The organism is Limosilactobacillus avium, assembly GCF_947381485.1.
GTDB classification, from domain to species: domain Bacteria; phylum Bacillota; class Bacilli; order Lactobacillales; family Lactobacillaceae; genus Limosilactobacillus; species Limosilactobacillus avium.
On the sequence record NZ_CANCWN010000002.1, the window covers coordinates 1 to 115,343 of the forward strand.

Consider the following 115,343-nt stretch of genomic DNA (forward strand, 5'->3'; position numbering starts at 1 on the left):
TTACTTTTGTTTGTGGTTATTCAAAAGTCTATCACAAATGACTTTTTTATTTTTCTAACTTAATTTTACAAACCGCGAGTAATAAAAAGTGATGGTGGTGTCCATCTGTTGAGCACCACCATCACCTTTTGGATTGGTTGATATTAGGTGAATTAAATTGGTTAAAAGCTAGTTGTTATCTTCAACCCCAGTGCCTTCGTAGCAGCGTTCAAGGAGTTCTTTGAGCTGGCTAACGAGTGGCTCAACAGGGTTAGTAGTTGTACATTGGTCTTCGTATGCGAGGACAGCAAGCTGGTCAACGACCTTGTCGAATTCCTCCCGGGTTACCCCGTTGGCCTTCAGACTCAGGGTAACGCCACATTCATGGGCAACGTCAATGTACTTTTGGGCGTATGCATCTGCCAATTCTTCATCATTCTTGCCTTGGAGGCCGATGAAGCGGGCAATATCAGCGTAGTCCTTCGTTGCGTGGTACGTTTCGTAGTGTGGCCAAAGAGCTAGTTTCTGTGGCCGTTGGGCGTTGAAACGAATAACCTGTGGCATTGCGATGGCAATCAAGAGACCGTGGGGAAGACCAAAGGCACCACCCATCTTGTGGGCCAGGGAGTGCGTAATCCCCAGGAAGGCTTGACCAAACGCCATTCCGGCCATCGTGGAGAAGTCGTGCATCTTCCGCCGGGCTAACTTATCACCCTTAACGGACTTCGGCAGGTATTCCATTGCCCCCTTAATGGTTTGCAGTGACCAACCACGCGTGTAGTCGGTTGCCATTACGGAAACGTAGGATTCAGTGGCGTGGCAGAGAACATCCAGACCGGTGTAGGCGGTTGTCTTAGCCGGAACAGTTTCCACAAATTGGGAGTCAACAATGGCGATGTTCGGTGTTAATGCGTAGTCCGCCAGTGGGTACTTGACGTGGGTCTTGGAGTCAGTGATGACCGCAAATGGGGTAACTTCGGAACCCGTTCCGGAAGTAGTTGGGATCCCAATCAGTTGGGACTTTTCAGGCTTCTTGATTTGGTAAGCCCGCTTCCGGATATCGAGGTACTTCTGCATTACACCGTACCAGGAAGTCTCGGGGTGTTCATAGAACATCCACATTGCCTTGGCAGCGTCCATCGGTGACCCCCCACCGAGAGCGATAATGGTGTCCGGCTTGAAGTCGTTCATCATTGCGACCCCTTTTTCAACCGTGTTAGTTGATGGGTCTTCTTCAACGTCATCGAAGACCAAGAATGGGGTTTCGTTTTGCCGCAACCGGAGTTGGTCAATGACCCGTTGAACATAGCCCCGCTTGCTCATTCCAGGACCGGTAACGATAAAGGCCCGGTTAATGTTTGGAATGTCGCGCAACTCTTTTAGCGAATTCCGCTGAAAGTAGACTTTTGGGGGGATCTTGACCCACTGACGGTTTTCACGCCGCTTGGCGATTACCTTGATGTTTAAGAGGTCCCAGTCGGTAACGTTGTGGGAAACAGAGTTACCACCGTAAGAACCAGTCCCCAAGGTCAGTGATGGGGTCATGTTGTTGTAGATGTTCCCAATTCCACCAATTCCGGATGGGGAGTTAACGATGATCCGGGAGGCCCGCATTTCGAGCCCATACTTGGTTGCCAGGTCATCATCCAGGGTGTGGATGGCGGCGGTGTGACCTTCACCACCGTAGTGAAGAAGTTGCCGGCAGATATCAAAGGCGTTTTCACGGGAGCTTGCCCGGTACATGGTCAGAACAGGGGACAGCTTTTCGGCGGACAGTGGGTAGTCGTCACCAACACCATCAATTTCGGCAATTAAGACCTTGGTGTTGTCAGGGACGTTTTTCAGGCCACACATGTCAGCAATGGCGTTGGCCGAGCGTCCGGCAATTGGCCCCCGGACTTGGTGACGCTCGGGATCGATAAAGCCATCAGAGAAGGTTTGCATTTCGTCTGGCTTAACGAAGTAGCAGTTCCACTTCTTGAATTCTTCCTTAACCTGGTCGTAGATTTCGTCGTCAACAACAACCGAGTTTTCTGATGCACAGATCATCCCGTTATCGAAGGTCTTGGACAGGACAATGTCGTAAACGGACCGTTCGATGTTAGCTGACTTTTCAATGTAAGCCGGGCCGTTACCAGGACCCACCCCTAATGCCGGGTTACCGGAACTGTAGGCAGCCTTGACTAGGCCGGGACCACCAGTAGCCAGGATGGTGGCAATATTAGGATTTTGCAGCAGGGCGTTGGTATTTTCCCGACTGCACCGTGGAATCCATTGAATCATGTCCTTTGGGGCACCAGCCTTTTCAGCGGCCGCCTGAAGAATCTTCGCGGTCTTTACAGATGATTGAAAGGCCTGCGGGTGGAACGAGAAGATGATCGTGTTCCGGGTCTTTGCGGAGATAATGGACTTAAAAATCGTTGTGGAAGTGGGGTTGGTAACGGGAACCACTCCGGCAATAATTCCGAGGGGATCGGCAATGGTGATTGTTTGGTCCTCATCGTTGTCTTCGATAATACCAACGGTGTGGTCATGACGAATGTTGTTCCAAATGTATTCACTGGCGTAGATGTTCTTGATTGCCTTATCTTCGGCAACACCACGGCCAGTTTCGTTAGCAGCGTCTACGGCCAGGTCCATGTGGTGCTCTTCAGCGGCCAGGGCCATTGCCTGACAGATGTTGTCGACTTGTTCCTGGGTGTAGTTACGCAACTGCTCGAAAGCTGCTTGACTCTTACGAACCAAGCCACCGATCAGTTCTTCGGCAGCCTGTTGCTTGTCTTGTTCAGTCTCTTTTTGCTCAATTTGGTGTTTCTTGGAATTTGCCATAATCAAGTTTCTCCTTCATCACTTAATGTTTGTTACCTTTTGAATATGGTTAATAATACAGGATGTTCTTATTCCTTGCAAGAAGTTTGTGATAAGATTAACAATGGTTTAAAATGATGAATTCGCTTACAAATATGGTAAATTAAGCTTGGAATGACGGCAAAAAAGATTGGTATAAATTTTGCTATGCCGGCGATTTGAGCAACCGTTTGCACAAATGATAGTGATCACTAATTCACAACAGCTTAAAATAAAAAAGCAACCGGAAAATTCCAGTTGCTTTAGTAATGTTTATTCCCGTGCATTCTTATCCTTACCGGCGTTAGGATCCATGATGTGGTAGTCATCATCCTTCATCGCTTCAACCGCTCCTAGACGGTAACCGTTACCCACTTGACTGAAGAAGTCGTGGTTAGAGGTGGAAGTTGAAATCCCGTTCATGACGACGGGGTTAACGTCCGCAGCGGTGTCAGGGAAGAGTGGGTCTTGGCCGAGGTTCATCAGGGCCTTATTGGCGTTGTAACGGATAAATACGAGGACATCGTCGGTCCAGCCAATTTGGTCATAGAGTAGGTGGGTGTACTTCTCTTCGTTGTCGTAAAGGTCGTAGAGGAAGTTGTACATCCAGTCCTTCATATCATGCTGCTGCTTTTCGGTCCGGTCGCGGAGGCCAAGTTGGAACTTGTAACCAATGTAGGTTCCGTGGACGGATTCGTCCCGCAAGATAAGCTTAATGATTTCAGCAACGTTGTTTAGCTCGTTGTGGCCAAGGTAGTAAAGCGGGGTGTAGAAACCAGAATAGAAGAGGAAGGTTTCCAAAAAGACGTTGGCAACCTTTTTCTTCAACGGGTCCTCTTCGGGGTCCAGGTACATGTTGGCAATCTTGGTTGCCTTGTTTTGCAGGTACTCTTCCGAATCAGACCAGTCGAAGATTTCGTTGATTTCATCAGGAGTGTTCAAGGTTGAGAAGATGGTGGAGTAACTCTTGGCGTGGACGGATTCCATGAATTGAATGTTGTTCAGCACCGCCGTTTCGTGTGGGGTCCGGACATCATTCTTCAATGCGGTCAACCCCGCTTCGGATTGGACCGTATCAAGCAGGGTCAGTCCCCCAAAGACGTGACCAACAGTCCAGCGGTGGTCATCATCTAGTGCCCGCCAGTCATCCATATCATTGGAAACGGGGATCCGGGTATCAAGCCAGAACTGCTCCGTCAGCTTCTCCCAGGTTGCCTTGTCAATCATGTCGGAAACTTCATTCCAATTAATTGCCTTATATTTGTTTAGTGGTTTAAATTCTTCAAGTTTCATTTAACTAGCCGTTCTCCTTAATCAAGAATATTAATCGCCCTATAATTCGTGTAATAGCAATAAAATTGTAGCAGTCTCTTTACCGAAAATCAAATGACACAACTTTCACATTGGTTGGCACCAATTTCATCATTGTCATCTGTAAAGGTCCGGATGTAGTAAATTGACTTGATTCCGTGCTGGTATGCGTAGTGACGAAGAATATTCAGGTCACGGGTGGTCATCTTATTGGTCCGACCATTTTTCCATTCGTACAGGCCGTCCGGAATCGTCGACCGCATGAAGAGGGTCAGTGACATTGACTGGTCAACGTGTTGTTGGGCCGCAGCGTAGGTGTCAATCACCTTCCGCATGTCGATGTCGTAGGCCGACTGGTAGTACGGCATCGTATCATTGGACAGGTACGGTGCGGGGTAGTAGATCTTCCCAATCATCTTCTCCTGCCGTTCCTCGACTCGGTTAATGATTGGCGTCAGGCTGGCAGTTGAGTCGTTAATGTAGGAAGTCGACCCGTTTGGCGCAACGGCGAGCCGGTATTCGTTGTAAAGCCCGTCCTTCATAACGTCTTCCTTGAGCTTTTCCCAGTCCTTAACTCCCGGAATAAAGATTCCTTTGAAGAGCTCCTTAACAACGTCGGACTGGGGGCCCCAATCCTTTGAAGTATACTTGGCAAAGTACGAGCCATCCGCGTAAGTGCTCTTATCAAAGTTGTGGAAAGTTTCCTGTCGTTCGCGGGCAATCTCGTTGGAAGCAACGAGCGACCAGTAGTTCAGCAGCATGAAGTAGACCCCGGTAAACTCAATTGCCACCGGGCTCCCGTATTGAATATGGTGCTTGGCCAGGTAGCTGTGCAGACCCATGGCGCCCAGACCGACAGAATGGGCGAGGGCGTTCCCCCGTTTGATGCTTGGCACAACGTCGAGGTTTTCAACGTCACTGATGTGGGTCAACCCGCGCATCATTGCCCGGACGGACCGGCCAAAGTCGGGACTCTCCATCATGTTGGCAATGTTGGTGGAGCCAAGGTTACAACTGATATCGGTCCCCAGCGTTTCGTAGGATTGGTCATCAGCAACCTTGGAAGGAACCTGGACCTGGGCAATCTCTGAGCAGAGGTTGCTCATTACAATCTTACCGTCGATCGGGTTGTCCCGGTTTTCTGTATCGATGTTGATGATGTACGGGTACCCGGATTCCTGCTGGAGCTTACTGATTTCGTCTTCCAGGTCGCGGGCGTTGAGCTTCTTCTTGTGGATCTCATCATTTGCGACCATGTTGTCGTATTCCTTAGTAATGTCGACGTAGGAGAAGGGAACGCCGTAAATTCGTTCCACATCATATGGACTGAAGAGGTACATGTCTTCGTCCTTTTCAACCAGTTCATAGAACTTATCGGGAACGGTGACCCCCAGGGAAAGGGTCTTCAGCCGAATCTTTTCGTCGGCGTTTTCCTTCTTGGCACCGAGAAAGGCGATGATGTCGGGATGGAAGACGCTCAGGTAAACGACTCCGGCACCTTGCCGCTGGCCGAGCTGGTTAGAATATGAGAAACTATCTTCCAGGAGCTTCATTACCGGGACCACCCCGCTTGCCGCCCCCTTGATCTTCTTGATGGGGGCTCCCGCCTCACGGAGGTTGCTGAGGTTAATGCCGACCCCACCACCGATCTTAGAGAGCTGGAGGGCTGAATTGATGGTCCGGCCAATGGTGTTCATATCATCGGTACTTTGAATAGCAAAGCAGGAGACGAATTCTCCCCGGCGCTTGCGACCAACGTTTAAAAAGGTAGGGGTTGCCGGTTGGTAGCGCTGGTGGATGATTTCATCGGCGAGGTCCATGGCCAATTCTTCGTCCCCATCGGCGAGGTACAAGGCGTTCATGGCAACCCGGTCAATGTAGTTTTCCAGGTAGTATTCCTTGTCATTGGTCCGCATGGCGTATTGTGCATAGAATTTATAGGCCGCCATGAAGGAATGGAAGTGGAAGTCCTGGGCCTTCAGGTAGTCATACAGCTTTTCAATGAAGGAAAGGCTGTACTTATCCATGAAGCCCTCTTCGATGTAGTCGTTTTCTTCCAGCCATTCAAAGCGTTCCTTTAATGAAGAGAAATGCTTGGTGTTCGGATTGACATTGCTATTGATGAAGTCTTCTAGGGCCGCTTGATCCTTATCTAGTTGGATTTTCCCGTCGCGGGGGATGTTAACCTCATTATTGAGGTCGTAGTATTTAACTTTAGTGATGTCGATGTCAGATAAAGCCATGGTTAAAACTCACTTTCCTGTCTTTTTCAAAATTAAACCAGGCTAACAGTCGTGTGGCGAATGTAGACTGGTTAAAATAACGTCGTCGATTATGCTAACTGTTGAAGCCGGTCCGGCCGGAAACCAGAAAAGGCATTGCCGTTTGGTAGCTTTACGACTGGCGTTGCCATGAAGCCAGCGGCCTTTAACTGGTCGATGTATTCCGGCTGCTCATCAATGTTGTGCTCAACGAAGTTAATCTTGTGTTGCCGTAAGAACTTCTTGGTCATCTTGCATTGAATGCAGTTATTCTTTGAGAAAATTGTAATCATAATGGTGCCTCCCAGAGAATTATTTCGTAGTTGATGTTATTAAGTATAGCCAGAAAAAACGAAAAATCAATCTAAAAATACCATATATTGAGTCACTCTTGATAGTGAAACACAATATATGGTAATAATGGTGGGGAGCAAAGACCGTGAAACTTTTTTCCGGTTATCTAATCGCTAGATAAACTTTATCAAACTAGTTAACAATTATACACTGAATCAGAAGGATGGAGAAGATGGAAGAAGAAAAAACAAAAAAAGAATACATGCGAATGGCAATTGAAGAAGCGCACCAGGCGGCATTGCTAAATGAGGTGCCGATTGGGGCCGTCGTCGTTCATAACGGCAAAGTGATTGGCCGGGGGCATAACATGCGCGAACGGTTCCAAGATGTGACTTATCACGCGGAAATGCTGGCGATCAACGAGGCCTGCACTTTCCTCCACAGTTGGCGGCTTGAAGACTGTGACCTTTACGTCACCCTGGAGCCCTGCATTATGTGTAGCGGGGCCATCCTCAATGCCCGGATCAAAAACCTTTATTATGGTGCTAAGGACCCAAAGGCGGGGGCCGTGGATAGTCTTTACCACCTCCTTAACGATTCCCGCCTTAACCACCAGGTCAACGTTGAGAGTGGGCTCTTGGGAACGGAATGTGGGCAAATGCTCAGGGACTTTTTCCGGGCAATTCGTAAGCAACGCAAGGCGGCCCGCAAAAAACGTCGGGCAAAAGACTAGCAATTGTCGCTGATTTAGTGTAATATACTATATGCCGAAAGGCCTTAGAGCAAGGACGCGCTTACGAACCGTGTCAGGTCCGGAAGGAAGCAGCACTAAGTTTGTTGCATCTTGTGCTCTAAGTTTGAAAGATAATTAGCTGAAGCTGGAAAACTTTTCCAGCTTCTTTTTGTTCAGGGGTCGGTAACTAATGAATTTTAGGACGGCCCCTTTTTGATAGTCCAATATCGCAGAAAGCTAGTATAATATTAAAGTAACGTTTTAGACTTTGTACTATATAGAAAGGAAGCCCCGTGATGAGTTACCAAGCACTGTACCGGGTTTGGCGTCCACAGCGCTTTGATGAGTTGGTGGGTCAGCAAGTGGTCACGCAAACCCTTAAGAATGCCATTATCACCCACCAGATCAGTCATGCTTATCTGTTTGCCGGACCGCGGGGAACAGGGAAGACGTCTGCCGCCAAGATTTTTGCCAAAGCGGTTAACTGTCACCACCTAGAGGACGGTGAGCCTTGCAACAAGTGTGATATCTGTAAGGCAATCAGAAATGGCCAACTCAACGATGTGATTGAAATCGATGCGGCCTCCAATAACGGGGTCGAGGAGATCCGTGACATTCGTGATAAAGCCAAGTACGCTCCCACCCAGGCGGATTATAAGGTGTACATCATTGATGAAGTCCACATGCTGTCGACCGGGGCATTTAACGCCCTGCTTAAGACCCTGGAAGAGCCACCGGCAAACGTGATCTTTATCCTGGCAACGACGGAACCCCACAAGATTCCGTTAACCATCATCTCCCGGGTTCAGCGCTTTGATTTCCGGCGGATTTCTGCGCAGGACGCGTTTAACCGGATGAAGTATATCTTGGACCAAAAGCAGGTCGACTATGAGGAAAAGGCCTTGTGGGTGATTGCCAACGCTGCCGAAGGGGGGATGCGGGATGCGCTCAGTATCCTGGACCAGGTCCTTTCGTTCAGCGATAACCAGGTAAAACTCGACGACGCCTTAGTGGTCACCGGGAGTGTTACCAAACAGCTCTTGGAAAAGTACTTCTTTGAAGTCAGTGGGCACGAAAGCGCGGCTGCTTTAGATACGATGAAGGATATCCTCGGCCAGGGGAAGGACGGCCAACGTTTCATTGAGGACCTAATCTCCTTTATCCGGGACATCCTCCTCTACCAGGAATCACCCAAACTTATCATGGTTGAGAGTACCGGCCTGAAAGACGAGGACTTCCAGAAGATGAGTGCTGCCGCCTCCGCAACGACTCTCTACCAGATGATTGACGAGTTAAATGGCATCCAGGAGGAGATGCGCTTTACCACCCACCCGGATGTTTACCTGGAAGTCCTGACGGTTAAGCTCGCCCAGGTCAGTGTCCAGGGTGGTGCCCAACAGACTCCGCCAAGGCAAGCGACGAGCGGACCATCCACAGGCGACCAGGCTGATAAGCAAGCTGTTTCCCAGCTCCAAGACGAGGTTCGCCAGCTTCAGGCAACGGTTAAGAAACTACAGAGTGAGTTGAATACCAAGGGTTCGACCGTTACCAAAGCGGCCCCCCAGCAGCCGCGGGTTCAGCAGCATAATGTTGAGGTTAAGCTCAGCGCAATCAACCCCGTTTTGGGGAAGGCCACGCGCCGGGACCTGGTTGAAATTCAGGGCCTGTGGCAAGAACTACTGTCAAAGCTCAGCGTTCCCCAGCGGTCGCTTCTGCACGTTTCTAAGCCAGTGGCGGCAAGTAAGGACGGGGTCATCGTTGCCTTTGACTACGCCTTCCTTTTCCAACAGGCGATGGATGACGAGGCCCTGTTGACGAGCATGGAGCAAGGCCTCCAGGAGCTGACTGGCGAGGAACGCCGGGTAGTGTTTGTCCCTAAAGATAAGTGGCCAGCGATCCGGCGGGAATACATTAAGGAGCATGGCCTCGATAAGCGGGGGTCAGCACCGCGTCCGACGCCGGCCAAGCAAGATACTGCTCCTGCCACGGCCCCGGAGACGGCTCCGGCGGACCAGCCGGCACCAAGTGATGCTGGTTCAGCATCGGCGCCAGCAGACCCGGTAACGAAAGCCCAGCAGCTATTTGGTGAAGACATTGTTAAAGTAGAAGATAATTAATAGTAAAGGATGATGTAATTATGATGCGCGGAATGAACATGCAACAGATGATGAAGCAGGCTAAGGCTATGCAAAAGAAAATGATGGCGGAACACGAAGAACTGGCCAAGCAAGAATTTGTTGGCAAGGCCCCAGACGACATGGTGACAGCCACCTTCAATGGTGATAAGCAACTCCTCGACCTGAAGATCAACAAGGAAGCGGTTGACCCAGACGACATCGATATGTTGCAGGACCTGGTAGTTGCCGCCGTTAACGACGGGATGAAGAAGGTTGACGCTGCCACCCAACAAAAGCTGGGTAAGTACACACGTGGCATGGGGATGTAACTAGATGCAGTACCCAGAACCACTAGCAAAACTGATTGAAAGTTATACTAAGCTTCCTGGTATTGGGCAAAAGTCAGCTACCCGCCTGGCATTTTACACGCTGGGGATGGAAGAGGATGACGTCACCGACTTCGCCAAGTCCTTGTTGGCCGCCAAGCGTGACCTGCATAATTGCAGTATCTGTGGCAATATTACGGAAGACGATCCCTGCCCAATCTGCCGAGACAAGAGCCGTGACCGCACTAAGATCCTCGTTGTTGAGCAGTCACAGGACGTGATGGCGATGGAGCGGATGCATGAGTACCATGGATTGTACCATGTCTTGCACGGGGTCATTTCTCCGGTCGAGGGTACCGGGCCCGAGGATATTAACGTTGCGAGTCTGATCAAGCGCCTGCAAAAGAATGAAGAAGTTAAGGAAGTCATTATTGCTACCAACGCCTCCTCAGACGGCGAACTGACGGCCGGCTACTTGGCAAAGCTGATCAAGCCCGCTAAGATCAAGGTTACCCGTTTGGCCCACGGCTTGTCGGTCGGTGCGGATATTGACTATGCGGATGAAATGACCCTTTTCAAGGCAGTTCAAGGACGAACGGAGATGTGAGAGAGTGCTATTTGGTCGCCGAAAAGATCGGGTTGCCCAGTTGCGCAACCAGCGTTTACTAAACGCTATTTATGACACGAAGGCCAGCTGGGACCATGCTAAGGAAACTGAGCGGGCGGTCTATGAAGCCAACGTTAACAGCGAGCTTCGTGACCGCACCAAGATTCAGGAGCAGAAGTACTTATACCTTTATAAGATTGCCCGGAAGTATAAAGTCCATGGCCAACTTAACCATGGTGTCATTAGTCGTTAGGAACAGGTGAAAACAGAATGCAAGGAAAGTTCATATCTTTTGAAGGCCCAGATGGCGCAGGGAAAACGAGTGTCCTCCGCCAGATTCAAGCGGACCTGGAGGACCAGCTGGGAAAAGACCGGGTTGTATATACCCGGGAACCAGGTGGGGACCATATTTCTGAACAGATTCGCCAGCTCCTTTTTAATGCTGCTAATGGCGACATGGACGGGCGGACAGAGGCCCTCCTGTTCGCTGCTAGCCGGCGTCAGCACGTCATTTCGGAGATCCTGCCGGACTTAAATGCTGGTAAGGTGATCCTCTGTGACCGCTACGTTGATAGTTCAGTTGCTTACCAGGGAGCTGGCCGGCAGTTGGGTGAAAAGGAGATTTGGCAGTTAAACCAGTTTGCAATTGATGGGGTAATGCCGGAACTCACGGTTTACCTGGACATCGAATCGGAAATTGGCCTCCGCCGGATTGCAGAGCACCGGTCAGACCAGGTTAACCGCCTTGATAAGGAAAAACTGGCCTTTCACCAGGCGGTTCGCCAGGCCTACCTCCGCCTATACCACAATGACCCAGACCGCATTAAGCTGGTTGATGCCAGCCAACCGCTTGATAAGGTAATTACAGACGTGCGGCAGGTCATTCATACGCGTTATCCCGACCTATTTTAAGAAGATCTAAGGAGTGATTACTATGAAGATGATTATTGCCATTGTGCAATCCAAGGACAGCAATCGCTTACGAAAAGCATTTAACAAGGCCGAAATTCAGGTGACCCAGTTATCAACAACGGGGGGCTTCTTGCGTGAAGGAAACGCCACCTTCTTGATTGGGGTCAAGGATGAAAAGGTCCAACAAGTGCTTGACATCATTAAGAAAAATGCCGAGTCACGGGAACAATACGTCACTTCTCAGATGCACATTGACGTCGAGGGCGGTTCGGCCTTTCCTGTTAATGTCCGCATCGGTGGTGCCACCGTTTTCGTGATGCCGGTGGAACAGTTTCTCAAGTTTTAAGTAGGTGGTATTGGTGAACGCAGCGGAGGTAACCCGGGCAGAGCAACTTCAGCCCGTTTTGATTAGTCAGCTCAAACGGGTAATCAAAAATAAAGAATTGGCGCACGCCTACTTGTTAGTGGGGCCGAGTGGCTCCGGCAAGGAAACGGTGGCCCGTTGGCTGGCACTGCGGCTATTTTGCCTGCACCCGGTTGACGGGGAACCCGACGGCACCTGTCCGGAGTGCCAGCGCATTTTGAGTGAAAACCATCCCGACATTGTCCTTGCCCAGGCTGAGGGGCGGCAGATCAAGGTCGACACCATCCGGCGCCTGAAAAGTGAGTTTACCAAGAGCGCCATGGAGGGCAATAAGAAACTTTTCATTATTAAGGATGCCGAAAAAATGACCACGAGTGCGGCAAATAGCCTGTTGAAGTTCATCGAGGAGCCGGGTCCCGGAATCTACATCCTGATGTTGACGACCAACAAGAGTGCCATCCTGCCGACAATTCAGTCGCGGACCCAGGTGCTTGAAATGGCCCCCCTGAACCGGCAGGAGTTGCTCAGTGCCCTGCAAAAACAGGGGGTAACAGAGAAAAAGGCCCGGATTGCAATTGGCCTAACAGACTCGGTAACGACGGTGGTGGACTGGTGCAAGGATGGTTGGTTCGACCAGACCGTTGCCGGGATTCTCCAGTGGTACCACCAGGTTAGCCAGGGTAAGATGATGGCCTTTGTTGGCGTGCAGACGGACCTGGTCAAGCTAGGGGCCCACAATCGGGACCACCAGCTCGTCTTACTTGACCTGGCAGCCCTGATTTGGCGGGATACCCTCTTGGCAGCAAACGGAATTGAGGACCAGAACCGCTTTCACTTTGTTGAAGAATTGCCGGCGATTAAATCCGTGGGGCAGCACTGTTCGATGGCCGACCTGCTGGCGGTTAGCCAGTTAACCCTGGCCCCCCGCCACTACTTAGAGCAAAACATTAGCTTTCAAAATATTTTTGAAGAATTGACGATTCGCATTGTCCAGGCATTGACAGATTAATGGAGGCGCGATCATGAACGATGATCAGCAGCGAAACAGCATTTATGATAGTTTAGGGAAGCTCAGCAACCAGCTGGGTGAGATGACGAGCGAATTGGCGGACTTGAAAACGCAACTGAACAACGTCCTGGCCCAGAACGCGGAACTGACGATTGAAAACAACCACCTCCAGCAGGCAATCAAGAAGCTCCGTGACCAGCGGGGGGAACAGCAGTTATCGACGGGACGGCGGACGCTTAATGAGCTTTACCACCAGGGCTTTCACGTTTGCCGGAAGCACTTTGGTGAACGGCTTGCCCCGCACGAGAGCTGCATTTTCTGTGACGAGGCGATCTTCAGTGGAATCAATGACCAACAGAAGCAATAAGGGGTAAATGGATGCAACAAATTAGTAGTTTTCAAAATAGTGATACGGGGCGGCTTTACTTGGTACCAACACCGATTGGTAACCTCGATGATATGACCTTCCGGGCTGTTAAAACCCTGCGGGAAGTGGACCTGATTGCGGCTGAGGATACCCGTCACACCCAGCAGCTGCTTAACCACTTTGAAATCGATACAAAGGAAATCAGCTTTCACGAGCACAATACGGAGCAGCGGATCCCAGAACTGATTGATAAGCTCAAAAAAGGGGTAACCATCGCCCAGTGCAGTGATGCGGGGATGCCGTCCATTTCGGACCCGGGCAAGGAACTGGTTGCTGCCGCGGTCAAAGCGGGGATTCCGGTTGTCCCCCTCCCCGGTGCCAACGCCGGCCTGACCGCTTTGATTGCCTCGGGCCTGGTTCCGCAGCCCTTTTACTTCTACGGCTTTTTGCAACGGAAGCACCAGCAGCAGGTGACCGAGTTGCAGGCAATGGTCAACCGGCCGGAAACGTTGATTTTTTATGAGGCGCCCCACCGGCTGAAGAAGACCCTTGCAACCCTGGCGGAGGTGTTGGGGGCCGACCGCCAGGCAGTTCTCGCGCGTGAACTTACTAAGCGTTATGAGGAATTCAGTCGGGGGTCACTCGGGGAGTTGCAGGCCTACTTTACTGAGCACAGCCCGCGCGGCGAGTTCGTGGTTTTGGTTGCTGGAAACCCGCACCCTCAAGAGAATACCCAGCCGGCCGATGACGTATCCCCACTGGAGCAAGTTGACCAGGAAATCGTGAAGGGCCTGTCGACCAACGCGGCGATCAAGTTGGTCGCTAAACGCAACGGCCTTAACCGTCAGCAGCTTTACCGTCAGTACCACCATATAGGAGAATGATTGTGACAGAACTTCGACAAACCGCAAATTGCTATGATATGTTGCACCAACTTAAGTACTACGAATGCACTGACACTGGTCATCCCAGCCTCAGCATGCTGATGAGCATGCTGACGATGGTTTCGGATGCCCACTCCATCTTTATGGGCCTCGACCGCCAGAAGGTTGAACAGAGTGGGGGCGCCTGGGTGGTAATCTCGTATGAGGGCCACTTAAGTACTAAGCAGCCACGTTATGGTGACCAGGTGATCCTGGGGACCCGGGCAACGGCTAGTAACGCCTTCTTTGCCCTGCGTGAGTTTTGGATGGACGACCTGCACCACCATCACTACGCCCATATCAAGGCCCTTTTTGTGATGATGAACCTGCAAAAGCGGCGCTTGATGAAAATTCCGGATGAACTCCTGGCCCCGTTTGAATCACCAGTCCAAAAACGGCTGGATAAGCCCAAAAAGCCGGGCAAGCTTTCCGGGGATTTTACCAGCCAGCAGTACCGGGTGCGGTACTACGACATTGACGTTAACCACCACGTCAATAACGCCCGCTACTTTGACTGGCTGACGGACCCTCTGGGGGCGACGTTCTTGCGCCAGCACCAACCGGTTGCCTTTACTATTCAGTACCAGAATGAGGTCCAGGAAAACGCCACGGTGGAAAGTCGCTTGGCCCGCATCCAAGATGACGGCACCACGACATCCCGACATGAGATTTGGTCCGGTGGCGAGTGCTGCACCAGCGCTGAAATTACCTGGACACCCGTGAATAATGATTAGAGAAAAGACCTTCATGGTTTAGAGTGAACCACGAAGGTCTTTTTCTGTTTAAATTGCTAATAGACAGTCAACCGGTAATTAGTAGAATAAACAAACTTTGGCGAACGCAACTTATGGGCTATAATTAAATTAGCAAGAAGCGGAGGAGGGCTAAAGTGAAACAATCGTTAATTGCCGTGATTTATCTGGAGCCTGACCGGGTAAGTCTACGAATACTAGAGTTACCAAAGTTAAGAATAGTTAATAATGTCGAATCAGGTGAACTGGTAGTTGGGACCAGTCGGGTATCCAACTACGTCGAAAACATGACCGCCATCGTCAACAATATTGATGGCTTCAAGCAGCAGATCAAGGATTACCAAGTGAAGAAAGTTTCTTTCTATGGCGCCCTGGAAGACCTTGATAAGGTAACGGCCCGTTACGTTGCTGATCAGCTGGAGGTGCGGACCGGACTGAAGATCACCTGGTTGAACAATAACCAACTGATGGCCCAGTCGATGAGCTGTGTTGTTAACCACCTGTCTGAATTTAAGAACCTCAGTAAGCACTGCCTCTACCTGGTAAGTCTGGGTCTGGATTCGTTGAGTCTGGCCTTTTTCCACCACGGAAACTTTGAAACCCTGTGGGAACTAGACCTTGGTGGGGCTCAAATCAGTCGTCTGGTTGATCGTCTCCGGCAGACGACGACCAACCCCCAGGAAATCATTCAAGACTATATCAGCAGCAAGCTTGGCTACATTGCTCCCGAGCTGATTCAAAAGAAGAAAACAACCCTGTTGATTCAAAATGCCCCCGCCCTGAGTAAACGCTACGTTAGCCGGGGGAGCCACCTGGGAGAGGTTCCCTTGGACCTGTTTGATAAGCCTGATGAACCGGTTGATCTTTTGGCACCATCGAAGGGCCTTTGGAGTGGCCTGGCGGTAGAGAACTACCGGAAGAACCTGCTCGTGCCGAACTACATGGTAATTGCTCGGGCAGCGCAGTTGATTCACCCCCAGAAGGCGTACGTTACGAATATTTCGGTGATGGATGGCTTGACCAACGGGATTGCTGTCAATAACGACCAGTCCTGCCAGCAGGTTCAGACGATGATCCGGACGTCAGCCGATGATCTAGCGCAACGCTACGGGGTCGACACGGCGCACCAACACTTCGTGACCCACTTTGCTTTGCAGTTCTTCGACCAGCTGCGGCCGATTCACCGCTTGGGTAACCACGAGCGCCTCCTGCTGGAGATTGCTTGTAAGGTTGACGATATTGGGAACTTCATCAACCAGCGGAGTCACTACCGCCACTCGGCATATATTCTCCAGGCCAACCCGTGGATCGGTCTTTCTGACGAGGATAACCAGATCATTGCGGAGGTGGCCCGCTACCACAGTGCTGAGTCACCAACCATTTTCCAGCCCCACTACCGCCGGCTTGATGATGATATCCAGCTGACGGTAGCTAAGTTGGCCGCAATCTTACGGGTGGTGGATTCTTTAGACGACTCCCGCCAGCAGAAGATTACGAAGATCAACCTCAAGTTAACGGATGACGGCCGGCTAAAAATTAAGGCAACAGCTAACGATGACCTAGTTTTGGAGAAGTGGTCGTTTAGTACAAAGGCCAAGCTCTTTACTGATGTTTATGGAATTAAACCGGTACTGATTGAGAGGGGATAATGATGTACAAAGACTTTTATAAACCAGAAAACTATGTAAACCGTGAATTAAGTTGGATTGACTTCAATGGTCGGGTCCTGGGTGAAGCCACCGACATGAGTAACCCCCTATTGGAACGGGCTAATTTCTTGGGGATTACCCAGAGTAATGTTGACGAATTCTTCATGGTCCGGGTGGCCTCACTCCACAAGCTGGCCGCGGCTAACGTCACGACGACCGATGCGTCCGGCCTGACTCCCGAAGAGCAGTTGAATGCGGTCAATAAGAAGGAACACCGGATGGTGAAGGAACGTTACGAAATCTATAACCAGCAGGTGATTCCCCAGCTGGCTGAGCAGGATATTAATATTTTGCACATTAATGACCTCGATGAAAAGCAGTACGAATTCATCAAGCGTTACTTTAATGACGAACTGATGCCGGTCTTAACGCCGATGGCTGACGACAGTTCCCGGCCGTTCCCGTTCATCTCAAATAGTTCCTTGAACATTGCCATCAGCTTGCGGCGAGACCCCGCTAGCCAACAGCACCATGGTCACGAAACTCTAGAAGGGGACCAGGAAGTTGACCGGCCCCAGGCTGAGCCTCACGATGACCGGAAGGAAGCCGACATTAAGTTTGCGACGGTCCGGGTTCCCGAAATCTACAAGCGCTTAGTGCGTTTACCGGGTGAAAATAACTTTATCCTGATTGATGAACTAATCAAGGAGTTCTTAAAGCAGCTCTTCCCTGGTTACCAAATTCTGGCAACCGCGACCTACCGGGTCATGCGGGATATGGACCTTGATGTGGCGGAAGAAGATACCTCAGACCTGTTACGGGCGGTCAAGCACCAGCTGCGGGAAAGAGAGCACGGCCAGGTCATGCGGCTAGAAGTGGAACACGATATTGATTCCTGGCTGGAAGACCAGCTGATCGACAACCTCCACGTCAGTGAGCGGTCAATTTACCGGGTTAACGGTCCGGTTGACCTGACCTTCTTGAAGAAGCTGTCGGGGAGGGTCGACGGTCATGATGACCTCCGCTACAAGCCGTTCAAGTCTTATTTGAACCCGGCATTAGACATGGAACACAACATCTTCGCGGCCATTCGTAAGCGCGACTACCTTGTTCAACACCCGTACGATAACTTTGCGGCCGTGGTTAACTTTATCCACCAGGCAGCGGTTGACCCGTGCGTATTGGCGATTAAGATGACCCTTTACCGGGTTTCCGGAAACTCACCGATCATTAAGTACCTGGGGATGGCTGCCCAGCAGGGGAAGCAGGTCACGGTCCTGGTTGAAGTCAAGGCCCGGTTTGATGAACAGAATAACGTTCGCTGGGCGCAACGACTGGAACAAATGGGCTGCCACGTTATCTACGGCCTGGTTGGGCTCAAGACCCACTGTAAGGTGGCCCTGGTAATCCGGCGGGACGAAGACGGTCTCCGTCGTTACATGCACCTGGGTACCGGGAACTACAACGACGTCACGGCCCACTTTTACACCGACATGGGGATGTTCACTTGTGACCACGAGCTCGGCGTCGACATGACTAACCTCTTTAACATGTTGTCAGGTTTTGCCCGGCCACCGTACTTCTACCAGCTACGGGTTTCCCCAGACGGAATTCGGGAGTTCATTAATCAGAAAATTGACGAACAAATTGCCGTTGCTAAGTCTGGTAACCCAGCATTGATCCGGATGAAGATGAATTCCCTATCTGACAAGCAGATTATTGCCCACCTTTACGATGCCGCTGCCAATGGGGTCAAGATCCAGCTGATTGTCCGGGGGATCACCTGCCTACGCAACGACCTCCCCGAGCTGCACGGTAACATTGAGGTCCACTCAATCGTTGGTCGTTTCCTGGAGCACTCCCGGATTTACTACTTTGAGAGTAATGGTCACCAGGAGATCTACCTGGCAAGTGCGGACATGATGACGCGGAACCTTAACCGGCGTGTTGAAGAGCTCTTCCCGGTTCGCCAAGACGACACCAAGGCCCGGGCAATTCACATTTTCGACACAATGTGGAAGGATAACGTAAAGGCCCGGGTCCTTGTGGGCGATCACTACGAGCGGATTGACCGGGGAGAAGATGCCCCGTTCTCTTCCCAGGACTACTTCGTTAAGGAAGCGGTCAGCTTAAATAAGGAGGAAACCGACAAGGAGAAAGCCAAGCGGCACTTTCCGACCGTTTTTGAGACGCTTTCGAAGCATGTTCCATCACTGCATCTGAAAGGAAAGGGAGATGCCAATGGCAAAGAAGAATAACCTCGCCGTAATCGACTTGGGCTCTAACTCCGTCCGCTTGAAAATCAGCGAGCTAATGGAGGACGGGTCCGCAGTCACTAGGCAGTACCTCAAGCGCTATGTCCGCCTGTCATCACAGATGGGGCCGGAAAAGGTGTTAAAGCCTGAACCGGTAGAACGGACAATTGCCGCTCTAAAGGAGTTTCGGATTGTTTGTAATGACTATCCGAACGCGCGAATCGTTGCGGTGGCGACGGCGGCGGTCCGTCAGGCCAAGAACCAGCAGGAGTTCCTTGCCCGGGTCAAGAAGGAAACGGGCTTTAAGATCAAGGTTATCTCCGGGGCCCAGGAGGCCTACCTGGACTATGTGGGGGTCAGTAATACCCTCCCGCTTAAGCATAGCCTGATCATTGATACCGGGGGGGCCAGCATGGAGCTGGTCGCGGTCGACAACGGTGCTGCGGAAGAAACGGTCAGTATCCCGATGGGGTCGGTGATCCTATCCCAGCGCTACCACCTCGATGACCAGATTAACGCGGCCAACCTCTTTGATGCGATGGTCGAAGTTGACGAAGCTCTGTCACACCAGCGCTGGCTGAGTCGCTTCCGCCGGACGGAAATCGTGGCTCTTGGAGGGTCAAACCGGGCCCTGGCCAAGGTCTTTCGCTGGCGCAACGCGGTCGATGGTAAGCCAGCACCGGTCCATGGTTTAACGATGACTTCGCAGACGGCGTTTGGCATCATGCACGAACTACTGGAATATAACCGGGCGGAGCGGGCCCAAATTCGTGGCATCAACACGGAACGGGCGGACGTCATTATTGGGGGCCTCCTCCCGTTGCTGGCCTTGATGCGGCAGCTGGCTATTGATGAGGTCCAGTTTAGTAATAGTGGGCTTCGTGAGGGGCTGCTATTCAAGTACCGTGAGCACGAAATCAACTTTGATTAACAGCTTTACTTAATTTTTACTAAAATTTACTGATCTTTTTAGTAAGTCTGTGCTACAATCATAGTGAAGAAAATGTAAGCGCCATTATTTGCTGGCGGTTGTTGATACAAGGAGGAGACAACATGGCAATTTTAGTTGCTGGTGGAGCTGGATACATCGGTTCCCACATGGTTAAAAATTTAGTTGAACATGGTGAAGATGTTGTTGTAGCTGACAACCTCTCAACTGGTCACCGGAAGGCCATTAATCCGAAGGCCAAGTTCTACGAAGGGGACATCCGGGACCGGAAGTTCTTGGACAAGATCTTTGATAACGAAGACATCACCGCGGTTGTTCACTTTGCGGCCTTCTCAATTGTTCCTGAATCAATGAGCAAGCCACTGAAGTACTTCGACAACAATACTGGTGGTATGATCACCCTGCTGGAAGCAATGCACGACCACGGAATCAAGTACATTGTCTTCAGCTCAACTGCTGCAACCTATGGTGTGCCAGAACACATGCCAATCAAGGAAACCGACCCGCAAAAGCCAATCAACCCGTATGGTCTGAGCAAGCTGATGATGGAAAAGATGATGGCCTGGGCTGACAAGGCATACGGCATCAAGTTCGTTGCCCTGCGTTACTTCAACGTTGCCGGTGCAGCTCCGGATGGAACGATCGGTGAAGACCACGGTCCAGAAACCCACCTGGTACCAATCATCCTGCAAGTTGCTCAAGGAAAGCGGAAGGAATTGAGCATCTTTGGTGACGATTACAACACCCCTGATGGCACCAACGTTCGTGACTACGTTCATGTTATGGACCTGACTGATGCCCACATCCTGGCAATTAAGTACCTGGAAGCGGGGAACAAGAGCAACGCCTTTAACCTTGGTTCATCCACTGGCTTCTCCAACAAGCAAATGCTGGAAGCTGCTCGTGAGGTTACTGGTAAGCCAATTCCTGCCAAGATGGCCCCACGGCGTCCCGGCGACCCCGACTCACTGGTTGCTGCTAGTGACAAGGCGCGGGAAATCCTCGGCTGGAAGCCAAAGTACGATGATGTTCACGACATCATTGCCACCGCTTGGAAGTGGCACTCAACCCACCCAAAGGGCTATGATGACCGCGACTAGAAAAGTAAACAGATAAATAATCAAATTGCCGGTAAAGCGCAAATGTGCTTACCGGCAATTTTTGGCTTTCCAAGGCAAAAAGCAGGCGGTTGTGATAAGATTGGTAGTGATTGAAAGGATGATTGAAATGAAAGTACTAGCCATCGACACCTCAAACCATCCGATGAGTGTTGCCCTAGTCGAAGATGATCAATTATTGGCAACGACCACTTTGAACATGGTCCGTAACCACAGTATTTATTTGATGCCAACAATTGACCGCTTGTTCAAGCTCGTTAAGTGGGCACCAACGGACATTGACCGGGTCGTTGTTGCCCAGGGGCCCGGCTCCTACACTGGAATCCGGATCGCCGCAACCACGGCGAAGACCCTTGCGGACACAATTGACGTGGACTTAGTAGGGGTTTCCAGTCTGGCAGTAATTGCCCGCAACGTTTTGCCAACCAGTAAGCAGGTCATTGTACCATTCTTTGATGCCCGGCGGGGCAACGTCTTTGCTGGGGCCTACCAGTGGGAAGAAGGAAAGCTTACCAACCAGATTGAAGACCAGCACCTGGCAATGACGACCTTGCTGGACCAACTGGCAAAGATTGAGCGGCCAGTAATTCTGGTAGGGCACATGACCAAGCGGATTAGTGACCAGTTTGAGAAATTACCAGAAAACGTCACCCTTGCTCCCCGGCCATACGGAATCCCGTCGACATACCAGCTGGCGTTGGCTGGGGAGGGCCTGCCAACGGTTAAGGAAATCGACCCGTTCGTTCCCCACTACCTCCGGATAACTGAGGCGGAGGCCAACTGGCAGAAGCTACACCCGGGAGAAACAAGAAAGAATTATGTTCGAGAAGTTTAAAAGCTGGTATCACTGTAAGGTGAACGCCCGCCGGCAACCAATATTAAAGTTTGACCGGCAGGTCGTTATGATCAGGAAACACCAGTACGTGGTTCGCCAAGTCAACGACCGCGATATCAGCTCCCTAGTCCAGATTGAGGAGCAGATTTACGGGAAGGCCCCGTGGAGCTATGCCGCTTTTCAACTTGAAATTCAGCGCCCCCACGACCGCCTGTACCTGGCAGTGGTCAATGATGGGCAGATCATCGCTTTCATGGGGATGGCGGTTGATTGGTACCACCTGGACCTCCACATTACCAATATCGGGGTGACCCCGGGTTACCAGCAGCATGGTATCGGCACCTACTTGATGCGAACAGCGATTGCTTATGCCCGTTACCTGCAGCTCCGGTCGCTGAGTCTGGAGGTCCGGGTTCACAACCTGGTTGCCCGTAAGCTCTATGAACAGCTGGGCTTTCGCGAACACCGGATTAAGCACCGCTATTACGTTGATAACCATGAAGACGCGGTTGATATGCAAGCGGATTTATTGAGCAGAGGAGGAAAATAAATAGTATGGCAGAGCGGAATTTAATTCTCGCCTTTGAAACAAGTTGTGACGAAACGAGTGTTTCCGTGATTGAAAACGGGACAAAAATTTTAAGCAACATTGTCGCAACCCAAATTGATAGCCACCAGCGTTTCGGCGGGGTGGTGCCAGAGGTGGCCAGCCGGCACCATATTGAATGGATTACCCGGTGTATTGACCAGTCTTTGGCAGAAGCCGGGGTTAGTTACGAAGACCTCGATGCGGTTGCTGTTACCTATGGTCCCGGTTTGGTGGGCTCACTGCTGGTCGGTGTGACGGCAGCCAAGGTCGTGGCCTGGGCCCATCATTTACCGCTGGTTCCAGTTAACCACATGGCGGGACACCTTTATGCTGCCCGCTTTGTGGGTGAATTCAAATACCCCCAGATGGCCCTGCTGGTTTCTGGTGGGCACACGGAACTGGTCTACATGCCCCGGGAACACGAATACGAAATCATTGGTGAAACCCGTGATGATGCGGCCGGCGAAGCCTATGATAAGATTGGTCGGGTGCTAGGTGTCAACTACCCGGCTGGTAAGACCATCGACGAATGGGCCGGACAGGGACAGGATACTTTCCACTTTCCCCGGGCAATGGAAAAGGAAGCTAACTATGACTTTAGCTTCAGTGGGCTGAAGAGTGCCTTTATCAACACCGTCCACAATGCGGACCAGCGTGGTGAAAAGCTTGACAAGAACGACTTGGCGGCCAGCTTCCAACAGAGCGTGATTGATGTTCTGGCGGAAAAGACAATGCGGGCACTGGACCGTTACCCCGTTAAGCAGTTGATCTTGGCTGGTGGGGTGGCCGCTAATCACGGCCTGCGGACCCGCCTGGACCATGACATGAAGAAGTTCCACCCGGATGTTTCAATGCTCCAGGCACCACTAAAGCTGTGCGGTGATAACGCGGCAATGATTGGCGCCGCTGGTTATATCAACTACCTGCATGGCGACCGAGCCGGTTGGGACCTCAATGCGGTGCCGGGCCTGATGTTTGACCGGATGAAGTAAAATCAATTTGATAAAAAAGGAGTCTAAGCAAAGGCGCACGTGACGCTGCTTAGACTCCTTTTAATTTTGGTAGAACTCCATTATTCATCGTTTAGAGTTGATGGACGCCAAAATATTTATCCGTTAGCCTTATTAACCGCATCGATTACGGCGTAGCGAAAACCAGCCTTCTCAAGGGCCTCAACGCCCCGGATGGTGGTGCCGCCAGGGGAGGTTACTTGGTCACGTAGTAAGGCCGGCGCTTGCTTGCTATCGGCGGCGAGTTTTCCACTCCCCTTTACCATGCTGGCAACGAGCTGGTAAGCGGTTTGCCGACTCAGACCATACTTAACGGCTGCATCGCTCATTGCGTCCATGAAGACGTCGACAAAGGCCGGACCACAGCCACCAACCACCCCGACGATGTCCAACTGGTCTTCGGGAACAACGATTAGGTCACCAAGCTGGCCGAGTGCTTTTTGAATCCGTTTCTTAACGTCTGCAGAAAGGTCTTGACCGTAAGCCAAGCCAATTGCGCCGGCGTTAACGGCAACTGGGGTGTTTGGAATGATTGCTGCTAAGGACCGGTTGGGTAGGACCTTGGCTAGGTCGGCGAGTTTAACACCCGCCGCGGAAGAAATGACGATTGTCGTTGGCTTAAGGCCGGTCAATTCGGCAGCAACCTTGGTTGTGACCGGGGCCGGAGTGGTCAGAATAACAATGTCTGGCTGGGCAGCCACCAGCTGGTCATACTGGTTGAAGAGTTTGAAGCCCAGTTCCTTTGCCAGACTACTTACCCGGGGATTTTCCGGATTCATTGCAACAATGGTGTCCTGGTGTTGGTTGACCAGTCCACGGATGATTGCTGAGCCCATGTTACCAACACCAATAATAGCGATTTTCATTTCCCACGCCTCCTTGATTAGTTACTTCCTATTGTAACTTAAAATGGCGGGGACGGGAATCATTAGTAATTGGTTGACAATTGATTAGAAAATAATTAGAATGCACTTAATGATTACAGGAAGGAGCTAAGTGATAAAGGAGAAGCGGCGGGTAATTGACCGGCCGCTTTTCACACTGATAGCAATAAAATGAGGTGACAAAATGAAAGTCAAAGTTGCATTGGCCCAGTTTAATATTTCCTTTGCGGCACCCCAAAAGAACCGTGAACGGGTTGCGGAGTTAACCGCAGCCGCGGCAAAGGAAGCGGCGGACGTGGTGGTGTTCCCCGAAATGTGGAACACTGGTTACGCACTCGACCAACTGAATGAACTTGCTGACGACCAGGGCCAGGAAACTGAGCAATTATTCTATAAACTCGCCCGGCAATACCAGGTCGGGATTGTTGGTGGCTCCGTTGCGGTTAAGGAGGGTGACCACTTCTTCAACCGCACCCTGGTAGTCGACCCCGTTGGCCAGGTCGTGGGGCGCTATGACAAGGTCCACCTCTTCCGCCTAATGAATGAGCACAAGTACCTGACCGCTGGTGACCAGGAAAACTATTTCCGCTTGGCCGGGGTGCCCAGCGCCAGTTTTATTTGCTATGACCTTCGCTTTCCTGAATGGGTCCGGACAGTCGCGCGGCATGGTGCTGACATCTTGTATTTCCCTGCGGAATGGCCCGCCCAGCGAATTGAGCAGTGGAAAATAATGCTCCAGTCGCGGGCCGTTGAAAACCAGGCCTTCGTTGTGGCCGTTAACCGGGTCGGGGACGATCCCGACAACCACTTTAACGGTCACTCCCTGGTAATTGACCCCTTGGGAAAAATTATTGTCGATGCTGGTGAAAAAGATGGTTTGACCATGGCGGAAATTGACCTGGACCAGCTTCAGAAGGTGCGGGGACCGATTCCGGTCTTTGTTGACCGCCGCCCGGAGCTATACAAGTAGGAGGGATAACTTATGGAATTTGCACAATCACACCTGTTAGATACATTACCAAAACAGTTTTTCGCTAACCTGGTTGCCAAGGTCAATCAAAAAATTAGTGAGGGCGTTGACGTGATTAACCTGGGGCAGGGGAACCCGGATAAACCCACGCCTGATTACATCGTCAAGAGTACCCAAAAGTGGGTTGCCGATCCCAAGACCCATAAGTACTCACCATTCCAAGGCTTGCCGGCCTTTAAGAAAGCGGCTGCTGACTTTTATGCCGAAAAGTACGGCGCCCACTTTGATCCGGAAAGTGAGGTTGCCATCTTCGGGGGTTCAAAGATTGGTCTGGTAGAACTACCATGGGCACTGATGAATCCGGGGGACACTTACTTGTTGCCGGATCCTGGTTATCCGGATTACTTCTCCGGTGCAGCGCTGGGGGACGTGAAGTTTACTACCGTTCCCCTTTTGGAAGAAAACAACTACCTTCCTGACCTTAAAGCCATCCCAGAAGCGGTCGCTCGGAAGGCCAAGTTCTTCTACCTAAACTACCCAAACAATCCGACGGGGGCAGTCGCAACTCGTGAGTTTTACGAAGAGCTGATTGCCTGGGCCAAGAAGTACCATGTGGGTATCATCAGCGACTTTGCCTACGGGGCAATTGGCTTTGACGGCAAGGCGCCGCTCAGCTTCATGCAGGTGCCGGGGGCTAAGGACGTGGGGATTGAATTCTATACATTCTCAAAGACCTTTAACATGGCTGGCTGGCGGGTGGCCTTCGCGGTCGGCAATGCCGATATTATTGGGGCCCTCAACCTGATTCAGGACCACCTCTTCGTCAGCCTCTTCCCGGCCTTGCAGTACGCGGCTATTGATGCCTTAAAGGATCCGGCACGAGACGAAGCGGTTGCCCAGATTGTCCACCGTTATGAAGAGCGGCGGAACGCCTTCGTGAACGCGGCCAAGAAGATTGGCTGGCAGGCATTTGTGCCGCGGGGGACTTTCTACGCGTGGATGCCGGTTCCTAAGGGCTACACCAGTGAGCAATTCGCGGACCTCCTGCTGGAGAAGGCGGGAGTAGCCGTCGCTCCAGGAAATGGCTTTGGAAAGCACGGTGAGGGCTATGTCCGGATCGGTCTGCTGATGGCACCCGAACGGCTGGAAGAAGCGGTTGCCCGGATTGGTAAGTTGAATTTATTTTAAAAAAGGTAAATAGGAAGTGAAAAAGCAGTGGGCACACGTCGCTGCTTTTTCAGGATTGCTGTGTAATATTAAAAAGGGAACGCTAGCGCTCGAATTTTCCGAACAACACTAGAGTTCCCTTTTGTAATAGCCTTATTTATTTTGCTGATCAAACTCTTCCAGTTTCTCGGCGGCTTCCGTCCAGTCCAGTTCAACCTCGTCTGACTTTTCCTTCAGCTGGTCGAGCTGCTTCTGGAGGTCGGTAAGCTTTCCTATGTCGGTGGCAATTTCCGGTTGAGCCATCTTTTCCTCAATCGCCTGTTGCTGCTCTTCAAGCTGGCCCATCTGGTCCTCCAGACTATCAACGGCCCGTTGCAATTTCCGCCGGGCCCGCTGCTGTTCCTTGCTTTGCTTGTAGGATTGCTTACCCTTGGAGACATTGGCCTTCTTTTCGCTACCAGGAGTTGTCGTTGTTGGCGTCGGCGCCGCAGCTCCCTGGGCAAGGTAGTCGTCATAGTTACCGACATAGTGGGTAACGCCGTCCTTTTGCATATCAAGAATATCGGTAGCTACTTGGTTGATGAAGTACCGGTCGTGGGAAACGAAGAGGACTGTACCAGTGAATTCGTTGATGGCACTTTCGAGCACCTCCCGACTGTCAATATCCAGGTGGTTGGTCGGTTCATCAAGAATTAAGAAATTGATTGGCTTAAAGGAAAGTTTGGTCAATTCCAGCCGGGCCTTTTCACCCCCGGAGAGGTCGTGGACAACTTTGTAGACATCGTCCCCCACAAAGAGGAAGCTGCCCAGTAGGGACCGGATATCCTTTTCGGGAACCTCTGGATGATCGTCCCACACCTCATTGAGAACCGTCTTATCGGCGTGCAGTTGCTGCTGTTCCTGGTCGTAGTAACCGATGTCAAGGTTAGCACCCAATTTAATGGTCCCGCTGATGGCGGGAATGCGGTGCAGGATGGTCTTCAAGAGGGTTGACTTCCCAATCCCGTTGGGGCCAATGATCCCAATCCGCTGGGGCTTCCGCACCGCGAAGGAAAGGGGACCGGCCAGGACTTGGTTTTCATAGCCGACTTTCAGGTGGTCAACATCTAGCACTTCGTTACCACTGGCCTTGTCGCTGTGAAAGTGGAAGTGGATGGACTTATCATCAGTGCTTGGCCGCTCAAGCCGGTCCATCTTCTCAAGTTGCTTTCGGCGGGCCTGGGCCTGCTTGGTGGTGGAAGCACGGACGATGTTGCGGTTGACAAAGTCTTCCAGCTTGGCAATTTTCTTCTGCTGCTGGTCGTAGTGCTTCCATTCTGCCTTCAATCGTTCCTGCTTGTGGTGGGCAAACTGGGTATAGTTACCGGTGTAATGAACCAGTGTCCGGTTATCCAGGTCGTAGACGTCCTTAACTACGTGGTCCAAGAAATAACGGTCGTGAGAGACGACCAGTAGGGCCCCTTGGTAACTCTTCAGGTAGTCTTCCAACCAGGCCAAGACGTTCATGTCCAGGTGGTTGGTCGGTTCGTCAAGGATCAGCAGGTCAGGGGCCTGAAGGAGGATCTTGGCCAGTGCTAACTTGGTCTTCTGACCACCGGAGAGGGCATTGACGGGCGTATCGTAATACTGCTCGCCGAAACCAAAGCCCGTCAGGATTCCCCGCATCCGGGACTCATATTCAAAGCCGCCCTCCTTCTTGTAGTTAGTTTGCAGGCGGTCATAGGTAGTCATGACTTGTTGGTATTGGGAACTGGTGGTATCAAGGTTTGCCAGTTGTTCCTCCAACTGACGAATCTCCTTTTCCTGCTCGTGGAGGGGGGCAAAGACGGTATCCAGTTCTGCCCAAATTGAGTTTTGACTATCAAGTCCCTGGTCCTGGGCCAAGTAGCCGATGCTTAAGTTTTTGACTTTACTGATGGTCCCCTCGTCGGGAGTGGTAACTCCGGCAATCATTTTTAAGAGGGTCGTTTTTCCTGCACCATTGCGACCCACTAAGGCAGTCCGCCCGTGGTCCTGGACTTGCAGGTTAATATTATGAAATAATACGTCTGCGCCGAAACGACGCATAACATCATTTGCTTGCAAAAGAATCATTTTGAAACCTCGCTAAATCATATGATAACAGTGTTTATTTTAGCAGATTTCATTTCAATTTAGTTAAAAAGGTAAAATTGTTTTGTATAACGCTTCACAAAATTGATGAAAATTGCTAGAATAATTAGGAAATGAATTTCACAAGTGCACCCAACCAGTCAAAAATCCTAAGAATCCGGCGATTGGCCGGGAGAATAATAATGGTTGGAGTAAAGAAACAGGGGGACAAAGATGGCTACCAAAAAAATACCACGCGCAACAGCACGGCGCTTACCAATTTACTATCGTTATTTGACGATACTACTAAACGCAAAGAAGGAACGGGTTTCTTCGACTGAATTATCAGAGGCCGTTCAAGTTGATTCTGCAACCATTCGGCGGGACTTCTCTTACTTTGGGGAACTCGGAAAGCGGGGCTACGGTTATGACGTTGCCAGCCTTTTGAAGTTCTTTAAGGGAATCTTGCACCAGGACTCCCTGGTCAGTGTTGCCCTGGTTGGGGTCGGCAGCTTAGGAAGTGCCTTACTGAACTTCAACTTCCACCAAGACACTAACCTGCGGATCAGTGCGGCTTTCGACAACAAGCCGGAACTGGCAAATAAGATCAAGAGTGGAATCCCGGTATACCCGGCTAGCGACATTAAAAAGCAGCTCCAGGAACAGCAGATTGATATTGTTATTCTGACCGTACCAGGGGACAAGGCCCAGGACGTTACCGACCAGCTGGTTGATGCTGGGGTAAAGGGAATCCTGAACTTCTCACCTGTTCGCCTGTCCGTGCCGAAGGGTGTCCAAGTTCAAAACATTGATCTGACAAACGAACTCCAAACCTTAATCTACTTTATTAAGAACTACTCTAATGACAACGACTAGGAAGCCGACGGACCCTTGTTTGTCCTTCCTAACTTAGAAGAGCGCTAGTAGCCAGTATTTGCTGGGTGCCAGGGCTCTTTTTATTTTGGGGACAAAGTTAAAAGTCAAAATTAGTCAAACTTTATTATTGCTTTTTGAAAGAAAGATGGTATAGTAGAAATTGTGGTTAGCACTTAACAAGTTAGAGTGCTAAAAGCAAATACTAAATTAACAAGATGGAGGGATTAACGTGTTAAAACCATTAGGAGATCGCGTTGTTCTTAAAGCTGAAACTGAAGAAGAAAAGACAGTTGGCGGAATTGTCCTTGCTTCCAACGTAAAGGAAAAGCCAACTACTGGTAAGGTTATTGCTGTTGGCGAAGGTCGGACCCTCGACAATGGACAAAAGCTTGCTCCAGCTGTTAAGGAAGGCGACCGGGTATTGTTTGACAAGTATGCCGGCAATGAAGTTGAATACGACGGTGAAAAGTACCTGGTTGTTCACGAAAAGGACTTAGTCGCAGTTCTCGACTAGTTGTTGAATCATAATATAATCGCTTAAATAAAATCTATTCTATTTTTTGAGGTGACAATTAATGGCAAAAGATATTAAATTTGCTGAAGACGCACGGAGCGCAATGCTTGCCGGTGTTGATAAGTTAGCTGACACTGTTAAGACCACCATGGGTCCAAAGGGTCGGAACGTTGTTTTAGGTCAAAAGTACGGTAACCCAAACATTACTAACGATGGTGTTACGATTGCCAAGGACATCGAATTAGAAGACCCATTTGAAAACATGGGTGCTAAGTTGGTTGCCGAAGTTGCTTCCAAGACTAATGACATTGCTGGTGATGGGACCACCACTGCTACTGTTTTGACCCAAGCAATCGTTAACGCCGGAATGAAGAACGTTACTTCTGGTGCTAACCCAGTTGGCATTCGTCGGGGAATTGAAAAGGCTACGGCAGTTGCTGTTGAAGCATTGAAGAAGATGTCACACGACGTTAAGACCAAGAGTGATATCGAACAAATTGCTTCCATTTCAGCTGCTAACCCTGAAGTTGGTAAGCTGATTGCCGATGCTATGGAAAAGGTTGGTCACGATGGTGTTATCACTATTGAAGACTCCCGTGGTGTTGACACGAGTGTTAACGTTGTTGAAGGGATGAGCTTCGATCGTGGTTACATGTCTCAATACATGGTAACCGACAACGACAAGATGGAAGCCGACTTGGACAACCCATACATCCTGATCACTGAAAAGAAGATCAGCAACATTCAAGACATCTTGCCATTACTGCAAAGTGTTGTTCAACAAGGTCGGGCACTGTTGATTATTGCCGATGACATTACCGGTGAAGCTCTGCCAACCCTTGTTCTGAACAAGATTCGTGGAACCTTCAACGTATGTGCTGTTAAGGCTCCTGGCTTTGGTGACCGGCGGAAGGCTCAATTACAAGATATCGCCGTATTGACCGGTGGTACTGTCATTTCCGATGACCTGGGCATGAACCTGAAGGATGTTACGATTGATCAATTAGGTCAAGCTAACAAAGTTACGGTTACTAAGGACGCCACTACTATTGTTGATGGTGCCGGCGCTAAGGAAGCCATTGCTGAACGGGTTGACCAAATCAAGCAAGCCATTGCCAAGACTACTTCTGACTTTGACAAGGACAAGCTTCAAGAACGTTTGGCAAAGCTTTCCGGTGGTGTTGCCGTTGTTAAGGTTGGTGCCGCAACTGAAACTGAATTGAAGGAAAAGAAGTACCGTGTTGAAGACGCCCTGAACGCTACCCGGGCTGCCGTTGAAGAAGGATTCGTTCCTGGTGGTGGTACGGCCTTAGTAAACGTCATTCCTGCTCTGGAAAAGATCGACGCAACTGGTGACGAATTAACTGGTGTTAAGATCGTAACTTCTGCTTTGGAAGCACCTGTTCGTCAAATCGCTGAAAATGCCGGGGTTGAAGGTTCTGTTATTGTAAACGAACTGAAGGACCAAGACGACGGTATTGGTTACAACGCTGCTGATGGCAAGTTCGAAGATATGGTTAAGGCCGGAATCGTTGACCCAACAATGGTTACTCGTTCTGCCTTGCAAAACGCCGCTTCTGTATCCGCACTCCTGCTGACCACGGAAGCCGTCGTTGCTGACAAGCCAGAAGCAAACGACAAGCCACAAGCACCTGCACAACCAGGTCCAGCTATGATGTAAGTACAAACTTAACTATCAAAAAAGGGGACTGTTTTGCCGGTCCCCTTTTTTATTTCCCGGGAAATTTTTCGAAAAAAAGAAAAATAATCGTCGCAATGATAATTGCAAAGTAGGATAATTAGTTGTAACATTGTTCAGTCATAAGGATTAATAATATTGAAGTAAAAATATATGTGTAGGGAGGATAGCTATGTGGCGTTATCTTAAACGTGTATTAATTGGGAAACCGTTAAAGACCCTTGATGAGGGTCAGACGCACCTTACGAAGTTTAAGGCTTTGGCAATGCTTTCGTCAGATGCTATTTCGTCAGTTGCATATGGTCCTGAACAGATTACAACGGTCTTGGTCACGCTATCGGCGGCGGCACTGTGGTACTCAATCCCCATTGCAGCAATCGTGCTGGTCTTACTGTTGGCCATTACTTTGTCATACCAACAAATTATCCATGCATACCCAAGTGGTGGTGGAGCCTACGTGGTTGCCACTGAAAACTGGGGAAGCAACGGGGGGGTGTTTGCCGGGGGATCACTACTGGTTGACTACATGTTGACCGTTGCGGTTTCAACGACTTCTGGGGTTGAGGCGATTACCTCGGCCGTCCCCGCCTTATACCGGTTCTCAATTCCCATCGCAATTATCATTGTCTTGCTAATCATGTTTATGAACCTGCGGGGGATGAGTGAAAGTGCTAATTTCCTGACGGTGCCCGTCTACTTCTTCGTAATCATGATCCTCATCATGATTGCAGTCGGTATTTATAACATCATGACTGGCCATATCCATTACCAGGCACCGGCAGACTATGGAACTCCGGTTGCCGGAATGTCATACGTCCTGTTTATTCGGGCGTTCTCGGCTGGTTCATCCTCACTGACCGGGGTGGAAGCGGTAAGTAATGCCGTGCCAAACTTTAATAAGCCGAAGGAGAAGAACGCGGCAACGACCCTGGCAATTATGAGTGCCATCCTGGCCACCTTCTTCACTGCTATTATCTTCTTCAGCTTCTTCATTGGGATCGTCCCAAATGGTCGGACAACCGTCCTTTCGCAGATTGCCCTGACAATCTTTGGGGGTCATGGTCTTGGCTTCTACCTGCTGCAACTGTCAACAGCGATGATCCTTGCAGTTGCCGCTAACACTGGTTTTTCTGCCTTCCCAATTCTGGCCTTCAACATGGCCAAGGATAAGTATATGCCCCATGCATTCATGGACCGGGGGGATCGGCTCGGCTATTCTAACGGGATTATTTCCCTGGCAATTGGGGCCATTATCCTAATTGTGATTTTCCATGGGCAAACGAACAACCTGATTCCCCTGTATGCCGTCGGGGTCTTTGTACCATTCACACTGTCGCAATCAGGGATGATTATTCACTGGTTCCGGACCCGGCAAGGAATTTGGCCCGCAAAGGCCTTTATTAACTTTGTCGGTGCCGTAATTTCCTTCTGCCTGGTGACTTTCCTGTTCTGGCAACACTTCAATAACGTATGGCCCTACCTGATCATCATGCCATTGCTGTTGTACATGTTCCACCGGATTCATTCGCACTACATTAAGGTTGCCGCCCAACTCCGGGTGGCCGAAAAGACGAAGGTCCAGCTCCACGATTATGATGGGGCCACGGTTATTGTCCTGGTCGGTAACGTTACCCGGGTGACCCGGGGGGCAATCAACTACGCCCGGTCAATTGGTGACTATGTTATTGCCATGCACGTCTCGTTTGATGAGAACCCGGGGAAGGAGCATAAGACCGCCAATGAGTTTAAGGCAGAATATCCCGACGTTCGTTTCGTGGATATCCACTCCTCATACCGGTCGATTGCCAAACCAACACTGCGGTTTGTTGATGTCATTGCCAAGCGGGCGGAGGCCCGGAACTATTCAACCACGGTTCTGGTTCCCCAGTTTATCCCTAAGCACCCATGGCAACTGGCACTGCACAACCAGACCAGTGTTCGTCTGCGGGCAGTGCTGAATTCACGGGAAAATATTATTGTTGCTAGTTACAACTACCACTTGCATGAATAGTTGGTGGTCAAGCATGAAGATAAAAGAGACGTTATTTGGGCTTGCATTTGCGCTGGGACTAGTGTTCACCGCCAGCTATTCGATTGATAACCGGGGCTTTCATTCCGGACTGTACGGAATCATTGGCAGTGTGCTGATTCTGGCTGCATACGTGGGCTTTAACTGGCAAAAAATTAAGGCAGGTAACCCCCATACCCGCCACCTGCTGTGGGGGTTGGGTAGTTTACTTGCCTTCATCATTGTTCTTGATATTTTAGAAGTTGTATTGGCTTGAAAAGGATTGGCGAAGATTTCGCCAATCCTTTTTTGGATTAACGTCTTTAGACCTAGTTGAGTACGCGAGCAAAGCGAGTGTGCGAAACAAAAAACCACCTGCTATGCGGGTGGGCAATAAAGATTATATAAAAAAGCCTCTTTTGCCTTAAGATGTAGGTGTTCAAGCCAAAATCAAATAAGGGAAAAGAGGTTTTATAAATATGGCTAATAAGTTAAATAGCTTAGCCCATACGAAATGGTTATGTAAGTACCATATCGTATTCATTCCAAAGTATAGACGGAAAATAATTTACAATCAATATCGCAGAGATCTTAGAGATTATATAAAACTCCTGTGCAAGTATAAAGGAGTGCAAATCATTGAAGGTCACATGATGCCAGATCACGTACACATATTAGTGAGTATTCCGCCCAAGCTAAGTGTTTCGCAGTTTATGGGATATTTAAAAGGGAAAAGTGCCTTGATGATGTTTGACCGCCACGCAAACTTAAAATATAAATTTGGGAATCGACATTTCTGGGCAGAAGGATATTATGTGAGCACAGTAGGCATGAATGAAGCCACAATAAGAAAGTATATTCGAGATCAAGAAAAGCATGACATGGTAGTTGATAAAATAACCAGTGCTGAATATTCGGACCCTTTTAAGGGTAAGTGAAGGAATACAAACGCTACTTAAAGTAGCAGCGAAGTAGTCAGAGCATTTTGGCTTGAGCAAAGCGAAAGCCAGCGCCTTGAGACGCTGGCTTTTCTTTTCGGCTTATAGCCGATGTGCAAACCACCCGTTTGACGGGTGGTTATGATTTAATTTATTTTTGTGGTTCAAAAGGGAGCTCGTTGAAACGTTTCTCACCCTCACTGATTTCTAATTGGTCGTTAAACCGGTTCGTTAGGTCCTGAATAGTGGCCTTTACTTGATCCGTATCGACGAATACGCTTGTGACAACGTTAGCCCCGTACTGTTCGTTAGCAATCTCAAGCTGCTTTTCTTTTAGATAATAAAGCAGGAGGTCATGCTGGCGGTAAGAAACGGTAATGTTCAACGTTGCCTGCTGGATACGCTGGACGAGGCCCGCCTGGTGGATAGCCTTTGTCGTGACGTTGCTGTATGCCCGGATTAGGCCACCAGCCCCTAACTTGATTCCGCCAAAGTAACGGGTAACGACGGCAACAACGTTGTGTAACTTGGCTAGCTGGAGGGATTCAAGGATGGGGACCCCGGCTGTGCCACTGGGTTCGCCGTTGTCACTCTCCCGCTGGACCTGGTCATTATCACCAATCATATAGGCGAAACAGTTATGGTTCGCCTTTTTATTTTGCGCTTGGATTTCCTTAATAAACTCTTGAGCAGCAGGTTCACTATTAACCCGCTTCAGTGAGCAGATGAAGCGGGACTTTTTAATTACCAGCTCAAAAGCGGTGTCTTTGGCAATGGTCAAAAATGGTTCATTCATAATTTGCTTGCTCTTCTTTCGTGCATGATTATTTTGTTAACGTAATTAATAAGTGGAGGGGGTTAAATGGATAAGAGTAATTATTACGGCCGCCGGGTCTTGGTGAACTGGGTTGACCAGCAACAGCAGGCTGATCCGGCAATTAAGGTCTTACCGACAATCGCGGTTCATGCCCAGACCATTCGCTGCTACCGGTGCAATACCGAAACGTCCAAACGGTTGGCGGCACTGCCTAATGGCGAGTATTATTGTCCCCACTGCATTAATTTAGGACGGGTGTCAACACTAGATAAATTTTATCATGTTCCTGAACCAAATCAATTTACGGTTAAGAAGCCCGTCTTAAGCTGGCACGGCCAGTTATCGCCACTTCAGGAAAGGGCAGCGAAGCAGGTGGCGTCACGGATGAAGGACCACCAGCGACAGCTATTGTGGGCAGTGACGGGGGCCGGTAAAACCGAAATGATGTTCAAAGGACTGGCGGCCTGTCTGGCACGACGGGAACGAATTGCGATTGCCTCACCCCGGGTAGACGTTTGTTTGGAACTTTATCCGCGCCTCCAGGTGGCCTTTGTTAATACGGACATGGCGATTCTGCACGCCCATCAGGAGTTGCCGTACCACTATGCCCAGCTGACGATTTGCACGACCCACCAGTTGTTACGCTTCTACCACGCATTCGACAACCTGATTATCGACGAGGTGGATGCTTTTCCCTTTGCTGCTAGCCCGGCCTTGTTTTTTGCCAGTCGGCAGGCAGTTAAGAAAAATGGGGGAATTTTGTATTTGACGGCAACCCCGAGCACGGGGATGATTAAGCAGGTTCGCCGCCAGCAACTAGCGGTTACTTACTTACCTTTGCGTTATCACGGGGCCTTACTGCCCACCATTCACCGCTACTTAGCTCCCCGGTGGCGGCACCAGATCAAAAGGGGAACATTGCCGGCAAGTCTGTTGCGCCGAATGCGGTTAGCGGTGGCTAATAAACATCGCTTCCTCCTGTTTGTCCCCCACGTTGATGACTTAGCCTCTGTTGCGGCGGCCTGCCGGCGGTCACTTGCGGGGTTAAAGTTTACGACCGTTCACGCAAGCGATCCTCATCGCTTGAGCAAGGTTCAGGGGATGCGGGATCACCAGTACACCTTCTTAATTACGACGTCCATCCTGGAACGGGGGGTCACCTTTCCGGAGATTGATGTCCTGGTTCTGGGGGCGGATGATGAAATCTTTTCTACCGCAGCACTGGTACAAATTGCGGGCCGGGCCGGCCGCTCCGCTAAACGCCCCACGGGTCACGTTGGCTTCTGGGTTAGTGCCCACCGTAAGAACGTACAGCAGGCCGTCAGGCAAATTAACTCGATGAACAGGAAGGGGCGGGATTGCCAAAGTGAAGTGTCTCATCTGTAAAAAAGCGCTGACTTACCGCTTAACAATCAAGGACCTCCTCTGGCCGGACAAAATCAGCTTTCCGGTTATTTGCCCGCAGTGTCAGCAGGGCTTTGCCAAAATTGGGACCGGGCGGTGCCCCGGTTGTAGTCGGCCCCAGGAGGTACCCATACTCTGCGCAGAGTGCCGGGCTTGGCAAGAAAAGTATGGTTGGCACCTCCGTCACCGAGCACTTTATCGCTATAACGACGCAATGAAGGCGTTTATGCAACAGTACAAATTCAATGGGGACTACATGATGCGCCACGTTTTCCATGATGAGTTTGTGCAGGCAATTCAGGCCGCTAAAGCCGACCGGGTAGTGCCAATCCCGGTGACGCCGACTACGATGAAAACGCGTGGCTTTAACCAGGTGGGTGGCTTACTAACGGGGGTAAAGATCACTGAATGCTTGCATACCCGCCAGAAAAGCAAGCAAGCGCAGTCAAAGAAAACTCGCCAGGAGCGGTTAGCAACTAAGCAGCCGTTTCGCCTAGCAAGTAACTACCAGTTGGTCGGTCAAACGGTTCTCCTTGTCGATGATGTTTACACGACGGGGCGGACCCTCTACCATGCCGCCGCGTTAATTCACAAGGCCGGTGCCCGGGAGGTTATAAGTATTTCTTTAGCGCGTTAAATTCTTTTAAAGGATTTGTGAATAAATTTGTTAATTAATCACAAGTACACTATAATAAAAGTAGGATATGAGAAGAGTGGTCCTTCTGATATCAGATCAAGCGATTGCTTGGACTGAAAGGAGAGAAGTACAATGTTAAAGTTCAATATTCGTGGTGAAAATGTCGAAGTTACTGATGCAATCCGTGACTATGTTGTAAAGCGGATTACCAAGCTTCAAAAATTCTTTGAGGATAGTGTTGAAGCTACCGCCCACGTGAACTTGAAGGTTTATCCTAACCGTACTTACAAGGTTGAGGTTACTATCCCATTACCATACTTAACTTTACGGGCTGAAGAAACTTCTAACGACATGTATGGAAGTGTTGACCTGGTTACTGATAAGTTGGAACGTCAAATTCGTAAGTACAAGACCAAGGTTAACCGCAAGTCCCGTGAAAAAGGATTTAAGAACCTTGAATTTGTGCCATCTGACGATGAAGCAGCCAATGGCGATGAATTAAAGATTGTGCGGACAAAGCAGGTTTCACTGAAACCAATGGATCCTGAAGAAGCTGTCCTGCAAATGGACATGTTAGGTCATGACTTCTTTGTATTCCAAGACGCAGAAACTGATGGAACCAGCATTGTTTATCGGCGTCGTGATGGCCGTTACGGCTTAATCGAAGCTGAATAAACCGCTTGATCGGTGAGTTTAATCTCACTACAGATAGACTCCGGTGGGGGAGAGTTTCCCAATTGCCGGGGTCTATTTTGTTTACCGGGGATGCAATTTGGAAACATTGTTGACATCGATTTGATTTGGTTTTCAATCCTCCTGCAACGTGTTAAAATATTACAGTTAGAATTAAAAATATAATTGGCTTGAGTAGCGTATTTTTCATACCTAACAAGCCAAATAAATTAGGAAGGACGCTTTTATGGCCAACATTTTAAAAAAATGGATTGAAAGCGATCGCCGTGAATTACGGCGGATTAATAAAATCGCAAATAAAGTCGAAGCCTATGCAAAACCGATGGCTGACTTGAGCGATGATCAATTAAAAGCAAAGACAGACGAATTCCGTCAACGCTATCAAAAGGGTGAATCGCTGGATAAGATGCTTCCTGAAGCATTCGCGGTTGCCAGAGAAGGGGCTAAGCGGGTCCTCGGCCTTTACCCATTCCACGTTCAGATCATGGGGGGAATCGTCCTCCACGAAGGTAACATTGCGGAAATGAAGACCGGTGAAGGGAAGACCCTGACCGCCACAATGCCCGTTTACCTTAACGCAATCTCCGGGAAGGGTGTTCACGTTATTACGGTTAACGAATACCTTTCCAAGCGTGACGCAACTGAAATGGGGCAGCTTTACAACTGGCTGGGCTGCAGCGTTGGTATCAACAACTCTGAGATGAGCCCGGACGAGAAGCGGAAAGCCTACCAGGCAGATATCATGTACTCGACCAACAGTGAAATCGGGTTCGACTACCTCCGTGACAACATGGCGGTATACAAAGAGGACCAGGTTCAGCGGGGACTAAACTACGCCATCGTCGACGAAGTGGACTCGATTCTGATTGATGAAGCCCGGACACCACTGATCATTTCTGGGCCGGGGACGGGGACTTCTAAGCTTTACAAGCAAACGGACCGCTTCGTTAAGCAGCTGAAGAACGAAGTCGACTATAAAGTGGACCTGGAATCCAAGACCGTTTCCCTGACGGATGAGGGGATCAAGAAGGCAGAAAAGTACTTCAACCTGAAGAACCTGTATGATCCGGAGAACACCGCTTTGACCCACCACCTTGACCAGGCCCTGCGTGCTAACTACATCATGCACCTGGACAAGGACTACGTGGTTTCCGATGGTGAAGTCCTGATCGTTGATTCCTTCACCGGTCGGGTTATGCAAGGCCGGCGGTTCTCCGATGGCCTCCACCAGGCAATTGAAGCCAAGGAAGGCGTCAAGATTCAGGAAGAGAACAAGACCATGGCCAACATTACCTACCAGAACTTGTTCCGGATGTACAATAAGCTTTCCGGGATGACCGGGACGGCGAAGACTGAGCAGGAAGAATTCCGTGAAATCTACAACATGGAAACCATCACCATTCCGACGAACCGGCCAGTAGCCAGAAAGGATGAACCGGACCTCCTCTACCCGACCCTGCAAAGCAAGTTTGCGGCGGTTGTTAAGCGGATTAAGAGCCTCCATGCAAAGGGGCAACCAATCCTGGTTGGGACGGTTGCGGTTGAAACTTCTGAATACCTATCTCACCTGTTGGATCAAGAGCATATCCCCCACGTTGTCTTAAACGCGAAGAACCACGCTAAGGAAGCCGAGATCATTAAGAATGCCGGTCAACGGGGTGCAGTTACCATCGCGACGAACATGGCCGGACGGGGAACTGATATTAAGTTGGGCCCCGGTGTTCGTGAGCTTGGTGGTCTGGCAGTTATCGGGACCGAACGGCACGAATCGCGGCGGATTGATAATCAGCTGCGTGGCCGTTCTGGTCGTCAGGGGGACCCTGGTCTTTCCCAATTCTACTTGTCACTGGAAGATGACCTGATGAAACGGTTCGGTGGTGAACGGATCAAGGTCTTTCTTGACCGGATGAAGGTCCAAGGTGACGACGCAGTGATTAAGAGTCGTTTCTTGACCCGGCAGGTTGAATCTGCCCAGAAGCGGGTTGAAGGGAACAACTACGACTCCCGGAAGAACGTTCTGCAATATGATGATGTAATGCGTGAACAACGGGAAATCATCTACAAGGAACGTCAGCAGGTTATCACTGAGACCAAGTCCTTGAAGTGGGTCCTGATGCCAATCTTTAAGCGGACCATCCAACGGGAAGTGGAACAACATACCCTGGGGGACCGCAAGGAATGGGACCTGCAAGGAATCATCGACTTTGCCGAGGAAGTAATTGTTAAGCCGGACACCATTTCCGTCAAGGACTTGGAAGGGAAGAGCCAGGAAGAAATCACTGACTTCCTGATGGGCTTTGCCAAGAAGATCTATGACGAAAAGAAGAAGATCCTTTATGACCCTTCACAAATGCTCGAATTTGAAAAGGTCGTTCTCCTAAGGGTGGTTGATTCCCACTGGACAGACCACATTGATGTGATGGATCAGTTCCGGCAATCAGTAGGGCTCCGTGGTTACGGTCAGCTGAACCCACTGGTTGAATACCAGACGGCCGGCTACCACATGTTTGAGCAGATGATTGCGGACATTGAATATGAAACAACCCGGTTATTCATGAAGTCGGAAATCCGGCAGAATGTAACCCGTTAATCGAAAATTGCTACTAGGTACGGCAGTAAGGTAACCCATGGCGGTACCGCTGCCGTATGTTTGTAATTGGAGGAATAGTTTGTGGAATTAAGTGAAGCAAAGAAAAAGATAGAAGCAATGCAACAAGAGGTTGCCCGCTTCGGGAGGTCTCTTTGACCTCGATGCTTTAGACGAGCAGATTGCCGAAGACGAGCACCGGATGGCCGAACCCGGCTTTTGGGACGATAACGTCAAGGCCCAGAAACTGATTAACGAGACCAATGAACTCAAGGATAAGCGGGACACCTATGTACAGTTAAAGCAACAAATTGATGACCTGCAGACGAACGTTGAACTTCTGGAAATGGAAGCCGATCCGGACCTCGAGAAGGAATTTGAAAGTTCCTTTGCTCATACCGAAAAGGCGCTTGAACAGTACCGCCTCAACCAGCTCCTGGATGGGGAGTATGACAGTCACAACGCCATTCTTGAAATCCACCCTGGTGCTGGGGGGACCGAAGCTCAGGACTGGGGCGCCATGCTCTTGCGGATGTACATTCGCTGGGGCGAACAGCACGGCTTTAAGGTGGAAACAGCAAGCTACGAGGCTGGTGAAACCGCGGGAATAAAGAGCGTCACCCTGCTTATCAAGGGGCACAACGCGTTCGGTTACCTGCGGAGCGAGAAGGGGGTCCACCGGCTCGTGCGGATTTCCCCATTTGATGCGGCCGGTCGTCGCCACACTTCCTTTGCCTCGGTTGATGTGATGCCCGAATTGGATGACAGTGTCCACATTGACATTGACCCGTCTGATTTGCGGGTTGATACCTTCCGTTCCAGTGGGGCCGGTGGACAGCACATTAACAAGACCGAATCGGCGGTCCGGATCACCCACTTGCCAACGGGAATTGTAACCTCATCGCAAGCTGAACGTTCTCAGCTGCAAAACCGGGTGACCGCGATGAACATGCTGAAGTCAAAACTGTACGAATTGGAAGAAGAGAAGAAGGCGAAGAAACGGGCAGAAATCGAAGGTCAACAGTTGGACATCGGCTGGGGTTCCCAGATTCGTTCCTACGTTTTCCACCCGTATACCCTTGTCAAGGACAACCGGACAAACTTCGAGACCCACAATGGTCAGGCAGTAATGGATGGCGACCTTGACCCGTTTATCAATGCTTACCTCCAGTGGAAATTGAGCCAGAAGAACCCCCAATAAGGGCCGATTGCAGTTGACGCTAAAAGCAGGTAGTATTAGAAAAGGAAGGTGTTTTGATGCGCGAAAGTCAACATAAAAAATTAACCCGGTCAGCAAGTGACCGGATCCTCGCGGGTGTATTTGGCGGTTTTGGTAAGTACTTCAACTGTTCGCCAAATATTTTCCGGGTTGCTTACGTTATTTTAAGCATCTTGAGTGGAATTGTTCCGGGAATCATCATCTATATCATTATGATGGTTATTATCCCGCCTGATCCGACCCATCCCGGCATCCTAGGCTTCTTTCGGGCCATTAATGATATGCAGCAGGGAAGTGATTCAACATCTGCGGATTCCCGTTCCCGGCGGACGCTCACGGATGTTGAAGAAAAAGATATTAAAAGAAATGGAAGATCATAATGACTTTTTGGAAAAGAGTTTTAATTGATACGATTTTATTCATTGCCCTTGCCGGTTTGTTTGCGGGAACGGGGATGTTTTACATCAGTAGTGCCTGGATTGCCTTGTTAGCAAGCTTTGTCCTGGCAATTCTCAACGTGCTGGTTAAACCAATCTTGGTTGTTTTATCATTGCCAATTAATATTCTGACCTTAGGCCTATTTAGCATTGTGATTAATGGGGCAATGCTACAGCTAACGTCGATGTTTGTTGGCCCCGCCTTTTTTCATTTTTCATCGTTTTGGTCTGCCATGTTGATCGCAATCATCATGGCCATCTGCAACACGGTGATTACCAGTCACCAGTCAGAATACTAAGGAGTGATTGAACATGGCAAACCATGTTACCGTTCAAGAATTAGTTGATAAAGTAAGATTAAAAGTTTTGCAGGGAAATGACTACTTAAACCGGACAATTACGACCAGTGATATTTCCCGGCCGGCCCTCGAATTTGCCGGCTACTTTAAACACTATCCGGCCATGCGGATTCAACTCCTGGGGATTACGGAAATTTCCTTTTCTAAGGACCTTACCCATGACCAAATGACCGAATACATGACCCGGATGTGTACCCCCCAGACGCCGTGCTTTGTGATTTCTACCAACCTACCAATCCCGGCAGAACTGAAACAGGCGGCTGAGGATGCCAAGATCCCGATTCTGGGGACCCACCTGACGTCCTCGCAAATCCTCAGTAACATGACCTCGTACCTGCTGGGTCGTCTGGCCCCCCGGAAGTCACTCCACGGTGTGCTGGTCGATATCAGTGGGGTTGGTGTCCTGATTACCGGTGATTCTGGTGTTGGTAAGAGTGAAACCGCATTGGAACTGGTGCGGCGGGGACACCGGCTAGTTGCCGATGACCGGGTTGAGGTCTATGCCCGGGACGAACAGACGCTGGTGGGGACTGCCCCAGCGATCCTTCAACACCTGATGGAAATTCGGGGAATCGGGATTATTGATGTGTCCACCCTTTACGGGACCGGGGCAATCATGCCCGAGGACAACATCAACCTAATTGTCCACCTGGAAACCTGGACGCCTGATGTTAAGTTTGACCGTCTTGGTGACCGGGGCGATAACCAAACGATCCAAGGAGTAATCGTTCCGAAGGTCTCGGTCCCTGTTAAGACCGGGCGGAACCTCGCAATTATCATTGAATCGGCAGCTATGAACTACCGTGCCGAAACGATGGGCTACGATGCTACCAAGACATTTGACGAAAACCTTAACCGGTTGATTAAGCAAAACTCCGCCCGCGACAGTAAGGAGCAGGGGAAGTAATGGCAACGTTTTTTTGGGCCCTTAACCCGATTGCATTAAAGCTAGGCGCGGTGGAGATCCACTGGTACGGGGTAATTATTGCCTGCGGGGTCGTTCTTGCCCTGACCCTTTCTATTAGGGAAGGCAAGCGACAGGGAATCGCGGAGGACTACTTTTACGACTACCTTTTGTGGGCGATTCCCGTGGCAATCATCTGTGCCCGTACCTACTACGTCACTTTTCAGTGGCCTTACTATGTGCACCATCCCGGCGAAATAATCGCCATTTGGGACGGGGGAATTGCCATCTACGGGGCGATAATTGGGGGCTTTCTGACCCTCTACTGCTTTTGTCGCGCCCGGCACCTGTCGATGTGGACAATGGTCGATGTCATCGCCCCGACCCTGATAATGGCCCAGGGGATTGGCCGCTGGGGTAACTTTATGAACCAGGAGGCTTTTGGCCGGGTAACGACCAGGGCGGCCCTGGTTGCCCAGCACATCCCGAACTGGATTATCCAGCAAATGGATATTGGTGGTGCTTACCGGGTACCGACGTTTCTGTACGAGTCACTGTGGGACTTGACCGGCTTCGCACTCCTGATGCTTCTGCGTCACCGTCCCCACCTTTTTAAGCGAGGTGAGGTATTCCTGTCGTACGTAATGTGGTATGCGGCAGGGCGCTTCGTAATTGAAGGGATGCGCACGGACAGCCTAATGCTGGGCTCCCTCCGGATTTCCCAGGTCCTGTCGGTGCTTTTCTTCGTCAGTGCCCTCGTAATTATGGTGGCCCGGCGGCGAAAGGCAAACCTAGCGTGGTATTGGTCGAATAACAAGAATTAAATTGAGGAGAATAATTATGGCAGAAAAAATTGCGGTTTTAGGTGCTGGCTCATGGGGCAGTACATTGGCAAACATGTTGGTGGAAAATGGTCATGACGTCAAGCTGTGGGCCCGCAACCAGGCCCAGGTCGACCAGTTGAATAACGAGCACGTCAATCCGGAATACATGAAGGATCTCGTATACTCTGATAAACTGGTTGCTACCACGGACATGACGGCAGCAGTGAAGGGTGCCGACGTTATCTTGATTGTTATTCCAACTAAGGGCCTACGCCAAGTAGCTGGTAAGTTAAACACCATTCTTGCCGAGTTGGACCAACGGCCACTAATTATTCACGCAACCAAGGGATTAGAGCAAAACACCTACAAGCGGCCATCACAGATGATTGAAGAGGAAATCGCTCCAGAAAACCGTGCTAGCATCGTTGTCCTCTCCGGACCGAGCCACGCTGAGGATGTCGCCATTAAGGATATGACGGCGGTCACCGCAGCGAGTGCTGATCTGGCAGCAGCTGAGCGGGTTCAGCGGCTCTTCAGTAATTCTTACTTCCGGGTTTACACTAACGATGACGTGATTGGTGCCGAGTTCGGTGCGGCCCTAAAGAACATCATTGCGATTGGCGCTGGTGCCCTGCAGGGGCTGGGCTACCACGATAATGCCCGGGCAGCGCTGATCACCCGGGGGTTAGCGGAAATTCGGCGTTTGGGTGTTGCCTTCGGGGCCAACCCGATGACCTTCATTGGCCTGTCCGGAGTGGGGGACCTTGTTGTTACCGCAACGAGTAAGAACTCACGAAACTGGCGGGCTGGCTACCAGCTGGGCCAGGGCCAAAAGTTGGCAGACGTGGTTGCAAACATGGGCATGGTAATCGAAGGGGTCTACACAACCAAGGCCGCCTACGAGCTAAGCCGGAAACGGCAGGTCAAGATGCCGATTACCGAGGCCCTGTACGATGTTTTATATAACGGCAAGTCAATAAAGACGGCAATTGATCAGTTAATGGACCGTGACTTGACATCAGAAAACGAATAAGTATGGTAAAATACATACTGAAGATTTGAGAGAAACTGAAGTATGAAAGGAATTATGTTGTTATGAGACGTGTTAGAAAGGCAATTATTCCTGCTGCCGGTTTAGGAACCCGTTTTCTTCCTGCAACGAAGGCACTTGCTAAGGAAATGCTGCCAATTGTTGATAAGCCAACCATTCAGTTTATTGTTGAAGAGGCCCGGAAGTCAGGAATCGAAGACATTGTTGTTGTCGACGGCAAGAACAAGCGGTCAATTGAAGACCACTTCGATTCAAACCCCGAGCTGGAAGATAACTTACGGTCTAAGCACAAGGACGAGATGCTGAAGCTGGTTGAAGAAACGACCGACATCAACATCTACTTCATTCGTCAGTCCCACCCACGGGGCTTAGGGGATGCCGTATTGACGGCCCGGGACTTCATTGGTGACGAACCCTTCGTTGTAATGCTCGGTGACGACCTGAACAACATCAACAACAACGGTGAACCACTGACCAAGCAGCTGATTGAAAGCTACCATCAAACTGGTGCTTCCACTTTGGCAGTTATGCGGGTCCCACACGAAGACACTGCTAAGTACGGTGTTATCAACCCCAGCAAGGAAGTTACACCTGGTCTTTACAACGTTACTAGCTTTGTTGAAAAGCCAGCTCCGAAGAACGCACCGAGTGATTTGGCTATTATTGGCCGCTACGTCTTCACTCCGGAAATCTTTGATGTGCTGGCAAAGACTAAGCCAGGCAAGGGTGGCGAAATTCAACTGACTGATGCCATTGACACGCTGAACCAAACCCAACGTGTCTTTGCCCGTGAATACAAGGGCGACCGTTACGACGTTGGTAATAAGTTTGGCTGGATTAAGACCAACATTGAGTATGGTCTTAACCACCCACAAGTTAAGGATGAATTACGGGATTACATCAAGAACTTGGGCGCTAAGTTGACGGCCCAAGACAAAAAGGCTAAGAAGTAATCTTTGTACATTATTAAAAATAAGAGGTTGGCGAATAGTAATCCGTCAGCCTCTTACTTTTAATAAGCAAAAACCTAGACAATGGTTCCCCGCTCGAGTATGATAGCGATAGTAAAAAGGCGAGGAGGAAGAAAAATGGCCGAAAGTAAGAAATACGATGTAATTATTATTGGCGCGGGTCCCGGTGGGATGACGACGGCCCTTTACGCGTCCCGGGCAAACTTGAAAGTAGTGATGCTTGACCGAGGAGCTTACGGCGGTAACCTGAATAATACGGCATCCATCGTCAACTATACTGGCTTCAAGGATGTTCAGGGCCCTGAACTGGCGGAGAAGATGTACCAGGGGGCAACCCAATTTGGGGCCGAATATGCTTACGGGACGGTAACCAAGATTGCTACGAATGGGCAGCTAAAGGAAGTTACCACGGACATGGGCGATACCTTTACCGCCCCGGTTGTTGTGATTGCCACAGGGTCTGACCACCGGAAACTCGGGGTCCCCGGTGAAGAACAGTTTAGTGGTCGCGGTGTTTCCTACTGTGCTGTCTGTGACGGTGCCTTCTTTAAGGGGAAGCACTTAGTTGTTGTCGGTGGGGGCGACTCGGCCGTCGAGGAAGGGTTATACTTGACGCAACTGGCTTCCAAGGTAACGGTGCTGGTTCGTCGGGGGGAACTCCGTGCGCAACCAATGCTTCAGGATGAAGCAGCAAAGAATGACAAGATGACCTTCGTTTACAACACCAGTGTTACCGAAATCGTTGGTGACGATGTTAAGGTGCGGGGGGTAAAGACCCACAATAACCAAACTGGTGAAGATAAGGAAATGGCTGCCGATGGGGTTTTCATCTACGTTGGTAACGTTCCGATGACCAAGCCATTTACTGACCTTGGCATCCTCGATAATGATGGCTGGGTCAAGACGGACTCAACTATGAAGACGGCGGTTCCGGGCATCTTTGCAATTGGGGACGTGCGTGAGACCCCACTCCGGCAGATTGCCACGGCCGTTGGTGACGGTGCCATCGCTGGTCAGCAGGTCTATCAATACATTAAGGGACTTAAATAGGAAATTAGCGGTGAGCTATTTGCTTACCGCTTTTTTGTATAGTAAAAGTTTAGTAAAATATATAGTAAAGACGCGCATAAGACCCAAGATGCGGTATACTGATTACAGATTAAAGAAGTAAAGGAGACTTTATTGTGAGCTGGAAAGACACCTACCAAGTATGGAAAGAACGGACCGACCTCGATCCTAAGCTTAAGCAAGAATTAGACGCAATGAGCGATGACAAGGAAATTGAGGACGCCTTTTATGGCCCACTGTCATTTGGTACTGCCGGAATGCGGGGACTGATGGGTCCCGGCATTAACCGGATGAATATCTACACGGTTCGTCAGGCTACCGAGGGATTGGCAACCCTGATGGAATCATTGGGGGATGAAGTCAAGCAACGCGGGGTAGCAATTGGCTACGATTCCCGTCATAACTCTTACCAATTTGCCCATGACTCTGCCCGGGTATTAGGGGCTCACGGAATCAAAGTTTACATTTACGACAACGTCCGGCCAACTCCAGAACTTTCCTTCGCTGTTCGCCACAACAAGGCCTACGCCGGGATTATGATTACTGCTAGTCACAACCCAATGGAATACAACGGTTACAAGATTTACGGTGAAGATGGTGGCCAGATGCCACCAAAGGAATCCGACATGATGACTGGCTATATCCGTAAGATCGATGACATCTTTGACATCAAGCTGGCAGATGAACAGGAAATGTTGAATAGTGGTCTGGAGACCGTGATGGGAGAAGACGTTGACCATGCCTACCTGCAACACGCCAAGGAAGTAACGGTTAACCCCGAATTGGCTAAGGAATATGGTAAGGACATGAAGTTTGTCTTCACACCACTCTGCGGGACCGGGCGGATGCTTGGTGAACGGGCACTGCGGCAGGCCGGCTTTACCAACTTTACGATTGAGCCAACCGAAGCCCAACCAAACGGTGACTTCCCAGGCTTGAAGCACCCGAACCCAGAATTTCCGGAAGCTTTTGTCCGGTCAATCAAACTCGGTAAGCAAATTGATGCCGATGTCCTGATTGCAACCGACCCCGACGCTGACCGCCTGGGCTGTGCTGTTCGGCAACCAAATGGTGAATACCAACTGCTGACTGGGAACCAGATTGCTTCAATCATGCTGCACTACATCCTGGAAGCTCACAAGCAGGCGGGAACCCTGCCAAAGAACGCGGCCGCTGTTAAGTCAATTGTTTCCACCAACTTTGCTGCCAAGATTGCAGAAAGCTACGGTGTTTCAATGATCAACGTTCTGACCGGGTTCAAGTGGATTGCGGACCAGATTCACCAATACGAAACCGGGAAGGCCGACCACACCTTCATGTTTGGTTTTGAAGAGAGCTATGGTTACCTGATTAAGCCATTTGTTCGTGATAAGGATGCCATCCAATCACTGACCCTGCTGGCTGAAGTTGCTGCATACTACCGGAGTCGGAACATGACCCTGTACGATGGCCTGCAAGAACTCTTCAAGAAGTACGGTTACTTCCGTGAAAAGACGATTGCTAACACCTACGCCGGGGTTGACGGTCCAGCAAAGATTCAGGGACTGATGAAGAAGTTCCGGGAGGAAGCACCGGCCGACTTTGCTGGTCACAAGGTTGTTGCTACGGAAGACTTCTCCAAGGGAACCAAGACAACGGCTGACGGTCAAGTTAGTGAATTGGGAATTCCAGAATCCAACGTACTTCGTTACCTGCTTGATGATGAGACCTGGATCGCTATCCGGCCATCAGGAACGGAACCAAAGCTGAAGTTCTACATTGGGACAAGCGACGATTCACTGGACAAGGCCAACGAAAAACTAGCCGAATTCGAGAAGGCCCTGCAGGCATTCGCCGAAGAATAAGTCAGCTTCTTAATTAAATAGTATCGCGACGTCAGTAAACGGTTTTTCGCCGAATACTGGCGTTTTTTGGGGTTTGCAGATTAATAGACGAATGCATGTTTGCATGATAAACTTAAATGGTGCAAAAGGGTCTAAATAACTGAGAAATCAGCCCTTTAGACCGTTCGCGAATAAAGTAAAATTGGCTTTGGGGAGGAAAGTTTTGTGATTTACCGACAACCAGATAAAAAGTTTGAACTTGTTTCCGATTATCAGCCGACCGGGGACCAACCGGAGGCAATTGCCCAGTTAACCAAGGGAATCCAGGACGGTGATAAGGCCCAAATCCTGCTGGGGGCTACCGGGACAGGGAAAACGTTCACCATTTCCAACGTGATTGCTAACGTGAATAAGCCGACCTTGATCTTATCCCACAACAAGACCCTGGCTGGGCAGCTTTACGGTGAAATGAAGAAGTTCTTCCCCCACAACGCGGTTGAATATTTCGTTTCTTATTATGACTACTACCAACCAGAAGCCTACGTGCCTTCTAGTGACACCTATATTGAGAAGGACGCCTCGATTAACGATGAAATTGATAAGCTCCGTCATGCCGCCACGACCTCCTTACTGGAACGCAATGACGTGATCGTCGTGGCCTCCGTTTCCAGTATCTTCGGTTTGGGGGATCCCCGGGAATACCAGAACAGTGTTATTTCCCTTCACGTTGGTCAGCAGATTGAACGGGATAAGCTGTTACGCGACCTCGTCAACATCCAGTTTGACCGGAATGACATTGACTTCCAACGGGGCCGTTTCCGGGTTCATGGCGACGTTGTGGAAATCTTTCCAGCTTCGCGTGACGAGCGGGCCCTGCGGATTGAGTTCTTTGGTGACGAGATCGACCGGATTCGGGAGGTTGACGCCCTGACCGGGGAGGTCATTGGTGACAGTGATAAGGTCTCCATTTTCCCCGCTACCCACTTTATGACCAGTGATGAGGTTATGGACCGGGCCCTCCCAGAAATTGAAGAGGACATGAAGAAGCAGGTCAAGAAGTTTACCGACGAAGGAAAACTCTTGGAGGCTGAACGAATTCAACAGCGGACCACCTATGATATTGAGATGATGCGGGAAATGGGTTACACGAACGGTATCGAAAACTATTCTCGCTACATGGATGGTCGCCAACCTGGTGAACCGCCGTTTACCCTCCTGGACTTCTTCCCGAAGGACTTCCTGCTAGTGGTTGACGAATCGCACCAGACGATGCCACAGGTTCGGGGGATGTACAATGGGGACCGGGCCCGGAAACAGATGCTAATTGACTATGGCTTCCGTTTACCCAGTGCCCTTGACAACCGTCCGCTAAAGCTTGATGAATTTGAACAACGGGTCAACCAGGTGGTTTACATGTCGGCAACTCCGGGACCGTACGAGTTAAACCAGACCGACCACATTGCCCAGCAAATCATTCGGCCAACCGGTCTTCTGGACCCAACAATTGAAGTCCGGCCGGTAATGGGCCAAATCGATGACCTGGTCGGTGAGATCAATAAGCGGGTTGAACGCCATGAGCGGGTCTTCGTGACGACTTTGACCAAGAAGATGTCCGAGGATTTGACGGACTATCTGAAGGACCTCGGTTTAAAGGTCAAGTACCTGCACAGCGATATCAAGACCCTGGAGCGGACACAGATTATCCGTGACCTCCGTCTTGGTAAGTTCGATGTCCTGGTCGGGATCAACCTGCTCCGGGAAGGACTAGATGTTCCCGAAGTTTCCCTGGTTGCCATTCTCGATGCGGACAAGGAAGGCTTCCTGCGGAACGAGCGGTCCCTGATTCAAACGATTGGGCGGGCCGCCAGAAACGAACACGGTGCAGTGATCATGTACGCCGACACGGTAACCGACTCAATGCAGAAGGCGATTGACGAGACCAAGCGGCGGCGGTCCATTCAGATGAAGTACAACGAAGAGCACCACATCACGCCGCACACGATTGTTAAGCCAATTCAAGAAGCCATCTCGGCAACGAAGAAGACGGAAGACACCGGCAAGAAGGAAGACGAGAGCGAGTTTACGACCAAGGACTTCGCTAAGTTATCTAAGGATGCTCAACAAAAGATGGTTGCTGAACTGACCGAGCAGATGCAGGCGGCAGCTAAGCGGCTCGACTTTGAGCAGGCGGCGACCCTGCGTGATACGGTAATGGAATTAAAGGCCCAGATGACGGGAAAGAAGACCAAACCTGGTCGGAAGGTTAAGTAAAGGAGAGATACTTCTTGGCAAATGATAAGATCATAATCCATGGGGCCCGGGCTCATAACCTCAAGAATATTGACGTTAAGATTCCGAAGAACAAGCTAGTGGTCATCACCGGTTTATCGGGGTCCGGAAAGAGCTCGCTGGCCTTTGATACCCTTTATGCGGAAGGGCAGCGCCGGTACGTGGAGAGCTTATCCGCTTACGCCCGGCAGTTTTTAGGACAGATGGATAAACCAGATGTCGACTCGATTGATGGCCTCTCACCAGCAATCTCGATTGACCAAAAGACAACTTCCCATAACCCCCGGTCGACCGTGGGGACGGTGACGGAAATTAACGACTTCCTTCGTCTCCTGTGGGCCCGAGTGGGAACACCCATCTGTCCTAACGACCACATCCCGATTAGCAGCCAGTCCGCCGAGCAGATGGTGGACCGGGTCCTTGAATTACCCGAACGGACCCGCCTGCAAATCCTATCACCAGTTGTTCGGGCTAAGAAGGGGACCCAAAAGAAAGTGCTCGCGACCATCAAGCGGGAGGGCTTTGTCCGGGTGCAAGTCGATGGTGAGACATACGACTTGGATGAGGTTCCCGAACTTAATAAGAACCAGAAGCACACCATCAACGTGGTAATCGACCGGATCATTGTGAAGGACGGGATCCGTTCGCGTCTGTTTGACTCCTTTGAAGCGGCCCTGCGTTTGAGCAGTGGGTACGCAATTGCCGACGTCATTGGGGGCGACCCGATTCCGTTCTCCGAGAAGTACGCCTGCCCAATCTGCGGCTTTACGGTTGGTGAGTTGGAGCCCCGCCTGTTTTCCTTTAACGCACCAATGGGAGCTTGCCCGGAGTGTGAGGGGCTCGGTTCAAAACTTGAGGTCGATGTAGACCTGGTTGTTCCCGACCGGACAAAGACCCTTAACGAAGGGGCAATGGTTCCGTGGAACCCCATCTCGTCACAGTACTACCCGGCCCTGTTGGCCCAGTTCTGCCAGTCAGTGGGGATTGACATGGACACGCCGTTTAACAAGCTGCCCAAGAAGCAGCAGAAGCAGGTCCTTTACGGGAATGGTGACAAGCTGTTCCACTTCCACTACGAAAATGACTTTGGGGGTGTCCGCGACGTTGATGTCCGGTTTGAAGGGGTCGTTAATAACGTTAGCCGCCGGTACAAGGAGACTAACTCCGACTTTACCCGGGAGCAAATGCGCAAGTACATGACCGAACTGCCGTGTCCAGCCTGTCACGGTTACCGACTAAACCAGCGGGCACTAGCCGTCAAGATTGACGGACAAAACATTGGTCAGGTTTCCGATTATTCAATCAGTAAGGCAATTGACTTCTTCAAGGGGGTTAAGCTGTCGGCGCAAAACGAACAGATTGCCCGTCCCATCCTGAAGGAGATCCTCGACCGGCTGACCTTTATGAAGAACGTTGGGGTTGAGTACCTAACACTGAGCCGGTCGGCCCGGACACTTTCCGGTGGGGAGGCCCAGCGGATTCGGCTGGCAACCCAGATTGGTTCCAACCTTTCCGGGGTAATGTATGTGCTCGACGAACCATCGATTGGGCTTCACCAGCGGGACAATGACCGCCTGATTTCATCTTTGAAGGCCATGCGTGACCTCGGTAATACTCTGATCGTGGTTGAACACGATGAGGACACGATGCGGGCCGCCGATTACATCATTGACATTGGCCCTGGCGCCGGCGAAAACGGTGGGCAGGTCATGGCTGCCGGCACCCCGAAGCAGGTCATGCGGTCACGTAAGTCACTGACTGGTCAGTACCTAGCGGGTAAGAAATTTATTCCGGTGCCCACGAAGCGACGCCCGGGCAATGGCAAGCACCTGATTTTGAAAGGGGCCTGTGCCAACAACCTAAAGAAAATTGATGTGGACTTTCCACTGGGGAAGTTCATCTGCGTCACGGGGGTTTCCGGTTCCGGAAAGTCAACTTTGGTCAACCTGATTCTCAAGCGGGTGCTGGCCCAAAAGCTTAACCACAATTCCGCCAAGCCAGGAAAGTACGGCTCAATTAGCGGAATCAAGAACATTGAAAAGGTGATTGACATTGACCAGTCACCGATTGGGCGGACCCCCCGCAGTAACCCGGCAACCTACACCGGTGTCTTTGATGACATTCGGGAACTCTTTGCCCAGACCAACCAGGCGAAGGTGCGGGGTTACACCAAGGGCCGCTTCAGCTTCAATGTTAAGGGCGGCCGGTGCGAAGCCTGTCACGGTGATGGGATTCTCAAGATCGAGATGAACTTCCTCCCGGATGTCTACGTCCCGTGTGAGGTCTGTCACGGTACCCGCTATAATTCTGAGACCCTGGAAGTGGAATACAAGGGGAAGAACATTGCCCAGGTGCTGAACATGACGGTGTCTGAGGCCCTCAAGTTCTTCAGTGCAATCCCAAAGATCCGGCGGAAACTGCAAACCATTGAAGACGTCGGCCTTGGTTACGTCCACCTGGGACAACCGGCAACGACCCTCTCTGGTGGGGAGGCCCAGCGGATGAAGCTGGCCGCCGAACTGCACCGTCAGTCCCACGGAAAGAGCTTCTACATCCTAGATGAACCGACAACTGGTTTGCACATGGATGACATCAAACGGCTGCTGAGCGTCCTCCAACGGTTGGTTGATGCTGGCAACACCGTACTGGTAATTGAGCACGACCTTGATGTTGTCAAGTCGGCCGACTGGCTGATCGACCTGGGACCAGAAGGTGGGGACGCCGGTGGCTACGTTGTGGCAACCGGTACACCCGAAGAAGTGGCCCAGGTTAAGGAAAGCTACACCGGCCAGTACCTGAAGAAGATGCTGGAAAGAGACAGTGAATGGGCCCAGAAACGGGCAGCAAAAAAGAAAAAGTAAGCAAGTAAGAAAGCCCCAATGTTTGGTATCTACGAACACTGGGGCTTGTTTTCTAATGACAGGGGGCCAAAAAATGATTTTGATTAGTGCATGTTTAGCGGGCTTTAACGTCCGCTACGATGGTGGAAACGCACAAAACGACTTAGCGGTTAAGTTGGTGGCGTTGGGAAAGGCAATTACGGTTTGTCCAGAGATCATGGGCGGGCTAAAGACACCCCGGACCCCAGCAGAAATCCAGGGTGGAACGGGGGATGACGTCCTCGCTGGTCGCGCCCTGGTAGTTAGCCGTGACGGGGTCGACGTCACAAAACGCTACCTCGCCAGCGCCCACCGGGTCCTGCAGATTGCCCAGGATAATGATGTTCAGGTGGCCTTTTTGAAGCAAAAGAGTCCCGCTTGTGGAACCAAGCTTGTCTATGACGGGTCCTTCTCCGGCCGGCGGATTCCTGGCTTTGGGGTTACGGCAGCCCTGCTCCACCAAAAGGGAATCACCGTGTTCGGCGATGAAGATTTGACCATTGCCACCTTACGACCCTACTTGGACCAGGGGACGGTTGACCTGCTGGAAAATGATAATTTGCGGTCATAAGGGGTCCGGAGAGGACACGCCCGGCACGATGTGTTACAATTGCTAAGTATTGTATTAAGAGGAGAGGGGATTGATGATGACGGAGAAAATGAAAGTCGTAATCATCACTGGGATGAGTGGTGCCGGCAAGACACTGGCCATCCACAGCTTTGAGGACCTTGGCTACTTCGTGATTGATAATATGTTGCCCAGTTTAGCCGAAAAGTTCGTGGACGTGATTGAAGAATCGGGAGAATTCAATAAGATTGCGATGGTTACTGATTTACGCTCCCGTGGTTTCTACGACCAGGTTTTACCAAGCCTGAAAAAGCTACGCCAGCGCGATGACCTGGCTGTCCGGGTCCTCTTCCTCGATGCCGATAACGTTACCCTGGTTTCTCGCTACAAGGAAACGCGCCGTCTGCACCCCCTGGCACGCCAGGGAAGAATCTTGGACGGGGTTGAACGGGAACGAAAATTATTGACCGAGTTAAAGAGCCGGGCGGACGTGATCATTGATACGACTGATTTGACCCCGCGGAACCTTAAGTTAAGGATTAATAAGCTCTTTAGTCATGGTGAAGGAAGCAACTTCTTCGTCGAGGTGATGTCATTTGGCTTTAAATATGGGCTCCCCTTGGATGCCGACATTGTAATGGACGTGCGGTTTTTGCCGAACCCCTTCTATGTTCCGGAACTCAAGCACCTGACCGGGAATGATCGGGCGGTCCAGGAATACGTGATGAAGAATAAGGGGGCCCAGGAGTTCTATGCCCACCTCCTCTCCCTTTTGAAGAATGCCCTACCGGGATACATTCGGGAAGGGAAGAGTAGTTTAACGGTCGCCATCGGTTGTACTGGGGGGCAACACCGCTCAGTGACAATTGCCAACCGGCTTGCAAAGGACCTTAAAACGGCTGGGTACCATGTTAACTTGTACCACCGTGACGCGGACAAGGCTAAATAGGAAGGAGAGATTTAATGTTCCATAAACCGAAAATAGTGGTGATTGGTGGTGGAACGGGGTTACCCGTCATCTTGCGGGGCTTAAGAGACCAGGATGCGGACGTGACCGCCGTTGTTACCGTTGCCGATGATGGTGGGTCGTCAGGAATCTTACGTAATTATATTAACGTTGTCCCGCCTGGTGATATCCGGAATGTCCTGGTGGCTTTGTCGGAATTACCCCAGCTGGAATTAGATATTTTCCAGTACCGTTTCCGGAGTTCGGACCAGTTCTTTGCTGGTCACGCCATCGGCAACCTAATTATTTCGGCCCTTTCGGAGATGAAAGATGGTATCTTCCCCGCCGTTCAAGAACTATCCAATATGATGCGGATTCGGGGACACATCTATCCGGTGGCCAATGAGCCACTGACCCTGAATGCGGAGTTCACCGACGGCACAAAGCTCAGCGGTGAATCAGAAATCTCCGCTGCCCACAAGCAGATCAAGCGGGTCTGGGTCACACCTTCCAACGACCAGGATGGTCACCCGGTTAAACCGGTTCCCGAAGTCATTCAGGCAATTCATGAGGCGGATCAGATTGTAATCGGGCCGGGGAGCTTGTTTACCAGTATCCTGCCCAATTTGATGATTAAGGAGGTTGGCGACGCGGTCTGTCAGAGCAAGGCTGAAGTCGTCTACATCTGCAACATCATGACCCAAAAGGGCGAGACGGACCACTTTACCGATGCCGACCACGTCCGGGTCTTAAACGACCACCTGGGGAAGAACTTTATTGATACTGTCCTGGTAAACATCCAGCCAGTACCGAAAAACTACTTGGACTTTAAGCAGTGGAATGAGATTTCCCAACCGGTCAGCCACGACTTTCAAGGGCTGCGCCAGCAGGGCTGCCGGGTAATCAGTTCTAACTTTCTGCGGTTAAAGGACAACGGTGCCTTTCATGATCGGGACCGGGTTGTTGCTGAATTAATGAATCGCTTGCATGAAGTCCACGATTAAAGGAGGGGACCGCCTTGTCATACGCCAGTGATGTCAAGAAGGAATTAACGTCGATCAAGGTTCACCAAAAGAACGCGCAGGCGGAACTGATGGCGCTGATTAGGATGAACGGTAGCATCGCCATTGCCAACCACCAGCTGGTCCTTAATATTCAAACGGAAAACCCGGCAATTGCCCGGCGGGTTTACTCTTTGCTGAAGCAGTTTTACCACGTGGAGAGTGATATCGTGGTTCGCCGGAAGATGAAACTGAAAAAGAACAACCAGTACATCGTCCGCCTTCGTTATTCCGCCCAGCGGGTCTTGGATGATCTGGGAATCTTACAGAACCTGCAGATCAAGGAACGGGTACCGTTAGACTTGCTGAAAGACGAATGGATGGTCCGCTCCTACCTGCGGGGGGCCTTCCTTGCCGGGGGATCGGTCAATAATCCAGAGACTTCTCGTTATCATTTGGAAATCTATTCCCTGTATGAGGAGCACAACGAGATGATTGCCCAGATGATGAACAAGTTCGGCCTGAACGCCCAGACGACGGCCCGGCGAAGTGGCTACATCGTTTACCTGAAGGAAGCCGAAAAGATTGCTAACTTCATGTCCCTCATTGGGGCGACAAATTCGATGCTCCAGTTTGAAAACGTCCGGATTGTTCGGGATATGCGGAACTCGGTTAACCGCCTAGTTAATTGCGAGAACGCCAATATGAATAAAATTGCCAACGCCTCAACTCGGCAGATTGAAAATATTAAGCTGATTGAGAATACGGTTGGGCTGGCAAGCCTACCGGATAAGCTCCGCGAGATTGCCCAGACGCGGCTGAACCACCAGGAAGTTAGTCTGAAGGAGCTTGGGCAGCTTGTTCCTGGCGGGCCCATCTCGAAGTCCGGGGTCAACCACCGTTTGCGGAAGCTAAATGCGTATGCTGACGAGCTGCGGACAAGCAAGACAATTTAATAATCACTCAGGACACTTTATAAAAGACGTCATGGATTGGAAATTTTACCAAGTCCATGGCGTCTTTTTTGACTTTATTACGTGCCATTGATTAGACCAATTTATTTATTTTATTGATAAATAAATAAAATTTGACCATACCAATCATTATTTTTGGAAAAGAATCCAAATTACTAAATGAACAAGTACTAGTAAAAAGAGGGTAAAAAAGAAAAATTTTACCAATCTCCTTGTCGTGTCACCACGCCAGTGCAAACCGTTGCCCAAATAGACACTTTTGAAGAATATGGTTGACAGTTTGGCAAATACCAGTTAGGAAATAAGCACACTCAAGAAAAGGAGATGCCGCAATGGTAGAGCGAGAGCAAAAGGATGTTTTATGGTTTGATGAATTACATCGCCAGGATGTAGACCTCGTTGGTGGTAAGTCGTCCTCTCTAGGGGAGCTAACCTCGGCGACCCAGATCCCGGTACCGTACGGTTTTGCGACAACGACCCATGCTTACAAGGCATTTATGGCGGCAACTGGTTTGAACGAACAAATCAACCAGCTGCTAGCAACAATCAAGGACTACGAGGATACTGATGAACTGCATACGGTGTGTGCCAATATCCGCTCACTGATTGTCAATGCGGAAATGCCAACCGACCTAGCAACGACGATCAAGAAAGCTTACCAGCAGTTGGCGGTCAAGATGGGGCAAACGGACCCCTTCGTGGCGGTTCGGTCCAGTGCCACCGCTGAGGACCTGCCGAATGCATCGTTTGCTGGTCAACAGGAAACCTACCTCAACGTTCAGGGAGCCGACCTGGTTGTTAAGAAGGTCCAGGAGTGCTACTCATCGCTCTTTACTGACCGGGCAACTTACTACCGGCATAAGCAGCATTTTCCTCACGAAAAGGTGGCCCTATCAGCCGCAATCCAGATGATGGTCTTCTCTAAAGCAGCGGGAATTATGTTCTCGGTTAACGTGGCAAATGGGAATGACCAGCAGATGGTAATTGACACCATCTGGGGCCTGGGTGAATACATCGTCCTGGGCAAGGTGACCCCGGACCACTACGTCATCGATAAGGACAGCGGGGAGATTATTGACCGCACAATCACTAACAAGCCCGTTGAACTTCTGCAAAGACCCGGCGGTGGCACCTTTGAACAGGAAGTTCCAGCCGACCGCGCTAGCCAGCCTCCCCTTACTGACGACCAGGTCAAAGAGCTTGCTGGTTATGCCAAGCAGATTGAAAAGCACTATGGCTGTTACATGGACATGGAATTTGCCCTCGACCGACCAACCAATAAGTTATGGCTAGTGCAGGCCCGTCCAGAAACGGTGTGGTCGAATAAGAAAAAAGAAAAGAAGGAAACGGGGGAGGAAACGATGAAGGATGCCCAGCCAATTTTAAAGGGATTACCAGCCAGCCCCGGTTTAGCCAGTGGGAAGGTCCACGTAATTGCCGACCCACAAGACATTGATGATTTCAAAGATGACGAGGTCCTGGTGACCCAAATGACGTCCCCGGACTGGGTTCCCGCGATGAAGAAGGCGGCCGCCATTATTACTAATAACGGGGGGATGACCTGTCACGCGGCGATTGTTTCGCGGGAAATGCAGATTCCGTGCTTGGTAGGGACTGCTGCCTGTGGGACCGCGGCGATGGACGTCCTCCACGACGGTGACCAAGTAACGGTGGATGCCAAAAACGGGGTTGTCTATGCCGGGGACCTGACGAAGGAACTGGCACCAAAAGAGCAAGCGCCCGCGACACCTGCAGCGGCAGTCGAATACTTTGCCCCGACAGCTACCCGGGTAATGATGAATCTGGGGGACCCCGACCTTGCTAAACGATACGCTAGCCTGCCGGCGGACGGGATCGGCCTGATGCGGGAAGAATTCATCTGGACAACCGCCATTCATGAACACCCCCTCTACCTAATCAAGACGGGGCATCCGGAAAAGGTTGTTGATGGCCTTGCCGCCGGAATTGCGAAGGTTGCCCGGGCGATGGCGCCCCGGCCAATGATCCTCCGCTTCTCGGACTTTAAGTCCGGTGAGTACCGCCACTTAAAGGGTGGCGAAGAGTTTGAACCGCATGAACCTGCCGACCTCCTCGGCTGGCGGGGCGCGGCTCGCTACTACGATCCCCACTTCATCGAAGCGTTCAAGCTCGAACTGGCGGCGGTGAAGAAGGTCCGGACGGAACTCGGCTTGACTAACTTAAACGTCATGATTCCCTTTGTCCGGACGGTCGATGAAATGGCCAAGATAACTGAATTAATGGCTGAAAACGGTCTAAAGCGAAGTGCTGACTTCAAGGTTTACATGATGGCGGAGATCCCATCCAACATTATCTTGGCGGACCAGTTTAACCGCTACGTTGATGGTTACTCGATTGGTTCTAACGACCTGTCGATGCTAATCCTTGGCTGTGATCGCAACAACGACACCGTTTCGTCACTGTTCGATGAGCGGAACTTGGCCGTCAAGCGGGCCATCGCCCACCTCATCACGGTTGCCCACCGCGATGGCAAGACGGTTTCAATTTGTGGCCAGGCCCCTTCGGAATATCCAGAATTTACTGAGTTCCTGATTCGTAGTGGGATCGACTGCGTATCCGTCAATCCAGATATGGTCAAGGAAACGAAGAAAAACGTGGCCCACTTTGAGCAACGGCTCCTCCTTGACCAGGCGACTGGTCGTGGCCGGCAATTAGATAGTGAAATTAACTGGTAAGACAGAAGAAAGGAAAATAAAAATGCAAATTTATGTTGATGCTCATGCTGAACACGATGGAAATGGAACCAAGCAATTACCATTCAAGCGCATCCAGGAAGCAGCTACCATTGCCCGTCCTGGTGACCTCGTCAAGGTAATGCCCGGTGTTTACCGGGAAAGCGTTGATCCGCGTTTTGCGGGGACCAAGAATAAGCCTATCCTTTACCAAGCGGTGAAGCAGAACTTAACGATTATCACTGGTGCCGAAAAGGTCGACGACTGGGAACCGGTTGGGGTCGATGTTTGGCGGACCGTGATTGCTAACCAGCGTTTCGGTAAGTACAACCCCTACACGACCCATGTAAAAAAAGATGGTGACTTCCAGCATACCGGGGAAGTCTTCTTGAACAACCGGGCCCTTTACGAAGTTGATAGCCTAGCCAAGGTTAAGGCACCGCAGATGGGCGCAATCGACCAAAATCCGGATCGTCAGTATGTTTGGTACACATGTCAGGACCAGAAGATGAACACGACGGTTATCTACGCCAACTTCCAGGGGAAGGATCCCAACCGGTCAAACGTGGAAGTAACCTTTCGTGAGACCTGCTTCTACCCCCAGCAAGCACAGATTGACTTCCTGGTGCTCTCCGGCTTTACCCTGACCAAGGCAGCCAGTCAGTGGGCCGGGGCCGACTACAACAAGGCGGTCGTCGGGACTAACCATGCCCAAGGTTGGAAGATCTTGAACTGTAACGTTTCCCACGCCAAGTGTGCCGGGATTTCCTTAGGACGTTACCCAGTAGTGCCAGCTGATGAGGAGCTGAAGGGTCACCCGGTTAAGCACTACATTAAGAACAACCGGATTTTTGACTGCGGCCAAGCCGGGGTCCTGGGGGTTGACGGTAACCCAGCACCAGTGATCGAACATAACCACTTCTTCCGCATCAACACCCGCTTCAACCTCGTCGGTGAAACCGTCAGCGCCATTAACCTGCTTCCGGCAATCGGTGCCCAGATCCGGCGGAACTGTATCCACGATTGCACACGGGGAATCTGGCTGGGAGGCCGGGTAGAAAAGACCCAGATTAGCCGGAACCTGATGTACAATAACAGCCTGCCTGGTGATTTTAAACTAACTGATCAGAACCAGCAGGACCTGCTGGCCCGCTTGGGTGAGGATATTCAGGTAGAAAATTCGGTGGGTCTGACGACCATTGATAATAACTTCCTCCTGTCAGACTGTGCCCTTCGCCTGGAAAGTTATGAAATTCTGCTGACGCACAATCTTATTAACGGACGAGTTGCCTGGCAGTCCAACCAGGCTGAACAGGCCGGTGACCCGCTTTACCACCGTATCAACCAGGGGAACGCGCAGGATAAGCTGACTTCTTACTTCTTTAACAACCTCTTTGTTAAGAAGGAGTTGCGTTCGGCGATGAAGACACTGATTGGTAAACAAGCCGACCAACACCATGAAAAACTGGGGCAAGCAGAAGGACCAAACGAGTTCTTCGCCACCCGTGATAACCAACTGGTCCGGCTCAATGCTAACAAGGAGGGGAACTGCTTTGTTGGTGCTACGCGGCCGGTCAAGCTGGTGGTGGAAAACCGGCGGCGGGGCTTCTTCTTGAAGGGCGACCTAGGTCAAGCCTTAACCGAAGACAGTTGCCGTCTTCTCACCATGGCGGGCCAGAAGTCGGCGCGGACCATTGATACTGACTTCGCTGGTCACCACCGGGAAGGCTACCGAGTAACCCCAGGTCCTTTAGACCGCAAGGCTGAATACACGTCCTGCCTGTTTCGGGCAATGGCCTAACTAAAGGAGGACAAAATGCGCAAACCATTTATTATCGCAAACTGGAAAATGCATAAGAACATTGAAGAATCAGTAGCCTTCATTAACCAGATTAAGGCCGCCCTCCCCCAAGTGGCAGATGAAGAAGTGGGGATTGCGGCCCAGGCGGTGGCCCTGTCGAGCATGAAACAGACTGCCCAGGGTACCAACCTCCAAATCATTGCCCAGAATGCTGCCAGTGAACTGGCGGGACCGTATACGGGGGAAATCAGTGCCCGTTCCTTGGCAGATGCCGGGGCATCCTATGTCATGCTGGGACATCTGGAACGCCGGCGCTTATTCCATGAGGACAACCAGATTATCAACCAAAAGGTCCGGTCGGCGCTGACGACGGGAATCACCCCAATTATCTGTACCGATGACAAGATGGTCCAGGCCGAGGTCAACGGTGAAATTCACTACGTCTTTGACCAGCTGAAGGGGGTCTTAAAGGGTGTGGCCCCGGCCCACCTGCAAAAGATTGTCCTGTCCTATGAACCAAGTTGGGCAGTTGGCAGTAGCCAAACCGCCAATCCCAAGGTTGCTCAACAGGGCTGTCACCGGATTCGGCAAACCGTTGCTAACTTATATGGTGGCTTGCTCGCCGACCAGGTGCGGATTCTCTATGGAGGAAGCGTAAATCCGCAAAACATTAGTGCCATCATGTCCCAACCGGACGTGGATGGTGTCCTTATCGGTCGTGCTAGTTTACGGCCTGACGACTTTTTGGAAATGGTGAACTGGCAACAACCAGTTTCAAATGTGATGTAAGAAAGGAAATAGCATAATGGCATACTTTGATAATGGTAACAAGATTTTTGCGGATGCCCGGGCAAAGCACTACGCGGTCGGGGCCTACAATATAAATAATTTGGAGTGGACCCGGGCGATTTTGCGGGCAGCAAACGAAACTAAGACGCCCGTCCTGGTCCAGGTATCCATGGGGGCGGCAAAGTACATGGGTGGCTTTAAGTTTGTCCGTGATATGGTTGCCGACCAGATGGACGCGATGGACATTACGGTCCCGGTAATTTTGAACCTTGACCACGGTGACTATGACGCAGCCATGAAATGTATTGAACTCGGTTATTCCTCAGTGATGTATGATGGACATAAGTTACCGGTAAAGGAGAACTATGCGCGGACAAAGGAAGTCGTCCATGCAGCCCACCAGCGGGGAATTTCTGTCGAGGCCGAGATTGGTAAGGTCGGTGAGAACCAGGACACCAACAGTGGGGAACTGGCCTCAGTAGAGGATGCCCGGGCGTTTGCTGATCTGGGGGTTGATAAGCTGGCCTGTGGGATTGGTAATATTCATGGAATCTATCCCGCTGGCTGGCGGGGCCTGGACTTTAACCGCCTCGCTGCCATTGCGGATGCTGTTGACATTCCCCTTGTCCTGCACGGCGGCTCGGGAATCCCCAAGGAACAGGTTCAAAAGGCAATCTCAATGGGAATTGCAAAGGTGAATATCAACACCGAGTTCCAGCTGGCCTTTCAAGATGCCACCCGGGCCTACATTGAGGCGGCCCGCGACCTTGACAAGGACCACAAGGGGTATGACCCGCGGAAGTTGCTCTTACCGGGGACGGAAGCAATTACCAATAAGATGAAGGAAATGATTGAGTGGCTGGGGACCCCCGCGGTCGCTTAATCAACTTGTGGAGGAATAACGATGGCAACAACTGTATATTTTATTCGACATGGAGAGACCTACTTTAACCGCTTCGCCCGGCTGCAAGGATGGTCAGACACCCCATTGACCGCTAAGGGACACGATGACGCGGTCAAAATCGCCAAGGTGCTGGTACCGCTGAAGATTGACTACTTCTTTTCCAGTGATTTAAAGCGGGCAATTGACACCGCCCAAATCATAATTGACCAGCTAAAACTCCCTAATATCAGTCACCCAACGCAGGAAAAATGCTTTCGGGAGGTCTTCTACGGGTCATTCGAAGGGCACAGTAATGAAGAGGGGGCAATTTGGGCCAGCTGCCTCGGCGGCAAACGGTTCCGCCGGATTGGTGATTTAGTGGCTGAGTTTGGGGTCAAAAAAGCCCATGACCTCCTCAAGCAGGCCGACCCGGCCCATCTGGCGGAGGATAGTGCCGAGTTGGACCACCGAGTAAAGCAGATGCTTGATCTCTTCGTATCTTTACCGTCAGGCAGTAATGTCGTTGTTGCCAGTCATGGTTCAATCATCCAATACCTGGCAACGGTATTTGGTGATCTGGACCAGTACGAAAACCCCGCTAACGGGGCCTTAATGAAGTTAATTATCGAAGATCATAACGCACGCGTGGTGGGCTATAATCAGTTCGCAATATAATAAGAAAGCGGGAAGGAAACCTTTGCAGATTTCCTTCCCGCTTATCTTTTCCAGTTCAGTAATCAGATTACTTCAAGCTGGAATTGTTTTCCATGATCCCGTCAAGCAGACCGTAGTCAACCGCTTCTTGAGCAGTTAAGTAGTGGTCACGTTCGGTATCACGGTTGATCTTTTCGATTGGTTGACCAGAATTCTTTGCCAAGATGCCGTTAATCATCTTCCGGGTCTTCAGAATTTCGGTTGCCGCAATTTCAATTTCAGTTTGTTGACCTTGAGCACCACCAGATGGTTGGTGAATCAAGACTTGGGAGTGTGGTAAGCCGAACCGCTTACCCTTTGTTCCGGATGAAACCAGGACACTGGCCATTGAAGCCGCCATCCCGATAACGATTGTTTGCACATCTGACTTGATGAAGTTCATCGTGTCGTAAATGGCCATCCCGGAAGTAACAACACCACCAGGTGAGTTAATGTATAAGTAAATGTCTTTAGTTGAGTCTTGCGCATCCAAGAAGAGGAGCTGCGCAACAATTGAGTTTGCCATGTCGTCTTCGATTGGACCAGAAAGCATGATGATCCGGTCCTTCAGAAGCCGTGAGTAGATATCATAGGCACGTTCGCCACGTGAAGACTGCTCAATGACAGTTGGAACTAAGTTCATATTGTGGCCTCCTTGTTAATTAGCACTCGTTAGCAATAGTTGCTAACTGATATTAATACTATACTCGATTGGTCAAAAAAGGTCAAATGATTTGCCACCTATTTATACTTACCGCTAATATTATGCCATCTTCACCCATAATAAGGAAGAAAGACGGTCGCGCTTTTAAAAAAGTATAATAAAAGTGGCCGTGAGAAAAGATAATTTTCTCACGGCCACATTGTATAGTTGTTAGTCCTTATTAATGTCAGCGCATAACAGGTTCAATTCGGCGTTTGCACTTTGGTAGTCAAGGGCCTTCCAATCAGTAGTGGTTACAAAAACATTTAATTCATTAGTGTTAGTCATAATAAAATCCTCCTGGAGCAGTTAGTTATTTTTGTTCGCTCTTTAAGTTCATTTAGAATAGTACACTAAATTGGTCTGATTTGCAATGCCTCATATATCAATATTTTTGGAAGTATTTACTAAATTGGTCTAGGCTACTGGGCTGAAGCATTGCCTGGTAAGGGTTGCCGTTGCTGAAAAATAAATGTTTACTAGAAAGAAAATTTACTGCTAGGGGAGCATAATTTCACCAGGACTTGCTTTTTATACCGCAGCCCGGTATAATTGGAACGTTAATTCATTTACGAACACAATAAGGAGGCATATAGCTATGCGTAAAGCACACCCATACGGCGTACAAGGCCGTCGCCCAGTTGCTCCTAAGTACAAGCGAGCATTAAAAGAAAAGAAGATTGAAGCTATTCGTAAGTGGGCTAAGGAAAAGCCAGCTGAAGAAAAGTAATCTTACTATAAAAAGGCAGCACGTCTTGGCGTGCTGCCTTTTTTGTTGGCGTTAGTCTTGTAAAACAAAAAGCTGGCGGGAAATCAATCCCGCCAGCTTTTCTAAATAAAAATGCGCCCCCCGAGAGTCGAACTCGGATCTCGAGAACCGGAATCTCACGTGCGATCCATTACACTAAGGGCGCGTCAACGAATATTATAATATCCCATCCCATATTAAATTGCAAGCATTATTTGAATTTTTTAATCAAGATAACGTTTTCACAAGAAAAAAGCAAATTTCTGAGGTGATTGAATAGACAATTCCAAACAAGATGAGTATTATTAAGAGCGTAAGGTTTTGTACCTTGTCTGACGAAAAGTGGTGGTAATTTCAACCACTAATTTTGTTGGATGAGACACTTATTATGTTTTTCCTAAAGGAGGAATTTGCAGTATGACTGTAAAAATTGGTATTAATGGTTTCGGCCGTATCGGTCGTTTAGCATTCCGTCGTATTCACGAACTCAACACTGATGACATCGAAGTTGTTGCTATCAACGACTTGACTTCACCAGAAATGTTGGCTTACTTACTCAAGTACGACTCTACCCAAGGTCGGTTCAATGGTGAAGTTTCATCCACTGACAAGGGTATCGTTGTTGACGGTAAGGAATACCCTGTATACGCAGAACGTGACGCACGTAACATTCCTTGGGTAAAGAACGACGGTGTTGACTTTGTCCTTGAATGTACTGGTTTCTACACTTCTGCAGAAAAGTCACAAGCTCACTTGGATGCCGGCGCAAAGCGTGTTCTGATTTCCGCACCTGCTGGTAACATCCCAACTGTTGTTCCTGGTGTTAACCTGGACACTCTTACTGCTGACGACAAGATCGTTTCCGCTGGTTCTTGCACGACTAGTTGCCTTGCTCCAATGGCATACTTCCTTAACAAGAACTTCGGTATCAAGGTTGGTACTATGACTACTATCCACGCTTACACTGGTAGCCAAGCTGTTCTTGACCAACCACGTGGTAAGAAGTTCCGTAACAACCGTGCCGCAGCTATTAACACTATTCCTCACTCAAGTGGTGCTGCTAAGGCTATCGGCCTGGTTATCCCTGAATTGAACGGTAAGCTTTCTGGTCACGCACAACGTGTTGCCGTTCCTACTGGTTCTTTGACTGAACTTGTTTCTGTTCTGAACAAGAAGGTCACTGTTGACCAAGTTAACGACGCTATGAAGGAAGCTACCAAGAACAACCCTGCTTACGGTTACACTGAAGACCCAATCGTATCTAGCGATATCATTGGTTCTACCTTCGGTTCTGTATTTGACCCATCTCAAACTGAAATCATGGAAGGCGAAGATGGTACTCAATTAGTTAAGACCGTTGCATGGTACGACAACGAAAACGGCTTTACTAGCAACATGATTCGGACCCTGCTTCACTTTGCTGAACTCTAATCCGACATTTAGCTAAAAGTACTAAACAAAAGGTGGGAGGAGGAAACTCCAACCACTTTTTTTCTTAAAAGGAGGAGCTAATAAACATGGCTAAACTTACTGTTGAAGATTTACCATTAGAAGGTAAAAAAGTATTAATGCGTGTTGACTTTAACGTGCCAATCAAGGACGGCGTTGTTGGCGACGACAACCGGATCGTGGCTGCTTTGCCAACGATTAAGTACGTTATTGAACACGGTGGTCGGGCAATCCTCTTCTCCCACTTAGGTCGGGTTAAGAAGGAGGAAGACAAGCCAGGTCTGTCAATGCGTCCGGTTGCTGAACGGCTTTCCAACCTGCTGAACAAGCCGGTTACCTTTGTTCCTGTAACTGAAGGTAAGCAACTCGAAGATGCCATCAACAACATGAACAATGGTGATGTTCTGCTGGTTCAAAACACCCGTTACGAAGATGTTAAGGATGGCGAATACGTCAAGCGCGAATCTGGTAACGACCCTGAATTAGGTAAGTACTGGGCTTCTCTCGGCGATGTCTTCATCAACGATGCCTTTGGTACTGCCCACCGGAAGCACGCTTCCAACGTCGGAATTGCCACTAACATGCCTGGTAAGGCTGCTGCTGGTTACCTGATGGAAAAGGAAATCAAGTTCTTAGGTGACGCCGTCGACAACCCACAACGTCCATTCGTTGCCATCCTCGGTGGTGCCAAGGTTTCCGACAAGATTGGTGTTATTGACCACTTGCTGGACAAGGCGGACAAGATCATCATCGGTGGTGGGATGGCTTACACCTTCTACGCTGCCAAGGGAATTAAGATTGGTAACTCCTTAGTTGAAAAGGACAAGATTGACGTTGCCAAGGAAATCCTGGACAAGGCTGGCGACAAGCTGGTACTGCCAATCGATAACGTTGTCGCTGATAAGTTCAACAACGACGCTGACACCAAGGTTGTTGAAGGAGACATTGACGATGGTTGGATGGCCCTTGACATTGGTCCTAAGACTATCAAGCAGTACGAAGACGTTTTGAAGGACGCTAAGACGGTTGTTTGGAACGGCCCAATGGGTGTCTTCGAAATGCCTAACTTTGCTAAGGGAACACTGGAAATCGGTAAGTTCCTCGGTACCCTGGATGACGCAACCACGATTGTCGGTGGTGGGGACTCCACTGCTGCCGTAAAGCAATTGGGTGTTGCTGACAAGTTGACCCACATTTCCACTGGTGGTGGTGCTTCACTGACCTACCTCGAAGGGAAGACTTTGCCAGGAATTGCCGCAATTTCTGAAAAATAATTGACTAGCCTAAGGGGCCGTACTGGTCGCTTAGGTTGATAAACGGGGTTCCACCGCTGATGCAAAAGCGGTGGAACCCGTTTGTGTAATTAACAATAGTAAAGCGGGGGCCCGCTGCCCAGGGGCTGACCATCCATTAAATAGGGGGAATTTTATGCGTATTCCGATTATTGCCGGTAACTGGAAAATGAACAAAACCGTTGATGAGGCCGTTGCGTTCGTTAAAGAGATTAAGGATCAGCTGCCGCCCGCTGCCCAGTTGCAAACGGCCCTGGCGGCACCGACCCTGTGCCTGATGCCAATGATGCGGGCCGCAGCTGGCTCGCCACTGAAGTTGATGGCGGAAAACTGCTTCTACAAGAATGCTGGTGCCTACACGGGGGAGACGAGTCCCTTTGCCCTTTACCAGGCCGGAATTCACCACGTTATCCTGGGCCACTCTGAGCGCCGGAAGTACTTCCATGAGGACGATGGGTTGATCAATAAAAAGGTGAAGGCGGCCCTTGACAATGGCCTCTGCCCGATTGTTTGCTGTGATGACACAATGGGCAGGCGAATTGCCAAGGACGACAAGGTCCACTGGGTTGTTGGCCGGATCCTAGCCGACTTAAAGGGGCTAAGCACCAACGACATTCGTAAAGTTACCGTTGCTTATGAGCCCAGCTGGGCAATTGGTAGCGGTCAGAGCGCCGATCCTGACCAGGCGGAGGAGGGCTGCTACCTGATTCGCCAAACGATCAGCGACATGTACGGTGATACAGTGGCCGATGACGTCCGAATCCTTTACGGGGGAAGCGTCACTCCTGAAAACACCAGCGCGTTGATGGCGACTGCCGACATTGACGGTGTCCTGGTCGGTGCGGATAGCCTGGACGCGAAAACTTTTTTAGAAATAGTTAACCATTAAATGCTTGTTTTTAGTTGTGCAAAATAATACAATGTTAATGAAGTAGCGCGATTGCTATCGAATTTAAGACAGAGGAGAGATTCATCAAATGTCACTTATTACAGATATTTATGCACGTGAAGTTCTTGATTCACGTGGTAACCCAACCGTTGAAGCTGAAGTTTACACTGAAGCTGGCGGTGTTGGCCGTGGAATTGTTCCATCAGGTGCTTCCACTGGTGAACACGAAGCTGTTGAACTTCGTGACGGCGACAAGAACCGTTTCGGCGGCAAGGGTGTACTGAAGGCCGTTGCTAATGTTAACGACATCATTGCTAAGGAAATCGTGGGGATGGAAGTTACTGACCAAATCGCCATCGACAAGGCAATGATTAAGTTAGACGGTACTCCTAACAAGGGTAAGCTTGGTGCCAACGCTATCTTGGCCGTTTCATTAGCTGCTGCACGGGCCGCTGCTGATGAATTACAAGTACCTCTTTACAACTACCTTGGTGGTTTCAATGCGCACGTATTGCCAACACCAATGATGAACGTTATCAACGGTGGTGCCCACTCTGATAACAAGGTTGACTTCCAAGAATTCATGATCATGCCAGTTGGTGCACCAACTGTTCGTGAAGCCATTCGTTGGGGCTCCGAAACTTTCCACGCTCTGAAGAAGGAATTGGAAGACGCTGGTAAGGTAACCTCTGTTGGTGACGAAGGTGGATTTGCTCCTGACTTTGCTAACAACGCTGAACCATTCGAATACCTGATCAAGGCCATCAAGGATGCCGGTTACAAGCCAGGTAAGGACATTGCCATTGCCTTTGACGTGGCTGCTTCCGAACTTTGGGACGACGACACCAAGAAGTACAAGCTTCGTTGGTCCACTGGTGAAGAATACACCACTGAAGAATGGATCAAGTACCTGTCCGGTATCATTGAAAAGTACCCAATCGTTTCTGTCGAAGACCCAATTGACGAAAACAACTGGGATGACTGGGTAACCCTGACCAAGGAACTTGGTAAGAAGGTTCAATTAGTTGGTGATGACTTCTTCGTAACCAACACTGACTACCTGAAGAAGGGTATCAAGATGGGCGCTGCTAACTCCATCCTGATTAAGCTGAACCAAATCGGTACTTTGACTGAAACTGTTGAAGCTATCGAAATGGCTAAGGAAGCCGGCTACACGGCTATCGTTTCCCACCGTTCTGGTGAAACTGAAGATACCACGATTGCTGACCTGGTTGTTGCTACTAACGCAGGCCAAATCAAGACTGGTTCCATGAGCCGGACTGACCGTCTTGCTAAGTACAACCAATTGATGCGGATCGAAGACAACCTTGGCGACGTTGCTCAATACAAGGGCATTCACTCCTTCTACAACCTGAGTGAACAAGCTCGTCAAGACATCGAAAACCGTTAATTTATCAATAATTAACCATTGAATAGGTCCCTATCTCCGGGAATTTTACCGGGGTGGGGGCCTATTGTATTTTAAAAACGCGCGGATAAAATTGATGAAACCGCTTCGTTTTCCCCCGACCTGCGCTATAATGTTAGGGAATGGTCATTAAGACCAACAGAGGAGGAGAAATATGGCCAAAGAGATTAAGGGAATTGCTGCCAGTGAAGGAATTGGGATTGCCCCAGTTTACCGCCTGGTGGAACCCGCCCTACATTACCAAAAGCGGCGGGTCAATAATACCCTGACGGAATACAAGCGGGTGTTACAGGCATTTAACGAATCCACCGATGAATTACGGCGCATTAAGAAAAACGCCCGCGGAAGACTCTCTGACGAAGATCTCCAAGTATTCGATGCCCATATTGCTATTCTCGCGGACCCCGAGCTACTCGGCCAGGTTAAGCAGCTGATTGACCAGCAACAACTGTGCGCCGAAGAGGCTGTTGACCAGGTAACTAGCCGCTTTGCCCAGACGATGGCCCAGATGACCGACCCTTACTTTAAGGAACGGGCTGGTGACGTTAAGGACGTTGCTAAACGAGCGATGGCTAACTTGATGGGCAAGAAGCTCCCGGACATTTCAACAATCGATCACCCGGTAATCCTCGTTGCTCATGAAGTGACCCCCTCTGATACTTCGCAGATGGATAAGAAATTTATTAAGGGGATTGTCACCGATGTTGGCGGCCGGACCAGCCATGCCGCCATCATGGCCCGGACACTGCGGATCCCGGCGGTAGTCGGTACAGAGCACGCGGCCGAGTTAACCCGGGATGGCCAACTAATGGTCGTTGATGGTCTCCGTGGGGTTGTCTTTGTTGAACCAACCCAGGATAAGGTCACGAGCTACCGGGATAAGGCCCACGAATTAACAGAGGAGCGGCAAAACTGGGCCCAGTTGGTTAACGCCCCGTCCGTTTCGAAAAACGGTCAGCGCTTCGCCATTGAGGCCAATATTGGTAACCCAGATGATGTCGTAGATGCTACCCGGCAGGGGGCCGATGGGGTTGGCCTCTTCCGGTCGGAATTCCTCTACATGGGGAGTGACCATATGCCGACCGAAGAAGAGCAGTTCACTGCGTACCGTCAAGCAGTAACCGGGATGGGGGGCAAACCCGTTGTGGTGCGGACCCTTGATATTGGGGGCGACAAACCATTGCCATACCTTCCCCTACCACGGGAGATGAATCCCTTCTTGGGCTACCGGGCCATCCGAATTAGCCTCAAGCACCCCGACATGTTTAAAACCCAACTACGGGCCCTGATCCGGGCGTCCCAGTTTGGGCCCCTCTCCATCATGTTTCCGATGATTGGAACGATTGCTGAACTGCGGGCGGCAGAAAAAATCTTCAATGAGTGCCGGTCAGAGCTCCAGGCGGACCAGCCGGGACTCGGTGACGACATCAAGTTGGGAATGATGATTGAGGTCCCGCTAGCGGCAATCAATGCCGACCAGTTTGCGAAGGAAGTTGACTTTTTTAGCATCGGGACGAATGACCTGATCCAGTATAGCTTTGCTGCCGACCGGGGAAACGATGCGGTGGCGGACCTCTACCAGCCACTTAATCCGGCCTTTTTAGGGGTAATTCAACACGTGATCGACGCCGGCCACCGTCACAACACCAAGGTCGCAATGTGTGGCGAGATGGCGGGTGACCGTCTGGCACTGCCCCTGTTAATGGGGATGGGACTGGACGAATACTCCATGTCCGCTTCCTCAATCCTCCGGACCCGGATGATGATGAGTAAACTTGATACACAGAAGTGCAGTGACTTGGTTAATGAGGCGGTTAATAACTGCGTCACCAATGAGGAAGTTGAGCAGCTGGTCCGAGACCGGCTGGCCAACAACTAGGCGAATAAAAATGATAATTACAGCTAGTGAAGCTAATTTAAATTAGTTTCACCAGCTGTTTTCTTTTTTTAATAAAGTGGTAGCTGAAATTTCTCCTAATAAGTTAAAAAATGATGAGAAAAATATAGAAAATCACGGGAATCTATAATATACTTTGTAACTGTTAACTGATTACGGAAGGGAATCGATTAGTATGAAGAATTCAGCACCAAAGTTGCGTCGGTCGATGACTGCCGGCCAAATGGAAATGATTTCGCTTGGTGGTGCCATCGGGGTCGGCCTGTTTATGGGGGCCACTTCTACGATCAAGTGGACGGGGCCGTCTGTTTTGCTGGCGTATGCCTTTGTTGGTTTAATCTTGTATATTGTGATGCGGGCGCTTGGGGAGATGATTTACATCAACCCCGGGACCGGGTCGTTTGCCGATTACGCAACCGAGTATGTTCACCCCTTAGCTGGCTACATCGCCAAGTGGGCGAACGTCTTCGAATACATTGTCGTTGGGATGTCGGAAGTGGTGGCCGCCACGGAATACCTCAAATACTGGTGGCCACACATGCACACTTGGATTGCCGGAATTGTCATTATTGTTTTCTTGGTTTTAGCCAACCTTGCCAGTGCGAAGGCCTATGGTTCACTAGAATTCTGGTTCGCGATGATCAAGGTGATCACAATCATCTTCATGATTATCCTCGGCTTCTTGGTAATTTTCTTTGGCTTCGGTAACGGCGGCAAACCAACTGGCTTTAGCAACCTCTGGTCCCACGGTGGCTTCTTCACTGGTGGGGTGAGCGGGTTCTTCTTCTCCATGTCAATCATTGTTGGTTCATACGAAGGAATTGAACTGTTGGGGATTTCCGCTGGTGAAGTTGCCAACCCCCAGAAGGCAATTGTTAAGTCCGTTAAATCCGTTTTGTTCCGGATCCTGATATTCTACATTGGGGCAATCTTTGTAATTGTCACAATTTACCCGTGGAACAAGCTGAGCAGCGTTGGTTCACCATTCGTTTCTACCTTTGCCAAGGTGGGAATTACCGCGGCTGCTTCCATTATTAACTTTGTTGTGCTGACGGCGGCACTCTCGGGAGCCAACTCGGGAATTTACAGCTCCAGCCGGATGCTTTTTAAGCTGGCCCACGAAGGGGATGCGCCAAGCGTCTTTGGTCGTCTTTCCAAGCGGGTCGTTCCGGATGCCGCCATCCTGGGAATTTCTGGTGGGATCCTGATTGGCTTTATCATTGACATCATTGCGTCCATTTACAGCAAGTCCACGGCAGATATGTTCGTGATTGTCTTCAGTTCATCCGTTCTTCCAGGGATGATTCCATGGTTTGTCATCCTGCTGGCGGAACTGCGCTTCCGGCACAACAACCCCGACTTGATGACGGACCACCCCTTTAAACTGCCACTGTACCCATTCTCGAACTACTTCGCCTTTATCATGTTGATTGTCATTGTGATCTTCATGTTCATCAACCCGGATACCCGGGTATCTGTCATCGTGGGGGCAGTGGTCCTCATCCTGGCAGTCCTGATTTACCTCTTGCGGCATGGCTTGAGCCGGGAAAAGGCTTAAAAATTTAGACTAAGGAGCACTAGTATAATGACGGTGCTCTTTTTTATTTGCGGGGGCGTGGCACTGGGCCGCTTTTGTAGTACAATATCCTTTAGCTTATTCTGAAGGGACCTATTTATGAACAGAGGAGAATTTATTCATCGTCATAACCAGCTCGTCCAGGTTTTGCGAGCCATCTTAATTGGCCTGTTGACGGGCCTGGTGGTTAGCGTCTTTCGCCTATCCATCCAACACCTGCTGGGCTTTGTCACGGTTAGTTTCCGCTACTTTCACCACCACCCAACGGGGCTGGTTTGGTGGGCACTGGCTTCCGTGATTTTGGCCTTAATCCTGGGAATCATGACCCAGCGTTACCCGAATATCAAGGGGTCCGGAATCCCGCAGATTGAGGGACAGTTGACCAGTCAGTTTGACGAAAAATGGTGGCCGGTCCTCTGGCGAAAGTTCATCGGGGGAATCCTGGCGATTGGGTCCGGACTCTACCTTGGTCGGGAAGGACCGTCAATTCAACTCGGGGCCGCAGTTGGCCAGGGGGTGGCCGAGAGCTTCCATGCCGGTAAGCTCAACCGCCAGCTGGGGATTGCCAGTGGGGCCGCTGCCGGTTTGGCCGCCGCCTTTAACGCCCCGATTGCCAGCACGATCTTTATCTTGGAGGAGGTTTACCACAACTTTTCGCCTTTGATTTGGCTGGCGACCTTTGTCAGTTCCCTGTGCTCCAACATGGTGTCGATGACCTTCTTTGGCTTGCGGCCGGTATTAGCGGTGCCCTACCACCACATGCTACCGACGGGCCTCTATTGGCAGCTGGTCGTCCTTGGCCTGGTACTGGGCCTGTTAGGGCGTTTCTACCAGGTGATCATTCTGAACCTTGATAAGTGGACCGGGAAGCTGAAGTGGGTTCCACCCTACGCTTACCCGGTGCTGCCGTTTCTGTTAGTCATGCCGGTTGCCTGGTACTTCCCACTCACCCTGGGTGGGGGGAACCAGCTGATCACTGGGCTGACTAACCTCCCGTTTTCGTTGAGCCTGTTTGTCGGGCTCTTCGTCCTCCGCTTTGTCTTTTCGATGATTAGTTATAGCTCACAGCTTCCCGGGGGGATCTTTTTACCGATCCTGACCCTAGGGGCCGTACTGGGGGCCGTCTACTGTGCCCTGATGGTTCGCTTGGGCCTGCTGCCGGTTCGTTATCTACCGAACTTCATTATTTATGCGATGGCCGGTTACTTTGCCTGTATCAGTAAGGCCCCTTTTACCGCCATCCTGCTGATTACGGAAATGGTCGGCTCACTGGCCCACCTGATGCCCCTGGCAATCGTGGCCATGGTCGCTTACCTGGTTGTTGATGGCCTTCATGGGGAGCCAGTTTATACCGCAATGTTCAATAACTTTATCGGTAAACACGCCCCTGCTGTTCAACACGAGGTTGAGATGTCAGTGACGATTTACGCGGGATCCAGCCTGGACGGTAAGAAAATTGCCGACTTTGTTTGGCCGTACTCGAGTATCGTCACGACCATCTACCGGGGTGAGGAGCGGATTATCCCGAATGGCCAGACGGTTCTTGCTGCCGGTGACACAATCATCGTTCACGCCGTCCAAACGAATAATAACCAGGCCTATAAGCGGATCAGCCGGGCAGCGCACTATGCGAATGTATAGAAATCACGGTTGTAATATGATATGATATTAGAGATATAGCCGGTATAAATTAGGAGGAAGATCCTTGTATAATACTTTAATGACAATCTTTTTAATTGTATGTGTAATTATGATTGCATGTGTAATGATGCAACCAGCTAAAAACGATAACGATGCGATGTCTGCCTTGACTGGTGGTGCCGGTGATCTTTTCTCCCGGCGCAAGGCCCGGGGATTTGAAGCCGTCATGCAAATTGTGACCACAATCTGTGGGGCACTCTTCTTCATCTTGGCGCTTGCCTTAGTTTACGTATCGTCACATTAGGTTTTCTAAGTTTGTGCCTCCTGGAGCAGTTTCAGGGGGCCTTTTTATTAAGAAGTGGGGATGGTGAGATGAAGACCTATACTGGTGAAACCTTCTTCTTCCCGCACAGTGGGAAGAAGGGGGTAATCCTGCTGCATGCCTATACGGGCAACAGTAACGACGTCCGGATGCTTGGCCGCCAGCTTAACTGGGCCGGCTACACGGTCTGTGCGCCGCTTTTTACGGGTCATGGTGGTGATCCCCGGGAGATCCTTAAAAAGGGGAGCCCGGCTGACTGGCAGGATGATACCCGGATGGCAATTTTCCGCCTGCGGGACACGGGGGTGGACCAGATTGCTATCTTTGGCCTTTCACTAGGGGGCCTGCTGGCAACGTGGGCCGTAGAAGAGGACCCGTCCTTGCTTGGCGGGGGTGTCTTTGCCTCACCAATAACAACCTGGGGGGATTCAAATGTTCCCCAATATTTTCCGACACTCGCCGAAAAGTACTACCGGCGGGTACATACAGAGCCGGAATTGATTAGCGAACGGTTAGCATGGCTTAACGAGCGGTTACCCGCCCAGCTCAATGACATTAAGAAGCTTGCCCGTCAACTGGCCGTCAACCTTAACCGGATTCACCGGCCGTTTTTTATTGCCCAGGGCGGTAAGGACGAAATGATTGACCCCAATTCAGGGGCCCAGCTTCGTGACCGTTTACTTGCCCAGGGGACACCGGTTGACTTTCACTACTATCCGGATGCCACCCACTTACTAACCGTAAATTCAGCACACCGTCAGCTCTTTAGCGACGTTGAAAACTATTTGAATAATTTATTTGAGGTAACAAATGACAATCAACAATAAGACGAAATTAAAAGACAATATTCTCGATTTCCTGACGAAGAACGCCGGAATCAGTTACTCCGCTGAGCGGATTGCGCACGCGCTCGATATGGATAATGCCGAGCAGTTCACGCCAATCGTCCAGACCCTCGCCCAGCTTGAACGTGATAAGAAGGCCCGGGTAACCGATAAGGGCGAGTTTGAGGCGGTTATTAAACAAGAACCGATTACGGGGACGTTCCATGGAAACGACAAGGGTTTCGGCTTCGTAGAATACGATCCCGACCTGCCTGACATGTTCATTAATCCCGACCACACCTTGCATGCCCTTAATGGCGACCAGGTGGCGGTCAAGGTTTTGAAGGCCGGTGACCCCGCAGCGGGCCAGGGCCCAGAAGCAATGGTTACCAAGATCCTGGAACACAACTACGAACGGGTCGTGGGTGAATTCAAGCAGGAAACCGTTGGTAACTACATCGGTGAGGTCCTCTTGAAGGATAAGAAACTTAGTCAATTCCGCTTTTTTGTCACCGATAAGGGCCTCAAGCCCATGGATGGTGAGGTTGTTACGGCGACCGTTGAGACCTATCCAGACGACGAGTCGCCCCAAGTCCTCACCGGGGCCGTTACGGAGGTAATCGGGAACAAGGATGAACCGGGAATCGATATTCTCTCGGTCATCTATGCTCATGATGTTCCCCATGAATTTCCTAAGGAGGCAATGGAGCAGGCAAACAAAATTCCGTTGCACGTCCTTCCCGAAGAAAAGAAGGGGCGCAAGGACATTACCAACCAGCCCCTGGTAACTATTGACGCCATCGAGTCCAAGGACTTGGACGATGCCGTCGTTGCTTGGAAGCTTGATAACGGTAACTACCACCTTGGGGTTCATATTGCGGACGTCAGCCACTATGTTCAACCGGGGACCCCGCTCGACAAGGAAGCCTTCAAGCGAGGGACATCGGTTTACCTGACGGACCGGGTCGTCCCGATGCTGCCGAAGCGCCTGTCCAATGGTATCTGTTCTTTAAACCCGGGTGAGGAGCGGCTCTCAATGAGTTGTGAAATGGAAATCAACGACCAGGGGAAGATCGTCAAACACCGCATCTTCCCAAGTGTCATGAAGTCCCATGCCCGGATGACCTACAAGGCCGTTAACCGGATCCTGGAGGCCCATGACCAAAAGACGATTGACCGCTACAAGGACCTCGTGCCAATGTTTGAAACCATGGCAGAGCTTCACAAGATCCTTTTGAAGAACCGGAAACGGCGGGGCGCAATCGACTTTGAGGCGCCGGAAGCAAAGATCATTGTTGATGATAAGGGTCACCCAATTGACATCCAGCTCCGGGAACGGGGACTGGCTGAACGGATGATTGAATCATTCATGCTGGCCGCCAACGAAACGGTTGCCCACCACTACTTTGATGAGCACGTTCCCTTCCTCTACCGGATCCACGAGACCCCGGATAAAGACCGGATTAAGTCGTTTGTCGACTTCTTGAGCGTCTTTGGGATCAACGTCCACGGTGACGTGAACAACGTTAAGCCCAAGATGCTGCAAAACGTCCTGAAAGACGTTGCCGGAAAGCCGGAAGAGCAGATGGTCCAGGTAATGATGCTGCGGAGTATGCAACAGGCCAAGTACTCTGACGAGGAACTGGGGCACTTTGGCCTGGGCGCTAAGTACTACACCCACTTTACGTCGCCAATTCGGCGGTACCCGGATGACACGGTTCACCGTCTGATCAAGTGGTATGCCCAACACGGTAAGGGTGAAAAGGCTAAGGCCGCTTGGCGCGATAAGTTGCCAGAGATTGCTGAACACACGTCCGTCACCGAGCGGCGGGGAATTGACACCGAGCGGGACGTCGACAGCATGAAGAAGGCCGAGTACATGGAAGACCACGTTGGCGAAACCTTCGATGCCGTGGTCAGCTCCGTTATGAAGTTCGGCCTCTTTGTCCAACTGGAGAACACCGTTGAAGGACTCATCCACATTAGCGTGATGACGGATGACTACTATGAATACTCCGAAAAACACATGGCCCTAATTGGGCGGAAGACCCACCGGATCTTCCAAATCGGTCAACCGGTAAAGGTTAAGTTACTTCGGGTTGACAAGGACCTGCGGGAAATCGACTTTGAGCTGGTCAATCCGCAGGACGCGCCAAAGACCAAGATTCGGGTTCCTCACGAACACGATAACCGTCGTCGCGGAAACCGGAACCGGCGGCGGGGTAATCATGGTCATGTTAAGCGCCATGATCATAACCAGCACAATGGGCACGTTAATAACCGGCAGATTAACCGGGGCCAAACGCGTCACCATAATAATTCACGCGACCACCATTCACAAGGGCGGCACCATTAAAACTAACGGAGGGATAAAATGGCAAAAAGATCCCAACAAAAGAATAATGACAACTTGATTGCCCAAAATAAAAAGGCCCGCCACGACTATTTTGTGACGGACACGGTTGAGGCGGGACTGGTACTGACCGGGACGGAGATTAAGTCTGTCCGGGCCCACCGGGTTAACCTCAAGGATGGCTTTGCCCAGATAAAAAACGGCGAGGCCTGGTTGATGAATGTTCATATTAGTGAATACGACAACGGGAATATCTTTAACCAAGACCCGCTCCGTAACCGGAAGCTCCTTCTTCATAAGAAAGAGATTCACCGCCTAGTGGGGGCGCTACAGGACAAGGGGGTCACCCTGATCCCCCTCAAGATGTACATCAAGCATGGCTATGCCAAGGTCTTGATGGGCGTTGCCAAAGGTAAGCACCAATATGATAAGCGGGAAGCAATTAAACGCCGTGAGCAAAATCGCGAAATTGAACGGGTAATGAAGCACTACTAAGATGAAAACCGTCTTCAAGAACTGACCAAAAAAAAGCCGGTCAGGATTGAAGACGGTTCTTTTATTAAACTTTTAGTTCTTCGAATATTACACAGTAATCGCGGAAAAACCAAATAGGCTTGCTCCGCGTCGAAGGGTGCTCCTAGTGTCTAGCGCCGTGAAGCAAGTCCATTGATTACGGACAATCATTGGCCCGTTCCGTGCCAACGATCGTCCTATACTAGCCAAAGGCGCACTCTGATGCCTTTTTCCCAGCTTCTGAATATTGTGAACTTATTTAAGCCGGTACCCCATCCCAAAACTATCGGAGAGGGACCGGTTCTTGAATTGGACCTTATTGACGTCAAACTGACCGCCGCGGGCCCAGTGGTCGAGGACACTGGCAACTAGGATGGCTAGGGGCTCGTCTTCCTGCCTCGTGACCCGGAGTTCGTGACAGTAGGAACCGGAAAACTGGACTGGTTTAAGGGCAAAGACCAGTTTGCCGGCCCCAAAGACCCGGTAACGGTTGCTCAGGGGTGACCCCACGATAATCCAGTTAAGTCCCCGGATATAAACGACCTGGCGGACAAAGCCAAAGGACTTACCAACGGTTCCCACCCGGTGGCGGTGCTCGTACAGGCCAAACTTTGGTAAGAGGCCGAGGGAAAGCTGCTTGACCTCTGCCAGTAATTCACCATTAATGGCGTATAACGACAAAACGTCGTGGTGCATTCCCCACTTACCAGCCAGGAGGTAACAGGACCGCCCCTGGTCATCACGAACTACTGTTGTCCCGTGCAGGTCGGTTGAATGATCACGAAGGTACAACTTACGCACGAACTCACCACCATCCTCAATTAGTTATTAAACCTATTTTACCAGTTTGACCAATAAATGCCCAATAATCTAATTATAAAAAAGCGTTTCCAATAGCACTGTTACCACCTATTTAGATATGATAGAATAAAAGACGAGGTGCATAATACTGATGAGACGATTAATCCACAATGACTGGTGGCCGGTCCTTGAGCCCCAGTTCGAAAGTTCATACTATTCACAGCTTCATGACTTCTTAAAGGAGGAGTACACCCACCGGACAATCTATCCGGAGATGCATCATATCTTTGAGGCCTTTGAGTGGACCCCCTTTAGTAAGGTGAAGGTGGTTATTCTGGGGCAGGACCCTTACCATGGCCCCCACCAGGCACACGGATGCAGTTTCTCAGTGTTACCAGGAGTGGCGGTTCCACCATCTTTGCAAAATATCTATAAGGAATTGCAAAGTGACGTGGGTTTTAAGCCCGTGAACCATGGTTACCTAAAGCACTGGGCCGACCAGGGCGTTCTCCTGCTTAACTCGGTTCTAACCGTCCGAGCGGGACAGGCCTTTTCTCACCGGGGACACGGCTGGGAAAAGCTGACGGATGCGGCAATTCATGCATTGTCTGAGCGCCCGAAGCCCGTGGTGTTTATCCTGTGGGGGCGGGCAGCCCGGGACAAGAAGAAGCTGATTAACACGAATACCAATATTATTCTCGAATCAGCCCACCCGAGTCCGCTGTCTGCTAACCGTGGTTTCTTTGGTTCACGGCCGTTTTCAAAGACCAACGAAGCACTTCGCGCAATGGGAGAACAGCCAATTGATTGGCAGCTGCCGGAAAATCCGGTGGCGGATGAAGGGACAACTAATCAGTTGCCGAAAAATGCTTAAGGATCAATTGAGGAGGTACTTGCATAATGGAATTATTTGATGAAATTGCTGCCAAGGTTAAGGGACAAAACAAGACGATTGTGTTCCCAGAAGGTGAAGACAAGCGGGTCCTCGGTGCTGCTGTTCGTCTGCAAAACGACGGCTTGATTAAGCCCATCCTGCTTGGTAAGCGGGCAGACATTGAAAAGACCGCCAAGGACAACGGCTGGGACATTTCTGCTTTAAGCATTCTGGACCCTGCTGAATATCCTGAAGAAGACAAGAAGGCAATGTTTGATGCACTGCTCGAACGGCGGAAGGGCAAGAACACTCCTGAACAAGTTACGGAAATGCTCAAGGACGTTTCATACTTCGGAACCATGCTGGTTTACATGGGTAAGGCTGACGGAATGGTATCTGGCGCCGTTCACTCCACCGGTTCGACCGTTCGTCCAGCTTTGCAAATCGTTAAGACTAAGCCTGGTGCTCACCGGATTAGTGGGGCCTTCCTGATGATCAAGGGCGACCAGCGCTACATCTTTGCTGACTGTGCCATCAACATTGAACTGGATGCCCCAACGATGGCCGAAGTCGCGGTTCAAAGTGCCGACACTGCTAAGCTCTTTGGCATTGACCCGAAGGTTGCCCTGCTGAGCTTCTCCACGAAGGGCTCTGCCAAGGGTGACATGGTCACCAAGGTTGCCGAGGCAACGAAGCAGGTTCACGAAATGGCACCGGACCTGCCAGCTGATGGTGAACTCCAATTTGATGCGGCCTTTGTTCCCGAAGTTGGTGAACTGAAGGCCCCAGATTCTAAGGTTGCCGGTCACGCCAACGTCTTCGTATTCCCAAGCCTGGAAGCTGGTAACATCGGCTACAAGATTGCCCAACGGTTTGGTGGCTTAACGGCTGTGGGCCCAATTCTGCAAGGCCTGAATGCCCCAATTGCGGACCTTTCACGGGGATGCAACGAAGACGACGTTTACGACGTTGCCCTGATTACCGCCGCCCGGGCATAAAAATCGCCACGGCGCACGTGTTAGTGTTGAAAATTTAAAAGTAGAGCTGGGTTGGCAAAATACGTCAACCCAGCTTTTGTTTTCCGGTCGCTGATAGGCTACAATAATAAACAGCAATAATGAAAATGAGGTGATCCTGGTGGAAGAGAAAGTAAAGATGGATAGTCGGGAGGCAACCATCACCCTGGGCGAAAAGATTGGTCAAAAGCTCCAGGCCGGCGATGTCTTAGTCCTGGATGGTGACCTCGGTGCGGGGAAGACGACCTTTACTAAGGGTTTAGCAAAGGGGCTCGACATTCCGGACATTATCAAGAGTCCGACCTTTACGATTATTCATGAATACCACGATGGGCGATTGCCACTATACCATATGGATGCTTACCGTCTCGAGAACGGTGGTGCAGAGGACCTGGGCCTTGAGGAGTACTTTGACAGCGACGGGGTAAGCGTGGTTGAATGGGCTGAATTTGTGGAAGATGAACTGCCAGCTGACTTCTTGGCCATTCACTTCCGGCGGACTGATGATGAGAACAAGCGGGTCCTGGAATTTGAACCCCATGGTGACCACTTTGTGCAAATCGTTAAGGACGTGGTGGCCTAAATGGACGCGGTCACAATTAAGTTGGCGGGCCCGGAAGACGCTGCCAAGGTCCTGGCCTTTTTGCGGCAGACAGCTACGGAAAGTAACGCCGTCCAGGTGCCCCACCTGCTGGACGTAAGCTTGGAACAAGAAGCCGACAACATCAAGATGATTAACCAGTTTGACGACTGTGTAGTGATGCTGGCGATGCTTGGGGATGAACCGGTGGGCATTGTTACCGTTATGATGCTTGCTGACCATCCCGAAGTGGGCGAACTGGGCGTGGTCGTCGAAAAGAAGTACTGGCGAAATGGCATTGGTCAGCTACTCGTTGACGAGGCTGAGTACTGGTTCGAAAACTATAGCAGCCTAAAGAAGCTCGTTTTGTCGGTTTTCGCAGATAATTCACCAGCAATTGCCCTTTACCGAAAGCTACACTTTGAGGAGACGGGGAAGACGGTTGAAGATGGGCGCCCCGCCCTTGTGATGGAGTACCAGCCAGAATAGTAAAAAGACGCACCTGACTTTTTTCAAACATCAGGTGCGTCTTTAATTATTATTTCTTATTGAACATCTGCTTGATATTGCGCCAGAGTGACCCCCGCTGTTGGAAGTCACCGACTGGTTGGGTAACCTCAATGCAGCCGATGTACTGACCATCGTCATTGTGGAGGGCATAGAAGGCGATGCTGACCGGTTGCTGGTGATAGTTGATCAAGATTTTGATCGAATCGCGGTCACCACCGTGCATCTCGGCCAAGACTTGCTTGACCCGTTTTTGGCTGTGCCCGGGGTGAACATCCAAAACGTGCTTTCCGAGGTCCTTATCAGTCCGTTTGAATAAGCGGTGGTGGTTCGCCGATGACCAGCGGATGATGTCGTCTTGGTCAATAAAATCGAATTCAACGGGAATGGTGGCAAAAATGGCGTTCAAATCGTCTAAAGAGAGTTGGCCACCGTGAAGGTTAATACTAGGCATAATTACGTTCTCCTAACCGATAAGTTTGATAAAAGGGCTAAGTTGTTGGGGGCTAAAGTGGTGGCCCTGGTAAAGTAGGATATTGGCACATGCCTGGGCATCATCCAAAGCATTATGGTGATGGTGGAGGTCAATATCAAGGGCATCGCACACCGTGTTAAGCTTATAGTTGCTCAAACCTGGAATCAAGCGCCGACTCGTGGTCAGTGTGTCCAGAGTTTGGTAAGCCGGTGGCTGGATGCCATAGTGCTCCAGGGTGCTTTTTAACACACTGTTATCAAAGCAGTTATTGTGGGCAATGACCAGTTTATCAGGGGTGAAGAATTCCTTGATATGGTCCCAGACGGCGGGAAATGAGGGGGCGTCGGCAACGTCACGCTCATGGATCCCGTGGACCTGGATGTTGCGCCAGAAGAAATCCGTGTGGGGGTTGATTAAGGAATAAAATTCGTCAACGATTTGGTCGTTGCGGACAATTGAAAGGGCCAGAGAACAGGCGCTGTACCGCTTACCGCTTGCGGTTTCAAAATCCATGGCAACAAAGTTCATTTAAACACCGTCCTAATTTGTTTGATGATACTTATAATTGTACAAACGGTCACCGGCTTTTGCAATTAAATGCTACAATACTATAGGAAGTTAAAGAGAAATAATCAGAAAATGAGGAATAACGAAATGGCTAATTTAATGAATGAGTTTCCTAGTATCGAAATCAAGCAGGACGAACCATTGATGCACTATACTTACACGCACACCGGTGGGCCTGCTGACTGGCTCGCCTTCCCAAAGAATGTCGACGAAGTCAAGCAACTGGTTGACTACGCTCGCATTCACCAAGTTCCCCTGACCGTCCTGGGCAACGCCAGCAACCTGATTGTTAAAGACGGCGGGATTGAAGGGCTTGTCCTGATCCTGACGAAGATGGATGCAATTACCGTTGACCACAACGAGGTAACCGCCCAGGCGGGGGCTGCATACATTAAGACAACTGAGGTTGCCCGTGACCACAGCCTGACGGGCCTTGAATTTGCGGCAGGAATCCCCGGTAGTGTCGGTGGGGCAATCTTTATGAATGCCGGTGCTTATGGTGGTGAAACGAAGATGGTGGCGTCTTCGGCAACGGTGCTGTTTCCAGACGGGAAAATCAAGAAATTGAGTAACCAGGAACTGGACTTTGGATACCGTCACAGTAGTATTCAGGATTCCCACGGGATCGTCCTGGATGCGACCTTCACCCTCCAAGCCGGTGACCATGACGAAATCGCTGCCAAGATGAAGGAGCTGAATGAACGCCGGGCCGCTAAACAGCCCCTTGATTTACCATCCTGCGGCAGTGTTTTCAAGCGTCCGCAGGGGTACTTTGCTGGTAAACTGATTCACGACGCGGGCCTGCAAGGGTACACTGCGGGGGGCGCCCAGGTCTCTAAGAAGCACGCCGGCTTCATCGTTAACATTGACCACGGGACGGCGGCGGATTACGTTGCGGTGATCCACCATGTTCAGGCAACCGTCAAGAAAAAGTATGGGGTGGCCCTGCAGACGGAAGTCCGGATTATCGGCCGTAACTAGGAATTGTGGGGAAGGGATAGTAGTCTTTTCCCCTTCTTTTTATAAAACCATCAAAACGTTTTACTTATTGTTGCGATAAGCTTTGTAATCGTTTTTGTCGTATGGTATCATAGAATAAAATCAAGAGAATCTTACAGATAAAGGAGAATGAAAATGGCGAATAAGGTAGTAGTTTTAGGAAGTATTAACGTTGATACCACTTACCACGTTGAACGTTTCCCGCAACCAGGCGAGACGATTTCGGCAAAGAGCAAAAGTTCTGCACCTGGTGGTAAGGGTGCTAACCAAGCCGTTGCGGCTGTTCGCTCCGGTGCACAGACATCCTTTGTTGGCGCGGTTGGTTCCGATAACGAAGGCTCATACATGCTAGAAGCCCTCAAAGAAAACAACATTGATGTCCACCACATCATGGTCGACAAATACCATGGTACGGGAACCGCTGCTATTACGCTTGATGCAAACGGCCAGAACGACATTATGATTTACGGGGGTGCCAACCAGGCGATGACCACTGATGTTCTGGCGGGCATTGAAGATGTTTTGGATGGTGCTGACTTCTTGATCAGTCAGTTTGAAACTCCTCAAGAGGTTACTCTGGCGGCCTTTAAGCTGGCTAAGGAACACGGGGTTACCACAATCTTGAACCCGGCACCGGCCCATGACATCATTCCTGAATTGCTTTCTTACACGGACGTGATTGCCCCAAACGAAAGCGAATGTGCCCTGTTAACGGGGATTGAAGTTGCGGACGAAGAATCAATGCTGAAGAGTGCGGAGTACTTCCAGAAGCGGGGCGTTAAGCACCTTCTGATTACGCTTGGTTCGCGGGGCGTCTTCTACGCTACGCCGGAAGGTCACGGCCTTGTTCCGGCATTTAAGGTCAAGGCGGTTGACACCACCGCAGCCGGTGACACCTTTATTGGGGCCCTGAGTTCCCAACTGAAGGATGACCTGAGTAACGTTGCTGACGCGCTAGTATACGCACAGCGGGCATCTAGCCTGACGGTTCAACAGATGGGGGCAATGCCTTCGATCCCAACGGCCGACAAGGTTAAGGCAGCCTTAGCTGAATAAAAAATAACGACCACTGGTATTCGTTTTTGCGAAAGCCAGTGGTCGTTTTTTAATCTTTAGGAAGACGTTGGACCCAGTTTAGGAGCCCATAGGTGATAAGCTGCATGACCGTTAACATGATGGTGAATTCCAGCATTGGCTTGGACCAGATACCAAGAAGCTGACGAATAAACCACGAGGGGGTAAAGAGCAGGTAGAGGGAGTGCAGGCGGAGAAAACGCCCAATATAAATTCCCACGCTGGAGGTAAAGCAAAAGAAGAGCACCCACCAGGCTTGCAATTGCGGATGGTGCGGACTTGTCAGCCGGGTCAACTGGGCAGCGGTATTTTGCAGGCTAATGGTTCCCAGAATGAGGCATGAGAAGGCACAAACAATCATTAAAACAAAGATCAGCCAGATGTGGGGATCACTCTTGAGGATGCCGTTAATGCTGGTATGGGGCCGGAGCCAGGAAAGGTGGAAGAGGTCCGTGCTGACGTACGGGGCGTTTGGGTAAAAAATCACCCACAGGATGAGGGTGACCCAAAAGGCCAAGGCCCGGCGGTCATTAAAGCGCCGCATCTGAAAGCCAAACTCAATCGGTAGGTAACCGAGGAAAGTGTTAAAGGCCATGAAGTTATACGGTGGCTTAACCGTTAGCCATAGGTAGGCAATTAGTACCAGAAAGAAGATACGTACTTTCCACTGAAAAGAAATCCGTTGCAAAAATACAGCCTCCTTGATTTAGTCAATACTACTAGCATACCAGACTTTTACCGGTGAAAATGATATAATATGAACGTGAATTTGGAGGATGGTGAATGCTATGCAGTTTATTGCTTCGCTTCTGACGTGGCAGAACTTGATCCACCTCATCGATATCCTTGTCATCTGGTTCTTGATTTACGAGTTGCTGATCTTGATTCGCGGGACACGGGCTGTGCAGCTTTTCCGTGGAATTTTGATCATTATCTTGGTCAAGGTCATCAGTTGGTACTTTGGCTTAAGCACCGTTTCGTGGTTGATGGATCAGGTAATCAACTGGGGAGTAATCGCAATCGTGGTTATCTTTCAGCCAGAAATTCGGCGGGGACTGGAACACCTTGGGCGTGGTTCATTCTTTACGGCTCATCAAACAGCGAATGAGACTGAAGAGGAAATGATCAAGCAACTTGATCAGGCAATCCAATACATGTCAAAGCGCCGGATCGGGGCCCTGATCAGTATTCAAATGAATACGGGGCTCGAAGAGTACATTGAAACCGGGATTCCAATGGATGCGGACATCTCCGGGGCGCTTTTGATCAATACCTTTATTCCCAACACGCCACTGCACGATGGGGCGGTTATCATTAAGGATAACCGGATTGCGGTGGCCGCCGCCTACCTACCGTTGTCGGATAGTAAGCTAATCCCCAAGGAATTGGGGACCCGGCACCGGGCGGCGGTTGGGATTAGTGAAGTTACGGACGCCTTGACGATCGTTATCTCAGAAGAAACTGGTGAGGTTTCCATCACCAAGGATAACGAGTTGATCCGCAATATGTCCCAGAGTGATTACCTGAAATTCTTGCGGGCCCAGCTTTACAAGAAGGTTCCCCAAGATAGCGGAAACCTGCTGACTAAGTTATTCGGCTTACTTGGTCGCAACGGAGGTGGTCGTCATGAACAAAAATAACGACGGCTTTTTCAGCCGCAAGTGGGTACTACGGCTAACGGCCCTGGTCCTGGCAATCTTTCTCTTCGTGTACGTCAATGGCAGCAAGAATGGTTTTTTACGCCAGAATACCCGGGACAGTAACCGCAACAGTGCCCTGATGTCCAACAAGTCGGCGACAATTGAGATGCCGCTCAACATTACCGTGGACAATGCGAAGTACGTCGTCACCGGTTATCCCCAAACGGTCAAGGTGCGGGTCAATGGACCATCGGCCTTAGTGACCACTACTAACAATATCCAGAACTTCCGGGCCTACCTGGACCTGAGTAAACTTGCGCCCGGAACCCACCGGGTAAAGGTCAAGACGAGTGGCCTTAATTCCGAGCTGCGCGCCACAACCAAGCCCCAGTACATTAACGTCAACATTCAGCCGCGCCGGACCATTAGCATGCGGGTAAGCGTCCGGCTGAATTCGCGGACATTAGACAATGGCTACACGATTGGCCGGCCACGGCTGGATACGGATGTTGTCCAGGTCACCGGTTCAAGAGAAGAGGTTGACCGGGTCAGCCGAGTAGTGGCCTTTGTCGCTATTCCAAGTGACGCTAAGAATGACCTGCAACGGCAGGTAACCTTGCAGGCACTGGATAAGAACGGTCAGACCCTGAACGTGGTTATTACACCGAAGACAACAAACGTGACGATTCCGATTAGCCGGAGTAGTGATAGCTCCAGCAGTTCCAGTAGTGAAGATTCTAGTAGTTCTTCCTCGAGCAGGAGTCAGGATAGTAACGACATAACAAATAGCACGACGAAAGAAAGTAGTACAAGTTCTACTAATAATTAATTGAAGGAGAAGAACAATGAAATTAAAGTATTTTGGTACAGATGGTGTCCGTGGGGTTGCAAACCAAGATTTAAGTCCGGAATTAGCCTTTCGTGTTGGCCGGGCCGGGGGTTATGTTTTAACCCGGCACTCTGAACGGAAGCAGCCACAGGTCCTCGTATCCCGTGATACCCGGATTTCCGGTGAGATGTTGGAAAATGCCCTGGTTGCCGGTCTGCTTTCCGTGGGGATTGAGGTCCTCCGCTTAGGGGTCGTTACTACCCCTGGAGTTGCCTACCTGGTCCGGGCCCAGGATGCTGATGCCGGGGTCATGATCACGGCCAGTCACAACCCAATTAAGTACAACGGAATCAAGTACTTTGGTGGGGACGGCTTCAAGTTGTCTGACGACCTTGAATATGAAATTGAACAATTGTTAGACGCGGATGAGGATACCCTGCCGCGGCCATCCGATAAGGGCCTGGGAATGGTTACCGATTACCACGAGGGGGCTTTGAAGTACACTTCCTTCCTCGAGCAAACCGTTTCAACCGACTTGAGTGGCTTGAAGGTCGTTGTTGACGCTGCTAACGGGGCCACAAGTGGCTTTGTTTCCAACCTCTTTGCGGACATGAACGTTGACTTTGTGCCAATTAATGACCAACCAGATGGTTTGAACACCAATCTTGAATGTGGGTCAACCCACCCCGCTGGACTTCAGAAGGCGGTTGTTGAAAACGGTGCTGACCTCGGGGTGGCCTTCGACGGTGACGGTGACCGTTGCATCGCGGTTGACGCTGACGGTAATATTGTTGATGGTGATAAGATCATGTACATCTGTGGGAAGTACATGGATAACAAGGGCACCCTGAAGAAGGATACCGTGGTAACGACCGTCATGAGTAACCTGGGGATGTATAAGGCCTTAGAAGCTCACGGGATGACGAGTGTTAAGACCAAGGTCGGTGACCGTTACGTTGTCGAAGAGATGCTGAAGAACGGCTACAACCTTGGTGGTGAACAATCCGGTCACATCATCTTCCTCGACCACAACACCACTGGTGATGGGATGCTGACCGCCTTGCAATTGCTGTCCGTCGTCAAGGAAACCGGTAAGACTCTGGCCGAATTGGCTAGCGATGTCACAACCTACCCACAGGAACTGTTGAACATTAAGGTTGCTGACAAGGCAGCAGCAATGGAAAACGCGGACCTTAAGAAGGTCATTAAAGAGGTCGAAGATGAGATGGCTGGTAATGGTCGTGTTCTTGTCCGGCCAAGTGGGACAGAACCGCTTCTCCGGATTATGGCCGAGGCCCCAACTAAGGAACTGGTTCACCAGTATGTTGAAAAGATTGGTGACGTTGCCCGGGCAGAACTAGAAGTTAAATAATTAAACTGTGCATTCGAGCGCGCTCCGGATGACTAATTGAAGACAATCATTGGTACGAATATATTGTTGATTGTCCGTAACTAGCCACCTGGGGCGCGCTTTTTCTTAAAAACGATGGTGTAATATGCGCAAACCAGGAAAGTCATTATGTTTTTGCTAATACCTATACCAATTGAGTGCAACCGATTGACAATCAATTTGAAAACCTGTACTATACAATACAGTTAGCCAAGAAACTAACGATTTTAAAGTTATCTATACCAATTTAAATGAAACTTAAATAAAAAGGATGGAATAAATTATGTGTGGAATTGTTGGAGTTACCGGTACTGACCAGAGTTTGTCAATCTTAATTGAGGGGCTTAAGCGGCTGGAATACCGGGGCTATGACTCAGCAGGGGTTTATTTAAATGACCAGCAGGGGCATGACTACCTCGTGAAGCGCCCGGGACGGATCAGTAACCTGGAAGCAGCCTTAACGGACGACGTTCATGGCCTTTCCGGGATTGGTCATACCCGTTGGGCAACTCATGGGGAACCAAGCGAGGCCAATGCGCACCCGCAATACTCCCAAGATGACCGCTTCTACCTGGTTCACAACGGGGTTATTGAAAACTATGCCCAACTGAAGAAGGAATACCTGGCCGGTGTGCACTTTACTAGCCAAACCGATACTGAAGTAATTGTTCAGTTGGTTGATAAGTTTGTTGTTGAAAATAAGATGACAACTGAAGGGGCCCTCTTAAAGGTGCTGCGCTTAATCAGTCCTGATTCTTCCTACGCCTTCGTGATGATTGACCGGGAACAACCGGACACTCTGTACGTTGCTAAGAACAAGTCACCACTACTGGTTGGCCTGGCCGATGGCTACAACATGGTGGGCTCCGATGCGATGTCAATGATCAAGCAGACGAACACCTTCATGGAAATCGATGACCATGAACTGGTAATTGTTAAGCCGGACCACGTCACCATCAAGGACTTTGACGGCAACGAAAAGCACCGCAAGTCGTTTAAGGTTGACATGGATGAAAACGCCGCTGACAAGGGGACTTACCCATACTACATGCTGAAGGAAATTGATGAACAGCCGGCAGTAATGCGGAAGCTGGTTCAAAAGTACTTCGGTAAGGACGGGCAACCACAAATTGACGAAAAGCTGCTGAAGTCAATGGCCGATGCCGACCACTTATACATTGTTGGGGCCGGAACTAGTTACCACGCCGGCTTAGTTGGTGCCCGGATCTTTGAACGGCTCTGTGGGGTTCCAACCAGTGTGCACATTTCTTCAGAGTTTGCCTACGAACAGCCACTGCTGTCCAAGAAGCCATTCTTCATTTTCCTGAGCCAGAGTGGTGAAACTGCTGATAGTCGGCAGGTACTGGTCAACGTGAATAAGAATAACTGGCCAAGCCTGACGATTACCAACGTCGATAAGTCGACCCTTTCGCGTGAAGCAACCTTCACTGAATTGCTGTATGCTGGTCCAGAAATTGCTGTGGCCTCAACGAAGGCTTACACGGCCCAAATCGCCGTTGAAGCAATTCTGGCCAAGGCCTTGGGTGAATACCTGGGCAAGCAGCCCGCCAAGGACTTTGACGTTAAGCACCAACTCGGGTTAGTTGCCAACGGGATGCAAGCCATCACCGATAGTAAGAAGAAGATTGAAGAAGTGGCCGCACGTTACCTTTCTAAGCCACGGAACGCCTTCTATATCGGGCGGGGAATTGACTGGAGCGTTTCCTTGGAAGCAGCGTTGAAGCTGAAGGAAATTTCCTATGTCCAAGCAGAAGGCTTCGCATCTGGTGAACTGAAACACGGGACGATTGCCCTGATCGAAAAGAATACACCGGTTATTGGCATCATCACCCAGGACCGGACAGCTGGTTTGACCCGGAGTAACCTGGATGAAACCAAGGCCCGGGGGGCAAGTACGATCACCATCGTTTCCCGGCACCTGGCCCAAGAAGACGACACAATCGTCTTGGCAGATGTTGATGAATACTTGACACCACTGCTTAGTGTGCTGCCAGCACAATTGTTGGCCTACTACACTAGTCTGGGGAAGGGCCTGGATGTTGATAAGCCACGGAACCTTGCTAAGTCAGTTACTGTTCAATAAAATAAATTGTCGCAATGGTCACCGTTGATCGTTGCGGCTTTTTTATTTCCTAAAATTGACATTTTTTAGAATTTTGTATTGACTTCCACTGGTGAAACCGCTATCATAATAGTTGCAAGGTATTAAGTATTTACCTTCTAACCAATTCTCTTTCTCTCTTATGCCAATCACCGTCATCGCGACGGTGATTTTTTTGTTTTTTATCGCTATAATTGACTAGGTAAGAAGGGGGAACATACTTTGGAAAAGCAACACGAAGTTTTAACACTAATTGAAGAGATTACCCGAAACGACGGGAGCACCTACTACGAGATTGGTAACATGGTCCATAACGGACGGGCCGAACTGGCAGCGGAACGCGGTTTCATTAAGGAGGTCCGGATCCTCCAGCTGAACATCCCCCACTCACGTAACGTCGCCAAGTATGAGGACTACATCAACAGTCACTACAAGATGCAGGACGAGTCGATGGACCACTGGGAAGAATGGAAACGGACGCCCGCGATGGATAAGGTGGTCGCCGATATTTTGAAAGAAAACCACATCGGTTAAGATGACTGGCGCAGGCTTAACAGGGCACCAGCGGCAAAGAAAGTAAGCCCGGTGTCCTTTAATTATCAAATAAAGCAGGAAAAGGGAAATTTTTTCGCCTTTTCCGGCCTTATTTTTTGTGAAAGGGCTATACACCAGTCATTTCAGCCAGTATAATTTTATGAGGATTACAAAAAGTGGAGGTTGTTGAAATGAGATCAGCTAGGCGTAGGCAGCGTCAATATATTACTGGCATTGATGGTCTACGTACGTTGGCGGTATTGGGGGTCATTGTTTACCACCTTTTACCAAATGTACTGCAAGGGGGCTACTTGGGGGTTCCCCTTTTTCTGTTGATATCCGGTTACTTTGTTACTTACCAGATATCCAAGCACCTAATGCAAGACGGTTTCTTTGATATTCTGGCATTCTATAAGCGCCGGTTTAAGCGTCTTTATCCAGTCCTAATTGCAATGCTGGTTTTGACAACAGCGTACATTACCCTGTTTGCCCGGCCGCTTTTGCACCACATTAAGGCGATTGTCCTCACTAACCTGCTGTGGGTCTATAACTGGTGGGAGATTAAAAATGGTCAGTCCTACTTTGACCAATTTGGCGGAATCTCGCCATTCACACACCTGTGGACCCTGGGAGTGGAAGCTCAGTTCTACTTACTGTGGCCGCTAATTTTGATTTTGCTTTTCCGTATTCTGGGAAAGAAGAAACGGGTGGCCCGCGTGGTCCTTTTACTGGCAATTGCCTCGGCGGTTGAAATGGCTCTCCTCTATGACCCGGCAAATATTAACCGGGTCTACTACGGGACCGATACCCGGGCCTTCTCCCTCCTGTTAGGGTCTTGGCTGGGCCTTACCTGGCCACTAAACCGCCTGCGGAAAAACCTGATCCAGTCCGACATAAACCTACTGAATGGGTTAGGAATTGCTTCCATCATAATCACGATTATTGGTTTCTTCACCCTGAACGGGCAGAACCCGGCGACCTACCGCGGGGGGATGTTCTTCTACAGCTTCGTTGGTATGATCACCACGGCGATGATTTTGCACCCGGGCGCCAGTATGAACCGGTGGATGACCAACCCGGTATTCACCTGGATCGGCAAGCGGTCCTACGGGATTTACGTTTACCAGTATCCGGTAATGGCCTTTTATGAACGGGCGATTCATGTCGGTGTCCACCCGGTTATTAATTCACTAATCGAGCTGGTGATTATCGGGGTCGTTAGTGAGCTTTCCTACCAGCTTTTGGAAAAGCCGCTGGCCCACTATGATTGGACAAATATTAGACAAGACTTACATAGTATTAAGACAATTTCGCTTCAGGGAGGAATTAAAATGGCCTTTAGTGTTATCGCATTGGGAATTGCCCTCTTCGGCTTGAGTCAACCAGACCACCAGCCTGCGAAGACGGCGGTCCAGGTCCGGATTGAACATAACCACCAGCTTGCTGCCCAACATAATAAACAGCTTGCGGAGGGGAAGAAGACGTCAACGGAGAAGTCCGGCAAACTGGAAAAGAAGTACAACCTGACTGCTCAGCAGGTTAAGGCACTGAAGAATACCAAGGTTACGGCGATCGGTGATTCGGTAATGGCCGATGCCGCCAATAGTATTCAGGAATTAATGCCCCAGGCCTATGTTGATGCCAAAGTTGGCCGCCAGGGTTCAGAAGCGCCCGCAGTCATTAGCCAGTTAAAGTCAGATGGGCACCTGAATAAGAACGTGGTGCTGAACCTGGGAACGAACGGGGCAATGACCAAGGAGACGGTCAACGAGATCTTGTCTGGGATTGGTTCCAACCGGCAAGTCTACTGGCTGACCGCCCACGTGCCAACCAAGCCATGGCAACAGACCGTTAACCGGGAAATCAAGGCCGCAGCCAAGAAACATAAGAATGTCCACGTGATTGACTGGTCAGCAGAAAGCAACAACCACGCAGACTGGTTTGCTGATGATAATGTTCACATGGATGAACAAGGAAACATTCACTACACGCGGATGGTTGCTAAGGCAATTTTGAATCACCAGTAAGGAGCGACGGTCGTGGCTGAGGATGAACACTTACTAGACCAGGCAATCGACCTTTACCTAACCGGGTTAAAGGGACTCGGTTCCTTTATCTCTGAGCCCTCGGCAGCTTTTTCCCTGTCTTTTGAGCAATACTTGATTCTACGCAGTATTGTCCACCAGCCGGGAGTAAAGCTGATGGACATTGCAAAAGAACGGGGGGTCACCCGGAGTGCCGTCTCCCGGCAGCTGAAGGTCCTGTTGACAAACCACTACGTTATCCAGAAAAAGGACCCGGCAGACCGGCGGCGCCAGTCTTTGGTAGCAACGCCAGAGGGGAAAAAGGTGGAAGGGCAGATTGCCCAGCGGGTTAAGAAACGCTTTAGCAACTGGCTAACCATCTTTGGCACGGAGCGGGGGGCCAAACTTTTGGACCTCCTTTCCGCATTTAACCAACAGATTGTCCAGGCAAACAAGGAGAAGGATGAATCAAAATGATTAAGATGATTGCATTAGACCTTGATAACACGCTGCTCAACAGTAAGAAGGAGATTTCACCGCGTAATGAGGCGGTCTTGAGAAAACTCCACCAACAAGGAATCCACGTTGTCCTGTGCACGGGGCGGCCAATCAACGCCATCTGGCCCTACATCGAGCAGTTGGGGCTAACCGAACCAGATGACTACACGATCACCTTCAACGGGGGCCTGGTAATCAATAACCGGACGAAGGACCACCTGTTTGAAATGGGGATGGACAAGCATGACCTGGCACCATTATTACACTTCGTCAATGCCCACCATATTCCGTTAAATGTTTTGGACTTTGACCAGGTTTTCGAGCTGAATGACTTCCCCGGCTCAATCTACCGGTCAGTTCTGAAACACATTAAGTTCAGGAATATTAAGGCGGCCCAGCTGCCGGGAGAGACCTTTAGCAAGGCCGTAATGGCAATTTCACCAGAAAAACTCACACCAATCATCAAAGAACTTCCGGCCGACCTGAAGAAGCATTATCACGCCGTGCAGTCACAGGCAATGATCATGGAGTTCCTGCCGATTGGAGTTAATAAGGCGGCTGGCCTTAAGGTCCTGCTCAAGCACTTCGGTGACGACTTCAGTAACCTGATGAGCTTTGGGGATGCTGACAACGACCTCGAAATGATTGAGGCGGCCCGGCAGGGAATTGTCATGGCCAATGGTTTGCCGGCAGTCAAGAAGGCCGCCACGGCGATTACCGACTCGAATGATGATGATGGTGTGGCCACGTATTGTGAACGTTTCTTTGCAACACAACTGTAATATAAGCGCAAAAAAGATAGTTAAAAAGGCAAAAATCCGCGGAATCTCAAGGATTCTCCGGAATTTTTGCCTTTTTTTAGTTGAATTTTGAAGATTTTATGAAAAAGTTAGGGAAACTGAAAAATCCTGTCCTAATGGCTTTTGCCGCCCTTCTTGAAAACGCTGGGGTAGTCAATATTACAATCAAGTAACATTATATTGGCGAAATGGGGGAAAGCGAAAAGAAGCTGTTACAGGCTAGTAATATTCACCGTGTACCATAAGAGCTGTTGAATGAACGAAATAAATCAGAATGATAAAGGATGGTTGTTTAGTTTATGAATACTAAGAAAAACTTTGTAAAAGCTTTTGCTACTCTTGGGGCTGTAGCCTTGGGTGTTACTTCAACAGCAGTTGTTGCCAACGCCGACATGGTTTACACCGTAAAAAGTGGTGATACCCTTTCGAGTATTTCTTACAAGTTCGCTAAGGACAACAGTTTGATTAACGAAATTGCGAAGGACAATAACTTGTCAGATGTTAACCACCTGCAAGTTGGTCAAAAGCTACTGATTAAGGGTGATGGGGAAATCTCGACGATGAATACCCAAAATACGCAGGCTACCCAGACAAATAATGCCCAACAAAACAAGGACAACACGACTGGTGACAATACTGCGGACAAGGCTAGTCAATCCAATAACCTTTCCAGTGCTGAACAAGCAGCGAAGGAATGGATTGCCCAACACGAGTCTGGTGGCAGTTACACTGCCCAAAACGGTCGCTACTATGGTCGTTACCAGCTTGACCTGTCTTACCTTGGTGGTGACCTTTCACCACAGCACCAAGAAGAGGTTGCTCAACAATACATGCAAAACCGTTACGGCTCATGGCAAGCGGCCCAGGCCCACTGGGAAGCCAATGGCTGGTGGTAATAAATCTTACGAGGATCGTGCGACGGCGCGGTCCTTTTTACTATGCGATTAAGACTAAGTATGATATGATACTTAGTGTAACGGGGATGTTTTTTGGATTCGACAGGTATAGGTCGAGTTTCAACTGCGTTTCGAAGGTTGCGTCTTCGTAAAAACGCTCAGTTTTAAATTATAACTGCAAACAATAATTCAAACGCTTACGCATACGCTGCCTAACAAGTAGCGCGCGTAGATCTACTTCGGGTTCGTCCATGATGCGAATGTAGGTTTTATATGTTAGTGGACTACGCTTCCTGCTCCCGTTTGAAGCAGTAAGAAGAGACCAATCAAACTAGCTAGCCATGGTTGCCCTGATCAACGGCGTTTTGACTAGTGAAGCTTAAATAGTTGAGATACGAACGTAGAGGTTGAAATGGCGATATGCTTGGACACGGGTTCGACTCCCGTCATCTCCATTGTGGGGTATCAACGAATTTTATTAAATATCGAAATGTTGATATACCAAGTCTTTAGGCTGACTGGATTATAAATGGGTTGCATAAAATTTTCATGAATTGTAGCCAAAATGTAGCCCAAAAAATAATATAGTTGTTGGGCGTGACTGTCACTAAAAAGTGGCAGCTTTTATTTTTGTCTATAATAAAAAAGTGCACTGGCTACCACCAATGCACCAAGTAAGGAGTTGATACCCTTGAGGGTGTACTCTGTTGCACTTGACTGGTGGTATATTGCCGTACACCAGAACAAGAGCGTTACCGTCTAGCTTCGGCTGGACGGTTTTTCTGTATCGCTAGCTCCCATTTGAACAACTAGCAAATAGCCCCTTACACTGTTTTGAGCCCGCTGGCTTTCAAAAGGGGCGGGGAAAAGTATATAATGATGGTTAAGCTAAGAGAAAGAGGTGGCCCAGGTGACAGTTAAACCAACTTTAGTAATTGAAGACTTTACTGCCCTGGGACAAATCTCCATGGTGGCAGCGACAACGATCCTTCAAGCGATGGGGCAGTCAACTGCTCTGTTACCTACCGCGGTCCTTTCCACGCAGACGGAGGGCTTTGGCCAGCCCGTTGCTATTGATACTCGGCGTTGGCTGCCACAAGTTATTGACCATTGGGACCGCGCCGGACTTGTCTTGGATGGCGCCGTGATTGGCTACCTGGGAAAACCAGCGCTGGCCAATTCAGTTGTCCAGATTCTTGACCACTATCATCCCCAAATCCGGGTAGTTGACCCGGTAATGGCCGATGAGGGCCAGATGTACCCCGGCCTTTCATCAAAGCTTCCTAGTGCGCTTAGGGAGCTGTGTAAGCGGGCAACGGTAATTACGCCCAACTGGACGGAATTGTGTCTCTTGGCGGGCAAACAACCGCGGGAATTCAAGGCGGACCACTTACCGGCCCTAATCACTCAATTACGCGCAGCGGGTATCTCTGCGGCCGTGGTAGTAACAGGAATCGTCAGGGGGGACCGGGTCAGCTGTTGCCTCTGTTCTGCAGACGGCTATCAATGGTATGATTCGCCCCGCCGTCCCGGACACTTTTACGGGAGCGGGGACGCCTTTGCTGCCTTGTTGTGCGGGTACCTGACACAGGGGTGCCCACTAGAAATGGCGGTAAAAAAAGCCAGTCAAGCGCTAGCGGTTGCTATTGGGGCCACCCAACCCCTAAATAACCACGACCGGCAGTACGGAATGAAGATGCAAAAACTACTTGCTTACCTATCAAGGGAGGACGAGAATTGTGAAAACGCAGCAAACCACTAAGAAATTAACCCTAGCGGCAATGTTGATTGCCCTGTCAATCGTTTTTGGCCGGGTTTTCCTGATTCCATTGCCCTGGACCCATGGAAACGTCAACCTTTGTGACGCTCCAATCTTTGTTGGGGCCATGCTCCTGGGACCGTGGTACGGGGGAATAATTGGTGGTAGCGCCGGGATGTTTCTTGACCTCTTGTCCGGATTCGGTCAGTACGCCCCGTTTTCCTTTGTTGCTCACGGGCTGGAGGGCTTAATTGCCGGCTGGCTGATGCGCTGGCTCCCTAACCGCTGGGGACAGCTCCTTGGCTTAATCCTCGGTGTGGCGGTCATGGTCGTCTGCTACTTCTTTGCCGATTCCATTCTTTACTCCTGGAGCACGGGGGCCCTGGGGGTCATTCCTAATACCCTCCAAGGAGTCGTTGGGGCGGTAGTAGCTGCCTTGTTTGCGCGCCCTTTGAAACGTAATTTGCACCTGTCTTTCAAATAAGAGAGGAAGATAATGATGAACATATTAATGATTGAAGATAACCATTCTGTTTGCGAAATGATGGCAATGTTTCTTAAAAAGCAGAACTGGTACTATGAATTTGCTTACGATGGGATCGAGGCGGAAGAAAAGTTTAAGGCCGACCCCGACAAGTGGGATATCATCCTATTAGATCTGAACCTGCCGAAGAAGGATGGAATGCAGGTTGCTGCCGACATCCGCCGAATCTCATCCACCGTACCATTGATTATGCTGACAGCCCGGGACACGGAAAGTGACCAGGTTCTCGGCCTAGAAATTGGGGCAGACGATTACGTCACCAAGCCCTTTAGCGCAATTACCCTAATTGCCCGTATCAAAGCCCTTTACCGGCGGAGCCAGCTCGGTAAGACTACCAACGAAGCCCAGCAAGAAGACGATGGTGGCTTTGATGTTCAGACGAAGCACTTCCGGATGAACACCAAGACCCGGGAGGTATACCTCTACGATAAGCAGATCACTGACCTGACCCCCAAGGAGTTTGACCTCCTAAAGACTCTGGCCAGCAAGCCCCGCCAGGTTTTCACCCGTGAACAATTGTTACAGCTGGTTTGGGACTATGAGTATTACGGGGATGAACGAACCGTTGATGCCCACATCAAGAAGCTCCGTCAAAAACTGGAAGACCTTGGCCCGCAGGTGATTAAGACCGTTTGGGGAGTAGGCTATAAGTTCGATGATGAAAATAACTAAAATGAAATTAATGTACCGTTTAATGCTGAGCTTCTTTACGATTATCATGTTGCTGATGATCATCCTCAGCTTCTCGTTCATTAACGTTACTAACCAGACCCTCTACCATAACGCCTGGTTCCAGTTGCGTAACGATGCCGACAGCCTTGTCCAGGATGCCATCCGTTACAACCCCGGTGATCACAGCTTTGAGGGCTTTGCCTCACCGGCCTTGAACAGCAACGCTAAGCTCTTGTCCGACCAGAATGTCCACTTTGCGATCTATGATGCGACCCACAACCAGGTCTTTGCAAGCAACGGCTTTACCCCCACGATTACCGCTGATAAGTGGGCAAAACTAAAGAAGGGGGAGACCATCTACGTCCGAATTGCCACGCCCCAACTTTCCCGTAAGGTTGCTGATACCCGCCTTCCGCAGATGACGGAAATCATTCGGCCTTACCGGGTCAAGAATAAGCTGGTCGCCGTGGTGGCCATTGCGACCTTTGTGTCGTCTATTGAGCAAAACATGCACCAGATCAAAATTAACCTGATTATGGCCCTGCTGGTGGCCGGCCTATTAACCCTGCTAGCGAGCTACTTCCTTGCCCGCTCAATTACGCGGCGGGTCCGTAACCTCCAGCAGGCGACCGCGCAAGTGGCAAAGGGAAACTACGATGTTCAACTGCCGGCTTTGGGGAAGGACGAAATTGGTGACCTTGGCCGGAGCTTCAACCAGATGACGGCCTCACTTAAGGCTTCCCAGGAGGAAATCCACCGGCAAGAGGAACGGCGCCGCCAGTTTATGGCTAACGCCGCCCATGAGATGCGGACCCCGCTGACGACGATTAACGGGATCCTAGAAGGCCTCCAGTATGACGTCATCCCGGAAGAGGATAAGAAACACAGTATTGAGCTGATGCAAAACGAAACCAAGCGTTTAATCCGGCTGGTTAACGATAATTTGAATTACGAAAAAATTCGGACGAACCAGATTACGATGGAACGCAAGCTGTTCGATGCGTCCGCGGTTTTACAGAACCTGGAGGAACAACTGAGTAAGAAGGCCCAGGCCCAGGGAGATACGCTGGACGTTGATGTTGCTAAGGGCCTGTTAGTTTATGCGGACTATGACCGCTTCGTGCAGATCATGTTTAACATCATCCAGAACGCAATTCAGTTCACTCAGAATGGTCAGATTAAGATTCGCGGGAAGCAAGTCGCAAACGGTACCCAATTTACCGTTCAAGATAACGGAATTGGGATGACCCCTGAACAGCTGGAAAACATTTGGGAACGTTACTACAAGGCCGATCGTTCCCGAATGAATACGAAGTACGGCGAATCAGGCCTTGGTTTGGCGATTGTGCACCGTCTTGTTCAACTCCACGGGGGGAAGATTACCGCCCAAAGTGAGTACGGAAAAGGTAGCACCTTTACCGTCTATTTCCCTGACGAAAAGACAGCCCTTAACAGTAAAAAAGAGGCCAATGATTAGTAAATCTTTACGATCAAGACCAATTTTTTATAAAGCACTTACTTATTAATAGTACCAACCGGTTAACATGGTAGACCAAAAAAATAGGGGTTGTGCAAGCGTTTCCAGTATGATAAATTATCTCTTTGTAGATTGATTGATAGGAGAGAATTGTTATGTTTCTAAGCTATTTACTCGCATTGGTCCCGGCCGTTGGTTGGGGGATCATGCCATTAATTACTGGGAAGGTCGGCGGTTCCACCGTCAACCAGACATTTGGAATTGGGGCCGGTGCCACCATTATTGGCTTGCTGGCCTTTGCGATTGCTCACTTGACGGGGAACCCGGACGCAGTGATCGTTAGTGCCCGTGGCTTTTGGATTTCCGTCCTCTGTGGGGCCCTGTGGTCGACTGGTCAAATTGGTCAGTTCGTTTCCTTTAAGCGGATGGGGGTTTCAAACACCATCCCGCTTTCCACGGTGTTCCAGTTGATTGGTAATTCCCTGATTGGGGTAATTATCTTTGGTGAATGGCACAGTTCCACTGCCCGCCTGATTGGTTTTGGGGCCCTGGTAATTGTTATCATTGGTGCCTTGATGACGTCCGTAACCGACCAAAGTAGCGGGAAAAAGATTACCATTCAAAACTTCTTCTTCCTGCTGATTACGACCTTTGGTTACTGGGTTTACTCCGCCTTTCCTAAGATTCCATGGTTGGCAAACGAAAAGTCACTGGGGATCTTCCTTCCGGAAATGCTGGGTATCCTGTTAGGGTCCGTTATTTACACCATTGCTTCTGGAAACATTTCCGCTTTTAAGCAGCGTGAACAATACCTCAACATCTTTGGGGGCCTTTCTTGGGGTGTTGCTGCCCTGGCATACATTTTTGCAGGACGGGCCTTCGGGGTCAACGTTGCCTTTGTTTTCACCCAGTTAAACGTGGTGATTGCAACAATCGGTGGGGTCTTCGTTCTGCATGAACAAAAGACCCATCGTGAAATGGGCTTTACGATTGCCGGGATCGTCTTCATCGTTGCCGGTAGTATCTTAACCGCATTTGCCCACTAAAGAACACGCTATAATGTAAAGTTAATCTGTAGCGGATAATATTTGTAAACAAAAACGAGGATGAGAAGCTATCGCTTTCCCATCCTCGTTTTTCCATTAGTAAGGATAATTCTTCATCCGGTCGGCCGCGGTAATCTGCCGCACGGCCTTTGCAGGGACCCCGAGAACCAAGGAGTTGGCCGGCATGTCGTGGGTAACTACCGCCCCGGCGCCAATTACGCAACCGTCACAATTGTCACTCCTGGGCAAACGGTAACGTTGGAAGCAAGCCAGCAGTTGTTGCCAATTGTCACCGGCTTACCGAATTCGATATCGGTAACCTGGCCATTGTCCTGCTTGCGGATGTTGCGTTGTGAGTAGGGCAGGGGGTGCATGGCGGTGACGATGGAAACGTTTGGTCCACACATGACGTTATCGCCGATTTTAACCGGGCAGGTATCAAGGATTGTCAGGTTGAAGTTAGCATAAAAGTTTTTACCGAGGGTGGTAAAGCGGCCGTAGTCGACGTGAATGGGGCCCTGCAAAAAGACGCCTTCCTGGTGGTCAGGAAAGAGGCGGTCCATAATCACGTGGCGTTCCACCGTGTCCTCATCGGCGGTCAGGTTGTAGTCCCGGCAGAGACGGTGGGCAAGTTGCGCAAACTGGTTTAGCTCGGCAGTGTCCGGGCAGTAGGGCTTGCCCGCGAGCATATCTTTAGTATTTTGTTCCATTAAAAATCACTCCTTTGATAATTCTATTATCACAAATAATGTAAACGCTTGCAACAAGTGTTCAAAGGATTGAAACCGGCTTCGTAATTCGCTATTATTTAGTGGTGAAGTATTTTTTAATTTAAGAAAGAGGCTCTGAAAATGACAACAGTAAAATTTGACAGTAGTGCCTTAAAACAATTTGTTCACGACAACGAATTAGGTGAAATGCAGGCAATGGTCAACGCTGCTAACGACGAACTCCGCAACGGGACCGGCGCTGGAGCGGACTTCCGTGACTGGCTCCACTTGCCAACCGAATACGACAAGGACGAATTCGCCCGGATCAAGGCCGCAGCCAAGAAGATCCAATCTGACTCCGACATCTTAGTCGTCATCGGAATCGGGGGTTCCTACCTCGGTGCCCAAATGGCTATCGACTTCTTGCACAACACCTTCTACCAGGCCCAAAGCGCCAAGGACCGCAAGTACCCACTGGTAATCTTTGCCGGTAACTCCCTGAGCTCTACCTACGTTCACGACCTCTTACAGCTGATCGGCGACAAGGACTTCTCCGTCAACGTTGTTTCCAAGTCTGGGACAACCACGGAACCATCAATCGCCTTCCGGATCTTCAAGAAGAAGCTGATTGAAAAGTACGGCCTGGAAGAAGCTAACAAGCGGATCTACGCTACGACCGATAAGGCCAAGGGTGCTTTGAAGACCGAAGCTGACGCTAACGGCTACGAATCATTCGTCATTCCGGACGGCGTCGGTGGTCGTTACTCCGTCCTTTGCCCAGTTGGTCTCCTGCCAATTGCCGCATCTGGTGCCGACATTGATAAGCTGATGGAAGGGGCTGCCCAAGCCGAAAAGGACTACGTTGACCCTGACCTGACCAAGAACGAGGCTTACCAATACGCTGCTTACCGGAACATCCTCTACCGGAAGGGGTACGAAACCGAGCTTCTCGAAAACTACGAACCAAACATGCGGATGTTTGCCGAATGGTGGAAGCAATTAGCCGGTGAATCCGAAGGTAAGGACCAGAAGGGAATCTACCCATCCAGCGCCAACTTCACCACCGACCTCCACTCCCTGGGTCAATACATCCAAGAAGGTCGCCGCTTCTTGATGGAAACCGTTGTTAAGTTGGACAAGCCAAACTTCGACGTTGAAATTCCTAGTGAAGACGACAACCTGGACGGCCTGAAGTACCTGGAAGGCAAGACAATGGACTTCGCCAACACCAAGGCCTACGAAGCTGTGGTCGCTGCCCACACCGCTGGTGGTGTTCCGGTAATGACGGTCCACATTCCAGAAGAAAATGAATACACCCTCGGTTACCTGATCTACTTCTTTGAGGTGGCCATGGGTATCTCCGGTTACCTGAACGGGATTAACCCATTCAACCAACCCGGGGTTGAGGCTTACAAGACCAACATGTTTGGCTTGCTGGGCAAGCCCGGCTACGAAGAAGTCGGTAAGAAATTACGGGCAGAAATGGAAAAGAACGAATAAGATTGATTGAGGCGGTGAAACGCCTCTTTTTTAATTATGGGAAAAAACGAAATCATTAAAAACCGTCAGATAATCCAACGACGGTTAGTGGCCTGGATTGTCTTAACCATCTGCTTTCAAATCATTGCCGCAATCACCTCCTGGTTAATTGTACAAATTATTGCCTGGCTATCAGCGGGGTACTGCGTCATTTTAATCATCCTCTATTGCTATTTGGAGTGGCGACTGCTTCATTTGCAGTGATTAGCCACGTGTTATAATAGATTTAATGGATTAATCTAGGTAGAGTTAGGAAAGTATTATATGACAATTGATCACCGTAATTTATCACGAATTTACAACCGCAAACTAGTTTTACAACAGCTTTTTAACAATAAGGAGACCTCCCGAGCAGAGATTGCCCGCCAATTACACCTAAACAAGTCGACAGTTTCCTCAATCTATAGTGAACTGGATGATGAGGGCTTTATTGAAGAAGTCCGCCAGGGGGAATCGACCAGCAATGGTGGCCGGAAGCCGCACCTGGTTCGGTTAAATCACAACTATGGCTTTGTTGCCAGCTTTAGTATTGGGACATCATACATGGCCTCCATGTTCAACTACACGAACGGGGAGATCATCCAGTATAACCGTCAGCCAATCGAGCAGTTTGATATTCTGAACATCATGCAAATGATTAAGAAGGAAATCAAAAAGATGCAAAAAGTTGACCAGACGGGACATGGCCTTCTGGCAATTGGCTTTTCTATCCACGGGATTGTTTACCAAAACAAGGTCCTAGATTCGCCATTCCTGGAACTGGACGGGATTGACTTGCAAGAATACTTCGAGAAGGAATTCGCGGTCCCGGTTGTCCTGGAAAACGAGGCCAACCTAGCCGCCGTCTTTGAGAAGGACTACTATGCGGCCGACAATATTTCTGACCTGATTACCATTAGTATCCACCGGGGAATTGGGGTCGGTGTTATCGCCAACGGTAGCCTGTACCGGGGAAACCGGGGAATGGCTGGTGAAATTGGCCGGACCTTGATGAATGACCATGCTGGTAATGGTCATAAGTTAGTGAAAGTCGAATCACTCTGTTCAGAGGATGCCATTATTAACCAGGTCAAGGAGGTCAAGGGCCTCAAGGAAATCGACAGCGACCAGCTTGTTAAACTTTACCACTACGATAGTCAGGTGCTGCGTATCTTTGACCATGCGATGGAACTGATTGCGGAAGCCTCATACAACGCCATCGTGTCCTTTGGCCCGCAAGAAGTTTACTTTAACTCCACCTTGTTTGAAGATATTCCGGAACTGTTTAAACAGGTTCAGAAAAAGCTCATTGAGATGGGGGCCTTTTCACCAATCAAAATGATTAAGGGCGCCCGGATGGCCTCGCTTTTGGGGGCCAGTTCGTTGGCAATTCATCAAGCGCTGGATCTAGAAGATTTCCAGTTGAAGCTTCAATGGCCAAACGAAGTCGAAAATATTGACTAATAGTAAAGTAAAGGACCCAAAGCCCTCGGAAATTTCCCGGAGAGATAAGGGTCCGTTTCTTTTGTTTAGGTTAACCGACTGAAGTTGTCCATTTAAAGTCTAGGTCCCGATCAGGTAGTCCAATTACTTGGCGAATGATCATTGCGGCTGCGCCTAGGAGAGAAACATAACGGGAGCCGCTTATGACTGAAACAGGAATAGTAACCGCGTGTTGCTGAGCAGTATTTTTAATTTTTGTGATAAGCTGAGGAATGAGCTCAATCAATGGGGAATTGATGAATATTTCTTCCGGCCCGTACAGCATCTGCAAATCAAACAACAGTTGACCTGTGACTTCCGCAAAAGAAGTTATAACACGGTCAACCTTAGGTCCGCCCGTAGCAACCACCCGTTTTAAAGTCGAGTAGTCTGCGTGTGGGTTAATACCAGCGGCTTTAGTGATTTCTGCCTGAAGATGGTCAACAGACAAGTAGTCACCAATCTCTTGAAATTGCCCCGTCAAATTAGGTACCTTGACGCTTCCTAACTCACCGGTTTTTCCCTGAAAGCCACTGAAGAGGTGGTGGTTGGCAACTACTCCGATCCCAGGACCCCGGTGGATGCTTAAAACAATAAAGTTAGCTGGACTGACATGGCGGGCATAATCACGTTCGTAAATGGCGGTCAGGTTAGCCTCATTTCCGACAATAACGGGAACGTGGTAGTGGTTGGTAAAATACTGTTGGAAGTCGATTCCATTCATAGGGTAATAAGGTGAATGGGTAACTTTGTTGTGGTCGACGATTGCGTGGATCGATATACTGATGCCAAGCAAACCGTGTGTCGTATCGTGTCGACTAGCTGCCTTGTGAAGCTGACGATTAATCAGTTCCATGACAGTAATAATATCTTGACCACAGGTATCGAAGCGCTGAAAACTGATTTCTTTGCCGTTTACGTAAAGAAACATTGTATAGAGGTGGGCATAGGTAATATTGAAGCAGGCAACATAACCGTAGTGTCCATTGAAAGTGTACAGTTCGGGCTTCCGACCACCTACAGTAGTTGACTTTCCATGGCCCAGGTGGTGGATGTAACCCTGAGTGTCAAGTTCATCGAACAAAGAGGAAATTGTCGACCGGTGAAGACCCGTGTACCGAGCAATATCTGCCCGCGAAATCGCCTGGTGGTTAAACAGTTGCTGCTTAACAGCGCTAAGGTTAATACGACGGGTAGGACTGTGATTGATTAAATAATCCATAATGATTCCTTTCAAAGTAAGGAGCTGGGAAAATTTTGCTTTTCCCAGCTCCTTAGTTGTTTTTAAACGTGATGACTATATCATAATTGAACGGTCTGGTGAGCATCAGTCAGTTTGAATTCCTTGACCTCATCATTAACGTGGACGTATAAGGTCGGCAATTTCTTCAGAGCACTGACGTTAACGGTTAGTTTGTTATCCTTAATGGTAACCGTAATTTCACCCTGGTGGTTCCCTTCCTCATCAACCAATGGCTGGCTATGCTGACCAGCGGTTGGTTGGTAAACATGGAGAGCAGAGGCAGCTAGGTAATCATACTTAGCGTGCTCGGCGTTTGGTTCTTCAAGGAGGATGGCGTTTTGCCGCGCCAGAAGTGGCAGAGTCATATAGTCAAAATGTTCTTTAAACCATTGGCCATGAGCGACGTCATATGACTTGTTGGTCAAAATATTTGTCCATTTACCAGCAGGGAGATAGTAATTACCTTCGCTGCGGTCGTTGAAGATTGGAGCGACTAACAGCTGAGAACCCAACATGTATTGAGAGCCCAGTGGGGCAGCAGACTCATCACTAGGGAATTCTACAAACATTGGCCGCATCATCGGGAAGCCATTCTCGTGGGTCTCAACAGCTTGTTCGAAGAGGTATGGCATTAAAGCCAGCTTGTTCTTGACGAACTTTCTGGAAACTGCAACTGCCTCATCCCCGTAATGCCATGGTACCCGGTATTCAGAACTACCATGATAACGACTATGAGTAGAGAGTAAGCCAAACTGGGTCCACCGCTTGTAAAGATCTGTTGGGCAATGGTCATTAAAACCGCCGATGTCATGACTCCAGAAGCCAAAGCCGGAGCTCATGAAGGACAGGCCTCCACGAAGGGAAGCGGCCATAGAGGTGTAACGTGAATCGCTATCGCCACCCCAGTTAACCGGGAACTGTTGAGTGCCAACGGTTGCGGAACGAGCAAAGACTACGGCTTCTTTTTCACCCTTAACTTCTTTAATAGCATTAAAGACGGTCTGATTGTAAAGGAAGGTGTAGTAGTTGTGCATCCGCTTTGGGTCAGCACCATTGTAGTAGACCGCGTCCTTAACCGGAATTCGTTCGCCGAAGTCGGTCTTGAAGGCATCAACACCCATATTGAGAAGGTCCTTAAGGTAGCCTTGATACCACTTGACTGCGGCTGGATTCGTAAAGTCTACGAAGGCGTTACCAGCTTGCCAGCGGTCCCACTGCCATGGATTACCGTCTGGTTGCTTGATTAAGTAGCCCTTATTCCGGGCCTCCATAAAGAGGCGGGATTTCTGGCCGATGTATGGGTTGAGCCAGACACAAACCTTGACGCCACGGTCATGAATCTTCTTTATCAGGCCAGCAGGATCTGGGAACATATCCTTATCCCATTCAAAACTGGTCCATTCAAAGCCCTTCATCCAGAAGCAGTCGAAGTGGAAGACATCTAATGGGATGTTATTTTCTTTCATCTTATCGATGATGTTGAGAACCGTCTTTTCACTGTAATCAGTCGTGAAGGAGGTTGTTAACCAGAGGCCAAATGACCAGGCAGGTGGTAGGGCCGGCTTGCCGGTCAGACTGGTGTAGTTGACAAGGACATCCTTCGGGGTTGGTCCATAGATAATATAGTACTGGATACTTTCGCCTTCGACGCTAAATTGGACCTTGTCGTTATATTCAGAGGCCACTTCGAATGATACTGTTTCGGGTTCATCAACAAAGACGCCATAGCCATGGTTAGTAATGTAGAAGGGGATGTTTTTGTAGGTTTGTTGGCTTCCAGTACCCCCATCCTTGTTAACAATTTCCACATTTTGTCCACTCTTAACAAAGTGGGAGAACCGCTCACCGAGTCCGTAGACATTTTCACCAACATCGAGGTCCAATGCTTCGCGCATATAGTGTTTACCAGTGTCACGATCGGTAATTTCAGCCTGCATCCCTGGCTCGGAAGTGGTGAGAAGCTTGTCTGCCCCTTTGAACTGCATCTTAAACGGCTGCTTGCCTAGGGGAATCGTTACAGAAAGATCACCAGTTTTGAGGGTGAAATGATCATCTTTTACTATATCAGCGTCCATCGTAACTTGTTGGTCATTGATGTGGAAACTTGGCTTAAGTGGAAATTGAGCAAAGTGAGTTAACTTTACCCCTAATACATTCTTCAACGGGGAAGTAAAGTTAATGGTGGTTGCCCCAATGTCAGTCGTCTGGTCACGACGGTCGGCGGGATGATATGGAACAAATACTTCGGCCTTCTTGTGGTCTGCGCTGATACTGTAATCATATACTTGTGCGGGTGAATTAATATCAAAATTTTCTTTGGTCAGCCATAAACCGTTAGTAAATTTCATATTGTGCCTCCTGTAAGTTTGTCTATTACATAAACAATCCTAAATACGCCCTGATTGTATATCGCAAAGTAAGCGCTGTCAACAGTACGAAAAGGTGGAATTTACCTTTATTTTGACATTATATGTAGACAAAAACGCTAAATTTGAATTATAAAACTAATTTCTGGAAACGCTTGCAAAATGATTTTAATGGGTCTACACTGTGTTTGTTTGGGAGGACAACAAACCTGGGATTGTCCAAATTGTTCTTGATTTTGGAATTATTTATCGAGGTGCTATTTATGGATAAGGCTTCAGAAAAGCAAACAAAGATGCCTAACCTGGTTCATTGGCCAGAACGAATCAGTTACGCAGCAACTGACTTTGCCTGCAATTTGTCATTTGGTTTAATTTCTAACTTCCTGATGTTCTTCTACACTGATGCGTTTGGAATCTCAGCTGCGGCCGTCGGGACTTTGTTCCTGGTCGCACGGTTGGTTGATGCGGTCGATGGTCCCTTCTGGGGGATTATGATTGATCACACCCACACTCGGTGGGGGAAGTCACGGCCATACTGGTTATGGTTCGCCATCCCGTACTCCATCTTCTGTGTCCTGGTATTTTCCACGCCACATATGAGTTTGGAAGGTAAGATTATTTGGGCCTACGTCACCTATATTGGCGTCGATGTTCTGTACTCATCAGTCAACATTCCAATTACGTCGATTCTGCCTAACCTGACCAACAACCCGAACGAGCGGGTAACCTTAAGCACGATTCGGCAGTTCTTCGGTACTGCTGGTGGGACCCTGGTTTCCGTCTTGGCACTGCCAATGGTAAATGCCTTTGGTCATGGTAACGAGCAAAAAGGGTTCTTCATTACTAGTATTATCCTGGCCATTGTCGGCTGTGTTCTATTGCTTAATGCCTTTGCCAACACCCGTGAACGGATTCAGACGAAGGAATCTAAGCAGGCATTGCCAATCAAGACTTCCTTAAAGGCCTTGAAGCACAACTGGCCATGGGCGGTCATCATCTTCATCAACTTTATCTACTGGATGGGGATGCAAACCCGGAATCAAGTCACTGTTTATTTCTTCAAATATAATATGAATGCCGCTTGGCTGACCTCAATCATGCTGGGGTTGCAACTGTTCGCACTGATCACGGTTGCCATCACTCCATGGTGCTCAAAGAAGTTTGGCAAGCGTAACACGATGCTCTCCGGGATGCTAATTGCTATCATCGGCCAATTCGTTATGTGGATTGGTGCAAAGACTGCTAGCGTACCTGTCATCATTGCCGCTAACATTATTGTTAACCTAGGGACCGGTTTGGTATCTGGTTTGATTGCCGTTATGCTGGCCGATGCCGTTGACTATGGTGAATGGAAAAATGGTGTTCGGGCCGAAGGAATTGTTACCTCGTTCTCATCCTTCTCCGCTAAGTTTGGAATGGGAATCGGTGGTGCGGTCACCGGTTGGATCCTTAGCATGGGTGGCTACGTTGCCAACCACGCTCAGACCGCTTCCTCACTAAACGCCATTACAATTAACTATGTATGGGTACCAATGGTTGGCTTTGCCCTTTCTGCTATCGCTTTAATCTTCTACAAGGTTGACTCCTTCGAAGGTAAGATGCAGGCCGACTTACGGGCAAAGCACGCACGTGAAAATGCAGAAAACAAGTAATACTTAAGCTTGAACGGGGCTGGGAAAAATGAGAGTTCTTCCCGGCCCCGTTCCAGTCTGACAAGAATCGTGATATAGAATGGAGAAAAATATGCGAAAAAATTATTTAAGTATCGATGTTGGCGGGACCGACATCAAATACGGAATACTTGACCGGGCCGGAAACCTGATAACCCATGATAAACTCGAAACTCCTCAAGATGGGGTAGGACCTTTCCTGGAAACCATTGATCAGATTATTAGAAGATACGTTGATCAAATCCGCGGTGTTGCATTTAGCATCCCCGGAACGGTTATTCCTGCTACTGGTGAAGTCAAAGTTGGGGGTGCATTACCTTACCTTGATGGCCTAAATTTGGTTGACCATGTTCACCAAGAGATAGATGACCAGCTCATTGTTGCTGTGGAAAATGATGGGAAGGCCGCAGCTTTGGCCGAACTATGGCTAGGTAACCTCCATAATATTAAGAATGGTGCAGCAATTGTTCTCGGTACCGGCGTTGGTGGGGGAATCATCATCGACGGTCACTTATACCGGGGGATGCACTACCAGGCGGGTGAGCTGAGTTTTATTCCCTTCAAAAATGGCAAGGATAAGTACGGGGTTGAGGGCTCAGCTGTCCGAATGATCAATAAAATCGCTAAGCACTACAATTTCAATAACATTAATGACGGGCCTGCTGTTTTTGAACAGATTAACTGCCGCGACCACTATGCCTACAAGATATTTAAAAAGTATTGCTGGCGGATTGCCAATATGATTTTAAGCATTCAAGCCGTTGTTGACCTTGATCGTTACGTGATTGGTGGGGGGATCAGTGCCCAGCCAATTGTCGCTGATACGATCCGTACGGAGTACGAAAAGCTGGTTGAACAGGTGGACCTAGCAGGTATCCGGCGCCCCACAATCATGAAGGCCTATTTTGAAAATGACGCGAACCTGTATGGTGGAGTATACAACCTCTTGCTAGAGGTTAATAATGAGATATAAAGGAGGGAGCTAAATGTATGCAACGGACTACCCGCAAGGCTTTCCTGCAGGATTTATGTGGGGTGGTGCCAGTGCAGCAACCCAAATTGAAGGTGCCTGGAACATTGATGGTAAGGGACTGTCAGGCGCTGAATGCATTGTTGGTGGGGGCCAACACAATTCTACCCAAGATAATGTAACGAAAGCGGCACTAGAAAAGGCAATTGCCGACCAGTCAACCCAACGCTATCCTAAACGTCATGGAAATGATTTTTACCACCACTATAAGGAAGATATCAAGTTGATGGCGGAGATGGGCTTTAAAGCTTATCGTCTTTCCATTTCCTGGTCGCGGATTTTCCCCCATGGAGATGATCCAGTTCCTAACGAGCAGGGCCTTAAATTCTACGATCGCGTTTTTGCTGAGCTCCACCGTTATGAAATCGAACCGGTAGTAACATTATTTCACTATGATACTCCTGCTGCTCTAACTCTAAAATATAATGGTTGGGCGGACCGGCGGATTATTAAGGCTGCCAAACGCTATACTCAGACAGTCTTAAAGCGCTATGCAAACCAGGTTAAGTACTGGATGACTTTTAATGAAATTAATACAGGAACGACAGGCTTTCATGCAACTGGTGCAATTGACAACGATTATTCGCCTGCCGCTCGGCTCCAGTTGCGCTATCAGGCCCTACACCACCAATTCGTAGCCGGGGCAATTGCTACTAAACAGCTGCGGGCAATTAATCCTAGAGCTAAGATGGGTTGTATGATTGGTCGAGACCAAACTTACCCTGCGACGTCCAATCCCGCAGACGTTGTACTGGCCCAGCAGGAGGACCGGTTGAACCTCTTTTACCCGGATGTCCAGATTCGTGGGGAGTACCCGACTTATATGAATCGCTATTTCGCTAACCATCATATTCACATTCAAATGGCTGCAGGCGATCAGGAGTTGCTAAGAGATTATCATGCCGATTACCTGAGCTTTAGTTATTACACCTCCCGGGTTTCCAACAGTCGTCCGCTTGCTGATGACAAGAAAATTACGGTAAATATGGCTCGCGGCTTTAATAATCCCTATTTGAAAGGAACACCGTGGGGCTGGCTAATTGATCCGCGTGGCTTACGGGTCACACTAAATGAATTTTGGGACCGGTACCGAGTACCTCTATTTATTGTGGAGAATGGTCTTGGAGCGGTTGATCAATTAACCGCAACAATGCAAGTCCATGATGACTACCGAATTGCCTATTTAAGAGATCACATTGAACAGATGAAGGAGGCTGTTAGTGATGGGGTTAAGCTAATCGGTTACCTGATGTGGTCACCAATCGACCTGGTTTCGTTTTCGACGTCCGAGATGAGTAAACGTTATGGACTTGTATATGTCGACCTTGATGATGATGGTCGGGGTACTTATAAGCGAATTCGTAAGGACTCGTTTTTCTGGTACCAGCGCGTAATCAAAACAAATGGAGAAGAATTAGAGGAGGAAAACTAATATGTACGCAACTGATTATCCACATGGATTTAAGAACGGCTTCCTTTGGGGCGGGGCAACTGCTGCCAGCCAGATTGAGGGAGCCTGGAACATTGACGGTAAGAAGCTATCTGGAGCCGAGTGTATCCGGGGCGCAAAGGAGGGGGAGACCCACTCAACGCTTGATGAGGCAACCCGGCAAAGCATTGAGGAGGCAGTCAACAGTGATTCGGACCGCGACTATCCCAAGCGCCACGGGAACGACTTTTATCACCGTTACCCGGAAGACATCAAGCTCCTCGCCGAGATGGGGTTCAAGGCCTTCCGCATTTCCATTGCCTGGTCACGGATCTTCCCGAATGGGGACGAGCTGACCCCAAACGAGAAGGGGCTCGCCTTTTACGACCGGGTCTTCGACGAAATGCACAAGTATGGCATTGAGCCGGTTGTAACCCTATCCCACTATGAGAT

General features: G+C 49.8%; 102 protein-coding genes, 1 tRNA gene, 2 other RNA genes and 1 pseudogene (1 of these 106 running past the window's edge). 90 read left to right on the top strand and 16 right to left on the bottom strand.

Annotation, left to right across the window (positions count from 1 at the left end; genetic code table 11):
- Window positions 1-168: 168 nt before the first annotated feature.
- From adhE to nrdH, 4 genes are all read right to left on the bottom strand, one after another.
- A complete protein-coding gene (adhE, locus tag QOS01_RS00915; protein ID WP_283620692.1) occupies window positions 169-2,808 on the bottom strand; it encodes a bifunctional acetaldehyde-CoA/alcohol dehydrogenase in 2,640 nt (879 codons plus the stop codon).
- Window positions 2,809-3,099: 291 nt separating this feature from the next.
- A complete protein-coding gene (gene nrdF, locus QOS01_RS00920) occupies window positions 3,100-4,119 on the bottom strand; it encodes a class 1b ribonucleoside-diphosphate reductase subunit beta (RefSeq protein WP_283620693.1) in 1,020 nt (339 codons plus the stop codon).
- A gap of 89 nt (window positions 4,120-4,208) precedes the next feature.
- A complete protein-coding gene (gene nrdE, locus QOS01_RS00925) occupies window positions 4,209-6,380 on the bottom strand; it encodes a class 1b ribonucleoside-diphosphate reductase subunit alpha (protein WP_283620694.1) in 2,172 nt (723 codons plus the stop codon).
- A gap of 89 nt (window positions 6,381-6,469) precedes the next feature.
- The gene (gene nrdH / locus QOS01_RS00930; RefSeq protein ID WP_283620695.1) at window positions 6,470-6,691 is read right to left on the bottom strand and encodes a glutaredoxin-like protein NrdH; all 222 of its coding nucleotides are present in this window, start codon (window positions 6,689-6,691) and stop codon (window positions 6,470-6,472) included.
- Window positions 6,692-6,924: 233 nt separating this feature from the next.
- On the opposite strand from nrdH, the gene tadA reads away from it, so the two are divergent.
- The 19 genes from tadA to tsaD all read left to right on the top strand — a co-directional run bounded on the left by tadA (window position 6,925) and on the right by tsaD (window position 23,189).
- The gene (gene tadA, locus QOS01_RS00935; protein WP_283620696.1) at window positions 6,925-7,425 is read left to right on the top strand and encodes a tRNA adenosine(34) deaminase TadA; all 501 of its coding nucleotides are present in this window, start codon (window positions 6,925-6,927) and stop codon (window positions 7,423-7,425) included.
- 41 nt (window positions 7,426-7,466) lie between these two features.
- Window positions 7,467-7,553: signal recognition particle sRNA small type (ffs, locus tag QOS01_RS00940), an RNA gene on the top strand.
- Between the two features lie 168 nt (window positions 7,554-7,721).
- A complete protein-coding gene (gene dnaX / locus QOS01_RS00945) occupies window positions 7,722-9,542 on the top strand; it encodes a DNA polymerase III subunit gamma/tau (protein ID WP_283620697.1) in 1,821 nt (606 codons plus the stop codon).
- A gap of 20 nt (window positions 9,543-9,562) precedes the next feature.
- Window positions 9,563-9,871 carry a YbaB/EbfC family nucleoid-associated protein gene (locus QOS01_RS00950; protein WP_222259019.1) on the top strand — a complete coding sequence of 103 codons (309 nt, stop codon included), beginning with the start codon at window positions 9,563-9,565 and terminating at the stop codon, window positions 9,869-9,871.
- 4 nt (window positions 9,872-9,875) lie between these two features.
- Window positions 9,876-10,475: a recombination mediator RecR gene (gene recR / locus QOS01_RS00955; RefSeq protein ID WP_283620698.1), complete on the top strand. Its 600-nt coding sequence runs from the start codon at window positions 9,876-9,878 to the stop codon at window positions 10,473-10,475.
- A 4-nt stretch (window positions 10,476-10,479) separates the two neighbouring features.
- Window positions 10,480-10,728: a YaaL family protein gene (locus tag QOS01_RS00960; protein WP_283620699.1), complete on the top strand. Its 249-nt coding sequence runs from the start codon at window positions 10,480-10,482 to the stop codon at window positions 10,726-10,728.
- 17 nt (window positions 10,729-10,745) lie between these two features.
- Entirely contained in the window at window positions 10,746-11,387 is a 642-nt protein-coding gene (gene tmk / locus QOS01_RS00965) for a dTMP kinase (RefSeq protein WP_283620700.1), read from the top strand.
- A gap of 22 nt (window positions 11,388-11,409) precedes the next feature.
- A complete protein-coding gene (locus QOS01_RS00970) occupies window positions 11,410-11,733 on the top strand; it encodes a cyclic-di-AMP receptor (protein ID WP_047769249.1) in 324 nt (107 codons plus the stop codon).
- Between the two features lie 13 nt (window positions 11,734-11,746).
- Window positions 11,747-12,760, top strand: a complete 1,014-nt coding sequence (gene holB / locus QOS01_RS00975; RefSeq protein WP_283620701.1) for a DNA polymerase III subunit delta' — start codon at window positions 11,747-11,749, stop codon at window positions 12,758-12,760.
- Window positions 12,761-12,773: 13 nt separating this feature from the next.
- Window positions 12,774-13,127, top strand: coding sequence for an initiation control protein YabA (locus tag QOS01_RS00980; RefSeq protein ID WP_047769254.1), 354 nt, complete (start codon window positions 12,774-12,776; stop codon window positions 13,125-13,127).
- A gap of 11 nt (window positions 13,128-13,138) precedes the next feature.
- Complete coding sequence (gene rsmI / locus QOS01_RS00985) at window positions 13,139-14,011, top strand: 16S rRNA (cytidine(1402)-2'-O)-methyltransferase (protein ID WP_283620702.1); 873 nt, start codon at window positions 13,139-13,141, stop codon at window positions 14,009-14,011.
- Window positions 14,012-14,013: 2 nt separating this feature from the next.
- The gene (locus QOS01_RS00990; protein ID WP_283620703.1) at window positions 14,014-14,784 is read left to right on the top strand and encodes an acyl-[acyl-carrier-protein] thioesterase; all 771 of its coding nucleotides are present in this window, start codon (window positions 14,014-14,016) and stop codon (window positions 14,782-14,784) included.
- 155 nt (window positions 14,785-14,939) lie between these two features.
- Window positions 14,940-16,451, top strand: coding sequence for an exopolyphosphatase (locus QOS01_RS00995; protein ID WP_283620704.1), 1,512 nt, complete (start codon window positions 14,940-14,942; stop codon window positions 16,449-16,451).
- A 2-nt stretch (window positions 16,452-16,453) separates the two neighbouring features.
- Complete coding sequence (locus QOS01_RS01000; RefSeq protein WP_283620808.1) at window positions 16,454-18,709, top strand: RNA degradosome polyphosphate kinase; 2,256 nt, start codon at window positions 16,454-16,456, stop codon at window positions 18,707-18,709.
- Window positions 18,693-19,637 (top strand): Ppx/GppA family phosphatase, encoded by a 945-nt coding sequence (locus QOS01_RS01005; protein ID WP_283620705.1) that lies wholly within the window; start codon window positions 18,693-18,695, stop codon window positions 19,635-19,637. The genes QOS01_RS01000 and QOS01_RS01005 overlap by 17 nt, the downstream gene beginning before the upstream one ends.
- A 122-nt stretch (window positions 19,638-19,759) precedes the next feature.
- A complete protein-coding gene (gene galE, locus QOS01_RS01010) occupies window positions 19,760-20,755 on the top strand; it encodes a UDP-glucose 4-epimerase GalE (RefSeq protein ID WP_222259037.1) in 996 nt (331 codons plus the stop codon).
- Window positions 20,756-20,882: 127 nt separating this feature from the next.
- Window positions 20,883-21,608 (top strand): tRNA (adenosine(37)-N6)-threonylcarbamoyltransferase complex dimerization subunit type 1 TsaB, encoded by a 726-nt coding sequence (gene tsaB, locus QOS01_RS01015; RefSeq protein WP_283620706.1) that lies wholly within the window; start codon window positions 20,883-20,885, stop codon window positions 21,606-21,608.
- On the top strand, window positions 21,592-22,158 hold the full coding sequence (gene rimI / locus QOS01_RS01020) for a ribosomal protein S18-alanine N-acetyltransferase (protein ID WP_283620707.1): 567 nt from the start codon (window positions 21,592-21,594) through the stop codon (window positions 22,156-22,158). Before tsaB ends, rimI begins: the two co-directional genes overlap by 17 nt.
- Window positions 22,159-22,163: 5 nt before the next feature.
- On the top strand, window positions 22,164-23,189 hold the full coding sequence (tsaD, locus tag QOS01_RS01025; protein WP_283620708.1) for a tRNA (adenosine(37)-N6)-threonylcarbamoyltransferase complex transferase subunit TsaD: 1,026 nt from the start codon (window positions 22,164-22,166) through the stop codon (window positions 23,187-23,189).
- 116 nt (window positions 23,190-23,305) lie between these two features.
- On the opposite strand, the gene proC is transcribed toward tsaD, so the two are convergent.
- Window positions 23,306-24,091, bottom strand: coding sequence for a pyrroline-5-carboxylate reductase (proC, locus tag QOS01_RS01030; RefSeq protein ID WP_283620809.1), 786 nt, complete (start codon window positions 24,089-24,091; stop codon window positions 23,306-23,308).
- A 184-nt stretch (window positions 24,092-24,275) separates the two neighbouring features.
- Here proC and QOS01_RS01035 point away from each other — a divergent pair, with 184 nt between their 5' ends.
- Window positions 24,276-25,061 carry a carbon-nitrogen family hydrolase gene (locus QOS01_RS01035; protein WP_283620709.1) on the top strand — a complete coding sequence of 262 codons (786 nt, stop codon included), beginning with the start codon at window positions 24,276-24,278 and terminating at the stop codon, window positions 25,059-25,061.
- Window positions 25,062-25,073: 12 nt separating this feature from the next.
- On the top strand, window positions 25,074-26,249 hold the full coding sequence (locus QOS01_RS01040; protein ID WP_283620710.1) for a pyridoxal phosphate-dependent aminotransferase: 1,176 nt from the start codon (window positions 25,074-25,076) through the stop codon (window positions 26,247-26,249).
- A 132-nt stretch (window positions 26,250-26,381) separates the two neighbouring features.
- Here QOS01_RS01040 and abc-f read toward each other — a convergent pair whose 3' ends face one another.
- Complete coding sequence (abc-f, locus tag QOS01_RS01045; protein WP_283620711.1) at window positions 26,382-28,322, bottom strand: ribosomal protection-like ABC-F family protein; 1,941 nt, start codon at window positions 28,320-28,322, stop codon at window positions 26,382-26,384.
- 231 nt (window positions 28,323-28,553) lie between these two features.
- Between abc-f and QOS01_RS01050 the strand changes: the two genes are divergently transcribed.
- The 6 genes from QOS01_RS01050 to tnpA all read left to right on the top strand — a co-directional run bounded on the left by QOS01_RS01050 (window position 28,554) and on the right by tnpA (window position 34,354).
- Window positions 28,554-29,195 (top strand): redox-sensing transcriptional repressor Rex, encoded by a 642-nt coding sequence (locus QOS01_RS01050; RefSeq protein ID WP_047769275.1) that lies wholly within the window; start codon window positions 28,554-28,556, stop codon window positions 29,193-29,195.
- A gap of 229 nt (window positions 29,196-29,424) precedes the next feature.
- Window positions 29,425-29,709, top strand: a complete 285-nt coding sequence (gene groES, locus QOS01_RS01055) for a co-chaperone GroES (protein WP_047769278.1) — start codon at window positions 29,425-29,427, stop codon at window positions 29,707-29,709.
- Window positions 29,710-29,770: 61 nt separating this feature from the next.
- On the top strand, window positions 29,771-31,390 hold the full coding sequence (gene groL, locus QOS01_RS01060; protein ID WP_283620712.1) for a chaperonin GroEL: 1,620 nt from the start codon (window positions 29,771-29,773) through the stop codon (window positions 31,388-31,390).
- Window positions 31,391-31,580: 190 nt separating this feature from the next.
- Window positions 31,581-33,419, top strand: a complete 1,839-nt coding sequence (locus QOS01_RS01065) for an APC family permease (protein ID WP_283620713.1) — start codon at window positions 31,581-31,583, stop codon at window positions 33,417-33,419.
- 13 nt (window positions 33,420-33,432) lie between these two features.
- Window positions 33,433-33,693 (top strand): hypothetical protein, encoded by a 261-nt coding sequence (locus QOS01_RS01070; protein ID WP_283620714.1) that lies wholly within the window; start codon window positions 33,433-33,435, stop codon window positions 33,691-33,693.
- A gap of 202 nt (window positions 33,694-33,895) precedes the next feature.
- Complete coding sequence (gene tnpA / locus QOS01_RS01075; protein ID WP_283620715.1) at window positions 33,896-34,354, top strand: IS200/IS605 family transposase; 459 nt, start codon at window positions 33,896-33,898, stop codon at window positions 34,352-34,354.
- Window positions 34,355-34,505: 151 nt separating this feature from the next.
- Here the strand turns inward: tnpA and QOS01_RS01080 are convergent, their stop codons facing one another.
- Entirely contained in the window at window positions 34,506-35,150 is a 645-nt protein-coding gene (locus QOS01_RS01080; RefSeq protein WP_283620716.1) for a YigZ family protein, read from the bottom strand.
- 66 nt (window positions 35,151-35,216) lie between these two features.
- Here QOS01_RS01080 and QOS01_RS01085 point away from each other — a divergent pair, with 66 nt between their 5' ends.
- The 24 genes from QOS01_RS01085 (at window position 35,217) to QOS01_RS01200 (ending at window position 64,664) form a co-directional block, all read left to right on the top strand.
- Entirely contained in the window at window positions 35,217-36,557 is a 1,341-nt protein-coding gene (locus QOS01_RS01085) for a DEAD/DEAH box helicase (RefSeq protein WP_283620717.1), read from the top strand.
- Entirely contained in the window at window positions 36,538-37,212 is a 675-nt protein-coding gene (locus tag QOS01_RS01090; protein ID WP_283620718.1) for a ComF family protein, read from the top strand. The genes QOS01_RS01085 and QOS01_RS01090 overlap by 20 nt, the downstream gene beginning before the upstream one ends.
- Before the next feature lie 132 nt (window positions 37,213-37,344).
- On the top strand, window positions 37,345-37,887 hold the full coding sequence (gene hpf / locus QOS01_RS01095; protein WP_047769288.1) for a ribosome hibernation-promoting factor, HPF/YfiA family: 543 nt from the start codon (window positions 37,345-37,347) through the stop codon (window positions 37,885-37,887).
- A 244-nt stretch (window positions 37,888-38,131) separates the two neighbouring features.
- A complete protein-coding gene (gene secA, locus QOS01_RS01100; RefSeq protein WP_283620719.1) occupies window positions 38,132-40,495 on the top strand; it encodes a preprotein translocase subunit SecA in 2,364 nt (787 codons plus the stop codon).
- Window positions 40,496-40,576: 81 nt separating this feature from the next.
- Window positions 40,577-41,693, top strand: a protein-coding gene (gene prfB / locus QOS01_RS01105) for a peptide chain release factor 2 (RefSeq protein WP_408612406.1) whose coding sequence is annotated in 2 segments (ribosomal slippage) — window positions 40,577-40,648 and window positions 40,650-41,693 — 1,116 coding nt in all. Because the reading frame shifts where the segments join, the coding sequence is not laid out codon by codon here.
- A 56-nt stretch (window positions 41,694-41,749) separates the two neighbouring features.
- A complete protein-coding gene (locus QOS01_RS01110; RefSeq protein ID WP_047769298.1) occupies window positions 41,750-42,091 on the top strand; it encodes a PspC domain-containing protein in 342 nt (113 codons plus the stop codon).
- Window positions 42,091-42,447 carry a phage holin family protein gene (locus QOS01_RS01115; protein WP_283620721.1) on the top strand — a complete coding sequence of 119 codons (357 nt, stop codon included), beginning with the start codon at window positions 42,091-42,093 and terminating at the stop codon, window positions 42,445-42,447. The genes QOS01_RS01110 and QOS01_RS01115 overlap by 1 nt, the downstream gene beginning before the upstream one ends.
- Before the next feature lie 13 nt (window positions 42,448-42,460).
- Window positions 42,461-43,414 (top strand): HPr(Ser) kinase/phosphatase, encoded by a 954-nt coding sequence (hprK, locus tag QOS01_RS01120; RefSeq protein ID WP_283620722.1) that lies wholly within the window; start codon window positions 42,461-42,463, stop codon window positions 43,412-43,414.
- Entirely contained in the window at window positions 43,414-44,235 is an 822-nt protein-coding gene (lgt, locus tag QOS01_RS01125) for a prolipoprotein diacylglyceryl transferase (RefSeq protein ID WP_283620723.1), read from the top strand. Before hprK ends, lgt begins: the two co-directional genes overlap by 1 nt.
- Window positions 44,236-44,251: 16 nt before the next feature.
- Window positions 44,252-45,268, top strand: coding sequence for an NAD(P)H-dependent glycerol-3-phosphate dehydrogenase (locus tag QOS01_RS01130; protein ID WP_283620724.1), 1,017 nt, complete (start codon window positions 44,252-44,254; stop codon window positions 45,266-45,268).
- Window positions 45,269-45,330: 62 nt separating this feature from the next.
- Window positions 45,331-46,239: a UTP--glucose-1-phosphate uridylyltransferase GalU gene (gene galU / locus QOS01_RS01135; RefSeq protein WP_283620725.1), complete on the top strand. Its 909-nt coding sequence runs from the start codon at window positions 45,331-45,333 to the stop codon at window positions 46,237-46,239.
- A gap of 135 nt (window positions 46,240-46,374) precedes the next feature.
- Window positions 46,375-47,307: a thioredoxin-disulfide reductase gene (trxB, locus tag QOS01_RS01140; RefSeq protein WP_283620726.1), complete on the top strand. Its 933-nt coding sequence runs from the start codon at window positions 46,375-46,377 to the stop codon at window positions 47,305-47,307.
- A 134-nt stretch (window positions 47,308-47,441) separates the two neighbouring features.
- Window positions 47,442-49,169 carry a phospho-sugar mutase gene (locus QOS01_RS01145; protein WP_283620727.1) on the top strand — a complete coding sequence of 576 codons (1,728 nt, stop codon included), beginning with the start codon at window positions 47,442-47,444 and terminating at the stop codon, window positions 49,167-49,169.
- Between the two features lie 204 nt (window positions 49,170-49,373).
- Window positions 49,374-51,419, top strand: a complete 2,046-nt coding sequence (gene uvrB, locus QOS01_RS01150) for an excinuclease ABC subunit UvrB (protein WP_283620728.1) — start codon at window positions 49,374-49,376, stop codon at window positions 51,417-51,419.
- 14 nt (window positions 51,420-51,433) lie between these two features.
- On the top strand, window positions 51,434-54,298 hold the full coding sequence (uvrA, locus tag QOS01_RS01155; RefSeq protein ID WP_283620729.1) for an excinuclease ABC subunit UvrA: 2,865 nt from the start codon (window positions 51,434-51,436) through the stop codon (window positions 54,296-54,298).
- A gap of 73 nt (window positions 54,299-54,371) precedes the next feature.
- Window positions 54,372-54,887 (top strand): DUF523 domain-containing protein, encoded by a 516-nt coding sequence (locus tag QOS01_RS01160; RefSeq protein WP_283620730.1) that lies wholly within the window; start codon window positions 54,372-54,374, stop codon window positions 54,885-54,887.
- 76 nt (window positions 54,888-54,963) lie between these two features.
- Window positions 54,964-55,833: an RNase adapter RapZ gene (gene rapZ, locus QOS01_RS01165; RefSeq protein ID WP_283620810.1), complete on the top strand. Its 870-nt coding sequence runs from the start codon at window positions 54,964-54,966 to the stop codon at window positions 55,831-55,833.
- A gap of 14 nt (window positions 55,834-55,847) precedes the next feature.
- On the top strand, window positions 55,848-56,834 hold the full coding sequence (locus QOS01_RS01170; protein WP_283620731.1) for a gluconeogenesis factor YvcK family protein: 987 nt from the start codon (window positions 55,848-55,850) through the stop codon (window positions 56,832-56,834).
- A gap of 14 nt (window positions 56,835-56,848) precedes the next feature.
- Window positions 56,849-57,787: a DNA-binding protein WhiA gene (whiA, locus tag QOS01_RS01175; RefSeq protein ID WP_283620732.1), complete on the top strand. Its 939-nt coding sequence runs from the start codon at window positions 56,849-56,851 to the stop codon at window positions 57,785-57,787.
- A 350-nt stretch (window positions 57,788-58,137) separates the two neighbouring features.
- On the top strand, window positions 58,138-60,519 hold the full coding sequence (gene ppsA, locus QOS01_RS01180) for a phosphoenolpyruvate synthase (protein WP_283620733.1): 2,382 nt from the start codon (window positions 58,138-58,140) through the stop codon (window positions 60,517-60,519).
- 22 nt (window positions 60,520-60,541) lie between these two features.
- The gene (locus QOS01_RS01185) at window positions 60,542-62,317 is read left to right on the top strand and encodes a right-handed parallel beta-helix repeat-containing protein (RefSeq protein ID WP_283620734.1); all 1,776 of its coding nucleotides are present in this window, start codon (window positions 60,542-60,544) and stop codon (window positions 62,315-62,317) included.
- Between the two features lie 15 nt (window positions 62,318-62,332).
- Window positions 62,333-63,106, top strand: a complete 774-nt coding sequence (tpiA, locus tag QOS01_RS01190; protein WP_283620735.1) for a triose-phosphate isomerase — start codon at window positions 62,333-62,335, stop codon at window positions 63,104-63,106.
- A 16-nt stretch (window positions 63,107-63,122) separates the two neighbouring features.
- Window positions 63,123-63,989, top strand: a complete 867-nt coding sequence (gene fba, locus QOS01_RS01195; RefSeq protein ID WP_047769332.1) for a class II fructose-1,6-bisphosphate aldolase — start codon at window positions 63,123-63,125, stop codon at window positions 63,987-63,989.
- A 21-nt stretch (window positions 63,990-64,010) separates the two neighbouring features.
- Window positions 64,011-64,664 carry a histidine phosphatase family protein gene (locus QOS01_RS01200; RefSeq protein ID WP_283620736.1) on the top strand — a complete coding sequence of 218 codons (654 nt, stop codon included), beginning with the start codon at window positions 64,011-64,013 and terminating at the stop codon, window positions 64,662-64,664.
- 67 nt (window positions 64,665-64,731) lie between these two features.
- Here the strand turns inward: QOS01_RS01200 and clpP are convergent, their stop codons facing one another.
- Window positions 64,732-65,325 (bottom strand): ATP-dependent Clp endopeptidase proteolytic subunit ClpP, encoded by a 594-nt coding sequence (gene clpP, locus QOS01_RS01205; RefSeq protein ID WP_047769336.1) that lies wholly within the window; start codon window positions 65,323-65,325, stop codon window positions 64,732-64,734.
- A gap of 658 nt (window positions 65,326-65,983) precedes the next feature.
- Here clpP and QOS01_RS01210 point away from each other — a divergent pair.
- Window positions 65,984-66,115, top strand: coding sequence for a hypothetical protein (locus QOS01_RS01210; protein WP_261313294.1), 132 nt, complete (start codon window positions 65,984-65,986; stop codon window positions 66,113-66,115).
- 112 nt (window positions 66,116-66,227) lie between these two features.
- Here the strand turns inward: QOS01_RS01210 and QOS01_RS01215 are convergent.
- Window positions 66,228-66,299, bottom strand: a tRNA-Arg gene (locus QOS01_RS01215).
- Between the two features lie 251 nt (window positions 66,300-66,550).
- Between QOS01_RS01215 and gap the strand changes: the two genes are divergently transcribed.
- From gap to smpB, 11 genes are all read left to right on the top strand, one after another.
- Window positions 66,551-67,564 (top strand): type I glyceraldehyde-3-phosphate dehydrogenase, encoded by a 1,014-nt coding sequence (gap, locus tag QOS01_RS01220; protein ID WP_047769338.1) that lies wholly within the window; start codon window positions 66,551-66,553, stop codon window positions 67,562-67,564.
- A gap of 86 nt (window positions 67,565-67,650) precedes the next feature.
- On the top strand, window positions 67,651-68,856 hold the full coding sequence (locus QOS01_RS01225; RefSeq protein ID WP_047769340.1) for a phosphoglycerate kinase: 1,206 nt from the start codon (window positions 67,651-67,653) through the stop codon (window positions 68,854-68,856).
- 154 nt (window positions 68,857-69,010) lie between these two features.
- Window positions 69,011-69,763, top strand: a complete 753-nt coding sequence (tpiA, locus tag QOS01_RS01230) for a triose-phosphate isomerase (RefSeq protein WP_283620737.1) — start codon at window positions 69,011-69,013, stop codon at window positions 69,761-69,763.
- Window positions 69,764-69,851: 88 nt separating this feature from the next.
- Window positions 69,852-71,174: a phosphopyruvate hydratase gene (gene eno, locus QOS01_RS01235; RefSeq protein ID WP_047769344.1), complete on the top strand. Its 1,323-nt coding sequence runs from the start codon at window positions 69,852-69,854 to the stop codon at window positions 71,172-71,174.
- Between the two features lie 172 nt (window positions 71,175-71,346).
- Window positions 71,347-73,071: a phosphoenolpyruvate--protein phosphotransferase gene (gene ptsP / locus QOS01_RS01240; protein ID WP_283620738.1), complete on the top strand. Its 1,725-nt coding sequence runs from the start codon at window positions 71,347-71,349 to the stop codon at window positions 73,069-73,071.
- 193 nt (window positions 73,072-73,264) lie between these two features.
- Window positions 73,265-74,647, top strand: coding sequence for an amino acid permease (locus QOS01_RS01245; protein ID WP_283620739.1), 1,383 nt, complete (start codon window positions 73,265-73,267; stop codon window positions 74,645-74,647).
- 117 nt (window positions 74,648-74,764) lie between these two features.
- Window positions 74,765-76,306: a ClC family H(+)/Cl(-) exchange transporter gene (locus QOS01_RS01250; protein WP_283620740.1), complete on the top strand. Its 1,542-nt coding sequence runs from the start codon at window positions 74,765-74,767 to the stop codon at window positions 76,304-76,306.
- A gap of 64 nt (window positions 76,307-76,370) precedes the next feature.
- Complete coding sequence (gene secG, locus QOS01_RS01255; protein WP_047769351.1) at window positions 76,371-76,610, top strand: preprotein translocase subunit SecG; 240 nt, start codon at window positions 76,371-76,373, stop codon at window positions 76,608-76,610.
- A gap of 68 nt (window positions 76,611-76,678) precedes the next feature.
- Window positions 76,679-77,455, top strand: coding sequence for an alpha/beta hydrolase (locus tag QOS01_RS01260; protein WP_283620741.1), 777 nt, complete (start codon window positions 76,679-76,681; stop codon window positions 77,453-77,455).
- Window positions 77,439-79,808, top strand: coding sequence for a ribonuclease R (gene rnr, locus QOS01_RS01265; protein ID WP_283620742.1), 2,370 nt, complete (start codon window positions 77,439-77,441; stop codon window positions 79,806-79,808). The genes QOS01_RS01260 and rnr overlap by 17 nt, the downstream gene beginning before the upstream one ends.
- An 18-nt stretch (window positions 79,809-79,826) precedes the next feature.
- The gene (smpB, locus tag QOS01_RS01270) at window positions 79,827-80,300 is read left to right on the top strand and encodes an SsrA-binding protein SmpB (RefSeq protein WP_222259144.1); all 474 of its coding nucleotides are present in this window, start codon (window positions 79,827-79,829) and stop codon (window positions 80,298-80,300) included.
- 273 nt (window positions 80,301-80,573) lie between these two features.
- Here smpB and QOS01_RS01275 read toward each other — a convergent pair whose 3' ends face one another.
- Window positions 80,574-81,119, bottom strand: a complete 546-nt coding sequence (locus QOS01_RS01275; RefSeq protein WP_283620743.1) for an LURP-one-related/scramblase family protein — start codon at window positions 81,117-81,119, stop codon at window positions 80,574-80,576.
- A gap of 151 nt (window positions 81,120-81,270) precedes the next feature.
- Between QOS01_RS01275 and QOS01_RS01280 the strand changes: the two genes are divergently transcribed.
- The 4 genes from QOS01_RS01280 (at window position 81,271) to QOS01_RS01295 (ending at window position 84,078) form a co-directional block, all read left to right on the top strand.
- Window positions 81,271-81,993, top strand: a complete 723-nt coding sequence (locus QOS01_RS01280) for a uracil-DNA glycosylase (RefSeq protein ID WP_283620744.1) — start codon at window positions 81,271-81,273, stop codon at window positions 81,991-81,993.
- A 26-nt stretch (window positions 81,994-82,019) separates the two neighbouring features.
- Window positions 82,020-82,991, top strand: a complete 972-nt coding sequence (gene pta / locus QOS01_RS01285) for a phosphate acetyltransferase (RefSeq protein ID WP_283620745.1) — start codon at window positions 82,020-82,022, stop codon at window positions 82,989-82,991.
- A gap of 157 nt (window positions 82,992-83,148) precedes the next feature.
- A complete protein-coding gene (gene tsaE / locus QOS01_RS01290; protein ID WP_283620811.1) occupies window positions 83,149-83,592 on the top strand; it encodes a tRNA (adenosine(37)-N6)-threonylcarbamoyltransferase complex ATPase subunit type 1 TsaE in 444 nt (147 codons plus the stop codon).
- Window positions 83,593-84,078: a GNAT family N-acetyltransferase gene (locus QOS01_RS01295; protein WP_283620746.1), complete on the top strand. Its 486-nt coding sequence runs from the start codon at window positions 83,593-83,595 to the stop codon at window positions 84,076-84,078.
- A 49-nt stretch (window positions 84,079-84,127) separates the two neighbouring features.
- On the opposite strand, the gene QOS01_RS01300 is transcribed toward QOS01_RS01295, so the two are convergent.
- Window positions 84,128-84,550, bottom strand: a complete 423-nt coding sequence (locus tag QOS01_RS01300) for a PAS domain-containing protein (protein ID WP_283620747.1) — start codon at window positions 84,548-84,550, stop codon at window positions 84,128-84,130.
- A 12-nt stretch (window positions 84,551-84,562) separates the two neighbouring features.
- On the bottom strand, window positions 84,563-85,099 hold the full coding sequence (locus QOS01_RS01305; protein WP_283620748.1) for a 3'-5' exonuclease: 537 nt from the start codon (window positions 85,097-85,099) through the stop codon (window positions 84,563-84,565).
- Window positions 85,100-85,225: 126 nt separating this feature from the next.
- Between QOS01_RS01305 and murB the strand changes: the two genes are divergently transcribed.
- Together murB and rbsK are read left to right on the top strand one after the other, a co-directional pair.
- Window positions 85,226-86,119: a UDP-N-acetylmuramate dehydrogenase gene (murB, locus tag QOS01_RS01310; RefSeq protein ID WP_283620749.1), complete on the top strand. Its 894-nt coding sequence runs from the start codon at window positions 85,226-85,228 to the stop codon at window positions 86,117-86,119.
- A 153-nt stretch (window positions 86,120-86,272) separates the two neighbouring features.
- Complete coding sequence (rbsK, locus tag QOS01_RS01315) at window positions 86,273-87,193, top strand: ribokinase (RefSeq protein ID WP_283620750.1); 921 nt, start codon at window positions 86,273-86,275, stop codon at window positions 87,191-87,193.
- A gap of 49 nt (window positions 87,194-87,242) precedes the next feature.
- On the opposite strand, the gene QOS01_RS01320 is transcribed toward rbsK, so the two are convergent.
- Entirely contained in the window at window positions 87,243-87,899 is a 657-nt protein-coding gene (locus QOS01_RS01320; protein ID WP_283620751.1) for a DUF1361 domain-containing protein, read from the bottom strand.
- Window positions 87,900-87,999: 100 nt separating this feature from the next.
- Between QOS01_RS01320 and cdaA the strand changes: the two genes are divergently transcribed.
- From cdaA to QOS01_RS01395, 15 genes are all read left to right on the top strand, one after another.
- The gene (cdaA, locus tag QOS01_RS01325; protein ID WP_283620752.1) at window positions 88,000-88,851 is read left to right on the top strand and encodes a diadenylate cyclase CdaA; all 852 of its coding nucleotides are present in this window, start codon (window positions 88,000-88,002) and stop codon (window positions 88,849-88,851) included.
- Window positions 88,838-89,680, top strand: a complete 843-nt coding sequence (locus QOS01_RS01330; protein WP_283620753.1) for a CdaR family protein — start codon at window positions 88,838-88,840, stop codon at window positions 89,678-89,680. Before cdaA ends, QOS01_RS01330 begins: the two co-directional genes overlap by 14 nt.
- Window positions 89,681-89,696: 16 nt before the next feature.
- Complete coding sequence (glmM, locus tag QOS01_RS01335; RefSeq protein ID WP_283620754.1) at window positions 89,697-91,052, top strand: phosphoglucosamine mutase; 1,356 nt, start codon at window positions 89,697-89,699, stop codon at window positions 91,050-91,052.
- Between the two features lie 301 nt (window positions 91,053-91,353).
- Window positions 91,354-93,174 (top strand): glutamine--fructose-6-phosphate transaminase (isomerizing), encoded by a 1,821-nt coding sequence (gene glmS, locus QOS01_RS01340; protein WP_283620755.1) that lies wholly within the window; start codon window positions 91,354-91,356, stop codon window positions 93,172-93,174.
- 240 nt (window positions 93,175-93,414) lie between these two features.
- Window positions 93,415-93,726 (top strand): hypothetical protein, encoded by a 312-nt coding sequence (locus QOS01_RS01345; RefSeq protein ID WP_283620756.1) that lies wholly within the window; start codon window positions 93,415-93,417, stop codon window positions 93,724-93,726.
- 191 nt (window positions 93,727-93,917) lie between these two features.
- Entirely contained in the window at window positions 93,918-95,753 is a 1,836-nt protein-coding gene (locus tag QOS01_RS01350; RefSeq protein ID WP_283620757.1) for an acyltransferase family protein, read from the top strand.
- Between the two features lie 12 nt (window positions 95,754-95,765).
- Window positions 95,766-96,227, top strand: coding sequence for a MarR family winged helix-turn-helix transcriptional regulator (locus QOS01_RS01355; RefSeq protein ID WP_283620758.1), 462 nt, complete (start codon window positions 95,766-95,768; stop codon window positions 96,225-96,227).
- Entirely contained in the window at window positions 96,224-97,030 is an 807-nt protein-coding gene (locus tag QOS01_RS01360) for a Cof-type HAD-IIB family hydrolase (protein WP_047769391.1), read from the top strand. The genes QOS01_RS01355 and QOS01_RS01360 overlap by 4 nt, the downstream gene beginning before the upstream one ends.
- Before the next feature lie 317 nt (window positions 97,031-97,347).
- Window positions 97,348-97,944, top strand: a complete 597-nt coding sequence (gene apf, locus QOS01_RS01365; RefSeq protein ID WP_283620759.1) for an aggregation-promoting factor — start codon at window positions 97,348-97,350, stop codon at window positions 97,942-97,944.
- 82 nt (window positions 97,945-98,026) lie between these two features.
- Window positions 98,027-98,402, top strand: a transfer-messenger RNA (tmRNA) gene (gene ssrA / locus QOS01_RS01370).
- A gap of 452 nt (window positions 98,403-98,854) precedes the next feature.
- The gene (locus QOS01_RS01375; RefSeq protein ID WP_283620760.1) at window positions 98,855-99,706 is read left to right on the top strand and encodes a PfkB family carbohydrate kinase; all 852 of its coding nucleotides are present in this window, start codon (window positions 98,855-98,857) and stop codon (window positions 99,704-99,706) included.
- The gene (locus tag QOS01_RS01380) at window positions 99,681-100,187 is read left to right on the top strand and encodes an ECF transporter S component (protein ID WP_408612411.1); all 507 of its coding nucleotides are present in this window, start codon (window positions 99,681-99,683) and stop codon (window positions 100,185-100,187) included. Before QOS01_RS01375 ends, QOS01_RS01380 begins: the two co-directional genes overlap by 26 nt.
- A gap of 15 nt (window positions 100,188-100,202) precedes the next feature.
- Window positions 100,203-100,919, top strand: coding sequence for a response regulator transcription factor (locus QOS01_RS01385; RefSeq protein WP_283620812.1), 717 nt, complete (start codon window positions 100,203-100,205; stop codon window positions 100,917-100,919).
- 1 nt (window position 100,920) lies between these two features.
- Complete coding sequence (locus tag QOS01_RS01390) at window positions 100,921-102,396, top strand: sensor histidine kinase (RefSeq protein ID WP_283620762.1); 1,476 nt, start codon at window positions 100,921-100,923, stop codon at window positions 102,394-102,396.
- A gap of 155 nt (window positions 102,397-102,551) precedes the next feature.
- Window positions 102,552-103,442: a GRP family sugar transporter gene (locus QOS01_RS01395; protein ID WP_283620763.1), complete on the top strand. Its 891-nt coding sequence runs from the start codon at window positions 102,552-102,554 to the stop codon at window positions 103,440-103,442.
- Between the two features lie 96 nt (window positions 103,443-103,538).
- Here the strand turns inward: QOS01_RS01395 and QOS01_RS01400 are convergent.
- A pseudogene (locus QOS01_RS01400) lies at window positions 103,539-104,152 on the bottom strand (sugar O-acetyltransferase).
- Window positions 104,153-104,293: 141 nt separating this feature from the next.
- Between QOS01_RS01400 and QOS01_RS01405 the strand changes: the two are divergent.
- A complete protein-coding gene (locus QOS01_RS01405) occupies window positions 104,294-105,652 on the top strand; it encodes a glucose-6-phosphate isomerase (RefSeq protein WP_283620764.1) in 1,359 nt (452 codons plus the stop codon).
- A 303-nt stretch (window positions 105,653-105,955) separates the two neighbouring features.
- Complete coding sequence (locus QOS01_RS01410; protein WP_283620765.1) at window positions 105,956-107,134, top strand: ROK family protein; 1,179 nt, start codon at window positions 105,956-105,958, stop codon at window positions 107,132-107,134.
- 70 nt (window positions 107,135-107,204) lie between these two features.
- Here QOS01_RS01410 and QOS01_RS01415 read toward each other — a convergent pair whose 3' ends face one another.
- Window positions 107,205-108,374, bottom strand: a complete 1,170-nt coding sequence (locus QOS01_RS01415) for an ROK family transcriptional regulator (RefSeq protein ID WP_283620766.1) — start codon at window positions 108,372-108,374, stop codon at window positions 107,205-107,207.
- Window positions 108,375-108,454: 80 nt separating this feature from the next.
- A complete protein-coding gene (yicI, locus tag QOS01_RS01420) occupies window positions 108,455-110,743 on the bottom strand; it encodes an alpha-xylosidase (protein WP_283620767.1) in 2,289 nt (762 codons plus the stop codon).
- A gap of 281 nt (window positions 110,744-111,024) precedes the next feature.
- Here yicI and QOS01_RS01425 point away from each other — a divergent pair, with 281 nt between their 5' ends.
- The 4 genes from QOS01_RS01425 to QOS01_RS01440 form a co-directional block, all read left to right on the top strand.
- Window positions 111,025-112,413 (top strand): MFS transporter, encoded by a 1,389-nt coding sequence (locus QOS01_RS01425; protein ID WP_283620768.1) that lies wholly within the window; start codon window positions 111,025-111,027, stop codon window positions 112,411-112,413.
- Window positions 112,414-112,504: 91 nt separating this feature from the next.
- On the top strand, window positions 112,505-113,404 hold the full coding sequence (locus QOS01_RS01430) for an ROK family protein (protein WP_283620769.1): 900 nt from the start codon (window positions 112,505-112,507) through the stop codon (window positions 113,402-113,404).
- A gap of 13 nt (window positions 113,405-113,417) precedes the next feature.
- Window positions 113,418-114,893 carry a glycoside hydrolase family 1 protein gene (locus tag QOS01_RS01435; RefSeq protein WP_283620770.1) on the top strand — a complete coding sequence of 492 codons (1,476 nt, stop codon included), beginning with the start codon at window positions 113,418-113,420 and terminating at the stop codon, window positions 114,891-114,893.
- 1 nt (window position 114,894) lies between these two features.
- Window positions 114,895-115,343 carry the start of a glycoside hydrolase family 1 protein gene (locus QOS01_RS01440; protein WP_283620771.1) on the top strand. It continues 1,027 nt past the right edge of the window, so the window shows 449 of its 1,476 coding nt (coding positions 1-449); its start codon is at window positions 114,895-114,897; the stop codon falls past the right edge of the window.

Excerpts from the sequence above, each read along its gene's own strand:
- adhE (WP_283620692.1), bottom strand. The coding sequence starts at position 2,808 with ATGGCAAATTCCAAGAAACACCAAATTGAGCAAAAAGAGACTGAACAA.
- nrdF (WP_283620693.1), bottom strand. The coding sequence starts at position 4,119 with ATGAAACTTGAAGAATTTAAACCACTAAACAAATATAAGGCAATTAAT.
- nrdE (WP_283620694.1), bottom strand. The coding sequence starts at position 6,380 with ATGGCTTTATCTGACATCGACATCACTAAAGTTAAATACTACGACCTC.
- nrdH (WP_283620695.1), bottom strand. The coding sequence starts at position 6,691 with ATGATTACAATTTTCTCAAAGAATAACTGCATTCAATGCAAGATGACC.
- tadA (WP_283620696.1), top strand. The coding sequence starts at position 6,925 with ATGGAAGAAGAAAAAACAAAAAAAGAATACATGCGAATGGCAATTGAA.
- dnaX (WP_283620697.1), top strand. The coding sequence starts at position 7,722 with ATGAGTTACCAAGCACTGTACCGGGTTTGGCGTCCACAGCGCTTTGAT.
- QOS01_RS00950 (WP_222259019.1), top strand. The coding sequence starts at position 9,563 with ATGATGCGCGGAATGAACATGCAACAGATGATGAAGCAGGCTAAGGCT.
- recR (WP_283620698.1), top strand. The coding sequence starts at position 9,876 with ATGCAGTACCCAGAACCACTAGCAAAACTGATTGAAAGTTATACTAAG.
- tmk (WP_283620700.1), top strand. The coding sequence starts at position 10,746 with ATGCAAGGAAAGTTCATATCTTTTGAAGGCCCAGATGGCGCAGGGAAA.
- QOS01_RS00970 (WP_047769249.1), top strand. The coding sequence starts at position 11,410 with ATGAAGATGATTATTGCCATTGTGCAATCCAAGGACAGCAATCGCTTA.
- QOS01_RS00980 (WP_047769254.1), top strand. The coding sequence starts at position 12,774 with ATGAACGATGATCAGCAGCGAAACAGCATTTATGATAGTTTAGGGAAG.
- rsmI (WP_283620702.1), top strand. The coding sequence starts at position 13,139 with ATGCAACAAATTAGTAGTTTTCAAAATAGTGATACGGGGCGGCTTTAC.
- QOS01_RS01000 (WP_283620808.1), top strand. The coding sequence starts at position 16,454 with ATGTACAAAGACTTTTATAAACCAGAAAACTATGTAAACCGTGAATTA.
- QOS01_RS01005 (WP_283620705.1), top strand. The coding sequence starts at position 18,693 with ATGGCAAAGAAGAATAACCTCGCCGTAATCGACTTGGGCTCTAACTCC.
- galE (WP_222259037.1), top strand. The coding sequence starts at position 19,760 with ATGGCAATTTTAGTTGCTGGTGGAGCTGGATACATCGGTTCCCACATG.
- tsaB (WP_283620706.1), top strand. The coding sequence starts at position 20,883 with ATGAAAGTACTAGCCATCGACACCTCAAACCATCCGATGAGTGTTGCC.
- rimI (WP_283620707.1), top strand. The coding sequence starts at position 21,592 with ATGTTCGAGAAGTTTAAAAGCTGGTATCACTGTAAGGTGAACGCCCGC.
- tsaD (WP_283620708.1), top strand. The coding sequence starts at position 22,164 with ATGGCAGAGCGGAATTTAATTCTCGCCTTTGAAACAAGTTGTGACGAA.
- QOS01_RS01035 (WP_283620709.1), top strand. The coding sequence starts at position 24,276 with ATGAAAGTCAAAGTTGCATTGGCCCAGTTTAATATTTCCTTTGCGGCA.
- QOS01_RS01040 (WP_283620710.1), top strand. The coding sequence starts at position 25,074 with ATGGAATTTGCACAATCACACCTGTTAGATACATTACCAAAACAGTTT.
- abc-f (WP_283620711.1), bottom strand. The coding sequence starts at position 28,322 with ATGATTCTTTTGCAAGCAAATGATGTTATGCGTCGTTTCGGCGCAGAC.
- QOS01_RS01050 (WP_047769275.1), top strand. The coding sequence starts at position 28,554 with ATGGCTACCAAAAAAATACCACGCGCAACAGCACGGCGCTTACCAATT.
- groL (WP_283620712.1), top strand. The coding sequence starts at position 29,771 with ATGGCAAAAGATATTAAATTTGCTGAAGACGCACGGAGCGCAATGCTT.
- QOS01_RS01065 (WP_283620713.1), top strand. The coding sequence starts at position 31,581 with ATGTGGCGTTATCTTAAACGTGTATTAATTGGGAAACCGTTAAAGACC.
- QOS01_RS01070 (WP_283620714.1), top strand. The coding sequence starts at position 33,433 with ATGAAGATAAAAGAGACGTTATTTGGGCTTGCATTTGCGCTGGGACTA.
- tnpA (WP_283620715.1), top strand. The coding sequence starts at position 33,896 with ATGGCTAATAAGTTAAATAGCTTAGCCCATACGAAATGGTTATGTAAG.
- QOS01_RS01080 (WP_283620716.1), bottom strand. The coding sequence starts at position 35,150 with ATGAATGAACCATTTTTGACCATTGCCAAAGACACCGCTTTTGAGCTG.
- QOS01_RS01085 (WP_283620717.1), top strand. The coding sequence starts at position 35,217 with ATGGATAAGAGTAATTATTACGGCCGCCGGGTCTTGGTGAACTGGGTT.
- hpf (WP_047769288.1), top strand. The coding sequence starts at position 37,345 with ATGTTAAAGTTCAATATTCGTGGTGAAAATGTCGAAGTTACTGATGCA.
- secA (WP_283620719.1), top strand. The coding sequence starts at position 38,132 with ATGGCCAACATTTTAAAAAAATGGATTGAAAGCGATCGCCGTGAATTA.
- QOS01_RS01110 (WP_047769298.1), top strand. The coding sequence starts at position 41,750 with ATGCGCGAAAGTCAACATAAAAAATTAACCCGGTCAGCAAGTGACCGG.
- QOS01_RS01115 (WP_283620721.1), top strand. The coding sequence starts at position 42,091 with ATGACTTTTTGGAAAAGAGTTTTAATTGATACGATTTTATTCATTGCC.
- hprK (WP_283620722.1), top strand. The coding sequence starts at position 42,461 with ATGGCAAACCATGTTACCGTTCAAGAATTAGTTGATAAAGTAAGATTA.
- lgt (WP_283620723.1), top strand. The coding sequence starts at position 43,414 with ATGGCAACGTTTTTTTGGGCCCTTAACCCGATTGCATTAAAGCTAGGC.
- QOS01_RS01130 (WP_283620724.1), top strand. The coding sequence starts at position 44,252 with ATGGCAGAAAAAATTGCGGTTTTAGGTGCTGGCTCATGGGGCAGTACA.
- galU (WP_283620725.1), top strand. The coding sequence starts at position 45,331 with ATGAGACGTGTTAGAAAGGCAATTATTCCTGCTGCCGGTTTAGGAACC.
- trxB (WP_283620726.1), top strand. The coding sequence starts at position 46,375 with ATGGCCGAAAGTAAGAAATACGATGTAATTATTATTGGCGCGGGTCCC.
- QOS01_RS01160 (WP_283620730.1), top strand. The coding sequence starts at position 54,372 with ATGATTTTGATTAGTGCATGTTTAGCGGGCTTTAACGTCCGCTACGAT.
- rapZ (WP_283620810.1), top strand. The coding sequence starts at position 54,964 with ATGACGGAGAAAATGAAAGTCGTAATCATCACTGGGATGAGTGGTGCC.
- QOS01_RS01170 (WP_283620731.1), top strand. The coding sequence starts at position 55,848 with ATGTTCCATAAACCGAAAATAGTGGTGATTGGTGGTGGAACGGGGTTA.
- ppsA (WP_283620733.1), top strand. The coding sequence starts at position 58,138 with ATGGTAGAGCGAGAGCAAAAGGATGTTTTATGGTTTGATGAATTACAT.
- QOS01_RS01185 (WP_283620734.1), top strand. The coding sequence starts at position 60,542 with ATGCAAATTTATGTTGATGCTCATGCTGAACACGATGGAAATGGAACC.
- tpiA (WP_283620735.1), top strand. The coding sequence starts at position 62,333 with ATGCGCAAACCATTTATTATCGCAAACTGGAAAATGCATAAGAACATT.
- fba (WP_047769332.1), top strand. The coding sequence starts at position 63,123 with ATGGCATACTTTGATAATGGTAACAAGATTTTTGCGGATGCCCGGGCA.
- QOS01_RS01200 (WP_283620736.1), top strand. The coding sequence starts at position 64,011 with ATGGCAACAACTGTATATTTTATTCGACATGGAGAGACCTACTTTAAC.
- clpP (WP_047769336.1), bottom strand. The coding sequence starts at position 65,325 with ATGAACTTAGTTCCAACTGTCATTGAGCAGTCTTCACGTGGCGAACGT.
- QOS01_RS01210 (WP_261313294.1), top strand. The coding sequence starts at position 65,984 with ATGCGTAAAGCACACCCATACGGCGTACAAGGCCGTCGCCCAGTTGCT.
- gap (WP_047769338.1), top strand. The coding sequence starts at position 66,551 with ATGACTGTAAAAATTGGTATTAATGGTTTCGGCCGTATCGGTCGTTTA.
- QOS01_RS01225 (WP_047769340.1), top strand. The coding sequence starts at position 67,651 with ATGGCTAAACTTACTGTTGAAGATTTACCATTAGAAGGTAAAAAAGTA.
- tpiA (WP_283620737.1), top strand. The coding sequence starts at position 69,011 with ATGCGTATTCCGATTATTGCCGGTAACTGGAAAATGAACAAAACCGTT.
- eno (WP_047769344.1), top strand. The coding sequence starts at position 69,852 with ATGTCACTTATTACAGATATTTATGCACGTGAAGTTCTTGATTCACGT.
- ptsP (WP_283620738.1), top strand. The coding sequence starts at position 71,347 with ATGGCCAAAGAGATTAAGGGAATTGCTGCCAGTGAAGGAATTGGGATT.
- QOS01_RS01245 (WP_283620739.1), top strand. The coding sequence starts at position 73,265 with ATGAAGAATTCAGCACCAAAGTTGCGTCGGTCGATGACTGCCGGCCAA.
- QOS01_RS01250 (WP_283620740.1), top strand. The coding sequence starts at position 74,765 with ATGAACAGAGGAGAATTTATTCATCGTCATAACCAGCTCGTCCAGGTT.
- QOS01_RS01260 (WP_283620741.1), top strand. The coding sequence starts at position 76,679 with ATGAAGACCTATACTGGTGAAACCTTCTTCTTCCCGCACAGTGGGAAG.
- rnr (WP_283620742.1), top strand. The coding sequence starts at position 77,439 with ATGACAATCAACAATAAGACGAAATTAAAAGACAATATTCTCGATTTC.
- smpB (WP_222259144.1), top strand. The coding sequence starts at position 79,827 with ATGGCAAAAAGATCCCAACAAAAGAATAATGACAACTTGATTGCCCAA.
- QOS01_RS01280 (WP_283620744.1), top strand. The coding sequence starts at position 81,271 with ATGAGACGATTAATCCACAATGACTGGTGGCCGGTCCTTGAGCCCCAG.
- pta (WP_283620745.1), top strand. The coding sequence starts at position 82,020 with ATGGAATTATTTGATGAAATTGCTGCCAAGGTTAAGGGACAAAACAAG.
- tsaE (WP_283620811.1), top strand. The coding sequence starts at position 83,149 with ATGGATAGTCGGGAGGCAACCATCACCCTGGGCGAAAAGATTGGTCAA.
- QOS01_RS01295 (WP_283620746.1), top strand. The coding sequence starts at position 83,593 with ATGGACGCGGTCACAATTAAGTTGGCGGGCCCGGAAGACGCTGCCAAG.
- QOS01_RS01300 (WP_283620747.1), bottom strand. The coding sequence starts at position 84,550 with ATGCCTAGTATTAACCTTCACGGTGGCCAACTCTCTTTAGACGATTTG.
- QOS01_RS01305 (WP_283620748.1), bottom strand. The coding sequence starts at position 85,099 with ATGAACTTTGTTGCCATGGATTTTGAAACCGCAAGCGGTAAGCGGTAC.
- murB (WP_283620749.1), top strand. The coding sequence starts at position 85,226 with ATGGCTAATTTAATGAATGAGTTTCCTAGTATCGAAATCAAGCAGGAC.
- rbsK (WP_283620750.1), top strand. The coding sequence starts at position 86,273 with ATGGCGAATAAGGTAGTAGTTTTAGGAAGTATTAACGTTGATACCACT.
- cdaA (WP_283620752.1), top strand. The coding sequence starts at position 88,000 with ATGCAGTTTATTGCTTCGCTTCTGACGTGGCAGAACTTGATCCACCTC.
- QOS01_RS01330 (WP_283620753.1), top strand. The coding sequence starts at position 88,838 with ATGAACAAAAATAACGACGGCTTTTTCAGCCGCAAGTGGGTACTACGG.
- glmM (WP_283620754.1), top strand. The coding sequence starts at position 89,697 with ATGAAATTAAAGTATTTTGGTACAGATGGTGTCCGTGGGGTTGCAAAC.
- glmS (WP_283620755.1), top strand. The coding sequence starts at position 91,354 with ATGTGTGGAATTGTTGGAGTTACCGGTACTGACCAGAGTTTGTCAATC.
- QOS01_RS01350 (WP_283620757.1), top strand. The coding sequence starts at position 93,918 with ATGAGATCAGCTAGGCGTAGGCAGCGTCAATATATTACTGGCATTGAT.
- QOS01_RS01360 (WP_047769391.1), top strand. The coding sequence starts at position 96,224 with ATGATTAAGATGATTGCATTAGACCTTGATAACACGCTGCTCAACAGT.
- apf (WP_283620759.1), top strand. The coding sequence starts at position 97,348 with ATGAATACTAAGAAAAACTTTGTAAAAGCTTTTGCTACTCTTGGGGCT.
- QOS01_RS01385 (WP_283620812.1), top strand. The coding sequence starts at position 100,203 with ATGAACATATTAATGATTGAAGATAACCATTCTGTTTGCGAAATGATG.
- QOS01_RS01390 (WP_283620762.1), top strand. The coding sequence starts at position 100,921 with ATGAAATTAATGTACCGTTTAATGCTGAGCTTCTTTACGATTATCATG.
- QOS01_RS01395 (WP_283620763.1), top strand. The coding sequence starts at position 102,552 with ATGTTTCTAAGCTATTTACTCGCATTGGTCCCGGCCGTTGGTTGGGGG.
- QOS01_RS01405 (WP_283620764.1), top strand. The coding sequence starts at position 104,294 with ATGACAACAGTAAAATTTGACAGTAGTGCCTTAAAACAATTTGTTCAC.
- QOS01_RS01410 (WP_283620765.1), top strand. The coding sequence starts at position 105,956 with ATGACAATTGATCACCGTAATTTATCACGAATTTACAACCGCAAACTA.
- QOS01_RS01415 (WP_283620766.1), bottom strand. The coding sequence starts at position 108,374 with ATGGATTATTTAATCAATCACAGTCCTACCCGTCGTATTAACCTTAGC.
- yicI (WP_283620767.1), bottom strand. The coding sequence starts at position 110,743 with ATGAAATTTACTAACGGTTTATGGCTGACCAAAGAAAATTTTGATATT.
- QOS01_RS01425 (WP_283620768.1), top strand. The coding sequence starts at position 111,025 with ATGGATAAGGCTTCAGAAAAGCAAACAAAGATGCCTAACCTGGTTCAT.
- QOS01_RS01430 (WP_283620769.1), top strand. The coding sequence starts at position 112,505 with ATGCGAAAAAATTATTTAAGTATCGATGTTGGCGGGACCGACATCAAA.
- QOS01_RS01435 (WP_283620770.1), top strand. The coding sequence starts at position 113,418 with ATGTATGCAACGGACTACCCGCAAGGCTTTCCTGCAGGATTTATGTGG.